Below are 113,955 nucleotides of genomic sequence, written 5' to 3' on the forward strand. Positions count from 1 at the left end.
GGTGACGAAGGGAAATTCATCGGTATGGGCGAAATGGACGGCGAAGGGCGTGTGGCGCCGCGTCGTCTGGTCGTCGAATATCCGGTCGAAGCGTGACGGTGATAACGCCTCACCTTGCGATAAGCAGGGGAGACGAGTAGAATATCGCCGCTTAACGCCTGGTAAATTGTTTAACAATCTGCGGGGCGTACATGGGATAGCTGAATTAGAGATCGGCATCCTTACATTCTTTATACTTTGGAGTTTGAAAATGTCTCTAAGCGTTGAAGCTAAAGCTAAAATCGTTTCTGAGTTTGGTCGTGGTACTAACGACAGCGGTTCTACCGAAGTTCAGGTTGCACTGCTGACTGCACAGATTAACCACCTGCAAGGTCACTTTGCAGAGCACAAAAAAGATCACCACAGCCGTCGTGGTCTGCTGCGTATGGTTTCTCAGCGTCGTAAACTGCTCGACTACCTGAAGCGTAAAGATGTTGCACGCTACACCGCGCTGATCGAGCGTCTGGGCCTGCGTCGCTAATTCTTGCGAGTTTCAGAAAAGGGGGCCTGATGGCCCCTTTTTTCAACCAGACGGCAGCAATTCAATGGAAACTATTGTATTGTTGCTATAAATGATCTTCATTGCAGAGGTTCGCGCGGCTAATGAGAGGCTTCACCCATGAGGGTGTCGGTTGTCATTAGTCGCGAGGATGCGAAGAAGGTCGGGTTAAATCGTCAGCACACCTGAGGTGTGCTTTCAAACATTTAAGAAAGGACAGAATTTTGCTGAATCCGATCGTTCGTAAATTCCAGTATGGTCAGCATACCGTCACGCTGGAAACCGGCATGATGGCGCGTCAGGCTACTGCTGCCGTTATGGTAAGCATGGATGACACCGCTGTATTCGTTACCGTAGTTGGCCAGAAAAAAGCTAAACCAGGTCAGGACTTCTTCCCACTGACCGTTAACTACCAGGAGCGTACCTACGCTGCCGGTAAAATCCCGGGTGGCTTCTTCCGTCGTGAAGGCCGTCCAAGCGAAGGCGAAACCCTGATCGCGCGTCTGATTGACCGCCCGGTTCGTCCGCTGTTCCCGGAAGGCTTCGTAAACGAAGTTCAGGTTATTGCGACCGTTGTTTCCGTTAACCCACAGGTTAACCCGGACATCGTTGCTATGATCGGCGCATCTGCGGCCCTGTCACTGTCTGGTATTCCATTCAATGGCCCAATCGGTTCCGCGCGCGTTGGCTACATCAACGACCAGTACGTACTGAACCCAACTCAGGAAGAGCTGAAAGAGAGTAAGCTGGACCTGGTTGTTGCCGGTACTGAAGCAGCGGTTCTGATGGTTGAATCCGAAGCTGAACTGCTGAGCGAAGATCAGATGCTGGGCGCTGTGGTATTTGGCCACGAGCAGCAGCAGATCGTTATTCAGAACATCAACGACCTGGTGAAAGAAGCCGGTAAACCACGTTGGGACTGGCAGCCAGAAGCGGTGAACGAGGCGCTGAACGCACGCGTTGCTGCACTGGCAGAATCTCGTCTGAGCGACGCATACCGCATCACCGACAAACAGGAGCGCTATGCTCAGGTTGATGTGATCAAATCTGAAGTGACCGCGACCCTGGTTGCCGAAGACGAAACGCTGGACGCTAACGAGATTGGCGAAATCCTGCACGCCATCGAGAAAAACGTTGTTCGTAGCCGCGTCCTGGCAGGCGAGCCGCGTATCGATGGCCGTGAAAAAGACATGATCCGTGGTCTGGACGTGCGTACTGGCGTACTGCCACGTACTCACGGTTCTGCGCTGTTCACCCGTGGTGAAACGCAGGCGCTGGTAACCGCGACCCTGGGTACCGCACGTGACGCACAGATCATCGACGAACTGATGGGCGAGCGTACTGACAGCTTCCTGTTCCACTACAACTTCCCTCCGTACTCTGTGGGCGAAACCGGTATGGTTGGCTCACCGAAGCGTCGTGAAATTGGTCACGGTCGTCTGGCGAAGCGCGGCGTGCTGGCAGTGATGCCAGAAGCAGACAAATTCCCGTACACCGTACGTGTGGTGTCTGAAATCACCGAATCCAACGGTTCCTCTTCTATGGCTTCCGTGTGTGGTGCCTCTCTGGCGCTGATGGATGCAGGCGTGCCAATTAAAGCCGCCGTTGCGGGTATCGCAATGGGTCTGGTGAAAGAGGGCGACAACTACGTTGTTCTGTCTGACATTCTGGGCGACGAAGACCACCTGGGCGATATGGACTTCAAAGTAGCGGGTTCCCGTGACGGTATCTCTGCCTTGCAGATGGATATCAAAATTGAAGGTATCACCAAAGAGATCATGCAGGTTGCTCTGAACCAGGCTAAAGGTGCGCGTCTGCACATCCTGGGCGTGATGGAACAGGCGATTAATGCGCCGCGTGGCGACATTTCTCAGTTCGCTCCACGTATCCACACCATCAAGATCAATCCAGACAAGATCAAAGATGTTATCGGTAAGGGCGGTTCTGTTATCCGTGCACTGACCGAAGAAACGGGCACCACCATCGAAATCGAAGATGACGGTACTGTGAAGATCGCAGCAACCGACGGCGAGAAAGCGAAATACGCTATCCGTCGTATCGAAGAGATCACGGCAGAAATCGAAGTGGGCCGTATCTACAATGGTAAAGTGACCCGTATCGTTGACTTTGGCGCATTCGTTGCCATCGGTGGCGGTAAAGAAGGTCTGGTACACATCTCTCAGATCGCTGACAAGCGCGTTGAGAAAGTGACCGATTACCTGCAAATGGGTCAGGAAGTACCGGTGAAAGTTCTGGAAGTTGACCGCCAGGGCCGTATCCGTCTGAGCATTAAAGAAGCAACCGAGCAGTCTCAGCCTGCTGCGGCGCCGGAAGCTCCGGCTGCTGAACAGCAAGGCGAGTAAGGTTGCCATTTGCCCTCCGCGCAGGCGGAGGGCTTATTATCAGGCAGGACGCCTTGTTAAGCCGCCGGGGGACAGGACGTTCATCCAATAGTTGTCTTCGGGAGTGGGAAATGAAGCCTTTTTTGCGCTGGTGTTTCGTTGCGACAGCTTTAACGCTGGCAGGATGCAGCAACTCTGCCTGGCGTAAGAGCGAAGTCCTCGCAGTGCCATTGCAACCGACTTTGCAGCAGGAAGTCATTCTGGCACGCATGGAACAAATACTTGCCAGTCGGGCTTTAACCGATGACGAACGCGCACAGCTTTTATATGAGCGCGGAGTGTTGTATGATAGTCTCGGTCTGAGGGCACTGGCGCGAAATGATTTTTCACAAGCGCTGGCGATTCGACCTGATATGCCTGAAGTATTCAATTACTTAGGCATTTATTTAACGCAGGCAGGCAATTTTGATGCTGCCTATGAAGCGTTTGATTCTGTACTTGAGCTTGATCCAACTTACAACTACGCGCACTTGAATCGCGGTATCGCATTGTATTACGGCGGTCGTGATAAGTTAGCGCAAGATGATCTGCTGGCGTTTTATCAAGACGATCCTAATGATCCTTTCCGCAGCCTGTGGCTTTACATCGTTGAGCAGAAGCTCGATGAGAAGCAGGCCAAAGAAGCACTGAAACAGCGCTTCGATAAATCGGACAAGGAACAGTGGGGATGGAACATTGTCGAGTTCTACCTGGGCAACATTAGCGAAGCAACGCTGATGGAACGCCTCAAGGCGGACGCAACGGATAACACCTCGCTCGCTGAGCATCTCAGTGAAACCAACTTCTATTTAGGTAAGTACTACCTAAGTCTGGGGGATATGGACAGCGCTACGGCACTGTTCAAATTAGCGGTTGCTAACAACGTACATAACTTCGTTGAGCACCGTTATGCATTGTTGGAATTATCGCTCTTGGGCCAGGAGCAAGACGACCTGGCAGAATCGGACCAGCAATAGCTGACGACATAAACATCAGCCCGTAATCTTTTGATTGCCATCACCTTCACTGGTGAGGGCGTTGTTGTTCGTCAATACACCTAATTTGAGCCGGTTCACACTTTTCAATGAAAATTGCTAATCATTTTCACGATGAGCTAAGTAGACTGGCCGCCATTAATATCGAGGCACTTGTACTACATGGCTGAATTCGAAACCACTTTTGCAGATCTGGGCCTGAAGGCTCCTATCCTTGAAGCCCTTAACGATCTGGGTTACGAAAAACCATCTCCGATCCAGGCTGAGTGTATCCCACACCTGCTTTCTGGTCGTGACGTGCTGGGCATGGCCCAGACTGGTAGCGGTAAAACCGCAGCATTCTCGCTGCCGCTGCTGAACAACATTGATCCGGACCTGCGCGCGCCGCAGATCCTCGTCCTGGCTCCAACCCGTGAACTGGCTGTTCAGGTTGCTGAAGCCATGACGGAATTCTCTAAACATATGCGCGGCGTAAACGTGGTAGCCCTGTACGGCGGCCAGCGTTATGACGTGCAGTTACGCGCCCTGCGCCAGGGTCCACAGATTGTTGTCGGTACGCCGGGCCGTCTGCTGGATCACCTGAAGCGCGGTACCCTGGACCTCTCTAAACTGAGCGGTCTGGTACTGGACGAAGCCGATGAAATGCTGCGTATGGGCTTCATCGAAGACGTAGAAACCATCATGGCGCAGATCCCGGAAGGTCATCAGACCGCTCTGTTCTCTGCAACTATGCCAGAAGCGATCCGTCGCATTACCCGCCGCTTCATGAAAGAGCCGCAGGAAGTGCGTATTCAGTCCAGCGTGACCACTCGCCCGGACATCAGCCAGAGCTACTGGTCTGTATACGGCATGCGCAAAAACGAAGCGCTGGTGCGTTTCCTGGAAGCGGAAGATTTTGATGCGGCGATTATTTTCGTTCGTACCAAAAACGCGACCCTGGAAGTGGCTGAAGCCCTGGAGCGTAGCGGTTACAACAGCGCAGCGCTGAACGGCGACATGAACCAGGCCCTGCGTGAGCAGACTCTGGAGCGTCTGAAAGACGGTCGTCTGGATATCCTGATTGCAACCGACGTGGCAGCACGTGGCCTGGACGTTGAGCGTATCAGCTTGGTTGTAAACTACGATATCCCAATGGACTCCGAGTCTTACGTTCACCGTATCGGCCGTACCGGTCGTGCGGGTCGTGCAGGCCGTGCGCTGTTGTTCGTTGAGAACCGCGAGCGTCGTCTGCTGCGTAACATTGAACGCACCATGAAGCTGACCATTCCAGAAGCCGAGCTGCCAAACGCAGAACTGCTGGGCAAACGCCGTCTGGAAAAATTCGCCGCGAAAGTACAGCAGCAGCTGGAAAGCAGCGATCTGGATCAGTACCGTGCGCTGCTGTCCCAGATCCAGCCTGTCGCTGAAGGCGAAGAGCTGGACATGGAAACCCTGGCCGCAGCACTGCTGAAAATGGCGCAGGGCGAACGTAGCCTGATCGTGCCACCTGATGCGCCGATGCGTCCTAAGCGTGAGTTCCGTGACCGTGACGATCGTTTCGAACGTCGTGGCGACCGTAACGACCGTGGTCCACGCGGTGACCGTCCAGAGCGTGGTGGTGAAGACCGTCCACGTCGCGAGCGTCGTGACGCTGGCGAAATGGAACTGTATCGCATTGAAGTGGGCCGTGATGATGGTGTTGAAGTTCGTCACATCGTTGGCGCGATCGCTAACGAAGGCGACATCAGCAGCCGTTACATCGGTAACATCAAGCTGTTCGGTTCCCACTCCACCATCGAGCTGCCAAAAGGCATGCCGGGCGAAGTACTGCAACACTTTACTCGCACCCGCATCCTGAACAAGCCGATGAACATGCAGCTGCTGGGCGATGCACAGCCACGTCCTGACCGTGGCGGCGAACGTCGTGGCGGTGGTCGCGGTTTCGGTGGCGAGCGTCGTGAAGGCGGTCGCAGCGAAGGTCGCGGTGGTGAAGGCCGTCGTTTCTCCGGTGAGCGCCGCGAAAACCGTGGTCCACGCCGTGAAGAAGGCGCCAGCCGTCGTCGTTTCGGTGACGCGTAAGCCTTTCGCTTCTGACGTAAAGTAAAATATACAGCCCCGATAGTTGCTATCGGGGCTTTTTTTATTCCTTTTGTACTCTTGTACTGGTACAGTGCAACACACTAAAATGCAGAACCACATTTTTCACTGGAGATAAGGCCGCATGGCAACACTAACCACCACCCAAACGTCACCTTCGCTGCTTGGCGGCGTGGTGATCATCGGCGGAACCATCATTGGTGCCGGGATGTTTTCCCTGCCTGTGGTCATGTCCGGTGCGTGGTTCTTCTGGTCGCTGGCGGCGCTGGTTTTCACCTGGTTCTGCATGCTCCATTCCGGGCTGATGATCCTTGAAGCAAACCTGAACTACCGCATTGGCTCCAGCTTCGACACGATCACCCGGGATCTGTTGGGCAAGGGCTGGAACCTGGTGAACGGGCTGTCCATCGCGTTTGTTCTCTATATCCTGACCTACGCGTACATTTCAGCGAGCGGGTCGATTCTGCATCACACCTTCTCAGAGATGTCGCTGAACGTTCCGGCGCGTCTGGCGGGTCTCTGCTTCGCGCTGGGCGTGGCGTTTATCGTCTGGATGAGCACCAAAGCGGTCAGCCGCATGACAGCAATCGTGCTGGGCGCAAAGGTCATCACCTTCTTTCTGACCTTCGGCAGCCTGCTGGGGCACGTCACGCCGGCCACGCTGTTTAACGATGCGGAAGTGAACACCTCCTACACGCCGTACCTGCTGATGACGCTGCCATTCTGTCTGGCGTCGTTCGGCTACCACGGCAACGTACCGAGCCTGATGAAATACTACGGCAAGGATCCGCGCACCATCGTGAAATGCCTGGTTTACGGCACGCTGCTGGCGCTAGGGCTGTATGTGATCTGGCTGCTGGGGACGATGGGTAACATCCCGCGTCCGGAATTTATCGGCATTGCGCAGAAGGGCGGTAACATTGATGTGCTGGTACAGGCGCTGAGCGGCGTGCTGAACAGCCGCAGCCTGGATCTGCTTCTGGTGGTCTTCTCTAACTTTGCGGTGGCGAGCTCATTCCTCGGCGTGACGCTGGGCCTGTTTGACTACCTGGCGGATCTGTTTGGTTTTGATGACTCTGCGATGGGGCGCTTCAAAACGGCGCTGTTGACCTTCCTGCCACCGATTGTGGGCGGCCTGCTGTGGCCGAACGGTTTCCTGTACGCCATCGGCTATGCGGGACTGGCGGCCACCATCTGGGCGGCGATTGTACCGGCGCTGCTGGCGCGCAAATCACGTAAGCGCTTCGGCAGCCCGAAATTCCGCGTCTGGGGCGGAAAACCGATGATTGCGCTGATTCTGGTATTTGGTATCGGCAATGCGGTGGTGCACGTGCTGTCGAGTTTTAATCTGTTGCCTGTGTATCAGTAAAACGTGCGGTCTGAACCCCTCACCCCGGCCCTCTCCCCATGGGAGAGGGAGAAAAGAATGTAGGCCCGGTAAGCGAAGCGCCACCGGGCAAAGCAAAAAACTACCCCACCAACTCCTCTTTCACCTGCATCGCCAAATCAAACGAATGCAGACGCGCCTGGTGATCGAAAATCTGGCCGTTAACCATAATCTCATCCGCCTGGGTTTCACGCAGCACCGCCTCCAGCCCGTGACGCACTTTCGCCTTATCACCCACCAGCGACATACTCAGAGCCTGCTGCACGCCATACTGCTCGGAGGCCGACCACAGCTGATGCATATTCTCTACCGGCGGCGGCAGCTGGCCCGTCTCGCCGCGACGCAGCTTCACAAACGCCTGCTGCATAGAGGTAAACAGGAATTCCGCGTCGCGGTTGCTGTCGGCGGCAATGATATTGATACACATCATCGCATACGGCTTCTCCAGACGTTCAGACGGTTTGAAGTGCGTACGATAAAGATGCAGTGCCTGATGCAGCATATCCGGTGCGAAGTGGGAAGCGAACGCGAACGGCAGCCCCAGCTGAGCGGCGAGCTGTGCGCTGTACAGGCTTGAGCCTAACAGCCATACCGGGATCTTTTCCCCGTACCCCGGCACAGGTCGCACGTGTGGGTTCGGATCCCGCGCGTCAAACCAGTCCACCAGCTCGGCCACATCGCGCGGGAAGTTATCGATATCGCCGCTCATATGGCGACGCAGGGCGCGCATGGTCGGCTGGTCGCTGCCCGGCGCGCGGCCAAGCCCTAGATCAATACGGCCCGGATAAAGGGTATTCAGCGTCCCGAACTGCTCGGCAATCACCAGCGGGGCGTGGTTCGGCAGCATCACACCGCCGGAGCCCAGGTGCAGAGTGGTGGTATTCGCCGCCAGATAGCCAATCAGCACCGAGGTGGCGGCGCTGGCGATGCCCACCATATTGTGGTGCTCCGCCAGCCAGTAGCGGTGATAGCCGCGCTTTTCGGCAAGCTGAGCAAGATCGAGAGAGTGCGTGAAGGCTTCTCTGGCCGAGGAGCCTTGTGGAATCGGCGCCAGATCCAGCACCGAAAACGGAATGGTTTTGTCAGTCATAACAGCTCACTTTGTCGACGGTCAATCTTTAATACTGCATTAAAAAATGATAACCGTTGTTAACAAAGTGAGCTTTTTTTACGCCTGCAATTCCAGCCCGGCGAGACGTCGCCAGTAACCGTTGCAGTCGCTGTTTGCGGTCAACGGCAGCGGCGAGGCGCCGTTTTCGTTGGCGCGGAAGGCGTCCAGCATCGCGAAAACGCCGGTATCAAGCGGCGAAAGCCGCACCATATCCACCAGCCCGTGCATTGACGCCAGTTCGTTGCCGAGGTTATAGACGTAACCGCTCATGGTCTGAATGCCGTTGAGAACAAACACCTGCTGATTCTCCTGCGACAGCATGCTGCGGCCGTTCGGGTACTTAATGCAGCAGGTTTCGCACTCGTCTTTCGGACGGTCTTCCGAGCGTGCGGTAAAGCAGCGGGCAGAGTAGGCCAGCGGCAGATGGCCGTAGCTCAGAACCTCCACTTCAAACTTGTTGCGAATGCCCAGCTCTTCGCACTGTGTGAGCAGGTTGGCCAGCCAGTCGCGGGAGAGCTCTACTGGCATGCACCAGCGGGTCATCCCCTGTTTGAGCAACAGGCGCAGGGTCACCGCGTTATAGCAGTTCAGCGCATGTCCGGCGACAAACGGCAGCTTACGCTCGGCGCACAGGTTTACCACGCCCAGGTCGCTCGCCTCCAGCAGGAACTCACCGTTTTCGACGTAGCGCTTCAGTTCGCCCAGTTCAGAGGACGCCTGCACCAGCGCCAGCGTCGAGAGCACCACCTGCTTGCCGCTGCCGGCCAGGTTTTTCGCCATATCCAGCCAGTCGCCCACTTTGGTGGCGCGGCGCTTGCTGCACACCGCTTCGCCGAGGTAAATCACATCGGCGCTGCTGTTAGCCGCCTGCTGGTAAAAATCTTCCAGCGTCTCTTTTGGCCAGTAGTAAAGCACCGGCCCTAATGAATATTTCATGATTATCTCACTGCCATTTACGGTGGTACGCGCCGAGCGTAGTTTGGGTGCCTTCGGACATCGCGCCGAGCGTCTCCATCCAGGCCGCTTGTGGAGCATAGTTTTGCGGGTCCGCCATGCAGCGGTCGATGGCCTGACGCCACACCTTCGCCACCTGGCTCACGTAGGCCGGGCTGCGCTGGCGGCCTTCGATTTTCACCGAGGCAATATTGGCGGCCAGCAGTTCCGGCAGCAATTCCAGCGTGTTGAGGCTGGTGGGCTCCTCCAGCGCGTGGTAGCGCTCGCCGTCCACCAGATAGCGGCCCTTACACAGTGTCGGATAGCCCGCGTTTTCACCGTCCTGATAGCGGTCAATTAACACGTCATTCAGGCGTGACTCTAGCCCCTGCGGCGTTTGCTGCCAGCGAACGAAGCGGGCAGGCGAGCAGGCGCCGACGGTATTTGGCGATTCCCCGGTGAGATAGGAAGAAAGATAGCAGCGGCCTTCGGCCATGATGCACAGGCTGCCGAAGGCAAAAACCTCCAGCGGCACTGGCGTGACGCGCGCCAGTTGCTTAACCTGATGAATAGAGAGCACGCGCGGCAGCACCACGCGGGCTACGTCAAAGTGTCGATGATAAAAACGCACGGCCTCTTCATTGGTGGCCGATGCCTGAACAGAGACGTGGCGCTCAATATGCGGATAACGTTCTGCCGCATACTCAAGCATGGCGAGGTCAGCCAGGATCAGCGCATCTGCGCCCAGCTGGGCCGCCATATCCACGGCGCGCTGCCAGCGGGCATAGCCATCAGGATGGGCAAAGGTATTGATGGCGATGTGCAGTTTGCGCCGGTGCTGGTGAACGAAGTTAACGGCTTCCTGAAGCTTTTTCTCCGTAAAGTTAAGACCCGCAAAATGGCGGGCGTTGGTATCATCTTTCAGCCCGATATAGACCGCATCGGCCCCATTTTCGATGGCCGCCTTAAGCGCCGGAAGGTTTCCGGCAGGGCAGAGCAGCTCCATAATTTATCCCGATGTTGTCGATCGCAGGGATCGTAAAAAATGTTAACGAGCTGGGATTTTAATTAACCCATACGCGACAATTTTTGATTTAAGGCAGCTAATGGCGTATTGATGGCACCAATAATGAGGTATACCGGACAACGGTTTGTTGATTTACGCCGCTATCTTCTTGTCGGGATATGGCAAAATAGCAGGACTATAGCTATCAGGGAGTAAAGCTCGTGCTGGATAAACTGCGTTCACGTCTCGTACAATTTGGTCCATCAATGCTGAGCGTGCCGGTAAAACTGGCGCCGTTCGCGCTTAAACGCCAGGTGCTGGAACAGGTACTGAGCTGGCAGTTCCGCCAGGCGCTACAGGACGGTGAGCTGGAGTTTCTGGAAGGCCGCTGGTTAAAGATTGAAGTGCGCGATATCGGGTTGCGCTGGTTTACTTCCGTTGAGAACGATCGGCTGATCGTCCGTGAAACCGCCGAGGCGGATGTCAGCTTTAGCGCGGATGCCAGCGATCTGCTGATGATCGCCGCGCGCAAACAGGATCCGGACACCCTCTTCTTCCAGCGTCGTCTGGTGATTGAAGGCGACACGGAGCTCGGTCTGTACGTCAAAAATTTAATGGATGCCATTGAGCTGGAGCAGATGCCGAAAGCGCTGCGTATGATGTTGATGCAAATGGCAGATTTCGTTGAGGCCGGGCTAAAAACCCCGCCGGACAGCAAACACACTTCAGTAGGTGAGCCATGCTGATTCGAGTCGAAATTGGGATTGATGCGCCGGGTATCGATGCGTTGTTACGCCGCTCTTTTGCAGGCGACGCCGAAGCCCAACTGGTTCACGATCTTCGCGAAGATGGCCTGATTACGCTGGGCCTGGTTGCCACCGACGATGAAGGGCAGGTGGTCGGCTACGTGGCCTTCAGCCCGGTGATTGTGCAGGGTGAAGAGTTACAGTGGGTCGGCATGGCGCCGCTGGCGGTGGATGAAAACTACCGTGGCCAGGGCCTGGCGCGCCAGCTGGTCTATGAAGGGCTGGATTCACTGAATGAATTTGGCTATGCCGCTGTCGTCGTTCTGGGCGATCCGGCGTTCTACGAACGTTTAGGTTTTGAGCCAGCGTCCAGATACGATCTGCGCTGCCACTGGCCGGGCACGGAAACGTCTTTCCTGGTGCATCCTCTGGCGGATGATGCGCTCGACGGCGTTACCGGTCTGGTGGAGTACCACGATCATTTCAATCGTTTTTAAGCAGGCTTTCGCGTAGCGCCTCGAAAGAGCCGTCCCCGTTGACGAGACGCTCTTTCTGGCGCTTCGTCAGCTGCTTGATGCGGTATTCCAGCCTGAGCGCCAGGGATCTGTCGCCCACGGCGGCTGAAAACGCTAACTGAAGTTCACCTTTCCCCCGCAGCGCCTTCGCCCCTTTCCCCGTTTGATGTTGTAAAAAACGCCGTGCCACATCGGTAGTGATCCCGGTGTAGAGTGCGTTATCAGCGGTTCGGACAAGATAGAGAAACCAGCACACGGTAAACAGATTCAGTATGTTAAGGTGAACGCACCATAGCATGAGAGAGAGCGAAAATGGAAACACTGGCCGCCATTAACCGCTGGCTGGCAAAGCAGCATGTCGTGACCTGGTGCGTCTGTAAAGACGAGGAGATGTGGTGCGCAAATGCCTTTTATTACTACGATCCCGAGCGCGTGGCCTTTTACGTGATGAGCGAAGATAAAACGCGGCATGCGCAGATGACGGGCCAGCGGGCAAAAGTGGCGGGCACGGTAAACGGTCAGCCTAAAACCGTTGCGCTGATCCGCGGGGTCCAGTTTAAAGGCGAAATTCGTCGCCTGGAAGATGAGGAGAGCGACGCGCAACGTAAACGCTATACGCGCCGCTTCCCGGTGGCCGCGGCGCTAAAAGCCCCGGTGTGGGAAATCCGCCTTGATGAGCTGAAATTTACCGACAACACCCTGGGCTTTGGCAAGAAGCTGCACTGGTTACGCGCCGAGCAGGCGTAGCGCTTCACGGTTAAACGCCGGCAGATCGTCCGGTGTACGGCTGGTGATCAGCTGATCGTTATCGTTCACCACTTCCTGATCGTAGAACTCGGCTCCCGCGTTTTTCAGATCGATAACGATCGGCTTCACCGCGGTGAGCTTACGCCCGCGTACCACCTCGGCGCTGATCAGCAGCTGCGGACCGTGGCAAATGGCAAATACCGGTTTACCGGTGCCGACGAAGTCACGGGTAAAGGTGACGAAACGCTCGTCTCCGCGCAGGGAATCCGGTGAATGACCGCCCGGTAACAGCAGGGCGTCGAAATCCGACGGGCTGACGTTATCAATGGATTCGTCAATGGTCACGCTGGCTTCGCCCTTATGGCCCTTCACGGTTTTACCCGCTTCTTTCTCGATGGTGACCACCTCGTGGCCCGCCTTGCGGAATGCCTCTGCTGGCGACGTAAATTCTGAATCTTCAAACTCGTCGGTAATCAAGACTGCGATTTTTTTACCCATGCTTCCTCCGTTGTTTTCGCTTCAGACTGTTTTTTTCCCGTTTGTGGTAAATACTTACCGGTAACAGACTTTTAAGTGTGGTAGAGCAGGCCCAGAACGCAAACGGACAATTCTGTAAAGGGGATAAGATGAGTCAGGTACTGATTACCGGCGCAACCGGGCTGGTGGGTGGACATCTGCTGCGGCTGCTGATCCAGGATCGGCATATCAATTATATCGCCGCCCCGACGCGTCGCCCGCTGTTGGATATCACCGGCGTCTATAACCCGCACGATCCACAGCTCACCGACGCGCTGGCGCAGGTGCAGGATCCCATTGATATCGCCTTTTGCTGCCTTGGCACCACCCGACGGGAAGCGGGCAGTAAAGAAGCTTTTGTCCATGCGGATTACACACTGGTGGTGGATACCGCCCTGACGGCGAAAAAGCTGGGCGCAAAACATTTCCTGGTGGTCAGTGCGCACGGCGCGAACGCAGGCTCGCCGTTTTTTTACAACCAGGTGAAGGGCAAAATGGAAGAGGCGTTAATCGCGCAGAAATGGGAGCGCCTGACCATCGCGCGGCCTTCCATGCTGATGGGGCACCGTGACGAACGTCGTTTTAACGAGTCTTTTTTCGCTCCGCTGTTTCGCATCCTGCCGGGTAACTGGAAGTCCATCGAGGCGCGGGATGTCGCGCTGGCGATGCTAAAAGAGGCGCTGGCTCCGTCGCAGGAGGGGGTTAATATTATCCCTTCGGCAAAACTGCGTGAAATCGCGCAGGGCGAGGCGTAAACTTCCCCGGCTTATTAAATAACACCTTCCGGGGAATGGTATGACTGGTCAGTCTTCATCTCAGGCGGCAACACCTGTTCAGTGGTGGAAGCCCGCACTCTTCTTTCTCGTGGTCATCATTGGCCTCTGGTATGTGAAATGGCAGCCGTACTACGGTAAAGCCTTCACCGCCGCCGACACCCACAGCATCGGTAAATCGATTCTCGCGCAGGCCGATTCCAGCCCGCTACGCGCGGCGTGGGATTACGCCATGGTCTATTTTCTTGCCGTCTGGAAAGCGGCGGTATTGGGCGTATTGCTGGGCTCGCTGATTCAGGTACTTATCCCGCGTAACTGGCTGGTGAAAACCCTGGGACAGCCGCGCTTGCAGGGCACGCTGCTGGGGACGATTTTCTCCCTGCCGGGCATGATGTGCTCCTGCTGCGCCGCACCGGTGGCGGCGGGTATGCGCCGACAGCGCGTGTCGATGGGCGGCGCGCTTGCCTTCTGGATGGGTAACCCCCTGCTGAACCCGGCAACGCTGGTGTTTATGGGCTTCGTTCTCGGCTGGCATTTCGCGTTTATCCGTCTGGCGGCTGGCCTGCTGACGGTGGTGCTTGTCGCTACGCTGGTGCAGCACCTGGTGAAAGACAACGAGGCCGGGCCTGCCTCCGTTGAGCTGGACGTCAGCGAGCCGCAGGGCAGTTTCTTTGCTCGCTGGGGCAAAGCGCTGTGGCAGCTTTTCTGGAGCACCATTCCGGTCTATATCCTGGCCGTACTGGTGCTGGGGGCGGCGCGCGTCTGGCTGTTCCCGCATGCGGATGGCGCTATCGACAACACGCTGATGTGGGTGATTGCGATGGCGGTGGCCGGGTGCCTGTTTGTGATCCCAACCGCGGCGGAGATCCCGATTATTCAGACCATGATGATGGCTGGTATGGGGACCGCACCGGCGCTGGCGCTGCTCATCACGCTGCCGGCGGTGAGCCTGCCGTCGCTTATCATGCTGCGTAAGTCATTCCCGGCGAAAGCGCTGTGGCTGACTGCGGGGCTGGTGGCGTTGAGCGGAGTTATTGTGGGGAGTATGGCGCTTGTGTGAAAAAAGCCCGGTGGCGCTAGCGCTTACCGGGCCTGTAGCCAGGTGGGAATTACTTAATGTAAGTAAAGGCGGTGGTGACGTGTTTCACGCCGCTCACCCGGCTGGCGATATCCGCCGCCGCTTTCCCTTCACGTTCCGTCACCAGACCCAGCAGGAACACTTCGCCGTTCTCCGTGGTCACTTTCACGTTTGAGGATTTCACCTGGTCGGTACCCAGCAGCTGGGAACGCACTTTGGTGGTGATCCAGGTATCAGATGACGCGGTGCCGAGACCAATCGGCTGGCCCTGGCGGATCTCGTTAAACACTTCCGCCGTACCTTCCACACCCATCGCAATCTGTTTGGCACGCGAGGCGAGTTCAGGATTTGGCGCCTGGCCTGCCAGCAGCACTTTGCCCTGATAAGCCGTCACGTTGATGCGTGCTTCCTTCTTGATCTGCTCGTCTTTCGACAGCGCACTGTTTACGCGCAGCTCAAGCGTACCGTCATCCACCTGCGTCCCAACGGTGCGCGGATCGGTCGCTGCTTTGGTGCCGACCGCTGCGGTGCCGACTACAGCGGCAGCGATGCATCCCTGAAGCAGTAATGCAGACATCACGACTGCAAGGGCCGATAAAACCTTCATGAGAACTCCTTAATCATCCTGGTGAGGGAAAAGCGTGTTATCGATCAGATCGCATAAGCAGTTCACCGTGAGCATATGCATCTCCTGGATGCGGGCGCTACGGTGCGAAGGAATGCGGATCTCCACATCCTGCGGCCCCAGCAGGCCAGCCAGCTCTCCGCCGTCGTAACCGGTCAGGGCGACAATCGTCATATCCCGGGTCACGGCCGCTTCAACCGCTTTAACGATATCCCGGCTGTTACCGCGCGTGGAGATCGCCAGCAGCACGTCTCCGGCATGGCCTAAGGCGCGCACCTGCTTGGCGTAGATTTCGTCATGCAGACGATCGTTGGCAATCGCAGTTAAGACCACGTTATCGGTGTTTAGTGCAATGGCAGGTAAACTCGGGCGCTCGGTTTCGAAGCGATTGATCATGCTGGCAGCAAAATGCTGTGCGTTGGCGGCGGACGTGCCATTGCCACAACAGAGGATTTTGTTGCCGTTGAGCAGCGACTGAACCAGCGTCATCGCTGCACGCGAGATCGCGTCCGGGAGGGCTTCCGCCGCGGCAATCTGCGTTTGAATGCTTTCTGTGAAGCACACTTTAATTCGTTCGAGCACGGTATCCCTTTAAAATCTTATTTATGCGTCTTCGCCAAACGCGTTTTTAAGCCAGTCGATCGCATTTCCGGTGAAGGCTACCACATCGAAACGGCAATCCACAGTATCAAAACTCCCATTATGGCGGGCAAGCCACAAGTGGGCAGTCTGTAATAATTTTTGTTGTTTGGCGAGCGTCACGCTGGCGGCAGCACCGCCAAAACGGGACGACTGTCGGAAGCGAACTTCAACAAACACGATGGTCTGACCGTCTTTCATGATCAGGTCAATCTCGCCGCCGCGCCCGCGAACGTTGGCGGCGACAAAGCGCAGTCCTTTGCCTTCAAGCCAGCGACGCGCCTTTAACTCCCACGCGTCGCCGGTCTGTTTACGGCTTAACTGGCCGGGACAATCTGCCCCTGCTGGTATTTGAGCCATGATAACTTCCTGTTAATCACACAATCCTGATCGGCGGTCAGATCGCCGGTATTCCCGTTAAGCTCGAAGCCCGGTACCTGACGCATCTGGGTGAAGTGGTTTGCCAGCGCCCAGGCATCGACGCCCATCGCGTACAGACGCGCCAGGGAATAGTCATTGCGCACCGCGCCCAGCGCCTGCTGCATCAACTGCGGGTTGCTGCCTGCCAGCATGGGGATCTCGCTGTATTGCAGTCCTTCCATTTCCAGACGGAAATCCGGGCCTGCGGTACCCTGTGCGCTGCGTGAGCTGGCGTAGAGCGTTGCACCGCTCTGGCTGCCGTTACGCATGGCGATCATCGGTTTGATAAAGGCGATCTCTTCCGGCGTAGCGACGATGTACGCCGAATCCACTTTACCGCCGCCGCTGATTTGCGCGTCGGTAGGTGGTGCCGGGATCGTCAGACCGCCGATGGTGACGCTCTGCTGCTGCGGCAGGCTGGCGGATACCGGGCTACCGTTGAGGGCAATACCTGCCCCGCCGTTCACGCCCGCTCTCAGTTCGGAAGCTGAGCCAAATTTCTGCTGCAACACTACGCCACCGCCAAGGGTCTGCCACTCTTGCGCAAACGCGTTGGCAACGCGATCGCCCAGCGTGCTGCGTGGGATCAGCAGCAGCGGCGCCTGCTTGCCCTGCTCGTGAATATGGCGGGCCGCATCGCGGGCTTCATCCTCCGGAGAGAGGGCGAAGTAACAGATATTGGCGCGGTTCTGAACCTGCTCAGGCTGGTTAAGCGCCAGCACGTTCAGCGTGGTGTTGCTCTTCATCAGCGCTTCCACGTTGTTTTTCAACAGCGGGCCGACAACGATGCTGGCCCCGTCCTGCTGAACCTGCGCCAGCACCTGGTCAAGCGGCTGGGCGCTGGTGTCGTAGATTTTCAACTCTGCACCAGGATTAGCGCTGGTGGTGGCCACAGCCTGCGGCTGGGTTGCTGGCTGCTGTTCCGGCTGCGCGGTTTGCGGCTGAGGTTGTTCTGCCGTCGCGGGCGCCGGTGTTTCAGCCGGGGCCTGTGTTGCCGCAGGCGCTGGGGTAGCAGGCTGCGTCGTTGGGGCGGTAACCGGATTCTGCATGGTGCCCTGCGCAGGGGTTTGCGCGGTGGTCAGGTCGCTGGTTTCGGCGGCGGACGGGCTGACAACGTCATTCACATTCGCCGCCTGTGCAGCCTGCGCCGGAACCGCGCTGCCGCTGACGGCGGTGGTGCCGTTTTTCGCGGCTTCAAAACCTTGCTGAATGGCGCGACCAAACACCGCAGCCTGACCGTTTAACGGCAGCAGCAGGGCGATTTTGCTGGTGGAGGCGGGCTTAAAGTTTTGCACGTTCACCAGCTGCGTTGGCAGCATTTTCGCTCCCGGGTTTTGCGGGTAACGCTTTTGCCAGTCGGTAATGCCGGCTTTCAGCATGTTCGGATCGCTGCGGTTGTTGAACCACATCTGTTGCAGATCCAGCCAGCCTTGCAGGACATTTTCATCGGCGTTGATTACCAGCGCCTTGGCCTGATCCTGGGTCATGGAGGCGAGCGCCTGCCAGGTTGCGTCAATATTTTTTTGCTTGTCTGCACCCGCGAGCAGAGGCTCCTGGGCAATCAGCGCGCGGAGTAGCGTCAGGGAAGGGCGACCCTGCTCAGCGGTGATACCGGCCTGCCAGAAACGGGCCTGCTGGTTTTTATCCAGCGTGCTGAGATCGATGGTGCCGAGGATCTTCTTCGCGCCGTCGTAATCTTTTTGCGCGACCTTCAGTTCTGCCGACAGCAGCGTCTGCTCATGGCGCTGAGTGTCGTTAAGATCCTGCGGCAGCTGGCTGAACAGCTCGGCGGCCTGCTGGGTTTTCCCTTCTTTCAGCAGTGCACGAATGGCGAGTAATTGCCAGTTGATCCTGGTATCATTTGTACTCTGCGACATTTGTTGCAGATAAAAGCCAGAATCAGCCTGAGCGGATCCCTGCATATGAGCAGTGCTCTGGTCAGGTGCCTGGGTGCCGCAGCCGGTAAAGATCAGGGCTGCCAGCAGGAGGGGCACGCTGTGCGCGGCTTTTTTTCGAAGAAACGTTAACGGTACCATACTGTATCCAGTGATTTTTTTACGCAATGCTCAATATTAAATCGGCAATACGGACGAAACAATGAAACAACACGAAACGGCAGATAATTCTCAAGGCCAGCTTTATATTGTACCTACTCCTATCGGGAATTTGTCTGATATTACCCAACGTGCGCTCACCGTATTGCAAGCTGTTGATTTAATTGCGGCTGAAGACACCCGTCATACCGGTTTACTGCTACAACACTTTGCCATCAACGCCCGTTTGTTTGCCCTGCACGATCACAATGAGCAACAAAAAGCCGAAACGCTGGTGGCGAAGCTTAAAGAAGGGCAGAACATCGCGCTGGTCTCCGATGCGGGAACGCCGCTGATCAACGATCCGGGCTACCATCTGGTACGCACCTGCCGGGAAGCTGGCATCCGCGTTGTGCCGCTGCCGGGGCCGTGCGCGGCGATTGCGGCGTTAAGCGCTGCGGGTCTGCCGTCCGATCGTTTCTGCTACGAAGGTTTCCTGCCTGCTAAATCCAAAGGCCGTCGCGATGTGTTAAAGGATCTGGAAGCTGAACCGCGTACGTTGATCTTCTACGAATCAACCCACCGTCTGCTGGAAAGCCTGGAAGATATGGTGACCGTCTGGGGCGAAGCCCGCTATGTGGTGCTGGCGCGCGAGCTGACCAAAACGTGGGAAACTATTCACGGTGCGCCGGTTGGCGAACTGCTGGCGTGGGTGAAAGAGGATGAAAACCGCCGCAAGGGCGAAATGGTGCTGATTGTTGAAGGTCACAAAGCGCAGGAAGACGCTCTGCCTGCCGATGCGCTGCGTACGCTGGTCCTGCTACAGGCTGAACTCCCCCTGAAAAAAGCGGCGGCGCTGGCGGCGGAGATCCACGGCGTGAAGAAAAATGCGCTGTATAAATATGCGCTGGAGCAGCAGGGGGAGTAAGACCCTGCCGCCTGTTTTGCCGGGTGGCGGCTTCGCCTTACCCGGCCTACACCGTGTCAAAGCCTCACTATTTCTCCGGCATCGCCTCAAACACCAGCGTTTCCAGCGGTTGCAGCGTAATCACCACAGCGTTTTTATACTCCTCTGGTACGGTCGAATTACTACCGTACACGGCTTTCAGGGTAAACTGCGAACGCTCTCCTGCCGGGATCTCAAAATCTTTGGTTAAATCCAGGAAGTAACGTTGCGGCTTATCCGATGGGTTGCGTAAGCCAAAAATCGCTTTGTCTTTACTCCATGAGGCCCAGCCGTAAACCTCAAGCGAAGTTGGGTCACCGCCAATCCAGTGAGTATCCACCAGCACGCTGGCATTCTCACGCGACCATTTTGCCGCCTGCGCCAGGGTATCCCACTTCGCCTTATTCAGCATAGACGGCGTGATGTACAGCTCCTGAAGCTGAGTTCCGGTTGCGAAGTAGCTCCAGACCTGATCGGCAAAATCGCTGTCTGTTTGCACTTTCTCGAGTCCATAGTAAGCGTTCTCTGCGCTGACGATCCCGTGGTACATCAGTGAGTTCAGCGGGAACAGCGGACCTTTACGCACGATGGATCGCCAGGTTTCGGCATCGCGGTAGGTCATCCACTGCTGCACTGGCGTGCCGGGGCCGTACAGGTTGATATCATCGCCCTGACGCCAGATTGAATCAGCATAGAACAGCCAGGACGGGCTGGCGTCGGTGCCGGTGGTCAGGTTGATAAACAGGTTCGGGTTTGCGCTGCGCATGTTGTGCAGCAGGGCAATGGACGCGTCAAAATCCGATGCAAATGGGCTGCCCTTGATATGCGAATTGGCGTTACCCATTCCGTCGAGCTTGAACGAGGTAATGTGCTCGTTTTTGATCAGCTTAATGATCTGATCGTTAAAGTTTTTAAAATAGTTCGGCCCCGACAGCGCCAGCTTGCCGTCTACGGTTTCGAAACCATACTCTTTTGCATGCGAGACGCGAATATCGCGCGGCTTGTTGTATCCGCCCCACGGAGAAAGCCACAGCCCAACCGAGCTATGCAGGCTGTCGGCTTTTTCCCTGACTTTGCCAAAACCGTTGCTGAATGCCGGGCCAAACAGCCAGCGTCCGGTGCGATCGTCCCAGCCATCGTCCAGCAGGAACGCGTCCAGCGCCACCCCGCGTCCGGCAATAAATTCTTTATTCCATTCGTCCATCCGCCCAATGACATCCTGCTCGGAGTAAGGGGTAAAGAAGCCGATGTCCATCCAGCTGTTGTAGTGCAGATAAGGCTTATAAGGCCGCGGACGCACGGCATCGATAAACTGGTTTACGCTGCGGCGCAGCTGATTAGTTTCCGGGAAAGTGCCGAACCAGGTGGTAAAACTAACCGGTGTCTCAGGCAGAATTGGCGTTTTCAGCTCCACGTTGAGGTTCGTGGTGGCTTCATAAGCGTAAGTATTCACAATCGGTTTGTCTGGCAGGATGAAGAACGAGTCGGCCACGATTGGCGAGCTGTTAATCGCCCCGTCAACGTAAGGTGCCTGAGACTGCTTCTTCGTCGGGAAGAAGGTAATTTTCGCTACGTCCCGCGGCTGCCCGACGGCGGCGATGGTGTAGCCAATGCTGGCGTATTTTCCCTTCACCAGGTTCAGTTTCACCGTTACGATAAAATCCGGATGCGTAAAGTCGATGACTATCGCATTGTCCTGCTTTTCGACGTGCTTGATTTTGAAATCAGCGGTGTGGATTTTTGTTTCATCCGGTAGCGTCAGAAAGAACAACTCCTGGGGCGTGAGCGGATGGTTAGCTTTGCTGTCCGTTACCACTACCGTTGCGTTTGCATCATCAAACGAAAGGGCAATATTGTCGTTACTGAGCGCGTAGTTTGCTGCTGCCGCACCATGGGAAACACAGAGAGTCAGCAGCGAGAGAGTGAGCATCTTTTTCATCGGGGTAAGATCCTTATCAGTAATGCTTCAGCATTCGGTTGATGGACTGTTCCAGCCAGTAGCGCTGGGTGCCGAAGTTAATACGCAGGTAGTTTTCGCCGTTTTGTACGTAGTGGCTGCCATCTTCAATGACCACGCCAGCCTGTTTTGCGAAATGTTGAGTTAGCGCCGTCGCACTGCGATCGTCCGCACTGACGTCTATCCAGGCGAGATACGACGACTCCGGGTTCATCATCTTCCATGCAGGGAAATGGGTCTGAATGGCATCCGCAAGGTAGCGGGCATTGCCGCGCAGATAACCATTCAGCGCGTCGAGCCATGGCAGACCTTGCTGATAAGCCAGAATAATTCCCCACACGCCGAAGATATTGGGCGAGGTAATGGAGTTCTTCTCCAGCTGCTGGCGGAAACGCTGGCGCAGCGAATCGTCTGGAATCATTGAGTAGGATGTTTTTAGCCCGCCAAGGTTGAAGGCTTTATTGGGGGAGGTCAGCACAATCAGGTTGTCCTGGGCGGCACAGCCCGAAGTCAGACAACTGACGAATGTACCGTCCAGAATGTGCTCGGCGTGAACCTCATCAACCACCAGAATCGTGCCGTAGCGCTTACAGAGATCGGACACCTGACGTATCTCATCCGCGCGCCAGATTCGGCCCGAAGGGTTATGCGGCGAGCAGAAGAACCACAGTTTTGGACGGTGAGTTTTGAGCTGAACTTCAATCAGATTAAAATCCAGCTGATAGCGGTTTTCCTTCACGCTCAGCGGATTTGCAAGCACCCGCACGCCCTGTCGCTGTGTCGCCATCGCAAACGGGTCATACACCGGGGTATTCATCATCACGCAGTCGCCGGGTTTGCAGAACGCCTGAACCGTATAGTGCAGCGTGGAAACGGTGCCGTAGGTCAGGGTGATCCATGACTTATGCACCTCAACCTGATGACGGCTACGCTGGAAGGCGATGACCGCATCGTAGAATTCGTCGAAGCACCAGGTGTAACCGAAGGTGCCATGCTCCACGATGCGCTGGAAGCCTTCAATCACAGCGGGTGGCGAGGTGAAATCCATATCTGCTATCCACAGCGGGATAAATCCCTCCGGGACATCACCGAAACGCGAGCACACAAACGTATGATCCCATTTACGGCATTTATCGCTTTTACGCTCAATGATTCTGTCGAAATCAAACACAACGTCCCCCTGTTAAATTAAGGCTTCAATGCCGGATTTGACGCTCTGCACCTGCGGACCGATGATCACCTGAACGCTGTGGGCATCAAGCACCACTACTGACAAGGCGCCCGCGGCCTTCAGCGCCTGCTGGTCGATAAGCCCCATATCTTTTACCACCAGACGTAAGCGGGTAATGCAGTTGTCGAGCGACTCAATATTCTCTTTACCGCCAAGCGCGCGAAGAATAAGCCCATGATCGTATTTCGATTTTCCACGTGCCCGGGTATTGGCTTCCACCGCCTGGAGCGCACCCTGCGCGTCAACCTCACGGCCCGGCGTTTTAATATCGTGCCTGAGGATGTACCAGCGGAAGACGAAGAAGTAGATAACAAACCAGGCAATACCCACCGGGAAAAGCAGATACCATTTGGTCGACATCCCCTGCATGACGCCGAAGATCAGCAGATCCAGAATGCCGCCGTCGGTGTTGCCGATGGTGACGCCGAGCAGCGCCATCACCATCAGCGCCAGGCCAGACATAACGATATGAAACGCGTAAAGCACAGGGGCAATAAACAGGAACAGGAACTCAATCGGCTCTGAAATACCCGTGACAACTGAAACCAGCACGCCTGAAAGCAGCAGCCCTTTAATCACCGGACGGTTTTCCGGGCGCGCGGTGCGGTAGATAGCGTAAGCCACGGCAGGCAGGCCGAAGATAAAGGTCGGCATAAACCCTTGCGATAAAAATGCCGTAACGTGCGGACTAAACGGCAGGCCAGCTTTCAGCTCGGCGTAGAAAATGTTCAGCGCACCGGCCACTTCCTGGCCGTTAACCATCTCAATGCCACCCGCCGGGGTGAAGCGCACCATCGCCAGCAGGATGTGGTGCAGGCCAAAAGGTTTGAGCAGCAGTACGCCCACGCCATACAGGAATGGCCCAAAGACGCTGGTGCTCTGGATGATATGACCAATCCCGGCAATGCCCATTGCCACATATTCCCACAGCAGGGGGATAAACAAGCCGACCAGCGACAGGGTGAGGGCGGTAATGATGGGCACAAAACGAATGCCGCTAAAGAAGGCAAACGCGTCGTGCAGCACCGTGTCCTGGAAACGTTCGTGCAGGAAGTAGGTGATCACCCCTACCACAATGCCGCCGAGCACGCCCATCTCCAGCGTTTGAATGCCAAGCACAATGGATTGTCCCACCTGTCTCATGGTGGCGGCATCCGCAAGCTGGTGGGTGGCGGTCAGGTAGTAGTTGATGCTCATGTTCATCAGCATGTAGCCAACGAATCCGGCAAAAGCGCCCACCGCTTTATTACGTCTGGCAAGGCCCATCGGGATCGCCATGGCAAACATCAGTGGCAGATAGGTAAAAGCAAAGCCGCCGACCATGGCGATAAAACCAAAGGTGAGCTGCGTTAACTCGCCGCCCAGAAAGGGAAAACTTTTGATGGTGGAAGGGCTGGTGACAGAACTACCGATACCTAACAACAACCCCATAAAGGCCAACAGTGAGACCGGGAACATAAACGTCTTTCCCAGGCTCTGGAAAAACTCCCACGCTTTCGATTTAAACGACTTTTCCTGTGTCATGTAGGGACTCCTCGGATTTTTAGGATAATGGAAGGCGCTGTCCGGCTTAAGGACGCGCCTTCATATTTGCGAGGCTTATAGTTATTTTTTTAGGTACTAACGTTATGCGCGATGGGTTCAGGCTTCAGTCGCAAGCAGCAGCCGGTTCGCCGAGCCGCAAACGGTGATTTTGCTTCTGACCACCTCTTTCATGGCATCCATGCCGACGCGCATGTAGAAGCGCGGATCGTTGCCCTGTGGGTTCTCGGCAAACCAGGCTTTGACTGCGTCAGAGAAGGCAATTTTCAGCTCTGTTGCGACGTTAACTTTGCAGACGCCCAGCTCAATGGTGCGGCGCACATCCTCATCCGGCACATCACTCGCACCGTGCAGCACCAGCGGCACTGTCACTACCTCACGGATCTCGGCCAGCCGCTGGAAGTCGATTTTTGGGCGTTTGGTATAAAGACCGTGCGCGGTACCGATGGCAACGGCGAGACTGTCCACGCCTGTCAGTTCGACAAAGCGCTTTGCTTCCTGCGGGTCGGTCAGGAATGCGCTTTCGGCGTCGACGCTCATGTCATCTTCCACTCCGCCCAGTCGGCCCAGTTCGGCCTCGACGCTACAGTCGTTGAGGTGGCAGAAATCGACGACCGATTTCACCAGCTTGACGTTTTGTTCGAAGGGGTAATGGCTACCGTCGATCATTGCGCTACGTACGCCGGCATGGACTTTGCGGCGAATGTCGTCCAGCGATTCGTGGTGATCGAGGTGTAGCGCCAGCGGCATGTCATAAGTAAGGGAATACGCGTTGCATAAGGCGTAGATCTCTTCCAGCGCAATATGTTTAAACGTCCCCGGCGTACCCGCGAGGATCACCGGCGATCGCATTTCGCTACAGACTTCGAGGATCGCCTGGATCGTCTCGGCGTTATGGATGTTAAAGGCCGGAACGGCATAGCCCTTCGCCTGTGCGTCCTGCAAAAGATATTTGGTAGAAATAATACTCATGAGCCTGTCCTCTTAAGCCTGCCACGGATGAATAACGACGCCCTGGACCACACGGTTAACCGTACCGCTGGCGGATGGCGTATCCGGCGTATTGCCAACGTGCAGAGACTGGGTCAGTGCGAAGACCTGGGCGTACATCAGGAAGCAGAACGCCTGCTCCATATCGTTAAATGAACGGGAAGGCGGCAGCAGGATATGCGGGCCAGCTTCAATGACCGGGTCCGTTTCGGCTGCAATGGCTACCACGCGCATAGCCTGACGATCGCGTCGCAGCTCGGCGAGCAGATCCCGATCGTACTGACGCGTATACGGATGGCTGGAGACAAACACGACGACCAGCGTTTCGTTGTCCACCAGCGACTTAGGCCCGTGACGGAAACCCGTGGGCGAATCGTAGAATGCCGCCAGCTTGCCGGCGGTCAGCTCCAGCACCTTCAGCGCAGACTCCCGTGCGGCGCCCTGTAATCCACCGCTGCCCAGATAAACAATGCGTTTCCACGGTTCGTTACCAAAGACGCCGGGACTGAAATCGCCAAGCGATGTGAGGATCGCCTGACAGCGATCGGACACGTCGCGGAACGTTTTGCTGTTGATCGTTTCCGGTGCGAATACCGCCAGGCAGCTCGCCATCATGGTGGTGATGCTGCTTGTCATCGCGAACCCGCGATCGTGCGTTTCGGCTGGCATGAGCAAGGCGCAGGCGTTATCGCTGTCGACGGCATTCTGGTACAGGCTGCCCGCTTCATTACAGGTGATCGACAGGTGGTAGCACTCCGGTACAAACTGATTCGCCAGCTCAACGGCGGCGACGCTCTCCGGGCTATTGCCAGAACGGGCGAAAGAGACCAGCAGCAGCGGGTGCGCAGGGCTGAAATAATCCATCGGGTTAGTGACCAGATCGGTTGTAGGTATCGCGGTGATGTTTTTCCCCGTGTGGCTGGCAAGCCATGGCGCAATGATGTCGCCGATAAAAGCAGACGTACCCGCGCCGGTCAGAACGATCCGCAGATCGGGCTTGCGCAACAGTGGCGTCAGAAAACTGTCGATCGACGCGCGCAGATTATCAATATTGTTGAGCGAGCGAAGCCAGCTGGCTGGCTGCTGGCGGATCTCTTTTTCGGTCCAGGTGCCGGTGGTGGCGATAGTGGTTTGTGGCATAACTCAGTCCTTAGTCGTGTGAATTCCACATCAGACGCTGGCAAATGTGTCGCTATCTTTCGTTTCGTTTCACTTGTTCACTTTAGCAGTTAAATAAAATTTATAGAAAAGAAATCGAAAGTTCAATGGTGAAAAAGAAATAAAACGAAAAGTGTGATCGCGAAAGGAAAGGCGAAAATCAAGGAAAGGAAAAGAAAGGCCTTACGATCGTCTTCCGTAAGGCCAACAGGGCACACTGTGAAGGGGCTACAGGGAAAGAGCCTGACCCTGGATCCAGATCTGCCGGAGGTGTAAACCCGCATCCAGCGCAAGAACATTGGCGCGTTTGCCTGGCGCTAACGTTCCCAGCAGGTGATCCATACCGAGCAGACGAGCAGGATGCAGCGAGGCCATATGGATTGCGTTTTCTGGGGCGATCCCCGTATGCTCCACCATATTTCGCACGGCGGCATCCAGCGCGAGCGTGCTGCCCGCCAGCCCGCCTGAGGCCGTGCGGACAACGCCGCCCTGCATCTCGACATTTTCACCACACAACGTATAGCGCCCATCAGGCATACCCGCCGCCTGCATGGCATCGGTAATCAGCACCGTACGATCCTTCGCGCAGCAACAACATAGCCGCATGGCTCCAGGATGAACGTGATGCCCGTCGGCAATAAGCTCCAGCCACGCGCGTGGGTCCGTAAGCCCGGCGCCAACCATGCCGGGCTCCCGGTGGTGTAACCCCGTCATGCCGTTGTAGCAGTGCACCAGCCCGGCTGCGCCTGCATCAAATGCGGCCAGGGTTTGCGCGTATGTAGCGGCGCTGTGGCCCAGCATGACGCGTATCCCTTTTTGCTTGAGGTGATGGATCGCCTTCAGGGCATCCACTTTTTCCGGAGCAAGCGCCACTACCCGCAGCGTGTTCTGCGAAACCGCAATCAGCTCATCAAGTTCCGCGAGATCCAGTTCGCGAAACAGTTCTGGCGGGTGCGCCCCTTTGTTCTGCGGTGTAAAGTACGGGCCTTCCAGATAGCTGCCCAGGATCTGCGCGCCGGGGCCACCGGCATGACAGCGCCGGGCAATGCGCCGTAACGCGCCATGGATCGCCTCCAGCGGAGCGGTGACGGTGGTAGGCAGAAACGCCCCCACGCCTTCACGCGCTTTGTGCATGGCTAACCGGTCCAGCACGTCGGGCGCATCATCCATCACATCCACACCCGCGCCGCCGTGGACGTGAATATCAATGTATGCCGGGCAAAGCAGGTCTGCCTCGCGGGTATTAACCCCTGCCGGAATCGGCTCGATGGCGGTGATGACGCCTCTATCCATACGCAGCTGATGGTCATCCAGCCAGCCCTGCCCGGTAAGCAGACGACGCGCGCGCAGCAGTTGCCTCATATCCCTTCCTCGGCGGGCGCTTCCTCGCGACAGCGTGCAAGTTCATCCACCAGGCTGGTCAGGCCGCGATGGCCGCACTCCAGCGCCTGCAAACGAAAGGCTTCACTGCTTAACCCGTCGCGCTCCAGAACCATCTCCAGCAAAAGCTGGAGATTGGTGCCGGTGATCACTTCGCTGCCGGGGCGCTGCATCGCGAGGGTAGAGGCCACACGAAACGGCGTACCGCCGAGAAGATCGGTGAGAAACACGATATCGTGCTCTGCATCCAGTTCATTCACTGCCTGCTCAAGCTGCGCGGTCAGCCGCGCAGTGGTGGAGCTTTCCGGAAAATCGATGGCGATAAACTGCGGCTGTTCGCCGAGGATTTGCTTCATCGCCTGTTCCAGCCCGCTGGCAAAACCGCCGTGACCCGTCAAAATAATGCCTAACATCGCAACCTCTTTGCTTATTACAGGAAGTGACAGAATTTACCGACAACGCCCAGCACCACGGTGATACCAATCAGGCGCAGCGGGCTCCAGCCACGGCGTACCAGCCAGAACATGGTCAGGGTATAGACCAGCGGCAGAAAGGCGGGCATCAGTTTGTCGATCACATCGGTTTGCAGTTTGACGACTGCATCCCCGGCTTTAATCTCGAGTGTGGTATTCAGGCGCACGTAGGTAGCGACCAGCGCGCCGATCACTGTCATCCCGACAATGGACGCAGCATGACCAACCTTTTTGGTGTTGGCCTTGATCAGAGGGATCGCGGCGACACCCATTCGGTACGCATAGTGCGCCAGACCAAAACGCAGGCCGAGATGCACCACGTTAAACAGCACGATAAAGACCACCGCGCCAAGAATGGAGCCCTGTAGCGCAAGGCTGGCGCCAATCCCCCCGCAGATGGGCAGCAGGGTCAGCCAGAACATGGCGTCACCAATGCCACCGAGCGGTGCGCCGACGGCAATTTTAGTGCTCTGGATGCTGTTCACATCCTGTTTGGAACGCTCCATTGCCAGAATAATGCCGATGACGAAGGTCACCAGGAACGGGTGGGTGTTAAAGAAACCCATATGACCTTTCATGGCGCGCGCCAGGTCCCGCTTATTGGTGTGGATCTTTTTCAGCGCGGGCAGTAGCCCATACAGCCAGCCGGAGGCCTGCATACGCTCGTAGTTAAACGAGGCCTGTAGCAGCATGGAACGCCAGGCGACACGGTTAATATCCTTTTTCGTTAGTTCAGCGCCAATACGCTGGTCTTCGTAGACGTTTTCATTCACGCCGGTCAGCAGTGTCTCTTCACTTTCAGACACGCCCGGCAGGGTGGTGTGATTAGATGCCATCTTCAAATTCCTCTTTCTGGGCCGCAGGCGCCGTGGGTTCAGGCGATTTGCGCAGCAGGTCGATCAGCGCCATCGCCAGCGCAGCCGCGGCAATCGCCAGCACCGGGAGTTTCAGCCAGGCCGCGGCGACAAAGCCGATAATGAAGTAAGGGATGTAAACGTTTTTCATCATGATCTTCAGCAGCACGGCGAAGCCGATCGCTGGCATAATGCCGCCCGCGACGCCGAGACCGTCGATCAGACGTTCCGGCAGCACGTCAATGGCGGTTTTCGCATGTTCAGCCCCGAAGTAGATGGGCAGAAACGCGCACAGGAAGTAGAAGACGCCGAGCGCCAGCAGTGCCAGATAGTTGACCCGTTCAATACCACGGGTGTCTGCGTTAGCCGCCATGCGATCGCAGCGGGACATCACGCCGGACATCACCGAGAAGAGGAAAGTGATCCCCATCTGAACCGCCACGGCAAACGGCACGGCGACCCCAACGGCGACATCCGGCTTCACGCCTGTAGTAATGGCAAATGTGGTGCCAACGATGGTGCCGATAATCACGTTTGGCGGCTGCGCGCCCGCCAGCGGCGCGAGTCCCATCCAGACCAGTTCTAACGTACCGCCGGTCAGAATTCCGGTGTGCAAATCGCCCAGAATCAGGCCAACCAGTGGCCCGAGCACCACCGGACGGTGCATGTGTGTTAAGCCGTTAAACATATCCAGGCCCGCTATAAAGGCGAGAAGCCCCAGCGCGAAAGCCTGCAACAGACTGATTTCCATTGTGAATCCCTCAGAGCAGTTTAAAGAGATCCAAAGCAGTCTCTGTTGGAACGCCCTGAACGAAGCATTCCACTCCGGCCGCCTTCAGGCCGTTAAACGCGGCGATATCGTTCGCGTCTACAGATACCGTTTTGGCAATTTGCTGTTTGCCACTGGCGTAATGCATATTTCCGACGTTAATACGGGTGATGGGCACGCCGCCCTCGACCAGCGTTAAAAAATCAGCCGGTGTTTTACAGACCAGCAGAATTTTCTGCCGGTCGGCGGCGCGATGAATGTTGTCGATCACTTTTTGCAGGGACCAGAAACGCACGGCGATGCCTTCCGCCAGCACCATCTCCATCAGGTTTTGCTGAACCGGATCGTCTGCAACCTCGTCATTTGCCACCAGCACCAGGTTCGCCCCCGCAAACCCCACCCACTGTACGCCCACCTGACCGTGGATCAGGCGTTCATCAATGCGGCATAAGACAATGTTTGGCATAGCGTTTTCCTCTTTTTAATTATGCGTGTTGAGTCGTTACGCCTTCGCAGGCGGCATGGTACTGCTGGAGTATGTCCTGAATGTGGTCGAGGATGAGTTCCCGTGGTGTGGACCTGAGAGCGCCATCGCGAACTTTGCTGTACTGCAACGGCAGATACTGGCTGATCAGCGGCAGCGGGATCGGTTCATCCGCCAGGTTGCGTATCAGCCGCTCAAAGGCGTCGTCAATCTGGCTGTCTGGCCAGTAATAGCGCACGCGGTCGGAATAGCTGTAACCGCGCGCCAGGCGACGGGCATTGCCGTCGCCGTGATAGTGGCTTTGCCAGTATTCCGGGCGATCGAGCATCACGTTTTCCAGGACGTGACGCAGCCCTGAGCAGGCTTTTGCCGGCAGCAGCTCTTCTTCAATTGCTGCCAGTGAGAACAGCGCTTCGCGCAGCGCGAAGGTTAGCGCAGGGCCGACTTTCAGAATGGCGAAGTGATCTTTCACCAACTGGCGCAGCGCCTGCGGCGTCTGGTAATCGGTAGAGTGTGCTTCAAATACAAGCGTGTCGTAGGCTTCAACCATCTCGCTCAGCGCGACGGCTTTATGCGGTTGATAGTCACAAACCTGCGCATGGTCGAACTCAACGCCAGGCTGAACCACCAGGCCAATAATGCGCGGCCAGATGTCGCTTAACCCTTCCTTCTCGAATGCGTGGCGGTGTGCCTCAAGCGTGGCGCGTGCCGCCTCTGGCGTGGTGACCTCAAGCTCGGTCAGCGTCTCGTGTGCCCCACCGGGAACCGGAACTTCCGTGCCGATAACGTAGACCAGATCGGCTACGCCAAATTGCTCGAGACAGGTGGTTTCGGCAATTTTAGCCAGCCGAGCGGCACGCCCGGCAACGATTGCATCGGTTAACGGAACCGGGTCGTCTTCGCAGGACATGCTGCAATCGAGGTGAATTTTTTTAAATCCGGCCGCCACGTAGCTTCTGATCAGATCGTCGGCGTTCGCCATCGCCTGCGAAGCCGGCAGGTTTTGCCAGCGGTTTGGACCTAAATGATCGCCGCCAAGGATCAGCTGCGAGGTGGGGAAACCAAGAGATCCCGCCAGCTTGCAGACAAACCCATAAAAATCGGCGGGCGTCATACCGGTATAACCGCCAAACTGATCCACCTGGTTTGAGGTGGCTTCTATCAGCAGGGGCGTCTGTTGTGAATGGGCGTAACGTAGTGCAGCTTCAAGTACCAGTGGATGTGCGGAACAGACGGCATAAATCCCGTTTGTATTCCCCCGTTTATGTTGTTCCACCATTTCTGTCAGATGTTTCACTTTCCTCTCCATTTCGGATGGTGTTGGTATTCATCTTTCGTTTTGTTTCATTTGATACTGCATTATGGTGAGGTAAAAATAAAACGAAAGATAATAGTTTTCCGATCTGTTTCACAAAAGAAACATAATGAAAGGTTTCAGCGGCGGTTAAGCTTGCGTCCGCCCACCATACAGGGCTTGCATTCCCTCAAAAGAAAGGCGTTAATAAGCAAAACGAAATGAAACGAAAGTGTATTTACTAAGGAGCTCGTATGAGCAGCACCGATTCATCCGCAGAGAAGCGCATCACCGGCACCAGTGAAAGGCGAGAGCAGATCATTCAGCGGTTGCGGGCGCAGGGAAGCGTGCAGGTTAACGATCTTTCTCTTTTATTCGGCGTGTCGACGGTGACGATCCGTAACGATCTGGCCTTTCTGGAAAAGCAGGGGATTGCCGTTCGCGCTTACGGCGGCGCGCTGATTTGCGAAGGCAATGCCCCCGGCGTGGAGCCGTCCGTTGAGGACAAAAGTTCCCTTAATACGGCAGTGAAGCGCAGCATCGCGCAGGCGGCGGCTGAACTGGTGAAGCCGGGTCACCGCATTATTCTGGACTCCGGCACCACAACCTTTGAAATTGCCCGCATGCTGCGCCAGCACACCGATGTCATTGCCATGACCAACGGGATGAACGTGGCAAATGCACTACTGGAAGCGGAGGGCGTAGAGCTGCTGATGACCGGCGGGCACTTGCGCCGTCAGTCGCAGTCCTTCTACGGCGACCAGGCGGAGCAGTCCTTACAGAATTACCATTTTGACCTGCTGTTCCTGGGCGTCGATGCCATCGATCTCGACCGGGGGGTGAGTACGCACAACGAGGATGAAGCCCGTCTGAACCGCAAAATGTGCGAGGTGGCGGAGCGTATTATCGTTGTCACGGACTCCAGCAAGTTTAATCGTTCAAGCCTGCATAAAATTATTGATACCCAGCGGATCGACATGATTATCGTTGATGAAGGCATTCCGGCGGAAAGCCTGGAAGGTTTACGCAAAAGCGGGATCGATGTGGTGCTGGTCTAAAGGGGCTTTTCCCCTCACCCTAACCCTCTCCCCATAGGGAGAGGGTTCCCCAGTAATTTGAAAGCAAAAGCGATAATGTTGCCTCAGAATAACTGAGGGCTTTCAGCGATGCCTCGGTCCGGCTGTAAATCGCTGAGGCGTTTCCTGTAGGCCGGGGCGAGGCGCAGGGATGCGCCGAGAGGGCGGGCTTTACAGGGATGTTACCTCCGCCCGTCCCCGATAAGCCGGAAGGAATAAGCCGAAGGCACCGCGAAGCGGCGATTTACCGCCGGAAGCCCGGGTCGCCAGGGTGGTGGCGACTGAGCCACCCTGGCACGTTCACCGGTCATGTCGTGACAGAGTAGCAAGGAACATAAAGTGAACGGAATGACCACCAGAGCCGTATGTTCCCCCTCACCCAGCCCTCTCCCCTGTGGGGAGAAGGCAGGATGAGGGGCCATCAGGTCACCGGCGCCGGGTTAAACACCGCCAGCGAGTTATGCAATCCCCATTGATCGGAGAAGGTTTTCTTCCGCCCGCTTGCCACATCCAGAATGAAGTGGAACAGCTTCCAGCCCACTTCTTCAATACTCTCTTCCCCGGTGGCGATGGTGCCCGCGTTGATATCCATTAAGTCATACCAGCGGTTTGCCAGCTCGGTGCGGGTCGCCATTTTGATCACCGGTACCGCCATCAGGCCGTACGGCGTGCCGCGCCCGGTGGTAAAGACCTGTACCGTAATGCCGGACGCTACCTGCTGGGTGCCGCAAACGAAATCACTGGCAGGCGTTGCCGCGTAGATCAGACCGCGTTTGGTTGGTCGCTGGCCAGGGGAGAGCACTTCCACAATCGCGCTCTGGCCGGATTTGGCAATCGACCCGAGGGCCTTTTCCACCACGTTCGCCAGGCCGCCTTTCTTGTTACCCGGAGACGGGTTGGCGCTGCGGTCGGTTTTGCCCATGTCGAGATAGTTATCGTACCAGGCCATCTCCTCCAGCAGGCGTTTGCCCACCTCTTCGTTGACGGCGCGCGGCGTGAGCAGGTGGATAGCATCACGTACTTCGGTGACTTCGGAGAACATCACCGTGGCGCCGCAGCGCACGAACAGATCGGAGGCATAACCGACTGCCGGGTTGGCGGTGACGCCGGAAAACGCATCGCTGCCGCCACACTGTGTCCCAACGACCAGTTCAGAGGCCGGGCAGGTTTCACGCTGGCGTTTGTTCAGCTTCTCCAGATGGTGCTCTGCCACCTGTAAAATGTCGTCGACCATCGATCTGAAGCCGACATGGTGTTCATCCTGAAGTCGCACAACACTGGCATCGTCAACCGGAATGGCTTTCACATCCTCAGTACCCTGCAACAGGCGTTCTGGCTGCAATTTTTCACAGCCGAGACCAATCACCATGACCTCACCGCCAAAGTTTGGGTTAAGGGCGATATTGTGAATCGTGCGGATCGGCACGACCGCTGCGGGCGCGTTGATCGCCACGCCGCAGCCGTACAGGTGGTTAAGACCCACCACGCCGTCAACGTTGGGGTATTTCGGCAACAGATCGCGCTCAATAATTTTCACCACATAATCCACTACGCCCGCCACGCAATGCACGCTGGTGGTGATGCCAAGCAGGTTTTTGGTTCCCACGCTGCCATCCGCGTTGCGGTAACCCTCGAAGGTATAACCCTCCAGCGGAGGCAACGGCTCAGGGACGCGGGTAGCCAGCGGCAACGACTCCAGCGGCGGGGCGGTGGGCAGCTCAACCAGCGACTCCTCAATCCAGCTACCCTGCGGGATAGCGCGCACCGCATAGCCGATGACTTCGCCGTAGCGCACGATTTCGCCCTGCGCCGGGATATCGACCAGTGCGACTTTATGCCCCTGCGGAATGTGCTCAATCAGCTCCAGGCCATCCGGAAAGCGGGTGCCAGCTTTTAGGCCATTGTCGTTGACAATAATCGCCACGTTATCGGTATCGTGCACTTTTATATAGAACGCCGTCGGCGACGCCTGTCGAATTTCAATATCGGCCATTGTTCACTCTTCTCCAGCAAAATATCTGATACTAAATATAGCCAGATGGTTAATTGTTTCTTATTGAGGAAATAAAGAATGCCAGGAGAGGAAAGGTGAGAATGTGATCGCGATCGCTCCCGAACCACTAATCGTTGATTCTGTGCATCAGCGCCCACTGTGTTGGGCATATGCTCAAAATAGCGTGCTACTCCCGTTGGATAATTGAGCATTGAGACAATGTGCTGCCGGGTGGTGACGATTATACTGAATGACGATTTTATAACGCCAAAATTCAGTCAGGAAAATAAATATAACGCTGACGCTGAGTCGGAATAAATAAGAAAAGCTACTGGCTAAAACTGCGGAATTAAAAAAGGTATAAGTAATGAGTAACGACATCTTCCCGAATAAATTTAAAGCGGCCCTCGCGGCGCACCAGATTCAGATTGGCTGCTGGTCTGCGCTGGCCAACCCCATCAGCACCGAAGTGCTGGGCCTGGCCGGGTTCGACTGGCTGGTGCTGGACGGCGAACATGCGCCAAACGATATCAACACGTTTATTCCGCAGCTGATGGCGCTGAAAGGCAGCCACAGCGCGCCGGTGGTGCGTGTGCCCACCAACGAGCCGGTGATCATCAAGCGTCTGCTGGATATCGGCTTCTACAACTTCCTGATCCCGTTTGTTGAAACGGAAGAAGAAGCGGTGCTGGCCGTGGCGGCGACCCGCTATCCACCGGAAGGAATCCGCGGCGTGTCCGTCTCGCACCGCGCCAACATGTTTGGCACCGTGCCGGACTATTTCGCTCAGTCCAACAAGAACATCACCATTCTGGTTCAGATCGAGAGCCAGCAGGGGGTCGATAACGTCGACGCTATTGCCGCGACGGAGGGGGTAGACGGCATTTTCGTCGGCCCGAGCGATCTGGCGGCCGCCTTTGGTCATCTGGGCAACGCCAGCCATCCGGACGTGCAGCGCGCAATTCAGCACATTTTTGCCCGTGCCAAAGCGCACGGTAAACCGTGCGGCATTCTGGCGCCAGTGGAAGCCGATGCCCGCCGCTACCTGGAGTGGGGCGCAACGTTTGTTGCCGTGGGCAGCGATCTCGGCGTATTCCGCGCCGCCACGCAGAAATTAGCGGACGCTTTTAAAAAATAACCATCATTGAGGAAACAGATTATGACGCTGAAAGTGGGTTTTATTGGCCTGGGTATCATGGGCAAACCAATGAGCAAAAACCTCATCAAAGCAGGTTACTCACTGGTGGTTTTAGATCGTAATTCAGACGCGGTGGCAGAGGTGATTGCGGCTGGCGCAGAAACGGCGACAACCGCAAAAGCGATTGCTGAGCAGTGCGACGTGATTATCACCATGCTGCCAAACTCCCCGCACGTGAAAGAGGTGGCGCTGGGTGAGAACGGCATTATCGACGGCGCGAAGCCGGGTCTGGTGGTGATCGACATGAGTTCTATCGCACCGCTGGCAAGCCGCGAAATCAGCGAGGCGCTGAAAGCGAAAGGTGTGGAGATGCTGGATGCGCCAGTCAGCGGCGGCGAACCGAAAGCCATCGACGGCACCTTGTCGGTGATGGTGGGGGGCGATAAAGCCGTGTTTGACAAATACTACGACCTGATGAAAGCCATGGCTGGCTCCGTGGTGCACACCGGTGAAATTGGCGCAGGCAACGTCACCAAGCTGGCAAACCAGGTGATTGTGGCGTTGAACATCGCGGCCATGTCCGAAGCGCTGACGCTGGCCACCAAAGCGGGCGTTAATCCGGATCTGGTCTATCAGGCCATTCGCGGTGGTCTGGCGGGCAGCACCGTGCTGGATGCCAAGGCGCCGATGGTGATGGATCGTAACTTCAGGCCGGGCTTCCGCATCGATCTGCACATTAAGGATCTGGCGAATGCGCTGGATACCTCCCACGGCGTGGGCGCGCAGTTGCCGCTGACTGCCGCCGTCATGGAGATGATGCAGGCGCTGCGTGCGGACGGTCTGGGCACCGCCGATCACAGCGCGTTAGCGTGCTATTACGAAAAACTGGCGAAGGTTGAAATTGCTCGCTAATGACGTCCTGCCCGGTGGCGTTACGCTTACCGGGCCTACGGCTCAGGCATACAACTATGAAAATCGTAATCGCGCCAGACTCTTATAAAGAAAGCCTGTCTGCCACCGAGGTGGCGCAGGCGATAGAAAAAGGATTTCGGGAAATTTTCCCCGACGCTCATTACGTGTCTGTTCCCGTTGCTGACGGCGGAGAAGGTACGGTTGAAGCGATGATCGCCGCGACGCAGGGCACCTGGCAGCAGGCTGTCGTCACCGGCCCGTTAGGGGAAAAGGTGAAGGCCAGTTGGGGGATCTCGGGCGACGGTACCACCGCGTTTATCGAGATGGCCGCCGCCAGCGGCCTGGTGCTTGTTCCTCCCGCGCAGCGTAACCCGCTGGTCACGACGTCGCGCGGGACGGGGGAGCTGATCCTCAGCGCGCTGGATAAAGGCGCGCGCAACATCATTATCGGTATCGGCGGGAGCGCAACCAACGATGGGGGCGCGGGTATGATGCAGGCGCTGGGCGCGAAGTTTACGGATGCGAACGGGACGGAGATCGGCTACGGCGGCGGCAGCCTGATGGCGCTTAACCGGATTGATATTTCCGATCTCGATCCGCGTCTTCAGGGATGCGCAATCCGCGTCGCCTGTGACGTGACGAATCCGCTGGTGGGTGAAAGCGGCGCGTCGCGTATCTTTGGCCCGCAAAAAGGCGCCACGGAGGAGATGATCCTCGAACTCGACGCCAATCTTAGCCACTACGCCGGGGTGATCAAAAAATCACTGCGCATTGACGTCAACCGGGTTCCGGGGGCTGGCGCCGCGGGCGGCATGGGCGCGGCGCTGATGGCCTTCCTGGGCGCTGAGCTGAAAAGCGGCATCGAGATTGTCACTCAGGCGCTCAATCTTGAAGAACATATTCACGATTGCACGTGGGTGCTGACCGGGGAAGGGCGCATCGACAGCCAGAGCATTAATGGCAAAGTGCCCGTCGGCGTGGCGAGCGTCGCCAAAAAATACCATAAGCCGGTGATCGGGATTGCCGGAAGTCTGACGCAGGATGTGGGTGTGGTGCATCAGTACGGCATCGACGCGGTGTTCAGCGTACTGACCAGTATCGGTTCACTGGAAGAGGCGTTCCAGGGAGCGTATGACAACATTTACCGCGCCTCGCGGAATATCGCGGCCACATTGCAGGTAGGCATGCGTAGCCAGGGGTGACAGCGGCGCGCAAACCCTCTATACTGCGCGCCGAAGCTGACCAGACAGTCGCCGCTTCGTCGTCGTCCCTTTCGGGGGAGACGGGCGGAGGGGAGGAAAGTCCGGGCTCCACAGGGCAGGGTGCCAGGTAACGCCTGGGGGGGAAACCCACGACCAGTGCAACAGAGAGCAAACCGCCGATGGCCCGCGCAAGCGGGATCAGGTAAGGGTGAAAGGGTGCGGTAAGAGCGCACCGCGCGGCTGGTAACAGTCCGTGGCACGGTAAACTCCACCCGGAGCAAGGCCAAATAGGGGTTCACATGGTACGGCCCGTACTGAACCCGGGTAGGCTGCTTGAGCCAGTGAGCGATTGCTGGCCTAGATGAATGACTGTCCACGACAGAACCCGGCTTATCGGTCAGCTTCAACTTCTTACGAACCCCCGCTTCGGCGGGGTTTTTGCTTTCTGAAGGTTGCAGGCCGGGTAAGCGAAGCGCCAAACGACATCAATTCTCAATTTTGCGACGCTAAGCACATTTCACTATTTGGTTGACTGTGTGTTCCTCTCATCTGCTGCGCATGATCGCAATCACAAAATTTAACGCTATAAAATTAGAAAATTTTAGTGTTGAGCAGATGTTGTAAATGTTTAGTCAGTGATGCCGAATGTTATTCATTTGATAATTTAATATTGAATCTAAAAACATTCTTCTGGTGAATGTGTGATATATCCCACTCTTTAACCGGAAAGTGAATAAATATTCCTGGTAAAGTTGATAAACCACAAAAATGTTTTAAAAGAATAATGGTGGTTTATTAACCTTTAATTGCCTGAAAGATAGTCTTTATTAATATTTTTAAAGCAAAAAAATTCACGCAGGTTATTGCCATAAAATAAATTTATTACTGCGGATTTTGTTGATCAATATCAGCGTAATTGCGTATTTTAAGTTGCTTAACTATTTGATTAATAAGGTGATAAATCGGTTTTGAATGCAGTGATAAAAAGGGCATCATGGCAAATTGTGAGTGACAGCACATACCCCCCGAAACAATATTGGGTAGAATCCGCTGCGTCATAGGGAAATAAGCGCAGAATATTATGAATACTATTATTCTACCGAAAACACAGCACCTCGTGGTATTTCAGGAAGTCATCAAAAGTGGCTCCATAGGTTCTGCTGCAAGACAACTGGGGCTGACGCAACCTGCCGTCAGCAAAATCATCAGCGACATCGAATCCTACTTTGGGGTGGAAGTGATGGTGCGTAAGAACACCGGCGTAAAACTCACTGCCGCCGGTCAGGTGCTGCTGTCCTACGCTGAGTCGATCACCCGCGAAATGAAAAACATGGTGAGCGAGATCAACAGCCTCGGTTTCAGTACCGTCATGGACGTCTCTTTTGGCTATCCGTCGCTGATTGGCTTCACCTTCCTGTCCGGGATGATCAAAAAATTCAAGGAAGTGTTCCCGAAAGCGCGTGTCTCAATGTATGAAGCGCAGCTCTCTTCATTCCTGCCCGCCATTCGCGATGGCCGGCTGGATTTCGCCATCGGCACGCTGAGCGACGGGATGCAGCTTCAGGATCTTCACGTTGAGCCACTGTTTGAATCCGAGTTTGTGCTGGTGGCGAGTAAATCACGAACGTGCACCGGCCCGACCAGACTGGCATCGCTCACGCACGAGCAGTGGGTGATGCCGCAAACCGATATGGGCTACTACAACGAACTCCTGACCACCCTGCAAGACAACCACATCAGCATTGAAAACATCGTCCAGACCGATTCCGTCGTCACCATCTATAACCTTGTCCTCAATGCCGATTACCTGACGGTGATCCCCCGTGACATGATTGCGCCATTCGGCTCGGACCAGTTTATTGTCCTGCCGGTGGAAGATGAATTACCCGTGGCGCGTTATGCCGCCGTGTGGTCAAAAAATTACAGTATTAAAAAATCGGCGTCAGTATTAGTTGAACTGGCAAAACAATATTCGTCGATGAATACCGAAAAACGACGATAGAAATAATGATGATTTAAAACACCCGGAGCGACGCTTTTTAACGCTCTGATACCCTGACTTTGCCTGAAAACAATGAATTATTATAACGAGGATATTATGCACATTACTTACGATCTCCCGGTGACCATTGAAGATATTCAGGACGCCAGAAAAAGACTGGCGGGAAAGATCTATAAAACCGGTATGCCGCGCTCGAATTATCTGAGCGAACGGTGTAAGGGTGAGATATTCCTGAAATTTGAAAATATGCAGCGTACCGGTTCGTTTAAAATACGTGGGGCTTTTAACAAATTAAGCTCGCTGACCGATGCGGAAAAACGCAAGGGCGTGGTGGCCTGTTCCGCAGGGAACCACGCGCAGGGGGTCTCTCTCTCCTGCGCCATGCTCGGCATCGACGGCAAAGTGGTCATGCCGATGGGCGCGCCGAAATCCAAGGTTGCCGCCACGCGCGACTACTCCGCCGAAGTGGTGCTGCACGGCGAAAACTTTAACGACACCATCGCCAAAGTGAGCGAAATCGTCGAGATGGAAGGGCGCATATTTATCCCGCCTTACGACGATCCGAAAGTGATCGCGGGTCAGGGCACCATTGGCCTGGAAATCCTCGAAGATTTATATGACGTGGATAACGTGATTGTCCCCATCGGCGGCGGCGGTTTAATTGCCGGTATTGCGACAGCAATTAAATCCATCAACCCAACTATCAATATTATCGGCGTGCAGTCTGAAAATGTGCACGGAATGGCGGCATCGTATCAGGCCGGAGAAATAACCAGTCATCGTGTTACCGGCACATTAGCTGACGGCTGCGACGTGTCTCGCCCAGGTAATTTAACCTTCGAAATTGTTCGTGAATTAGTCGATGACATTGTGCTGGTCAGCGAAGACGAGATTCGCAACAGCATGATCGCGCTTATTCAGCGAAATAAGGTGGTCACGGAAGGTGCTGGTGCGCTGGCGTGCGCGGCGTTATTAAGCGGCAAGCTGGACCACTATATTCAGGGCCGAAAAACCGTCTGCATTATTTCCGGCGGCAATATCGATCTCTCCCGTGTTTCCCAAATTACCGGCTTCGTTGACGCATAAAGGATGACTTATGAGCAACACAGAAAGCATTATCGTTGGCCAGACAAAAACGTCCACCTGGCGTAAATCGGATACCACCTGGACGCTCGGCCTGTTTGGTACCGCCATTGGCGCAGGCGTGCTGTTCTTCCCTATCCGTGCAGGCTTTGGCGGCCTGATCCCTATCCTGCTGATGCTGGTACTCGCGTTTCCGATTGCGTTTTACTGCCACCGCGCGCTGGCGCGTCTGTGTTTGTCCGGCAGTAACGTCTCCGGCAACATCACCGAAACGGTGGAGGAGCATTTTGGTAAGACCGGCGGGGTGGTGATCACCTTCCTCTACTTCTTTGCCATTTGCCCGCTGCTGTGGATTTACGGCGTCACCATTACCAACACCTTTATGACCTTCTGGGAAAACCAGCTCCAGATGCCCGCCCTGAACCGCGGCGTGGTGGCGCTGTTCCTGCTGCTGCTGATGGCTTTTGTTATCTGGTTCGGTAAAGACCTGATGGTGAAAGTGATGAGCTACCTGGTGTTCCCGTTCATCGCCAGCCTGGTGTTGATTTCTCTCTCGCTGATCCCGTACTGGAACTCGGCGGTGATCGACCAGGTTAACCTGAGCGATATCGCCTTCACCGGTCATGACGGCATTCTGGTCACGGTGTGGCTGGGGATCTCCATCATGGTCTTCTCCTTCAACTTCTCGCCTATCGTCTCCTCGTTTGTGGTCTCCAAACGCGAAGAGTACGAACCAGAGTTCGGGAAAGAGTTTACCGAGCAGAAATGTTCCAAAATCATTGGTCGCGCCAGCCTGCTGATGGTGGCGGTGGTGATGTTCTTCGCCTTTAGCTGCCTGTTTACGCTCTCTCCGCAGAACATGGCGGACGCCAAAGCGCAGAACATTCCGGTGCTCTCTTACCTGGCGAACCACTTCGCGTCGATGTCAGGCAGTAAATCCACGTTCGCCACGGTGCTGGAATACGGCGCCTCCATCATCGCGCTGGTCGCTATCTTTAAATCCTTCTTCGGCCACTATCTGGGCACGCTGGAGGGGCTGAACGGTCTGATCCTCAAGTTCGGTTACAAGGGCGACAAGAAGAAAGTCTCCGTGGGCAAGCTGAACACCATCAGCATGGTCTTCATCATGGGCTCCACCTGGATTGTGGCCTACGCCAACCCGAACATCCTGGACCTTATTGAAGCCATGGGCGCGCCAATTATCGCCTCTCTGCTGTGCCTGCTGCCGATGTACGCCATCCGCAAGGCGCCTGCGCTGGCGAAATACAAAGGCCGGACCGAGAACATCTTCGTAACCGTGGTCGGCCTGCTGACCATTCTGAACATCGTGTACAAACTGTTTTAAACCAAAGCTCAGGAAGAGCGGAGCCATACCATGATTGAGTTTCCGGTAGTACTGGTCATTAACTGCGGATCGTCCTCTGTTAAGTTCTCGGTGCTGGACGCCGCAGGCTGCGATGCCCTGATGACGGGCATTGCGGACGGCATCAACACAGAAAAAGCCTTTATTTCCGTGAATGGGGGTGAGCCGGTCAGACTGGCTCACCAGGACTACGAAGGGGCGCTGGCCGCCATCGCCCTGGAGCTGGAGAAACGCAACCTGATGGGCAGCGTGGCCTTGATTGGCCATCGCATTGCCCACGGCGGCGACCTCTTCAGCGAGTCGACCCTGATCACGGAAGAGGTGATGGCGCAGATCCGCCAGGTCTCCCCGCTGGCGCCGCTGCATAACTACGCCAACCTGAGCGGCGTGGAAGCCGCCGGGCGCCTGTTCCCCGGCGTGCAGCAGGTGGCGGTATTTGATACCAGCTTCCACCAGACCATGGCGCCGCAGGCGTATTTGTACGGCTTGCCGTACCGCTATTTTGAAGAGCTGGGCGTGCGCCGCTACGGTTTCCACGGCACCTCTCACCGCTACGTGTCGGCGCAGGCGCACGCGCTGCTCGGGCTCTCTCCCGATGACAGCGGCCTGGTGATTGCCCATCTCGGCAACGGGGCGTCCATCTGCGCGGTGCGTAACGGCGTAAGCGTGGACACGTCCATGGGGATGACGCCGCTTGAAGGACTGGTGATGGGCACGCGCTGCGGCGACGTGGATTTTGGCGCGATGGCGTGGATTGCCCGGCAGACCGGCCAGTCGTTCGAGGATCTGGAGCGCGTGGTCAACAAAGAGTCCGGGCTGCTGGGGATCTCTGGCATCTCCTCCGATTTGCGCGCGCTGGAGAAAGCCTGGCATGACGGCAACGAGCGGGCGCGGCTGGCAATAAAGACCTTCGTCCACCGGATTGCGCGACATATCGCCGGTCATGCCGCGTCCCTGCACCGTCTGGATGGCGTGGTGTTTACCGGCGGGATCGGTGAGAACTCCGTGCTTATCCGCGCGCTGGTGGTGGAGCATCTTAAGGTGTTTGGCATCATCCTCGACGAGTCCAAAAATGCCCTGCCGGGCAGCGCGGGCGAGCGCGTGATCTCTACCGAGTCGTCCCGCGCGGCCTGCGCGGTGATCCCTACCAATGAAGAAAAAATGATCGCACTGGACGCCCTCCGTCTTGGGAAGGTTACTCCGGCTGCGGCTTACGCCTGATAAAGCGAGAATCTGATGAAAGTAACAATCGATACGGGCGTCGCGCCTTACAGCGACGCATGGGCCGGGTTTCGCGGTGAAGAATGGAAAAACGCCATTAACGTGCGCGATTTTATTCAGCATAACTACACCCCTTATGAAGGCGATGAAGCTTTCCTCGCGCAGGCGACGCCAGCAACGACGGCGCTGTGGCAGAAGGTGATGGTCGGCATTCGTCAGGAGAATGCTACTCACGCTCCGGTGGATTTTGACACCAACATCGCCACTACTATTACCGCGCACGGGCCGGGCTATATTGATCAGGAGCTGGAGACGATCGTTGGCCTGCAAACCGACAAGCCGCTCAAGCGCGCCCTGCATCCGTACGGCGGGATCAACATGATCCGCAGCTCGTTCGAAGCCTACGGTCGCGAGATGGATCCGCAGTTTGAATATCTCTTCACAGATCTGCGCAAAACCCACAACCAGGGCGTGTTTGACGTTTACTCCCCGGAGATGATGCGCTGCCGCAAATCGGGGGTGCTGACCGGTCTGCCGGACGGCTACGGGCGCGGACGCATCATCGGCGACTACCGTCGCGTGGCGCTGTACGGCATCAGCTATCTGGTGCGCGAGCGTGAACTTCAGTTCGCCGATCTCCAGGGGAAACTGGAGCGCGGAGAAGATCTGGAGGCCACGATCCGCCTGCGCGAGGAGCTGGCGGAGCATAAACGTGCGTTGCTCCAGATCCAGCAGATGGCGGCGAACTATGGCTTTGATATTTCACGTCCGGCGATGAATGCGCAGGAAGCGGTACAGTGGGTCTACTTTGCCTACCTTGCCGCAGTGAAATCCCAGAACGGCGGGGCGATGTCACTGGGGCGCACGGCCTCGTTCCTCGATATCTACATTGAACGCGACATGCAGGCAGGAAGGCTGAATGAGGTGCAGGCCCAGGAGCTGATCGACCACTTCATCATGAAGATCCGCATGGTACGCTTCCTGCGCACGCCGGAGTTCGACACGCTCTTCTCCGGCGATCCGATCTGGGCCACGGAAGTGATTGGCGGCATGGGGCTGGATGGCCGTACGCTGGTGACCAAAAACAGCTTCCGCTACCTGCATACCCTGCACACCATGGGGCCTGCGCCGGAGCCAAACCTGACGATCCTCTGGTCCGAACAACTGCCGATCGCGTTCAAGAAATACGCCGCGCAGGTGTCGATCGTCACCTCCTCGCTGCAATACGAGAACGACGATCTGATGCGCGCCGACTTCAACAGCGACGACTACGCCATTGCCTGCTGCGTCAGCCCGATGGTGATCGGCAAGCAGATGCAGTTCTTCGGCGCACGCGCCAACCTGGCGAAAACGCTGCTGTATGCAATCAACGGCGGGGTGGATGAGAAGCTGAAGATCCAGGTGGGGCCGAAAACCGAGCCGCTGCTGGATGAGGTACTGGATTACGACACCGTAATGGCGAGCCTCGATCACTTCATGGACTGGCTGGCGGTGCAGTACATCAGCGCGCTGAATCTCATTCACTATATGCATGATAAATACAGCTACGAAGCCTCGCTGATGGCGCTGCACGACCGGGACGTCTACCGCACCATGGCCTGCGGCATTGCCGGGCTGTCGGTGGCGGCGGATTCCCTGTCGGCCATCAAATACGCCACGGTAAAACCGGTGCGCGACCACACCGGTCTGGCGGTGGATTTCGTCATCGAAGGCGACTATCCGCAGTACGGCAACAACGACGATCGCGTGGACAGTATCGCCTGCGATCTGGTTGAGCGCTTTATGAAGAAAATCCAGGCGCTGCCGACGTACCGCAACGCGGTACCGACGCAGTCGATCCTGACCATCACCTCCAACGTGGTTTACGGGCAGAAGACAGGCAACACGCCGGACGGACGTCGCGGCGGCACGCCGTTTGCGCCTGGCGCCAACCCGATGCACGGGCGCGACAGAAAAGGGGCGGTGGCGTCGTTAACCTCGGTCGCCAAGCTGCCGTTCACCTACGCCAAAGACGGGATCTCCTACACCTTCTCCATCGTGCCGCAGGCACTGGGCAAGGACGAGCCGGTGCGCAAAACCAACCTTGTCGGGCTGCTGGACGGATACTTCCACCACGAAGCGACCATTGAGGGCGGGCAACACCTGAACGTCAACGTGATGAACCGGGAGATGCTGCTGGATGCCGTCGCCCATCCGGAGAACTATCCGAACCTGACGATCCGCGTTTCAGGTTATGCGGTGCGGTTTAACGCCCTGACGCGCGAGCAGCAGCAGGACGTGATTTCGAGGACGTTTACGCAGGCGATGTAATACAGGCTTCATCTTCAGCCTCCTCAAATGGGGAGGCTTTTAATTTTGTGAACGTCGTCAATTTTAGAAAACTTACTCTCCTTTCTGCTATCCCGAAGTAATATTATTCTCTCGCTTTAGAAAATCCCTATAAAAGTTGTGACTTTTTTCTCCCGCGCTCCGGATATGATCTTCCCATATCAATAACTCACACCTGCACCCTCTGACTCGCAATCGCTGGCGATCGGAACCTTATAAAAACAACCAGTTACCCTACAAAATAAGCGAGTGCCCAATGAATATGGCAACAAACAGCAGTGTGATTGTGAGTGATTCCCCTGCGGCAAGGCGGGCGGGAATGAGCGAAAGCGAATGGCGAGAGGCGATCAAATTCGACAGCACCGATACGGGCTGGGTCATCATGAGTATCGGGATGGCTATCGGCGCGGGCATCGTTTTTCTTCCTGTGCAGGTCGGGTTAATGGGGCTGTGGGTGTTTTTACTCTCGTCGATAATTGGTTATCCGGCTATGTACCTGTTCCAGCGCCTGTTTATTAATACGCTGGCGGAATCACCGGAATGCAAAGATTACCCGAGCGTCATTAGCGGTTATTTAGGTAAAAACTGGGGCATCCTTTTGGGTGCGCTTTATTTCGTGATGCTGGTGATCTGGATGTTTGTCTATTCCACGGCTATCACCAACGACAGCGCATCCTACCTACACACCTTCGGCGTAACCGACGGTTTGCTGTCGGAAAATCCGTTCTACGGCTTATTCCTGATCTGCATTCTGGTCGCCATTTCGTCGCGCGGTGAAAAATTGCTGTTTAAAGTCTCCAGCCTGATGGTGCTGACCAAATTATTTGTGGTGGCGGCGCTGGGGCTTTCGATGATTGGCCTCTGGCATTTAGCCAACGTCGGTATGCTGCCGCCGATGGGCCTGCTGATTAAAAACGCCATTATTACGCTGCCTTTCACCTTAACCTCCATTCTGTTTATTCAGACATTAAGCCCGATGGTGATTTCCTATCGTTCACGGGAAAAATCCGTAGAGGTGGCGCGTCATAAGGCGCTGCGGGCAATGAATATCGCTTTTGGCGTGCTGTTTGTGACGGTCTTTTTCTACGCGGTCTCCTTTACGCTGGCGATGGGGCACGACGAGGCGGTAAAAGCCTACGAGCAGAATATTTCCGCCCTGGCAATCGCAGCACAGTTCATCAGCGGTGACGGTGCGGGCTGGGTCAAAATCGTCAGCGTGATCCTCAACATTTTTGCCGTGATGACCGCGTTCTTTGGCGTCTATCTCGGCTTTCGTGAGGCGACGCAGGGCATCGTGATGAACATCCTGCGCCGCAAAATGCCGGCGGAGAAAATCAATGAAAGCACCGTCCAGCGCGGGATTATGCTGTTCGCTATCCTGCTGGCCTGGAGCGCGATTGTGTTAAACGCGCCGGTGCTGAGCTTCACCTCCATCTGTAGCCCTATTTTCGGGATGGTGGGCTGCTTAATTCCGGCGTGGCTGGTCTACAAAGTGCCCGCACTTCATAAATATAAAGGCGTATCGCTGGTGATTATTGTGATTACCGGGCTGCTGCTTTGTGTTTCTCCTTTCCTCGCCTTCTCATGAGGCTAAATAAGGTCGTAACGATGTCTGAGCAAATTAATCCTTTATGGAACCATTTTATTCGCGCTGTGCAGGAAGAGGTAAAGCCTGCGCTGGGCTGTACCGAACCCGTCTCGCTGGCGCTGGCGTGCGCGATGGCTGCCGGACAGCTTGACGGTGAGGTGACGCGTATCGAGGCGTGGGTATCGCCGAACCTGATGAAAAACGGGCTTGGCGTAACGGTGCCCGGCACCGGTATGGTCGGTTTACCCATCGCGGCCGCGCTGGGGGCGACAGGCGGTAATGCACACGCCGGGCTGGAGGTGTTGAAAGACGCATCGGCCGAGGCGCTAACGCGCGCCAAAGCACTGCTGAACGCGGGTCTGGTGCAGGTGAAATTGCAGGAGCCGTGCGAGGAGATCCTCTATTCACGCGCCTGCGTTTACGTCGGTGAATCCTCGGCGACGGTGACCATCGCTGGCGGGCACACTCGCGTGGTGGAGGTAGTTTGTCAGGGCGAAACGCGCTTCAGGCTTGACGATCGTCAGAGCCAGAACAACGACGATCCGCTGGCGGTACTCTCGACCACCACGCTGTCGCAGATCCTTGAGTTTGTAGAGCAGGTGCCGTTCGACGCGATCCGCTTTATCCTCGATGCGGGGCGGCTGAACGATGCGCTCTCCCGCGAAGGTTTGCGTGGCAACTGGGGGCTGCATATTGGCGCGACGCTCAATAAACAGCGCGCACGCGGCTGGATGGCGCAGGATCTGGGTTCAGACATTATTATCCGCACCAGCGCAGCCTCGGATGCCCGCATGGGAGGCGCGACGCTGCCGGCGATGAGCAACTCGGGTTCCGGGAATCAGGGCATCACCGCCACCATGCCGGTAGTGGTGGTGGCTGAGCACGTTCAGGCCGATGACGAACGGCTGGCGCGGGCGCTGATGCTCTCGCATCTGTCGGCTATCTATATCCACTACCAGCTTCCGCGCTTGTCCGCGTTGTGCGCGGCGACAACGGCCGGAATGGGGGCAGCGGCGGGGATGGCGTGGCTGATGGGCGGATCTTACCAGACCATTGCCATGGCGATCGGCAGTATGATCGGCGACGTGAGCGGGATGATCTGCGATGGGGCCTCTAACAGCTGCGCAATGAAGGTCTCGACCAGCGTCACCAGCGCCTGGAAAGCCGTGATGATGGCGCTGGATGATACTGCCGTGACGGGTAACGAGGGGATTGTGGCGCACGACGTGGAACAGTCTATCTCTAACCTGTGCGCCCTGGCGTGCCGCTCAATGCAGGCGACGGACCGGCAGATTATTGAAATTATGGCGAGTAAGGTGTTGTGATTTAATCCAACCCGTTACCCCTGACCCTAACCCTCTCCCATAGGGAGAGGGAACCGATCGAGCGAGGGGGCGTGTTGATCTTAAACCGGCAAATCAATCAGCAGCGCGCGCAGCGGCGTATCGGCAACCAGGGTGATATTCGCTTCGTCACGAATAAACGCCCCGTCACCGCAGGTGAGCGCTTCTTTCTCTTCCGTATGCGTGACCGCATGCACCGTTCCGTGAATGGACTGCAAATAGGCACGCGGGCCATGAAGCTGGAAGCTCGCCTGTTCACCTTTTTTCAGTTCGATATGGTGCAGCCACACCTGCTGGCGCAACTGCAAGCTGCCTTTGCTGCCGTCTGGCGAGGCAATCAGCTGCTGTTTACCGCCCTTCAGATCGATTTTTTGCACCAGCGGATTTTCCCGCTCCGGACAGGCATCCAGCCACAGCTGCATGCGGGTCAGCGTTTTATCTTTGCTGAGGTTATGCTCGCTGTAGCTAATACCTGGCTGCGTGGAAATTAACAGCGCCTCGCCAGCCTTCGCCTGGACATGATTGCCCTCGCTATCGCGGTATTCTGCCTCGCCTTCCAGGATCAGGTTCAGGATATCGACTTTAGGGTATGTGCGCGGCTGGAAGGACGCGCCCGGGGCGAGCACTTCCTGATTCAATACGCGCAGTGAAGCGTAACCGAGGAGTTTAGGGTCAAAGTAGTGTCCAAAGGAAAAGGTGTAGCGGGCCTGCAACCAACCGAAATCGGCTTGTCCGCACTGTTTCGCTGTTCTTGTCGTAATCATAAACTTGACCTCTCTTTACACTAAATCAATGGTAAAGGTATGGACGCTGCATTGTTAGCCAGATATTCTGCCTGGTATGTTCAAATTTCCTGAATGAGAACGAGATGGCTAAAGAGAGAGCATTGACGCTTGAGGCGCTTCGCGTCATGGACGCGATTGACAGGCGCGGCAGTTTTGCCGCGGCGGCAGATGAACTGGGGCGCGTTCCGTCTGCCCTGAGCTATACCATGCAAAAGCTGGAAGAGGAGCTGGATGTTGTGCTCTTTGACCGTTCCGGTCATCGAACAAAATTCACCAACGTTGGGCGGATGCTGCTTGAGCGCGGCCGCGTATTGCTGGAAGCGGCGGATAAGCTGACGACGGATGCCGAAGCGCTGGCCCGCGGCTGGGAAACCCATCTGACGCTGGTGACCGAAGCGCTGGTGCCCACCGAGGCGCTGTTCCCGCTGGTGGACAGACTGGCCGCGAAAGCCAATACCCAGCTGTCGATCATCACTGAGGTGCTGGCCGGGGCGTGGGAGCGTCTTGAGACGGGCAGGGCGGATATCGTGATTGCGCCGGACATGCATTTCCGCTCATCGTCAGAAATCAATTCGCGCAAACTGTACAGCGTGATGAACGTCTACGTCGCCGCCCCGGATCACCCGATCCATCAGGAGCCGGAGCCGCTCTCTGAGGTCACGCGCGTGAAATACCGCGGTGTGGCGGTCGCGGATACCGCCCGAGAGCGCCCGGTGTTAACGGTACAGTTGCTGGATAAACAGCCGCGACTGACGGTAACGTCGCTGGAAGATAAGCGACAGGCACTCCTGGCGGGGCTGGGCGTGGCGACTATGCCGTATCCGTTTGTCGAAAAGGACATTGCAGAAGGGCGGCTGCGCGTCGTCAGCCCGGAATACACCAGCGAAGTGGATATCATTATGGCGTGGCGTCGCGACAGCATGGGCGAAGCCAAATCGTGGTGTTTGCGTGAAATTCCCAAGCTCTTTGCCCACCACAACAAATAAGCGTAGGCCCGGTAAGCGTATGCGCCACCGGGCAGAATTTACGCGCTTGCCTTAGGATCCGGACCAAAGCGGTTTTCGCCCGGCGTTCCGCTCTGACAGTTGAAAATCAAAATCACGATCCAGCCGATAAGCGGGATCAACAGCAACAGCAGCCACCACGCCGAACGATCTGTGTCGTGGAGACGACGAAACAGTACGGCCCATGAAGGCAGCAGAACTAACACACCATAAATGGTGGTGAGAATGCCTTCACCCCCCTCGCGTTCCCAGCCGAGGATCTTGTCCACAATGCCCAGCACCATAATCAGGACGAAGTTCACCAGAACGAACATCCAGTACTCTTTACGGCGGGCACGGCCACCAAATCCAACGTAGTTGCGCAGTACTTTTAAATACCAGTCCATTTTTCCTTGCCTCTTAATCAGTCAATCACTTGTTTTCTAAGCGATCGAGGTAAGGATAGATGTATGCTGTGAATTAAAAAAGGGAATCAATTGATTCCCTAAATAATTATCCGAAACGCACGTCGCGCCCGTGCGGTTCATCCAGGTCCTGCCACGGGCCAATGGAGATAATGCCCGTTGGGTTGATGGTCTTATGACTGCGGAAATAGTGGGTGCGAATATGGTCAAAATTGACCGTCTCCGCAATCCCCGGCATCTGATAGATGTCGCGCAGGAAACCGTGCAGGTTCAGGTAATCACTGATGCGATGCTTGTCGCACTTGAAGTGGGTGACATATACCGGATCAAAGCGGATCAGCGTCGTCCACAGGCGGATGTCTGCTTCGGTGAGGCGATCGCCCGCTAAATAACGATGCTGGCCGAGGATCTGCTCCAGGCGCTCCAGGGATCCAAACACGTTGCCGACCGCTTCGTCGTACGCTTCCTGGCTGGTGGCAAAGCCCGCTTTGTAGACGCCGTTGTTGACGTTGTCGTAGATCCAGCCGTTCAGCTCGTCAATTTTCTCGCGCAGCTCAACCGGGTAGTAATCCCCGGCGCGTGCACCGTGAGCGTCAAACGCGGTATTGAACATGCGAATGATTTCAGCGGATTCATTGCTGACGATCGTCTGGTTTTTCTTGTCCCACAGCACAGGCACCGTTACGCGTCCGGTGTAGTGCGGATCGGCGCGCAGATAGAGCTGATACAGGAAATCGTGATGATAAAGCTCATCACCCGTCGCGGCCGGGAAGCCACTGTCGAACGTCCAGCCGTTTTCCAGCATCAGCGGGTTGACCACCGAAACCGGAATTAACGATTCGAGACCTTTAAGTTTGCGCACAATCAGCGTGCGGTGCGCCCACGGACAGGCGAGAGAAACATACAGATGATAACGATCTTTTTCCGCCGCAAAGCCCCCTTCGCCACTCGGGCCGGGTGCGCCGTTGGCGGTCAGCCAGTTACGGAAGGCCGAAACAGAGCGCTTAAAGCGTCCACCGGTGGATTTGGTGTCATACCAGACATCCTGCCAGACGCCGTCTACGAGTTGTCCCATTTTTTACTCCTCCGTCAGATAGCAAAAGCGAGGAGATGTCTCCTCGCTTTGAATGTAATCAGTATAGCCTGCTTACCACTTCTTATTCAGAAGACGGTCGATGCTGTAGGCGCCCGGACCCGTGATAGCCAGCAGCAGGAAGCCGCCCGCGATGGTCAGGTTTTTCATGAACATCAGGGAGTTCACGCCTTCCGCAAAGTTGCTGTGGAAGATGAACGCGGTCAGCAGGGTAAAGCCTGCGGTGAACAGCGCTGTGGTGCGGGTCAGGAAACCGAACAGCACTGCCAGGCCGCCGCCGAACTCAAGCAGAATGGTCAGTGGCAGCAGGAACCCCGGCACGCCCATCGCTTCCATATACTGCTGAGTGCCCGCATAGCCGGTAATTTTGCCCCAGCCTGCGGTGATGAACAGAACAGGCATCAGAATACGCGCTACCAGTACACCAACATCTTCTAATTTTTTCATTTTACTCTCCAGGAAACCACATCAGCGGCTAAACGTTATTTGCGTGCAAATTCGGGTAGATACCGCGTCTTTGCTGTCGATGGAGAGGAGTGTAAACGGGGCGGATGGCAAATGTTAGCAAGGAAAACTGTTAATCTTCTTCAAAGATATTGAGTAAGGGAGGGGGTTTTGCCGGGTGGCGGCTACGCCTTACCCGGCCTACACGCAATCGTAGGCCGGGTAAGGCGTAGCCGTCACCCGGCAAGAAGGCTAGCGCAACTGCTGTTGTCGCAGCGTGGTTTTCACCAGACGCCAGGCGCTCCAGGCGCCAAAGCCGCGGCGTGCCCAGCGGATCAGCATGTTAGGATGCCGAACCGACCAGATCGCCATCACGCTGCTGCCGACCAGCGCCCATGAGCGCAGGCTCAGAACCGTGTTCCAGCCACGGTCAAACCGATGCGTGGCTTCAACCCAGTCTCGACGGCTGGCAGACAAATCCAGCCGCTGCTGCTGAATTTGGCTCAACAGATACGCTTTCCGCTTTTGACGTTCGGCTTTGTCGCTCACGACTTATCATCCTCCAGCAGGGCGCGGTCGTTGGCCAGCTCCTGGCGCGTATGGCGCAGGAAGGTCGACGTGCGCGCTTTATGCAGGGTCCAGATACCGCCTATCAGCGCCGCCACCAGCAGAACCACGGTAGTCGCAATCATCGCGTTCAGACGATACTGTGGATCGATAGCCCAGATGATTAACACCATCAGGCTCATCAGACCAAACGCGGCAAAGAGCATCGTAAGCCCAAGCATGAGCAGCATCTGGAAGAGGTTGGCTTTCTCCTCTTCCAGCTCCACTACCGCAAGCCGGACGCGCGTTTCGGCAATTCCGACCAGCGTCGTAAGAATACGCTGGCCGATGCCGAGGACGTTTTTAGCAGGCCCTTGTGCGTGACGTGGATCTTCCATAATCAACGACGCGTCAGCAGGACACCCAGCACCACACCCACTGCGGCGCCAATACCTACACCCGTCCATGGATTATCACGTACATATTCGTCTGCGCGCGCTGCCGCTTCGCGGGTCTGTTTCGCCAGCGCATCACCGGTTTCGCCCAGACGGTAACGGCTCTCTTTCAGTGCCTGCTCCGCTTTGCTGCGCAGTTTACTTACTTCTTCTTTCGATTTATCCGCAGAAGAGTTCAGCACCTCTTCCAGGGTGTCCGCCAGGGATTTCAGTTCAGCGCGCAGATTTTCTGAAGTTGTATCTTTTGACATGATTCTCTCCTGTTGAGATTTCCGTTAACTCAATAATCGCGAGCTTCCAGCGCTTTCAGTTCGTCCTGCGCCTCTTGCAACTTCCTCTCGCGCTTGGCAATTTTTTCCGCATCACCTTTCTCTTTCGCTTCCTGTAGGTCTTGACGGCGCTCGGCTATCTCGTCCTTCTGTTCAGCGATTTTTTCCTGATGATCGGCACGCAGCTTGCTGTCCGTACAGTTGTCTTTCACTTCGCTCAACGCTTTTTTCAGCCCGTCGATCCGGTGCTGATTGTTATGCTTTTCGGCATAACTGATTTCGCGTTGGATATCCTGTTCTTTCTCCTGACAAAGAGACATAGCGAAGGAAGCTGTGCTTAAAGAAAAAAGGGCCAGAGCCAGAGTGATGCGGTATTTCATTATAGAAACCTTCCATTGTGTTACGGCGTAAGCCGTGTTCCAGAACTATGCGGAGAACATCTGAGGGGTGCTCCGCGTACTTAAGCATAGTAAGTAAACGGGAGTTTCACCAAAGTAGGTGAAAATATTCGGAATCTTAGTCGTTAACCAAATCGATGCGACGTGTCGCGTAACCGTGACATCCAGGAGGCTACGTGGCTGTCATCATCCTGTTGCGCAATGATGTAACCCTGCGGCAGCGTGCGGTCCAGCACGGCTTTCGCCGCGGCGCTTTGCGCACTGGAGTCAAATTTTATCAGCAGCACATCGTCTTGCGGCGTGATGCTCTTAAAGCGGATCCCGTTTGCGTCCAGATGATGCCAGATGGAAAAACCATCCGGCACGCTGGTTCCCTGGCTCACAGGACGGATAGCCAGCGTCGACTCCTGATGCTGTAGCGCAGACCACAGCAGGATAAGAGCGCTGAACATCATCAGCGCGACGATAGCGTAAGAGAAGCGGCGCAGCGCGAGCGGGGAGATAACCATCGTTAACCCCTGGCTCCGTATTTCTTCTTCCACAGTACGACCAGGGACCCGACCAGGCCAAACACCAGCAGAACGACGGGCAGTAGCATCAGGCAAGACATCAGCTGATCTTCATATTTCATAAAGACCGGCGTTTTACCCAGCGCGTAGCCGAGCGTGGTCAGGATCAGCACCCACAGCAAGCCGCTCATCCAGTTAAAGAACTGGAAGCGCGTACTGCTCAGGCCGGACAAGCCCGCAATGGTGGGCAGCAGGGTGCGTACGAATGCGATAAAGCGGCCGATCAGTAAGGCGGAAAGCCCATGCTTATGGAAAAGGTGGTGCGCTCGCTGGTGGTAATGGGCCGGAAGGTGCGAAAGCCAGTTCTGAACGATTCGCGTGTTACCCAGCCATCGCCCCTGAATGTAACTCACCCAGCAGCCCAGGCTGGCGGCAATGGTCAAAAGCAGGACCGTTTGCGGGAAAGCCATCGCCCCTTTTGCACAGAGCACCCCGACCAGCACCAGCAGGCTGTCGCCGGGTAAAAAGGCAGCAGGCAGCAGACCGTTCTCAAGGAACAGGATCATAAATAACACAAAGTAGAGCATGCCAATCATGGACGGGTTGGCCAGCGTTTCGAAATCCTGAGCCCAGAGGGCGTTCAGTAGTTGGGTCAAAAGTTCCATTCAGTGTTCCTGGAAATCGGTTAACGTCACGCCTGTCATTCGGGAAAACAGCACGGCGACATTGTTATGATTTCATTATGGTCGCTCGCGGACACATTGATGTGTGGCCAACACTGTTCCCTGTTAATTGGCTGGTTAGCAAGCACTAACTTACAAAATAACGAAGTGAATCCAATTGTAACAAAGCCCGACGTTCTGCGTCACAGAATTTGAGGGGAAACACGATTTTGGCGTAAGCCACGGAGGGGAGCGAGAAATTTTACAAAGGCTGACACTATAGAGGTTTTCTTACCCTGTCTGGCCGGAAGGCGCGGCGGTGCGCCTGCCAGCAGTTCGGGGAGTTATTTTGCGAGATTGGTCGCGGTATCGAGGTGAACGACCGGATTATCGGCAAAAAGATAGCGGTCAGCGTTAAATTCAAAGTCATCACTTGTTTCATTAAACAGCATCTGTTTGGTGTTCTCCAGGTGCTGCCACATTGCCAGTTTCGCCGCATGCGGATCTTTACGAATCAGAGCCTTAAGAATCTGGTCGTGGTCGTCACACCAGTTATCTACCGTACGGGAATCAATGTGATCGTGCAATTTCTTCCAGTACGGGTTGTGAACGCGCTGAGTCCACATTTTTTCAACGATTGCCGCCAGCGCCGTGTTCTGAGTCGCAAGGGCGACCTGGACGTGGAATTGCAGGTCCCATTCGGAATCGCGGAAACATTTTTCTTTACGCGCATGATCCTGGATTTCCATCAGCTTCATGATGTCCTGCTTGGTCACCTGCGTCGCAGCAAATTCCGCAATGTTGCTTTCAATCAGCTGGCGAGCCTGGAGAAGCTCAAACGGACCGTAGCTGGCAAACTCCAGACTTTCGTCCGGGGTGGGGGAGTGTTTCGCCTGGCTGGAAATCACATGAATGCCGGAACCTTTGCGTACCTCAACATACCCTTCCACTTCCAGCATGATGATGGCTTCGCGGACCACCGTACGGCTGACGCTTTTTTCATCCGCAATGAAACGCTCAGCGGGAAGTTTATCACCGACAAGATAGACCCCTTGCTCGATGCGATCTTTCAGCTCGGCGGCAAGTTGTTGATATAAACGACGTGATTCGGTGATTTCCATATGCGCTCCAGGCAGGGTACGGCGAATGATTTGTTATACCACTTTTGCGTGCCACTCTCCAGATTTCACCATGAAAAAAGCCGCCCGTAGGCGGCTTTTGAGAAGATTTTGCCGGGTGGCGGCTCCGCCTTACGCGGCCTACAAAACCCAATAAAATCGTAGGCCGGGTAAGCGCAGCGCCACCCGGCACAACAACGCTAACTCTGCGTCGCCGGTCCCCCAAGGGACTCTTTCGCCAGTTCATCGGCGGATTTGCTCTTCAGCACCGTCCAGATAACCACCGCACCCATCAGATCGAAGATAGCCAGTACCGCGAACAGCGGGCTAAAGCCAATGGTATCTGCCAGCGCGCCGACCACCAGCGCAAACAGGGTACTTGCGGTCCAGGCGGCCATCCCGGTCAGGCCGTTGGCGGTAGCGACTTCGTTACGACCAAACACGTCGGACGAGAGCGTAATAAGCGCACCGGAAAGAGACTGGTGAGCAAAGCCCCCGATACACAGCAGGGCGATAGCCACGTAAGGGCTGGTGAACAGGCCGATCATGCCCGGGCCGATCATCAGCAGGGCACCCATGGTGACCACCATCTTACGGGACACAATCAGGTTCACGCCAAACCAGCGCTGGAACAGCGGTGGCAGGTAGCCGCCGACGATACAGCCCAGGTCTGCAAACAGCATTGGCATCCAGGCGAACATCGCGATCTCTTTCAGGTTAAAGCCGTAAACTTTAAACATGAACAGCGGGATCCAGGCGTTAAATGTCCCCCAGGCCGGTTCTGCCAGGAAGCGTGGCAGGGCGATACCCCAGAACTGACGGGTGCCCAGGATCTGCCAGACGGACATCTTTTTGCCGTTGTCGGTCTGATGCTGAGATTCCTGACCATTAATAATGTAGTCACGTTCTTCGTCAGACAGCTTTTTCTGATCGCGCGGGTGTTTATAGAAGATCAGCCACGCCATGGCCCAGGCAAAGCTCAGCACACCGGAGATGATGAACGCCATCTGCCAGCTGTGCATCACAATCGCCCACACCACCAGTGGCGGAGCAATCATCGCCCCGATGGAGGAGCCCACGTTGAAGTAACCGACAGCGATTGAACGCTCTTTTGCCGGGAACCATTCAGAGCTGGCTTTCAGACCCGCGGGGATCATCGCTGCTTCGGCAGCACCTACCGCACCACGCGCCAGCGCCAGTCCGCCCCAGCTGCCGGCCAGCGCGGTCGCCCCACAGAAGACGGCCCAGGCTACAGCGAAGAAGGCATAACCAATTTTTGTACCCAGAATATCAAGAACATAACCTGCAACAGGCTGCATTACGGTGTAAGCGGCAGAGTAAGCCGCAATGATGTAAGAGTATTGCTGCGTGGAGATATGTAACTCTTCCATCAACGTTGGCGCCGCTGCTGCCACGGTGTTACGTGTCAGGTAGCCCAGCACGGTGCCGAGCGTCACCAGTGCGATCATGTACCAACGTAACCCTTTAATTTTACGCATGTAAAACCTCATCGTTATGTTATTTCCGTGTCGGGACACGGCAACAACTCAACCGTTGCCGGGAGCTGTTCTGTAACGGGAGGGGCGTAACCGGGAACCTGTCCCGGAACGGCCCGAACCTTGCCATAAGTAATCGTGCTAAGTCGGCTTCCGTACCGTTAAATCCGATGTATCAAACACCGGTAATGCATTCCGTCGGCTTATAGTTTGCGACGGCGAAAAGATAACTTGTCATACAACTTTAAAAGGTGAGTGACATCACAAAAGTGTGAATCTTTGTAGGGACATTATGCGGCGCGCGTAAAGCCAGAAATGGCGCGGCCTGCGAGAGGGTTTACCCCTTTGAGGGTAATTTATTTGTCGACGTTTATTGATCTAACTCACGAAAAAAACGTCGGACTCTGGAAATTGGTGTGATAACTTTGCAGCATCTGAACATAAGCTTTCTGACGCTCCCGTAATGAGGAAGACGATAATGACACCGTTTATGACCGACGATTTTCTGCTAGATACCGAATTTGCTCGCCGCCTGTACCACGACTACGCAAAAGACCAGCCAATTTTCGACTACCACTGCCATTTACCGCCGCAGCAGGTTGCCGAAAATTACCGTTTCAAAAACCTGTATGATATCTGGCTGAAGGGTGACCACTATAAGTGGCGCGCAATGCGCACCAACGGCGTGGCCGAGCGCCTGTGTACCGGCGACGCGACCGATCGCGAGAAGTTTGACGCCTGGGCCGCTACCGTTCCTCACACCATCGGTAACCCGTTATACCACTGGACGCACCTCGAACTGCGTCGTCCGTTTGGTATCACCGGCAAGCTGCTCTCTCCCGCCACGGCGGATGAAATCTGGGATCAGTGCAACGAACTGCTGGCGCAGGATAGCTTCTCGGCGCGCGGCATCATGCAGCAGATGAACGTGAAGATGGTGGGCACCACCGACGATCCGGTCGACTCTCTGGAGCACCACGCTGTTGTCGCCAAGGACAGCACGTTTGACATCAAAGTGCTGCCAAGCTGGCGCCCGGATAAAGCCTTCAACATCGAGCTGCCGACCTTTAACGACTACATGGCGAAGCTGGCGGAAGTTTCGGATACCGACATTCGTCGCTTTGACGATCTGCAAACCGCGCTGACCAAACGTCTGGATCACTTTGCCGCACACGGCTGTAAAGTGTCTGACCACGCGCTGGACGTAGTGCTGTTCGCGGAATCCAGTGAAGCTGAGCTGGACAGTATTCTGGCGCGTCGTCTCTCCGGCGAAGCCCTGAGCGAGCACGAAGTGGCGCAGTTTAAAACCGCGGTGCTGGTGTTCCTCGGTGCGGAATATGCCCGCCGCGGCTGGGTTCAGCAGTATCACATCGGCGCGCTGCGTAATAACAACCAGCGTCAGTTCAAACTGCTGGGCGCGGACGTAGGCTTTGACTCCATCAACGACCGTCCGATGGCGGAAGAGCTGTCAAAACTGCTGAGCAAACAGAACGAGCAAAACCTGCTGCCAAAAACCATTCTGTACTGCCTGAACCCGCGCGATAACGAAGTGCTGGGCACTATGATCGGCAACTTCCAGGGCGAAGGGATGCCGGGCAAGATGCAGTTCGGTTCCGGCTGGTGGTTTAACGATCAGAAAGACGGCATGGAGCGTCAGATGACGCAGCTGGCGCAGCTCGGCCTGCTGAGCCGCTTCGTTGGCATGCTGACCGATAGCCGCAGTTTCCTCTCCTATACCCGCCATGAATATTTCCGCCGCATTCTGTGCCAGATGATTGGCCGCTGGGTGCACGCGGGCGAAGCGCCAGCGGATATCCAGCTGCTGGGCGAAATGGTGAGAAACATCTGCTTTAACAATGCGCGTGACTACTTCGCCATTGCACTGAACTAAGGCCGTTTGAGGTTGATATGCAATACATCAAAATCCATTCGCTGGATAACGTTGCCGTCGCGCTGGCCGATTTAGCCGAAGGGACGGAAGTGACCTTCGACAACCAGTCGGTGACGTTACGCCAGGCCATTGGACGTGGACATAAGTTTGCCCTGATCCCCATCGCGAAAGGGGAGAACGTGGTGAAGTACGGTTTGCCCATCGGTCATGCGCTGGCGGATATTGCGCCGGGTGAATACATTCATTCCCACAATACCCGCACCAATCTCAGCGATCTGGACGAGTACAGCTATCAACCTGACTTCCAGGCAGAAGAAGGACAGGCGGCCGATCGTGAGGTGCAGATCTACCGCCGCGCCAGCGGGGAGGTGGGGATCCGCAATGAACTGTGGATCCTCCCGACCGTCGGCTGCGTGAACGGGATCGCGCGTCAAATTCAGACGCGTTTCCTGAAAGAGACCAACAATGCTGAAGGCACCGACGGCGTGCATCTGTTCAGCCATACCTACGGTTGTTCCCAGCTGGGCGACGACCACATCAATACCCGCACCATGCTGCAAAATATGGTGCGCCACCCGAACGCGGGGGCGGTGCTGGTGATTGGCCTCGGCTGTGAAAACAATCAGGTCGACGCCTTCCGCGACACGCTGGGCGAGTTCGATCCTGAGCGCGTGCACTTTATGGTGTGTCAGCACCAGGACGACGAAGTGGAAGCGGGCGTTGAACAGCTGCACCAGCTGTATGAGGTGATGCGTCACGACAAGCGCGAGCCGGGCAAGCTGAGTGAACTGAAGTTTGGCCTGGAGTGCGGCGGATCTGACGGGCTTTCCGGCATTACCGCTAACCCGATGCTGGGCCGCTTCTCAGATTACGTGATTGCCAACGGCGGCACCACGGTGCTGACCGAAGTGCCGGAGATGTTCGGCGCAGAGCGCATTCTGATGAGCCACTGCCGCGACGAAGAGACCTTTGAGAAGACCGTCACCATGGTCAACGATTTCAAACAGTACTTCATCGCCCATAACCAGCCGATTTATGAGAACCCGTCGCCGGGTAACAAGGCGGGTGGGATCACCACGCTGGAAGAGAAATCCCTGGGCTGCACCCAGAAAGCGGGCGCCAGCCAGGTAGTGGACGTGCTGCGTTACGGTGAACGGCTGAAAACGCACGGTCTGAACCTGCTGAGCGCACCGGGCAACGATGCGGTCGCCACCAGTGCGCTGGCGGGAGCGGGCTGTCACATGGTGCTGTTCAGTACCGGGCGCGGCACGCCGTACGGCGGATTTGTGCCAACGGTGAAAATCGCCACTAACAGCGAGCTGGCGGCGAAGAAAAAACACTGGATCGACTTTGATGCCGGCCAGCTGATTCACGGCAAAGCGATGCCGCAGCTGCTGAGCGAATTCGTGGACACGATTGTGGAATTTGCCAGCGGCAGGCAGACCTGCAACGAGAAGAACGACTTCCGCGAGCTGGCGATCTTTAAGAGTGGTGTGACGCTATAAGTGCTTTGTCGGGTGGCGCTAGCGCTTACCCGACCTACTAAACCCTGTAGGCCCGGTAAGGCGTAGCCGCCACCGGGCTTTTCTTTTTAACTGCGCAGGGCGTTCTTCGCTAAACGCGCGTCTTCCGCCTGACAGGCCGCTGCGGTAAACAGCACGTCGGTAGAGGAATTCAGCGCGGTTTCGCAGGAATCCTGCAATACGCCGATAATGAAGCCGACCGCGACAACCTGCATGGCAATCTCGTTCGGAATACCGAACATGTTACAGGCCAGCGGGATCAGCAGCAGCGAGCCGCCCGCCACGCCGGATGCGCCACAGGCACACAGTGATGCAACGACGCTCAGCAGCAGCGCGGTTGGCAGATCCACCGGAATGCCCAGCGTATGCACCGCCGCCAGCGTCAGCACGGTGATGGTGATCGCCGCACCTGCCATGTTCACGGTTGCACCCAGAGGAATCGACACCGAATAGGTATCGCGATCCAGATTCAGCTTCTCCGCCAGCGCCATGTTGACCGGAATGTTTGCCGCCGAGCTGCGGGTGAAGAAGGCATACACGCCGCTTTCACGCAGGCAGGTCAGCACCAGCGGATACGGGTTGCGGCGGATCTGCCAGAACACCAGCAGCGGGTTGATCACCAGCGCCACCAGCAGCATACAGCCGACCAGGACGACCAGCAGCTGCGCGTAGCCCCACAGTGCATCGAAACCGGTGGTGGCCAGCGTCGAAGAAACCAGACCAAAGATCCCGACTGGCGCAAAGCGAATCACCAGCTTCACCATAAAGGTGACAGCGTTGGACATATCGTTCACCAGGTTTTTCGTGGTCTCGTTACCATGACGCAGCGCGAAGCCCAGACCGATCGCCCAGACCAGGATGCCGATGTAGTTCGCGTTCATCAGCGCGGTGACGGGGTTAGAGACCATGCTCATCAGCAGACCGCGAAGCACTTCCACAATCCCGGACGGCGGGGTGATATCACCGGCCGCGCTGGTCAGGTGCAGCGTGGACGGGAACAGGAAGCTAAACACCACGGCCGTTAAGGCAGCAGAGAAGGTTCCCAGCAGATACAGGAACAGAATAGGGCGAATGTTGGTTTTTTGTCCGTGCTGGTGGTTGGCAATCGACGCCATCACCAGCATCAGCACCAGTACCGGGGCGACGGCCTTCAGTGCGCCAACGAAAAGGGTGCCGAGCAGCCCCGTCGCTTCCGCGGCAGGTTTTGACACCATCGCCAGCAGAATACCCAGTACCAACCCGACCAGAATTTGTTTTACAAGACTGCCCTGCGCCAGGCGCGCGAACAGACCGCGTGATTGTGTGCTCATACGTTATTCCTGAGTGAAATTGCGTTCCATCCTGGATGTGCTCTAAGTCACATTTGTGTCCGGATGTAAGTATTTGTTTGCCTGGTTGAGTATCAGGGAAAGCAGCGAAAGGCGGAAGCGTAAAATGCTGGATTTTACGTGTTGTGTCATGTTTTTTAACTATTGCTTAACGAAAGTGCCGGGTGGCGCTACGCTTACCCGGCCTACATTGCATTTCCCCCTCTCCCTGTGGGAGAGGGTTGGGGTGAGGGCATCAGCCCGCACCGAACGTTGCACTAAGCCCGCTGCTTCTTATCGTGCTGGCGGTTAACCCAGGTATTGATAATCAGCGTCACCAGCAGAATGCCAAACACCACGCCGAGCGAAATGGCGATCGGAATATGGTAGAAATCGACGATCAGCATCTTGATACCGATAAACACCAGAATCACCGACAGACCGTACTTCAGCATTGAGAAGCGCTCTGCCGCACCCGCCAGCAGGAAATACATCGCACGCAGGCCGAGGATGGCGAACAGGTTTGAGGTCAGCACGATGAACGGGTCGGTAGTGACCGCGAAGATAGCGGGGATACTGTCCACCGCGAAAATCACGTCGCTCAGTTCGACCAGAATCAGCACCAGCAGCAGCGGGGTGGCGAACAGCAGGCCGTTCTTACGCACGAAGAAATGCTCGCTCTCGATCTTGTCCGTCATGCGCAGATGACCCCGGATCCACTTCACCAGCGGCTTATCACCGATACCGGTATCGTCTTCTTTCGCCAGCGCCATTTTTACCCCGGTGAACAGCAGGAACGCGCCAAACACATACAGCAGCCATTCGAACTGGGTAATCAGCCAGCTACCGGCGAAGATCATGATGGTACGCAGGACAATAGCGCCCAGCACGCCGTACACCAGCACGCGGCGTTGCAGAGCCGCAGGTACGGCGAAGTAGCTGAACAGCATCAGCCAGACGAAGACGTTATCAACCGCCAGCGCTTTTTCAATCAGATAGCCGGTGAGGAAGGCGAGTGCCTGAGGATCGGCCACCGCGCGGCCTTCGGTTAAGGCCAGATACCACCAGAAGGCGGCGCAGAAGAGGAGTGAGAGGGTAACCCATACCAGCGACCAGACGGCGGCTTGCTTGACGCTCATGCCGTGCTCGCCGCGACGGCCCTGCAAAAAGAGGTCGATTGCCAGCATGATGAGCACGACAACCGCGAATCCGCCCCACAGCATTGGAGTGCCGACAGAATGCATACTATTTTCCTTACACATAAAAAACAAAAACGGCCATGGTCAGAAGACGATAGCCGTTAGCTTTTTATGCATAGACCTCGCCTTCCGGCAAGGTCTCACTTACAACCACGAAGGTTGCCCGGCGACCGGATGCGGTTTTGCACGCATCGTAATGACGATCCACCGGCGAAGAAGTTACTCCCCTTTGCAGGTAACAAATTATGTCAGACCATCGGTTTCGTCAATGGTCTGCACGATTTCATTACACAGTTTTACGCGACGGCTTCCACATTCACGCCGTCTGCGGGGAAGATCACGCCAGTCTGTCGGCGGATCTCCGTTTGCAGCTTCGCCGTGGTGCGGCTGATCGCCAGCCCCGGGTGGTTCACTTCGTTGTCTTCTACCAGACGGGCGAAGACCTCTGCCTCATAGAGCATAGTGTTAATATGCTGAGGCTGCGTCAGCTCCTGCGCTTTGCCGCCGCGGGGAACGATGCTTAGCTTCTGGCATTCGGAGATTTTTTCGATCACCAGCGAGCCGTCTTCGCCCTGAATTTCGCTTGGCAGTACGGAGTCACTGACCTTCGAGTGCTGCAACGTCACGCTAAAATCACCGTAGTCCAGCACCACAACGCCGTGTGCATCCACGCCGCTCTCCAGCAGGCTGGCGGTGGCGGTTACGCCGTGCGGTTCACCCCACAGGGCGACCGCAGAGGCCAGGCAGTAAAAACCGATATCCATAATCGAGCCATTCGAGAAGGCCGGGTTAAAGGTGTTCGGGTTTTCGCCGTCCAGGTAGCGCTGGTAGCGCGAGGAATACTGGCAGTAGTTGATAAAGGCTTTACGCACTTTGCCAATTTTCGGCAGCGATTGCTGCAACAGCAGGAAGTTCGGCAGGCTGGCGGTTTTGAACGCTTCAAACAGTACCACCTGGTTTTCGCGGGCAAGCGCAATGGCGGCTTCCACTTCCTCAATATTCGAGGCGAGCGGCTTCTCGCAGATCACATGCTTTTTGTGGCTGAGGAACAGCTTCGTTTGCGGGAAGTGCAGAGAATTCGGGCTGGCGATATAGACCGCGTCAATGGCGTCGCTTTGCGCCATCTCATCGAGCGAGGTGAACAGATGTTCAACCAGGTAGTCATTCGCAAAACTCTGCGCCTGCTCAAGGCTGCGGGAATAGACTGCGGTGAGCTTATATTTGCCGGTTTCGTGGGCGGCGTCGACGAACTGGCGCGTGATCCAGTTCGTACCGATGACTGCGAAACGTATCATAAACGTTTACGTACTCCGTAGCAGGGAACCTAAAGCCACTGTAGCACGTCATCATGACATTTCGCGTGCGCTACTGCGCATTACTCTTTAACGATAAATGCGTCAGCCACAAACGGGTATCAAACTCCAGCTGGTGGTACTGCGGCTCCATATGGCAGCACAGGGAGTAGAACGCTTTGTCGTGCTCTTTCTCTTTCAGGTGCGCCAGCTCGTGCACCACGATCATCCGCAGAAAGGCTTCCGGCGCATTGCGAAAGACGGTCGCGACGCGGATCTCCGCTTTGGCCTTCAGCTTGCCGCCCTGTACGCGGGAGATGGCGGTATGCAGGCCGAGCGCGTTTTTCAGCACGTGGATCTTATTGTCGTACATCACCTTGTTGATCGGCGGGGCGCTCTTAAGATACTGGTTTTTCAGATCCTGCGTATACTGCCAGAGGGCTTTGTCAGTCGCGAAATCATGCGTGCCCGGGTAGCGTTTTTCCAGCACCGCGCCGAGCTTTCCCGCGGCAATCAGGTCACGAACCTGGGAAAGTAAATGCTCCGGATAGCCCTGGAGATAAGTCAGCTGGTTCATCAAAACCCCAAAATAGTGTGAAAACGGGTATACTCACGCACCCTTTTCAGGGATACGCCAAATTTTACCATTCAGGAGGGCCGATGAGCCACTTAGACAACGGTTTCCGTTCACTCAACCTTAAACGTTTCCCGGAAACGGACGACGTTAACCCGCTTCAGGCGTGGGAAGCGGCGGATGAATATCTGCTGCAACAGTTGGATGGGACTGAAATCAGCGTCCCGGTTCTGATCCTGAATGACGCGTTTGGCGCACTGGCCTGCGCGCTGGCGGAACATGCGCCTCACAGTATCGGCGATTCTTACTTAAGTGAGCTGGCGACGCGTGAAAACCTGCGTCACAACGATATCGAAGAATCCAGCGTGAAGTTCCTCGACAGCACCGCGGACTACCCGCAGGCGCCGGGCGTGGTGCTGATTAAAGTGCCCAAAACCATGGCGCTGCTGGAGCAGCAGCTTCGCGCGCTGCGTAAGGTCGTGACGCCGGATACGCGTATTATCGCGGGTGCCAAAGCGCGCGATATTCACACCTCGACGCTGGAATTGTTCGAGAAAGTGCTCGGCCCGACCACCACCACGCTTGCCTGGAAAAAAGCGCGCCTGATCAACTGTACCTTCAGCGCACCGGCGCTGGCCGACGCGCCGGAGACGCTGAGCTGGAAGCTGGAAGGCACCGACTGGACCATCCACAACCACGCGAACGTTTTCTCCCGTACCGGTCTGGATATCGGCGCACGCTTCTTTATGGAACATCTGCCGGAAAACCTGGAAGGGGAAATCGTTGATCTCGGCTGCGGTAATGGCGTGATTGGCCTGACGCTGCTGGCGAAGAACCCGGAGGCCAGCGTGGTGTTCAGCGACGAATCGCCCATGGCGGTGGCCTCCAGCCGTCTGAACGTGGAAACCAACCTGCCGGAGGCATTGGATCGCTGCGAGTTTATGATCAATAACGCGCTGTCGGGCGTAGAGCCTTTCCGCTTCAACGCGGTATTCTGTAACCCGCCGTTCCACCAGAAGCACGCCCTGACGGATAACGTCGCGTGGGAGATGTTCCACCACGCGCGCCGCTGCCTGAAAATCAACGGCGAGTTGTATATCGTGGCGAACCGCCACCTGGACTACTTCCACAAGCTGAAGAAGATTTTCGGCAACTGCGTCACCATTGCCACCAATAACAAATTCGTGGTGCTGAAATCGGTGAAGCTGGGGCGTCGTCGGTAAGATTGGGTATGTGCGGCCTGATGCCCGGTGGCGCTTCGCTTACCGGGCCTACAATGGCCTCGAACCCGTAGGCCGGGCAAGCGAAGCGCCGCCCGGCAATGCCCTAGATCGCCAGAGCTAACTTCGTCCCCTGCGCAATTGCCCGCCGCGCATCCAGCTCCATCGCCACATCGCACCCGCCGATCAAATGCACCGTTTTCCCCGCCTCACGCAGCGGATCCGCCAGATCCCGCTTCGGCTCCTGCCCGGCGCACAAAATCACATGATCCACGCGCAGCAGTTGCGGTTCGCCGCCGATCAGCACGTGCAGCCCGTCGTCGTCGATCTTCTGGTAGCTCACCCCCGGGATCATCTTCACCCCGCGTGAGAGCAGGGTGGCGCGGTGGATCCAGCCCGTGGTTTTTCCCAGACCTTCACCCGGCTTGCTGGCTTTACGCTGGAGCATCACAATCTGACGCGGGCTTTTCGGCAGCTGCGGACCTTCCGGGCGTAAACCACCGGACTGACTGAGGCTGGTATCAATGCCCCATTCCACGCAGAACTCAGCGATGTTCTGGCTGGTGGCTTCGCCCGGCTGGCTTAAATACATCGCGGTATCAAAACCGATCCCGCCGCAGCCGATGATCGCCACCTTCTCGCCAACCGGCGCTTTGTCCCTTAATACATCCAGATAGCTCAATACCTTCGGATGATCGATGCCTTCGATCGCAGGCGTGCGCGGGGCGATCCCACTCGCGAGGATCACCTCGTCGAAACCGATCAGATCCGCCGCGCTGACAAACTGTTTAAGCCGCAGATCGACGCCCGTCACCTCGATCATCCGGCGGTAATAGCGCAGCGTTTCGTAGAACTCCTCTTTGCCGGGGATCTGTCTGGCGATAGTAAACTGCCCGCCGATTTCCGCCAGCGCATCAAACAGCGTCACGCTGTGCCCGCGCGAGGCGGCATTGACTGCAAACGCCAGGCCCGCCGGCCCTGCACCCACCACGGCCAGACGCTTCTTGTTGACCGCAGGAACGATCGGCATTTTGGTTTCATGGCAGGCGCGGGGGTTAACGAGGCAGGAGGTGACCTTGCCGACGAAGATCTGATCCAGACACGCCTGGTTGCAGCCAATGCAGGTATTAATCTCGTCCGCACGGCCGCTTTGCGCTTTGGAGAGCAGTTCGGCATCCGCGAGGAACGGGCGCGCCATCGATACCATATCGGCATCGCCGCGTGAGATCACATCCTCCGCCACCTGCGGATCGTTAATGCGGTTGGTGGTGACCAGTGGAACGGAGACTATGCCTTTCAGCTTGCGCGTTACCCAGCTGAACGCCGCGCGCGGCACCGGCGTAGCGATGGTCGGGATGCGCGCTTCGTGCCAGCCAATCCCGGTGTTGATGATGGTGGCGCCAGCGGCTTCAATCGCCTGCGCCAGCTGCACGGTTTCGTCGAAGGTGCCGCCGCCCTCCACCAGGTCAAGCATCGACAGGCGGAAGATGATAATAAAATCCGCACCCGCACGTTCACGCACCGCACGCACCACCTCCACGGCAAAACGCATCCGGCGGGCATAGTCGCCACCCCATTCGTCGTCGCGCTGGTTGGTGCGTGCGGCGAGGAATTCGTTGATCAGATACCCTTCCGAGCCCATCACCTCCACCCCGTCGTAGCCCGCTTCCCGCGCCAGCGCCGCGCAGCGGGCGAAGTCGTCAATCAGGGCCAGGATCTCGTCGTGGCTGAGGGCATGGGGAGTAAAGCGGTTAATCGGCGCCTGAATAGCCGAGGGGGCAACCAGGTTCGGCTGATAGCTGTAGCGTCCGGTATGCAGAATTTGCAGGGCGATTTTGCCGCCCTCGCGGTGGACCGCGTCGGTCACAATGCGGTGATGCGGCAGCTGTAACGCATCGTTCAACACTGCGCCGCCCTCCATCGTCACCCCGGAAGGGGCAGGGGCTACGCCGCCGGTGACAATCAGCGCCACCCCGTGGCGCGCGCGCTCGGCATAGAAGGCTGCCAGACGTTCAGCCCCGTCCGGACGCTCCTCCAGCCCGGTGTGCATCGAGCCCATCAGCACGCGGTTTTTGAGGGTGGTGAACCCCAGATCGAGAGGGGCGAATAACGACGGGTAGCGGCTCATAGTCTCTTCCAGTGTAAAATTATTGTTATGTGGTCGGATGAGTTACTAATTTAGCCAGCGGCAGCGGAAAGGTAAAAGCGGGATCGAATGATTGTGATAGATCTCAAAGAACTTCCCCGGTGGCGCTGCGCTTACCGGGGCTACAAACCGTAGGCCGGATAAGCGCAGCGCCATCCGGCGTATTTTACGGCGCCGCTGCGCGCACCAGTCCCGGCGCCTGCCACATCGACGTGGTCAGCCCGCTGTCCACCAGCCCGAGCTGGTCGGCATACACCGCCTGCCATTTTTGCATCATGCCGTCGTACAGCTCGCGGTGCTGAGGGTCTGGCGTGAACTCGCGGCTCCACTTCACCAGCCGCTCGCCCGTCGAGGCCATATCCGCAAACAGCCCCGCGCCTGTTCCGGCCGCGATCGCGCAGCCGAGCGCCGTTGCCTCTTTGACTTCCGGCACGCGCACCGGCAGCCCGGTAACGTCGCTTAAAATCTGGCTCCACAGGGCGCCTTTGGCCCCGCCACCCGCAAACACCAGGCTCTCAAACGTCACGCCGGAGAAGTGGGAAATCTGCGCCAGGTTGCAGGCCGAGACGATCGCCGCATTCTCCTCCAGGGCGCGGAACAGCGTCGCTTTGTTGCACTTTTCCGGGTCGATGGAGAGGTTAATAAACGACGGCGCGGCGTGATACCACTGCTTAAAATGCATCGCGTCGGAGAAGATCGGCATCACGCCGTGGGAGCCCGCCGGGACGCGGCTCGCCATCTCTTCGAGCAGGGAGTAGGTGTCCATTCCCATTCGTTCGGCAATCAGCTTCTCCTCGGCGCAGAAGGCGTCGCGGAACCAGCGCATGGTCAGCCCGGTGAAGAAGCTGATCGACTCCGCCTGCGCCATGCCGGGGATAACGTGCGGGTTCACGCGGATGTTCATCTCGGGGTCGGTGCGTACCTGCGGCAGGTTTACGACCTGCTGCCAGAAGGTGCCGCCCAGCACCGCGGTTTGCCCGGCGCGGACCACGCCCAGCCCCAGACAGCCCAGCTGCACGTCGCCGCCGCCCATCACCACCGGCGTGCCTTCGCGCAGGCCGCTCTGCTGCGCGGCCTGTCTGGTAATCGCCCCCAGCACGGTGCCGGTCTCTTTCACCGGGGAGAGGATATCGGCGCGCAGCCCGGCCATGTCGAGCAGCGCCGGACGCCAGTCGCGGGAGAAGAGATCCAGCATGCCGGTGGTGCCCGCATTGGACGGATCGACCGCCAGCTCGCCGGAGAGCTTCGCCGCCAGCCAGTCGCTGATCATGGTGATGGTGGCGGCTTTACGATAAATATCCGGACGATGATGCGCCAGCCACAGCAGGCGCGGCATGGCGCTGAGGGCCAGCGTCTGGCCGGAAACGTCATACACTTCGGATTCAAACCGGTAGTCGTGGATCTCTTTGAGTTCGGCCACCTCGCGGCTGGCGCGGGCGTCGACGTTGGCGCAGGCCCAGATAGCCTCGCCGTTGCGGTCGTACAGCACAATCCCTTCGCGCATCGAACAGCAGGCGACGGACTGAATATCCGCCGCGCTGAGCCGCGCGCGCTCCAGCGCTTGCTGAATACACTGGCAGGCCAGCCGCCAGTTGGTGTCGAGGTCGAACTCCATCGATCCCGGCACGTTCTCCACGCTCAGGTGCTTCCACTCGGCCTGGCCAACGGCAATCTGGTTGCCCTGTAAATCGAAAATCACGGCGCGAACGCTGCCTGTCCCTGCATCTAACGCTAAAAGGTAACTCATGAGCTTGCCTCGTGTCAGGCGCAGGGCTGCTCTTATCCGGCCAGAGCCAGCACCGCGCGGGCTGTCGTCTCTTCCGTCACCAGGCCATTAATACGGCGACCCTTCAGTGCGGCATAAATCGCATCGGCTTTCTCTTCCCCTCCGGCCACGCCGACGATGGTGGGCAGCTGCGCCAGTTCATCGAGCGTGACGCCCAGTAATTCTTTGTGGATCTCCAGCTCCTCAACGCATTCCCCTTCGGCATTAAGGAAATAGCCAAGGATATCGCCCACCGCGCCTTTACGGGCGTACATCAGCTGTTCACCTTCGCTGATATAGCCGGAGCGCAGTATCGTTGCATCGCGGCGCTGGTTTACCGAGCCAATCCCGACCACCGCCACGTCAGCCGCGGTGGCGGCGAGGATCACGTCCCGCACGCTGGTTTCGCGCTTTAAGATCCCGGCGACTTCAGCGGATGACACGCGAAGCGGGGCGGGGATCATGCTGACGCTACAGGCTGCATCCAGCTGGCCGATACCGGTCATATACGGCCCGACGCCGCCGGAGAGCGTCACCAGGCGGATCTGCTGCGAGCTGATAAAGCCGCTTAAGTGTTGCAGACTGCTCATGGTGGTTTCACCGAAGCCCACCGCTAACAGCTGGCCGGGTTGCAGTACGCCCATCAGCGACTGTGCCGCGCCAATGCCCAGCCGCACGTTCATCGGCGGCGTATTCAGGGCGGGCATCACGCGCACCAGCTTCAGGCCAAATCGTTGTTGCAGCTCGGTTTCCAGCGCCAGGCAGCCCTCGTAGCGGGAGTTGATCTGCACGCGGATCACCCCGGACTGACGGCCTTTCTCCAGCAGGCGGGAGATCTTCAGACGCGGCAGCCCGAGCCGTTCGCCGATGTCGTTCTGGGTCAGCCCGTCGTGGTAGTAGCACCAGGCCACGCGCGCCACCAGCTCCTCTTCCGCCAGGGCCAGCCCGGCAAACCGTCCTTCTTCCGCAGTGCGTTTATCGCTCATAATTGAACTCTTATAAAAATTTAGATCATATGTTCGTGATGGTAAGACGTGAAAATGTGAGCCACGCGACAAAACGGATCTTTTCGATCGTTTCCGCTTTATCTGAATCTCAATCGATAAAACTGTGATCCCTGCACGGTTGTAAATATAGTTCACCGACTACGCTTTTGAACATTATTAAATCTAAAAATCATTTGTTCAATAGCGGAGCGATGATGACACCACTTCTCGACGCGCGTGATATCAGCAAGCAGTTTTCAGGCGTACCGGTCTTAAAAGGCATTGATTTCACGCTGCTTGCGGGGCAGGTGCATGCGCTGATGGGCGGTAACGGCGCGGGAAAATCGACGCTGATGAAGATCATCGCCGGGGTAGAAACCCCGGATAGCGGTGAACTTTCGGTGGCGGGTGAGTCTTTTGCACGGCTTACCCCGGCGCAGGCGCACAGGTTAGGCATTTATCTGGTGCCGCAGGAGCCGCTGCTGTTTCCCAACCTGACGGTGCGGGAAAACATCCTGTTTCGTCTGCCGCGAGAGCGCGATCGGGAAAAACGTCTGGCGGAAAAACTCCGGCAGCTACAATGCCAGCTTAATCTCGACGCCACCGCCAGCACCCTCGAGGTGGCGGACCAGCAGATGGTGGAGATCCTGCGCGGGCTGATGCGCAACGCCAGAATTCTGATCCTTGATGAACCCACGGCCTCGCTGACGCCCGGTGAAACCGAACGGCTGTTTCGCCAGATCCGCGCCTTGCAGGATCTTGGCGTCGGGATTGTTTTTATCTCGCATAAGCTGCCGGAGATTCGACAGCTGGCGAGTCACGTCTCAGTGATGCGCGACGGCGCGGTGGTGCTCAGCGGCGAAACTGCGCATTTTGACGATAACGCCCTGATCGCCGCCATGACGCCGGTAAGCCGGGAAGCATCCCTGAGCGATACGCAAAAGCTGTGGCTGGCGCTGCCGGGCAACCGCCGCACCCAGGCGCAGGATTTTCCCGTGCTGCGCGTGGAAGCGCTCACCGGGGAGGGCTTTATCGATCTCAGCCTTGAGATTTACGCCGGGGAGATTGTCGGTCTGGCCGGGCTGGTGGGGTCCGGGCGCACCGAGTTTGCCGAAACGCTCTACGGCCTGCGTCCGGTTCGCGGCGGGCGGGTGTGGCTGGAGAGCCAGGAGATCACCGCCGATCCGGTCAGTTCACGCCTGCAAAAAGGGCTGGTCTATCTGCCGGAAGACAGGCAGGTGTCCGGCCTGTTTCTCGACGCGCCGATCCGCTGGAACACCGTGGCGCTGAACGAGCCGTCGCTCTGGCAGCAGCGAAAGCGGGAGTCTGCGGTAGTGGAACGCTATCACCGGGCGCTGGGGATCAAGCTCAACCATGCGGATCAAACCGTGCGCACGCTCTCCGGTGGTAATCAGCAGAAGGTGCTGCTGGCGCGCTGTCTGGAGGCCAATCCGCTGCTGCTGATCGTCGATGAACCGACGCGCGGCGTGGACGTATCGGCGCGCGCCGATATTTATCAGCTGCTGAAAAGCGTGGCGGCGCAGAACGTGGCGGTGCTGATGATCTCAAGCGATCTCGATGAGTTTCCCGGCCTCGCGGATCGGGTGCTGGTGATGCACCAGGGCGTACTCAGCGGCGAGCTGCCGCGCCAGGCCGTCAGCCTCGACCGGATGATGGCGCTGGCGTTTGGAGGGCAATCATGAAGATCTTACTGAAAAACCGCGAGCTGAGCGCGTTTCTCGCCATTCTGGCGCTGTTCGCCGTGCTGGTGGCGCTGAACCCGTCCTACCTGAGCTTACAGACGCTGGGGATGATATTCGCCAGCTCGCAGATCCTGATCCTGCTGGCCATCGGCGCGGCGCTGGTGATGCTGACCCGCAATATTGACGTCTCCGTCGGCTCCACCGTCGGGCTTTCCGCTATTGCCGTCGGCGTGGCGCTGAACAGCGGCTATAGCCTGCCCGTTTCCATTCTCTTCGCGCTGTCGATTGGCGCGCTGGCGGGGGCGTTCAACGGTTTTCTGGTGGTGGGCCTGCGCATTCCGGCGATTGTCGCCACCCTCGGCACGCTGGGGCTGTATCGTGGGGCGATGCTGCTGTGGACCGGCGGGAAGTGGATAGAAGGGCTGCCGCCGGGGCTGAAATCTCTCTCTGAGCCCGCCGCCGTCGGCATTTCGCCGCTCGGCATGCTGGTGTTGATTATCGCGGCCATCGGCGCGTGGACGCTGTCGCGCACCGCCTTTGGACGTGATTTTTACGCCGTGGGGGATAACCTCGCCGCCGCGCGCCAGCTGGGCGTGGCGGTGAACCGCACCCGCATGATCGCCTTTACCCTCAACGGCATGCTGGCGGCCTGCGCCGGGATTGTGTTTGCCTCACAGATTGGCTTCGTGCCCAACCAGACCGGCAGCGGGCTGGAGATGAAAGCCATCGCCGCCTGCGTGCTCGGTGGCATCTCGCTGCTGGGCGGCACCGGCACGCTGGTCGGCGCCTTACTCGGCGCGTTCTTCCTCACCCAAATCGATACCGTGCTGGTGCTGTTCAGGCTCCCGGCGTGGTGGAACGACTTTATCGCCGGGCTGGTGCTGCTGGGTGTGCTGGTGCTCGACGGGCGGCTGCGTCAGGCGCTCTCACGGCATCAGCGGGCGCTGAAATACAGCCGTTTCCAGCCGGGTAACAAAGGGGGAAAGCACGTTACCCCGTTTCCCAAACGCAAAAAAGAGGTGGCGTAAATGAGGCTTAACTGGGAAAGCGCGCTGCTGATTTTACTGGTGCTGGAGATCCTGCTCTTCGGCGCCATCAACCCGCGCATACTTGATATCAACATGCTGATGTTCAGCACCAGCGACTTTATCTGCATTGGCATCGTGGCGCTGCCGCTTACGCTTGTGATTATCAGCGGCGGGATCGATATTTCCCTCGGCTCAACCATCGGCCTGTGCGCCATCGCGCTGGGGGTGATGATGCAGGCAGGGTGGCCGATGGCGGTTGCCATCCCTCTGACGCTGCTGCTCGGCCTGCTGTGCGGGCTGGTGAATGCGGCGCTGATCCACTACACCGGCATCAGCCCGTTGGTCATTACCCTCGGCACGCTCTACCTCTACGGCGGCGGGGCGCTGCTGCTCTCCGGCATGGCGGGGGCGACGGGCTACGAGGGGATCGGCGGCTTCCCGGACAGCTTTACCACCTTCGCTAACCTCACGGTGGTGGGCCTGCCGATCCCGCTGGTGCTGTTCGCGGTGATTACCGCTTTCTTCTGGCTGATTACCCACCGCGGGCGCTTTGGTCGGCATCTGTTTTTAATCGGCCAGAATCCGCGCGCGGCGCGCTATGCGGCGCTGTCGGTGAACGGCATGCCGTACGCGCTGTACGGCCTGGTGGGGGTAGCCTCGGCGGTTGCCGCGCTGGTGATGGTTTCCTATTTCGGTTCCGCGCGCTCGGATCTGGGGCGCGATTTACTGATGCCTGCACTCACCGCCGCCGTACTCGGCGGGGCAAATATCTACGGCGGGTCAGGTTCGGTTGTCGGTACGGCGCTGGCGGCGCTGCTGGTGGGGTACCTGCAACAGGGTTTACAGATGGTCGGCATCCCCAACCAGGTGTCGAGCGCGCTGTCAGGGGCGCTGCTGGTTGTGGTGGTGATGGGACGTTCGCTGAGTCTGCACCGCGAATGGGTGCGTTCTCTCTTCAGAAAACTATCCGGAGCGTAAGATGAAAACAAAACTATTCGTCCTGGCAATGGCCCTCAGCTTCGCTTCGGCGCAGGCGGCGGACCGCATTGCCTTTATCCCGAAACTGGTAGGCGTGGGATTCTTCACCAGCGGCGGCAACGGCGCGAAAGAGGCGGGGAAAGATCTTGGCGTGGACGTGACCTACGACGGCCCGACCGAGCCGAGCGTCTCCGGCCAGGTGCAGCTCATCAATAATTTCGTCAACCAGGGCTATAACGCCATCATCGTCTCTGCCGTGTCGCCGGACGGTCTCTGCCCGGCGCTGAAGCGCGCGATGCAGCGCGGCGTGAAGGTCCTGACCTGGGACTCCGACACCAAACCGGAGTGCCGCAGCATCTATATCAACCAGGGCACGCCGGAACAGCTCGGCGGTCTGCTGGTGGACATGGCGGGCAAGCAGGTCACCAAACCGAACGCGAAAGTGGCGTTCTTCTACTCCAGCCCGACCGTTACCGACCAGAACCAGTGGGTGAAAGAGGCGAAGGCCAAAATCGAGAAAGATCATCCTCAGTGGCAGATTGTGACAACTCAGTTTGGCTATAACGACGCCACCAAATCTCTGCAAACCGCCGAAGGGATCTTAAAAGCCTATCCGGATCTGGATGCGATCATCGCCCCGGACGCCAACGCCCTGCCAGCCGCGGCACAGGCGGCGGAAAACCTGAAACGGGAAGGGGTGGCGATTGTCGGCTTCAGCACGCCGAACGTGATGCGCCCGTACGTTGAGCGCGGCACGGTGAAAGCCTTCGGCCTGTGGGATGTGGTGCAACAGGGCAAAATTGCGGTCAATGTCGCCGATCGTTTACTGAAAAAAGGCGATCTTAACCCTGGCGACAGCGTCGACGTGAAAGATATCGGGACGCTGAAGGTCGAGCCGAACAGCGTGCAGGGCTACCAGTATGAGGCGAAGGGCAACGGCATCGTGCTGCTGCCGGAGCGGGTGGTGTTCACCAAAGAGAACATCAGCAAATACGATTTCTGACGGGGGAGAAAATGGCTGATTTAGACGACATCAAAGACGGCAAGGATTTTGGCATCGGCACGCCGCAGCAGAACGTGCCTTACACCCTGAAGGGCTGCGGCTCGCTGGACTGGGGCATGCAGTCGAGGCTTGCGCGCATCTTCAACCCGCAGAGCAACCGCACGGTGATGCTGGCCTTTGACCACGGCTACTTTCAGGGGCCGACCACTGGCCTTGAGCGTATCGATCTCTCCATCGCGCCGCTGTTTGGTGAAACCGACGTGCTGATGTGCACCCGCGGCATCCTCAGGAGCCAGGTGCCAGCCGCGACCAACAAACCGGTGGTGCTGCGCGCCTCCGGCGGTAACTCGATTCTGGGCGAGCTGTCCAACGAGTGCGTGGCGGTGGCGATGGAGGACGCGCTGCGCCTGAACGTCTGCGCGGTGGCGGCGCAGGTGTATATCGGAAGCCCGTTTGAGCATCAGTCGATCAACAACATCATCAAGCTGGTGGATGCGGGGGCGCGCTACGGCATGCCGACGCTGGCGGTGACGGGCGTGGGGAAAGAGATGGCGCGTGACGCGCGCTATTTCTCGCTTGCCAGCCGCATCGCCGCCGAAATGGGAGCGCAGTTCGTCAAAACCTACTACGTGGACGAGGGCTTTGAAAAAGTGACCGCCAGCTGCCCGGTGCCGATTGTTATCGCCGGGGGCAAAAAGCTGCCGGAGCACGAGGCGCTGGAGATGTGCTGGCGGGCGATTGACCAGGGCGCATCCGGCGTGGACATGGGGCGCAACATCTTCCAGTCCAGCGCGCCACTCGCCATGCTGAAGGCGGTGAAGAAAGTCGTTCACGAGAACATGAGCGCCCGGGAGGCGTTCCAGTTCTGGCAGGAAGAGAAACAGGGAGAAGCAAAATGAACGTGACGCTGGTGGAGATTAATATTAAACCCGAGCGGGTGGACGAGTTTCTGGAGGTATTTCGCGCCAACCACGAGGGGGCCATCAAGGAGCCGGGAAACCTGCGCTTTGATGTCTTGCAGGACCCGCGGGTGAAAACCCGCTTCTTTATCTACGAGGCCTATAAAGACGAAGCGGCGGTGCTGGCGCATAAGCAAACGCCACACTATCTGGCGTGCGTGGATAAGCTTGAAGAGCTGATGTCAGAGCCGCGCAAAAAACGCTGTTTTGTGGGGTTGTTGCCGGAGTAGCGGCTTTGCCCGGTGGCGCTGCGCTTACCGGGCCTACGGGGGCGAGATGGTGCGGTATTTGCCCGGTGGCGCTGCGCTTACCGGGCCTACGGGGGCGAGATGGTGCGGTGTTTGCCCGGTGGCGCTAACGCTTACCGGGCCTACGGGTACGGGGGGTGTTGATTTTGTAGGCCGGGTAAGCGAAGCGCCACCCGGCGTTGTTCACGCCAGCTCCAGCAACTGAATACGCGCCGTCGCGCCCGGCATCAGCTTTTGCAGATTGCTCACCAGCTCATCGCCAGCTTCCTGTAATGCCGCCAGCGGCATCGACGGCAGGCTTTCGAGAATAAACCACATGGATTGCGCCTGGCTGTCCAGACGCGTGCGTACCCCCTGTCGCCAGTTCCAGCGGCGGCAGGTGACGCCGAGATCGTCACGCCAGATAACTTCGCCTGGCTCCGGATTTTCTACAACCGGCTCACCTTCTTTAAAGGTATCAAACGGCTCGCTGCCGTCGGCCAGCGTCAGGCGCGGCGCTCCCGAGTAAGCCGCCAGATTTTCTCCCCCTACCGGAATAGCGTAGCGGATACTGATGGCATTATAGATATCCACCACCGGGTCGAGCGGCGGCAGCGAACCGTCTCTCATCACGCGCTTGCGCAGGGCCGAGGCCGAGCAGGGCGTACGTTTGGGTTTTGCACCAAAGGCTTTAAACACCTCATCCCAGGCGGCGAGATGATTTTCTGCCCAGGGCACATCATCATTGAGCATCTGCTGGCAGGCCTGCGCCAGCGCAGCGGGCGCAACCTCCGGTTGGGTAATCGGGGCAGCTTCAACCAGAATGCTCAGCGCCCGAAAGCCGGGCGCGATCCCGACAAGTCGCGAATCTATTGACGGTGTTAGAAGAGACATAAATAATCCTGTATTGACTGTTTTATACCATGGTAGTGACCAATGACTGATAAAGTCAATATAATGACCGATGCGGGCGCCGATGTCGCCCAGGTAAGCCTGGCCGTGGCGAACCGTATCCGCAGCTGGCGGAAAGAGAAAAAGCTGTCGCTGGACGAGCTTTCCCGCCGCGCCAGCGTCAGCAAAGGCATGCTGGTGGAGATCGAAAAAGGGGCTGCCAACCCCAGCATTGCCATTCTGTGCAAACTGGCCGCCGCGCTTGGCGTCTCGGTGGCAGATATCGTTAACGTCTCCAGCGAGCCGCAGGTACACATTATTCAGGAAGAGGCGATCCCGGTTCTGTGGCAGGGCGCACAGGGCGGTTATGCCAGATTGCTGGCAGGCACCGCAGGACCGGACATGATTGAGCTGTGGCAGTGGGAGATGCATCCTGGAGAGACTTTCACCTCTCCGGGACATCCGGCGGGAACGTTTGAGCTGCTGCACGTGAACGAAGGCATATTAACCCTGACGGTGGACGAGACGGTGGTACAGGTTAATGCTGGCGCGTCGGCGGTAGCGAAAACGGAAGCGGCGCACGGCTATGCCAATGAGGGAGAAAAAGTGCTGCGCTTTACCATGACGGTAGCGGAGTTTCACCGCTAGTGTCGGTCCGCTGCCAGGATACCCCCGCGAGCAATTATTTCACCGTGCGGGCGATCGAGGGCAATATCCGCCCCTCGTCGCTCAGCGACTGCCAGGTGAGCTGGCACCTGACAGTCCCTTTACACCAGTCCGTTCGTCGCTGGCTCAGAGGGGCGACAACGCCGGCGTTATCCACCCGCGTTCCGTTAACGGAAAGCTGATACAGCGTAACGTAATAAGGCGACGGGTTTTCAACCGTCAGCCCGTCGGCGGTCAGCTGCCAGCGTAGCTGACGATAGGCCAGCGCCGGTTCGCCCTGAATCCCCTCCGGGCGATAGATAAACTTCATGCTGGAACGTACCGCCATCTGAACGTTATCGCTGTGACGCTGGCTGGCCGGAATGGAGGCAATGCTTAGCGTGAAAAGCGTTTCGCGATCGGCAGGAAGCGGCGCATCGGCGCGAAACAGACGGATCTTATTCTCACGTCCGGGCTGGAGTGCAAAAAGTGGCGGCGTCGCGGTAAACCACGCGGTGGCCGCTTCGGGGGGCTGCTGCGCCCCCGGCCATCGGCCGCCGCGATAAATTTTTGTGCCAATCAGATACGGCAGTGAGGACTTATTGCGCACGGTGACGCTGATAGCGCGCTGATCCTGAGGATAAACAAACCGCGTGCCGCCAATCACCACCCCGGCCTGAGCAGGCAAGAGCCAGAAAGACGCGGCGGTCAGCAGGGCTATCCCCGCTTTTTTCAGCAGGCTGGCCTCACGCATAGGTCAGCACAAAGGTGGCGGCAGCGTTAGCCACCCCCGGCGTAACGGCGTTCGTCACGGCGAGGTAGCGGGCGTAAAAATGCAGCGCCAGGGTGGTCTGGTCATTGCTTAGCGCGAACGGCAGGCTTTCATCCCCCATGGCGATCAGCGATTTATCAGGATTATAGAGGCCGATAGCCACGCCGGTTGCATAGTCCGGCCCGCCGGTCAGGGCCAGCAGATCGCTATTGTTACCGTCCGGCGTGCCTTCAAAATGGGTGCTGACGGCGGATAACCCGGCGCCGCAGGCTTCAAGGTTAATAGTGAACGGCTCATAGGGCGTTTCGTTTTTTTGCCCGGCCAGCTGGCGGGCCGCCACATCATGCATCTCCACTACCAGCTGTTCCGAGCCGGGGGAGACAATACAGGTTTTGCCTTTCACCACGCCGGTAATATAGACCGTGCCGTCATGGGCGAGCGTCTTGCCTGACAACAGCAGCGCGCAACAGATAAATAACCTGTTCAGGATCGTCATTCTGTCTCCTTACTGGTAAAGCAGATCGAAATACATCACGGCGGTGGCGTTGCCGGTGGTGACCGTCGGCAGCGTAGATTTATAGCGCAGGAAGAAGGTCAGCGTGTTATCGCCCGGCAGCAGGGGATATAGCGGCGACTCGGTATTATTGATCGGGACAGACGCCCGCGCGCTGTCGAGCAGCTCGACTGCCAGTCCGGTCGCCATCATGTGCTGCGTCCCTTTTCCCGTATCTGATAAGGCAAGCAGCTTGGGATCGTTGGCGTCCGCGTCGCCGGTAAACCAGACGGTCGTGCCGCCGATTGCGCGGGTGCAGTTTTTGAGCGTGATGGCAAACTGCTTTTCCGGTGTCGTGGCGCCCACGCGCGGAAATTCCTCTGTCGTAAATTCACCCAGGTCGATCGTTTGCTCTGCGCTGTTAGTATCGACGTTACAGGATTCCCCAACGATGGTGCCGATAAACTGCACGTTAAAGCTTGTGTCGTCAGCCTTCACCAGCGGCGGGTTTAACAGGGCCACGCTCAGCCATACGGTGTTTTTCCATGAAATGGTCATTACGCTTCCTCAGGCGAAATCAATGCGTAACAGCGCCAGCGCCCTGAAGACGCCCAGCTCTGGCGACTGCCCGGTGGTGCTGATGGGGTAGGCTTGCAGCGTCACGTCCGCGCGTCCTGACATATCCGTGGTAAAGGGGACGCTGCTTGAGAACACGTTTGGCCGCAGGATCTCGCCCTGCGGGCTGGTCACGACGACGGCCACGTCCGGGTTATCCGTCGCCAGCGCGTTGGCGAAACGAGCGTCTGCCGTCCCCTGTACCCGCAGGGTGAGCTGCGCCGGTGAGTTGACATCAGCGTTGCATTCGATCGGCACGGTAAAGGTTTTTGGCGCTACGCTGTCGGGTCGCTGTCCGGCCTGGGTGAAATCGCCGTGGTAGAGTGCCCCAAAATCGACGGTGACGGATTGCCCGGCGTTAATCACGCAGTTTTGCGGGACGGTTATTACGCCGCTGTAGGTGATCTGATAAACGATTACGGTGGGCCGGTCATTTTCCGTCGTGGTGACATAGACGTTAAACATCAGTTTCGGCGGGATCACGACCGAGCCGATGAACGGCCTGACAATCTGTATTTTGAAGGTCAGATTGCTGTCGTTCACCGGGAAGACGCCGCCCGTATCCACCTCTTCGTGCCCCCCCCATGTGGACATACTCCACCGGCGGATAAAAATCGCCGATGGTGGCATCATGGATTTTCATCGCACCGATAATATAATCCGGATCAAGCTGTAAATATTTCCACTCGCCTTCCGTTTTGACCACGGGGAAAGGTGAGATATAGGTACGATAGGTGCGCTTCTCCCAGTTGCCTGGGGGACAGGTGGCGTTGACGTGGATATCCTGGGTTCGGTTCAGCTCTGTACCGTTGCCCTTGATGTTTTGATCCGTGGTGAGCGTGGTGGTCAGATCGTAATTCACCATGGAAATTCCGCCGTTAGCGTTTTTGCACGTTGCGGCCAGGCTGCTCAGCGAAAAAAGTAGCCCAGCGGCAGAGAGAAGCATCATCCTTAATTTCATTTATGAACACTCCATGGTGATCCGCAGCAGCGGCTGTTTGCTTTCAGGTAAGTGGTAGTTGGCCGTACAGCGCTTATCCGCCCCTTCTCCCCATTGCGCCTTCAACACTCCCTTTTGGCTCAGGCCGGAGAGGTAGGTTTCGCCTTCTTCGCCTACGATGGTGTCGCTGCCGTTATCGTCGCGGGAAACCATGGCGCCAAACGGCACCGGCTTGCCGTGGTAGCGCAGCGTTACCAGCGCGCGTGCGCCCAGACGGGCGTTAAACGTGGCGCGCACGATGGCGCCGTGGGTCGGCACCACGCTGGTGACGGCATCATCGATATCCATGGCGTCTGAGAGGGAGTTAATGTCCAGCGCCATCCTGTTCAGATGGTAGGCCGAGGCGTAAGGCACCACCGCATAGCCGCGTCCGTCGGTATGGATACCGGGTTCATTCTCGACGCTGACGTCCGCTGCGCCCGGTACGGCAATCAGCACGTTGGTATCACCCAGTGGCTGGCTTAAGGTGATGCCGTTGCGGTGGGCTACCACGCCTCCGCTCAGGCCGTAGGTTACTTCCCGATAATCGCCGTTATCGCTGTAGTTGTAGCCCAGGCTGGCGTTGCCGTAGGCGGCATCGTATTCCAGACTGGCGGAACCTTGCGAGCCAGCCCCCTGGCTGGCATAACCTTCCTGCACGCTGTAGTTAAGGTTGTTCTCCGCCAGCAGCGTGCCGTTAATCCCCGCGTTCTGAGATGTTTCTCCATGTTTATTGGCGCTCATGCCGTAGGTGGCATAGGCGTAGTTCCGCTTCTGGCTGACGTCATTGGCAGGTGAAAGCCACTGGCTAAGCGGGAAGGAAAGGTTAATCGCATAAATCTCATCGCTATCCGACATGCCCGGCGATTTGTTGTAGTTGTAGGTCAGGCTGTATGAGATCCCGGCCCAGGTACCGCTGTATCCCACCTGGACGAGCGTGTTTTTGTCGTCCGTGTGCCAGTAGCTCTGCTGGCTTCCGGTCACGAACAGCGAGCCGAGCCCGCCTAGCTGCTGCGAAATATTGAATTGAAGCTTGCCGCGTTTAGTCCAGTTGAGGTTGTAGTAGTCCAGCCAGTTAGTGGCCTCATTCGCGTCATCCTGCTCCGCATCGCCCGTATAGCCCTGCATATGTGTGTAGGTTGTCTCATCCAGGTTATAGAACCCGGACGTGGAGTAGCGGTAGCCCAGCAGCTGGAAGTTCGTACCCATCTTGTTGAGGGATTTGGCATACAGGAAACGAAGAGACTGCCCCGTATGGCTGGTGTCGTCGGCCAGCGTACTGCGCGCGTGGGTAACGTCGAAAGAGACGGCGCCAAAGTTGCCCATATTGAGGCCAGCGCCAAGAGCCAGCGCGTAATAATCGCCGGAAAGCTGTGAGCCGCCATAGACGGTTACGCCCTGCGGTAGCCCCCAAATCAGCGTGCCCTGGGCAAAATTCACCTCGTCCTGCTGACCGTTATTGCTGCGGTACTGTGCCGCCGTCAGGGCATACTTCACCCGCCCTTCGCGCTGGAGGAGCGGTACGGCGGAGTAAGGAACGGAATAGCGGGAGATACTGCCGTCCGTCTCCTTCACTTCCACTGTGAGGTCGCCGCTGGAGGAGGTTGGGAAGAGATCGTTAATGGCGAAGGCGCCGGGCGGAACGTAGCTCTGGTAAAGACTATAGCCGTTCTGCTTGATGGTGACCTGCGCGTTGCTTTTGGCAATTCCGCGAATGGTGGGCGCAAAGCCTTTCATGCTGTCTGGCAGCATGTTGTCGTCCGAGGCGATCTGCGCGCCGCGAAAGGGAAGGCTGTCAAAGATTTCCGACGAGGTATAGCTATCGCCCACCGTCAGTCTGCCCTTTAGCGGAATCACCGTCCGCTCAAGATAGGTGTTGATATGTTCCCATTCGCTATGGCGGTTCTCGTCGCTGTTATAGTAGTTCCACGTCGAGTAGTCCCGCAGACGCCACGCACCAAGATTCACCCCGCTGTTCAGGCCGAGGAAATAGCTTTTGTGGGGTGTGCCGTTTTCGCTGCGATCGCGGCTGTATGAGCCGCTAAAGTTATAGTTCAGCAGCAGAGCGTTAATACCTTCATCCCACTGCTCTGGCGGGATATAGCCGCGCGCGTTGTTGCGTAATGCGGCCTGCGGAATGCTGATTTCCAGACGCTGCTGTTCGAAATTAAAGAGAGTGGCAGCGGCCGGAATAATGGCGGCAATGTCCACGCAGCTGTCGGCTTTCGCGGCGGCCAGCGCCGGGAATGCCTGAACGTTGACGCCCAGGTTTTCATACGCTTTGGGCGTCAGGCAGGCCATTAGCCCCGTGTCGTCGCCCTGTACGGCTCCGTCCGTTACGGTTCTGGCGATAAAGTTGATATCGCGGGTGGTGACAAATGTTCCATTCAGCCAGAGATCCACGCGATAGACGCCCGGCGCCTGGCCATTTGTTGAAAAACGGGAGAGATCCGCCACGGCGGAAGGATCGCTCGACAAAAATGCCGGGTTAAAAAAATACTCCGCGCGCACGGTGATGGACGAAAGGAGTCCCGCAATCGTCAACGCCAGCGGCGTTAGCGACGCTCTGACGAGCGCGTTAAATCTTCGTGGCTGAACACGCTTCATGTCTTCCCTTACCTGCGAGGCTTTTAATGACAAAACGTCATACGTAACGCCGTATACGACTTATTTCGCGCATGACTGAACGGGCGTGTTGGCACCAAAGTCATTAACGGTCTGAAACCTCACGCTGCCAGTGCCGCCACCGGGGATCTCCACCACCAGGTTATTTTTGGGCGCTACCATGTTATTTGCCAGTTGCGTGTTGCCGACGAAAAACTGAACCAACGAAACGTAATAAGGCGATGGATTGGTAATAGTGACTTTTCCATTGGTGACTGAGCAGGTTAATGTTTTGGGCGCATCAATAGAGAGCGACGGCAATTTTTTCGGCCGGATAAAAAGTTTAATAACGCTCTGGGTGGCAATTTGTAGCGTATTACCGGAAAGCTTATTTTTCTCGACGGAAGGAATGGCTTTGCTGTTCAGATAAAAAACGCTTTCACGATCGACAGGCAGATCGGGGCCCACGTACATAATACGCAGGGTATTCTCTTTTTTAGGATGGATAACAAACAGCGGCGGCGTAATGACAAAATCCGCTGATTTTGCCCCTTCGGCATTGGACACCCAGCTCTGAATTAAAAAAGTGGTATTCGTTGAAGAGTTAATAATGGCTAATGAAGCCTGCTTATCACCCTGGGGATAAATCACCCGGGTTCCCCCGAGCGCGATACCGCCTGCGCTGGCAGAACCGGCCACCCCCATCGCGAACAGAGCCGTTAGCGCGCCAGCTATCAGACGAGTCAGTTTACAGCGTGATGTAATGATACGCATTGTTCCCTCAGTTTCTCATGTGTCAGGCTTCTTGCCTGTGAGTCAGTTATTGGTAAAAAACGATGAACCAGACCTGCGCGTTCGCGGTACCAGCGTTGACGCTATCTTCGGTGGCGCGATACCTGGCGATATAGCTCAGCCGGTTTTCACCGTCCTGCAAAGGTCTGTACCAGGGGGGCGCGGTGTCTGGCTTTACCAGGTTCCCCATCGCATCGAATAGACCGATACCAATCCCGGTGGCGGCGCCAGGCCCATAGCCCGCGCGAAAAACCTGGGGATCGTTGCCGTCAGACTCGCCGCTAAACAGCACCCCGGCGCGCTGGCTTACGCTGGTGTCGCATGCTTCCAGCGTGATGAAGAAGGGTACCGGTTTGGCCCAGTCACCGGCGGCGATGAACTGGCTATTGCGTACCTGTCCCATATGCACGATTTGATCCTGGGAATCCATGCTGACGGAACAGGCCGCATTGACGACCTGACCCTGAAAGGTCACGCTTCCATCGTCCTTTGCCGCGGCTGGCAATACGGCAAAAAGCGCAGTGCCGGCTATCAGCAGCGCCCGATTTATGGATTGCTGCATTGCGAACTCTCTAACGCTTGCCGGACAACGCTTCTCTGCCCGCAGGCGAAGAAGCGAGATCGGCTAACGAATCAGGAATAAACCATCTGGAACGTTGCGACGGAGGAGACGTTGCCCGGCTCGGCCGCGCCTGTGGCCACGTAATCCACGCTCAGCGGGATGATGTTTTCGCCGTTGATCAGCTTAACGTTGGAGGAGGTATCGCCAATGTTCAGCGCCTGGCCGTCCGGCCCGAACAGTTGCAGCGCAACGTTTTTGGCCGAGCCTGCGCCAGCGGTGTTCGCCAGGCTGCCTTCTACAGCAGGGTCCTGCTGGCCGTTAAAGATCACGGCGGCATTCTGGCTAACGGTGGCGTCGCAATCTTCCAGAACGATTTTAAAATCTTCTTTCTGGTTGGCCTGCATGCCGACCGTTGTCAGCTTGACGGTACGCACCTGGCTCAGGGTAACGGTCTGGTCTACGGAGTCAGCCGCGACGGAACAGGCGGCGTTTACCACCTGGCCGACAAAGTTGACGGTCCCGCCGGAAACGGTAACGGTATCGGCCTGCGCATTAATTGCCATGCCACCAGCCAGCGCGCCGGCAACAGCCATTGCTATAACTTGCTTTTTCATACAAATCCTTTTTAGATAAACATCATGCTGTCAATTGAAATAATATATTCACAATGTCATGTGAATCTTTTTTCGAGGCAGTGGTATAGGATATGTTTTTAGATTAATATATTATTTTTACCCAGGGCGTTGTTACTGGTTTTATATCATCCGCCACTGCGCTGATGAATGAGGGGATTCTACGGATTAAATAATATTATATCAATGTGATAATGGGTTGATGTTTTATTAGTTTTACTAAATATAAAATTAACTCATAATTTATTTGTTTGAATGATATTGCACGCCGTCAGAACCGCATTTCTATTCGCTGGTCGGTTTTATTAATGTCTGCGATGAATGTCATCGTGGTTTTGTAAATAATGCAAGACGTTACGGCTGTCATTATTCGGACATGCGTTGGGAATGCGGTGGTGTTATTATCCGGCTGCTTTTACAATCTGATATTACATAAAGAAATATTTTAAATTTATATGATGAACCGTGTTTGCACTTATGCACATTATTCCTCAGTCTGACTGCATAAAGAAATCCCTGGCGTATCCCAGGGATTTCTTTGCATATCGCCCTGATACTGCTAAAAGGGCAGGAAAAATAAATGCTCAGGCGGATGTTACGGCAATATGTAATGCCGCCAGCGCCTTACGCGCCGCCTTCAGCACCTGCTCACACTGCTCAATGGTAAGCGTCAACGGTGGCTCAATGCGGATGGTTTTCGAGTTGTTAAGCGTTCCCGCCACCAGTACCCGCTGGCGGAACATCTCGCTTGCGAAGCTAAAACCGGTTTCGTTATCAACGAACTCAATCGCCATCAGCATCCCTTTCCCGCGCGCATCCTGTACCAGATCCGGATATTCCCGGCCCAGCTGACGGAAGCCGTCCAGCAGCATGTCGCCTTTCTGCTCCGCTTGCGCGGGCAGGTTTTGCTCCAGCAGCACGTTGATGGTGGCCAGCGCCGCCGCACAGGCCAGCGGGTTACCGCCAAAGGTGGTGGTATGTAAGAACGGGTTATCGAACAGCACCGAGAAGACCTCCTCAGTGGCGACCGTTGCGCCAATCGGCATCACGCCGCCACCGAGCGCTTTCGCCAGGCACAGAATGTCCGGCTGAACGTTCTCGTGTTCGCAGGCGAACATCCTGCCGGTGCGCCCCATCCCGGTCTGCACTTCGTCGAAGATCAGCAGCGCGCCAAACTCATCGCACAGCTGACGCACGGCGGGCAGATAGCCCTGCGGTGGGAGGATCACGCCGCCTTCACCCTGAATCGGCTCCAGGATCACCGCCGCCACGTCGTCGCCGGTTTTACGGCATTCACTCAGCACGGTGCGCATGGCGTTGATGTCGCCAAACGGCACGTGGCGGAAGCCCGGCAGCAGCGGCATAAACGGCTTGCGGAAGGTAGATTTAGCGGTCGCCGACAGAGCGCCCAGGGATTTCCCGTGGAACGCGCCGCTGGTGGCGATAAAGGTAAATTTCCCGCGCGGTGACTGGTACGCCTTAGCGAGCTTGAGCGCCGCTTCGACCGATTCGGTGCCGCTGTTGCTGAAGAAGCTGTATTTCAGCTTACCGGGCGTTAAGGCTGCCAGCGTTTTCGCGAGCATGGCGCGAAGCGGATCGAGCAGTTCCTGGCTATGGAGAGGTTGTTTCGCAAGTTGATTCTGTACGGCGGAAACCACAACTGGATTACGGTGCCCCACGTTGAAAATACCAAAACCCCCCAGGCAATCGATAAACTCCTGTCCCTGGGTGTCGACAAGCGTATTCAGACTGCCCGCTTGCCACTCTACGGCTCCGTAATCCCCGCCGGCGGTAACAGATTTGCGATACTCCAGAAAACCTGGATTCACATGCTCCTTAAAGTAATCAATGACCTCACGGTTAAGTTGTTTCATCTCCTCATGATCAAGCGTTCGCTTCTCAATGAGATTCAGTGCGTGCGCGGTACAGGCAAGAGCCGAGGCGCTGGAAGGTAACCTGTTCAAAATATGCTCCCGGGGATCGCGTATCACATGATACTGAGTTAAGTATTGCAGGGATTACGCCACCTCAGATGCCTTAACAAAAATCGGGATAAACGCCAGGTGAAATCAAAGTTGCACAATATTTAATCATGCCATCGCGCGCCGCACGGGATAAGGGATAACGAGCCGGGGATGGGGTGTCGTCAATTGCACTGCTCCAGGGCAGGGAATGCGCCTTAAGTGTGCACCGGGGTATCATGCTTTGTAGGTAGTTTCATGCCGAAAGTATTTTAAATCAATTAATTAGAAAAACGCACGAAAAGTGCGGTTTAACCGAGATTTGCGATCTCAATCATATTTAACAACTAAAGATAAATTTTTTATCGCCGAAAAAACATAAGCCACAAAATTAACATTCAAATAACCTGCAAGGGATGCTCACTATGTCCTCTCCTGACTATGTCACCCAGAATGAATATCCGCTGGACGATGACACCACGCTTATGTCGACCACCGACCTCCACAGCTACATGACCCACACTAACGACACCTTTGTGCAAGTGAGCGGCTTTACGCTCCAGGAGCTGCTCGGGCAACCGCACAACATTGTGCGTCATCCGGATATGCCGAAAGCGGCTTTTGCCGACATGTGGTACACGCTGCAAAAGGGCGAACCCTGGAGCGGGATTGTCAAAAACCGACGTAAAAATGGCGATCACTATTGGGTACGTGCCAATGCGGTACCAATGGTGCGTAACGGCCAGATGACGGGCTATATGTCCATTCGTACCCGCGCCACGCAGGACGAGGTCGCCGCGGTGGAGCCGCTTTATAAGGCGCTCAACGAAGGACGCTGCAAAAAACGCATTCATAAAGGGCTGGTGGTGCGCAAAGGCTGGCTCGGCAAATTACCGGCGATGCCGCTGCGCTGGCGCGTGCGTAGCATAATGGCGGTACTTTTCGCGGTGATGGCCGCAACGCTGGTTGCCAGTGCCGCGGGCTGGGCTTCGCTGGCGGCGGCAGCCGTGGTGATGCTGCTTGGCACCCTGGTGTTTGAGCAACAGATTGTCCGCCCGGTGGAAAACGTCGCACGGCAGGCGCTCAGGGTCGCTACCGGAGAGCGTAACAGCGTGCAGCATCTTAACCGCAGCGATGAACTGGGGCTGACGCTGCGGGCCGTCGGACAGCTGGGGCTGATGTGCCGCTGGCTGATCAACGACGTCTCCAGCCAGGTGGTGAGCGTGCGCGACGGTAGCGACAGGCTGGCGCAGGGCAATGAAGATCTCAACGACCGCACGCGCCAGACCGTGGCTAACGTGCAGCAGACCGTGGCAACAATGAACCAGATGGCGGCGTCGGTGCAGAGTAACTCTGAGACCGCAGCCGAAGTCGACAAGCTATCGATGGCCGCCAGCAGCGCGGCCACGCAGGGGGGCACCGTGATGCAGACCGTGGTGAAAACCATGGATGACATTGCCGACAGTACCCAGCGCATTGGCTCTATTACCTCGCTTATCAATGACATCGCCTTCCAGACCAATATTCTGGCGCTGAACGCCGCGGTTGAGGCGGCACGCGCAGGTGAGCAGGGTAAAGGCTTTGCGGTGGTGGCGGGCGAAGTGCGTCATCTTGCCAGCCGCAGCGCGAACGCGGCTAACGATATTCGCAAGCTGATCGACGCCAGCGCCAGCAAAGTGCAGTCGGGCGCCGATCAGGTCCACGCCGCGGGACGTACTATGGATGATATTGTCGAGCAGGTGAAAAACGTCACGCAGCTCATCGCGCAGATCAGTCACGCCACCTCAGAGCAGGCGACAGGCCTGACAGAGCTGACCCGTGCCGTGGCAGAGCTGGACAGCATTACGCAGAAAAATGCTGACCTGGTCGAAGAGAGCGCGCAGATTTCCGCGATGGTTAAGCACCGGGCCGGACGCCTTGAAGATGCGGTTACCGTGCTGCATTAAGAAATGCATGCTTCGATAAAGCCGTTTATTCCTCCGGGGTAAACGGCTTTTTTGTTTTCAGAATAAGTTATGTTGTTAATGAAATATTAAGTAACTAAAAAAAGCACCCGGTTTTTAATTGTTACAATCCAGATTCATTGATAGTGAAAAATAAAAAAACGATCAAAGTCATAAAGTTAGCGTGTTTCCTGTCGATAACAGCGATCGTCTGAGAAATAATCACATCGATGGGGTAAATATGTTCATACATGACGTAAAGATCGGCACGAAATTATTTCTGGCGTTTGGATTATTTATTGTCCTGATGGTCGTCAGCGCAAGCTTGTCTCTGATGAGCCTGAATCGGGCAAACAATGGAATGCAAACCATCCTTACCAGCGACTATCCAACGACGGTAAAAGCGAACCAGTTAATCGACAACTTCCAGGAATTTATAAGCACGCAGCAGCTCATGCTGCTGGACGAACAGGGGACGTACACGGCGCAATCAGAGCAGCGTCTGAAGGCGATCAGCGACCGCATCTCCGCAATCCTGAGCGAGCTGGACAACGCTCTCAAGGATAAAAAATCCCAACAGGTGCTGGCCGATATCCACGGCGTACGCCAGCAATATCTTGACTCGCGCTACCGCATTTTGCAGGCCGTGCAGAATAACGACCGTGCGGGCGCGATAAACGAAATGATGACCAACACCCTGAATCTGCAACAGTCCTATAAAGCGAAAGTGCAGGCGCTGATTGCGATCCAGGACCATGAAATGCAGAGTGCGGGCGAGCAGGTGGAAGGCGATTTCCGCACCAATCGTCTCCTGCTGGTCCTGATTACGCTTTTCAGCGTCGCGGCAGCCAGCCTGACTGGCTGGTTCATTGTGCGATCCATTACCCGACCGCTGAACGACGCGGTGAATTTTGCGGAGGCCATTGCCGATGGCGATCTCACCGGCAGCATTATCTCGCACGGTAAAGATGAAACCGGACTGCTACTCACCGCACTGATGGAGATGAAAACGCGCCTGCTGGAGATTGTGCAGCAGGTGCAAACCGGATCGGAAAACATCTCCAGCGCCGCCGCGCAGATTGTCGCGGGAAACCAGGATCTGGCTGCCCGCACGGAGGAGCAGGCCAGTTCCGTTGAACAAACGGCCGCGTCGATGGAGCAGATCACCGCTACGGTGAAGAACACCGCGTCCCACACCGGAGAAGCGACGAACCTGTCTGCCGATGCGGCTGCCGTGGTCAAAAACAACGGCGAGATGATGAAGCAGGTCACCAGCAAGATGCGCCTGATTAACGAAACATCGAACAGGATGTCCGACATTATCGACCTGATCGACGCCATTGCCTTCCAGACTAATATTCTGGCGCTGAATGCGGCGGTCGAAGCGGCGCGCGCGGGTGAGCATGGTCGTGGCTTTGCGGTGGTGGCGGGCGAGGTACGCCAGCTCGCGCAGAAAAGTGCAACATCTGCGAGTGAGATCCGCCAGCTGATTGAAAGCTCCACAAGCCAGACGCAGGACGGCATGAACCTTGTGGAGAAGGCCAGCGGGCTTATCAACGGCATGGTCGGCAACGTAGAGGAGATGGACGTAATCCTGCGTGAGATTCGCCAGGCCAGCCACGAACAGACGGAAGGCATCTCGCAGATCAACAGCGCGATTGGCCTGATAGACGCCACCACCCAGCAGAACTCCGCGCTGGTGGAGGAGTCCGTTGCGGCGGCCGCATCCCTTAACGAACAGGCGATGCACCTGAAAGAGCTGGTCCGGGTGTTCCGCGTGAGCGACGGCGTGCTGGCTTAATCCAGCTGGGAGATCTCCAGTGCCGCGCGGTCAATCACGCCGATAATCTGTTTCAACTGCGCGTCGCTGAGCTCTCCCTGATTAACCTTCAGATCCAGTACCGCTTTGAAGTTATCCAGCGCCCGCTTCATCTGCGGGTTTTTGCGCAGCTGGAAACCGACGGAGCGCGCCTTGATACGCGTCTGGATCTGCTCCAGCTGTTCCCGGTTATTTTCCAGCCACTGTTCTCCGGCGGCGTTAATCGCAATCCGCTTACGGCCGTTCTCTTCTTCGGTAATGGTGATAAGCGCCTGATCCTGCAAGTAATCCAGCGTCGGATAGATCACGCCAGGGCTTGGCGTGTAATGTCCCTGCGTCAGGTTTTCGATCTCTTTAATCAGCTCGTAACCATGGCTCGCGTTGCGGGTCAGGATATCCAGGATCACCAGCCGCAAATCGCCATGACCAAAAAATCGTGGCCGGCGTCCGCCGCCGTCGTGTTCGTGTCGCATGTTTTTCCCTCAATTTGATATATCTAAACTATATCTAAGATATATTCAGATGTAATCTAAAAAATCTTGATTTCTTAGTTAATAGCAATCATTATCATTAAAAATTCATTCCGATATATCGTATTCACCTGAGAAGGGCATCAACATGGCATCTACCCGTTACCCTCAACGTGTCCGCAATGACCTGCGTTTTCGTGAGCTGAACGTGCTGCGCACTGAGCGAGTCAGCGCAGGATTTCAGCGCATTGTGCTAGGCGGCGAGGCGCTGGAGGGCTTTAGCTCTCGCGGCTTTGACGACCATACCAAAGTCTTTTTCCCGGCACCGGGCACCACTTTCGTGCCGCCTGTGGTGACCGATGAAGGCATCGACTGGGGCGACGGCGCGCGTCCGCAGGCACGTGACTATACCCCGCTGTACGATGACGAAAAACATGAGCTGGCGCTCGATTTCTTCGTTCATGATGGCGGCATTGCCAGCAACTGGGCGGTAGAGGCTAAGGTGGGCGACAAGCTGACCATCGGCGGGCCGCGCGGTTCGCTGGTGGTGCCGGAAGATTACGCCTGGCAGCTGTACGTGTGCGACGAGTCGGGGATGCCCGCGCTGCGCCGCCGTTTAGAAGGCATCGCAAAACTGCCTGTTCGCCCGGCGATCCACGCCATTGTCACCGTGGGCGATGCGGCGTATGAGGACTATCTGGCGCACCTGAGCGGGTTCAACATCACCTGGGTTATCGGCCACAACGAGCAGGCGGTGGCCGACCATCTTGCCGCGCTGGCCGTGCCGGAAGAGGATTACTTTATCTGGCTGACCGGGGAGGGGAAGGTGGTGAAACGCCTGAGCCGTCAGTTTGAAAACGACGCAATTGACCCGCAGCTGGTGCGTGCCAGCGCGTACTGGCACGCCAAATAATCAGGCAGCGGGATCCAGCTGCGCTTCGCTCACCTGATGTTCGAGCGAGGCGCATACCTCTTTCAGCGCTTTCTCCTGCTGGGCAAAGTAGGCTTCCATATTGCTGAGCGACGAGACGAGCAGCCAGGACTCTTCCTTCTCCAGCTCTGCCAGCTCGTTCACCAGGGTGTCGATTTGCTCACGCACCTGCGCCATCTTTTTACGAATACGTTCCAGGTCGTTCAGCCTGTCGCTTGCCATCATCGGTTCGAATCCTTGTTGCAGACGGGCGACCAGCGAGCGAATGGCCTTCACGTCGCCGCGTTGTTTGGCCTGGTTGAGTTGCACCATCATCCTGTTGGCTTCCTCTTTTAAATCATCGGCAACCAGATCCGGGTGGCATAGCTTGCTCGCCTGACGCCAGAGCCGCTTCAGCTCGTTCCGATCCTCTTCAGAGAGATCCTTGCCTTTACGCAGGCGAACTTCGGCATCATGATGCTGTTCGCGATACTTCTTGTACTCTTCGTTGGCCTCATCGCGCGCCTGACGTGCCGGCTCTTCTTCACGCGTTAAACCGGTCTCCAGCTCCATTGCTTCGGCCAGCAGGTTGGCAATCAGATTGCTTTGCTGCTGAAGATGTTTGCGCGCCTCTGCCGCCTGAACGGAATCCGCAGGCAGATCTCGCCAGCGCCGGGTGAGCGTTGTCAGAACCTCTACGGCCTGCGCCATATAGTCCTGGCAGCGGCGGTAATCCTCTTCCCGACGACGCGTCTCCGCCTGCTGACGACGCAGGTTAAGCTCCGCCAGCGTTTTACGCAGGGCGAGGATCTGCTGCATCAACGGCCCGAGGCGGGAGAAATAGAGATCGTTGAACTCATCTAGCTGCTGTACCCGGGCGTTACGGCGATCAATCAGATCGCGCAGACGCTCTTCCAGGGCTTTCAGCTCCAGCTTGCTGGCCGCCAGCTGTGGGTCACGCCACGGGGTAACGGCGCGCTGGCTTTGCAGCCAGGCGGTGATAGCGCGAAGGGCTGCGGTGTAGTTTTTCTGCTCAAGCGCCGCGACGATGGACAGGAGATCATCGTCAAAAGCTTCCTCTTTGAGACGTTTCAGCTGGCTCCGGATGATGTCGTCATCTTCCAGCTCAATGGCATTTTTAATGATTTCTAGCCGTTTGATCGGTGTGCTCATGATGCCTTTCGCTCTGGCGCTTAAGTATTTGAGTTAAGGTTAGTTGTTGTAAAAGCTACAGGAAATAATACACACGGATGATGATCGGCGCGATGGGGGATTTCTTTAGTTTTTAGGGTTTGTGAGGGGAAGCTGCAGGCCGGGCTACGTGTGGTGGATTACTTACAAAAAAGCCACTCAATCGAGTGGCTTAACTGGATGATTATAAAGCTAAAATTTGGTGGCCCCTGCTGGACTTGAACCAGCGACCAAGCGATTATGAGTCGCCTGCTCTAACCACTGAGCTAAGGGGCCGTGGCGGTGAATTATAAAGTAACTCCCCTCAGCAATCCAGCCATTCACACCTGCCTGCTGTTTTTATAAACAACGCATAATCAATCCTTTATACTTATCTTAAGATGCATAGACAGGAGTAGAGATGATCAACGATATTCTGGCCCCTGGCCTGCGGGTGGTGTTCTGCGGTATCAATCCGGGTAAGTCATCGGCGCACACCGGTTTTCACTTTGCTCATCCGGGAAATCGCTTCTGGAAGGTGATCCACCAGGCCGGATTTACCGACAAACAGCTTAAGCCGGAAGAAGAGCAGCAGCTGCTGGATACGCGCTGTGGCATCACCATGCTGGTCGAGCGACCCACGGTGCAGGCGAGCGAAGTGAATCTGCATGAGCTGCGCGCTGGCGGACGTGAGCTGATCGCGAAAATTGAAGACTATCAGCCCGCGGCGCTGGCGATCCTCGGCAAGCAGGCCTACGAGCAGGCGTTCAGCCAGCGCGGCGCCAGCTGGGGTAAGCAGAACATTACCATTGGCGTAACGCAGGTGTGGGTGCTGCCGAACCCGAGCGGGCTGAACAGGGCGACGCTGGACAAGCTGGTGGAGGCGTATCGGGAACTGGATGAGGCGCTGGTGGTGAGGGGGCTTTAGCTCCTCTGCGGCTTGATGCCCTCATCCTGACCCTCTCCCACAGGGAGAGGGAATAAACAAAAAAAAGCTCCCGATTGGGAGCTTTTTCATTTCAGGACCGATTAATCGTCCAGGAAGCTACGCAGCACTTCAGAGCGGCTCGGATGGCGCAGCTTACGCAGCGCCTTCGCTTCGATCTGACGGATACGTTCGCGGGTAACGTCAAACTGTTTACCCACTTCTTCCAGCGTGTGGTCGGTGTTCATGTCGATACCGAAACGCATACGCAGCACTTTGGCTTCACGGGCGGTCAGGCCAGCCAGCACGTCGTGCGTAGCGGCACGCAGGCTCTCGGTGGTGGCAGAGTCCAGCGGCAGCTCGAGGGTGGTATCCTCGATGAAATCACCCAGATGCGAATCTTCATCATCACCGATTGGCGTTTCCATGGAGATTGGCTCTTTAGCGATTTTCAGCACTTTACGGATCTTGTCTTCCGGCATCAGCATGCGTTCAGCCAGCTCTTCCGGCGTCGGCTCGCGGCCCATCTCCTGCAACATCTGGCGAGAGATACGGTTGAGTTTGTTGATGGTCTCAATCATATGCACCGGAATACGGATGGTGCGCGCCTGGTCTGCGATAGAGCGGGTGATCGCCTGACGGATCCACCAGGTAGCATAGGTGGAGAACTTGTAACCACGACGGTATTCAAACTTATCTACCGCTTTCATCAGACCGATGTTGCCTTCCTGAATCAGATCCAGGAATTGCAGGCCACGGTTGGTGTATTTCTTGGCGATAGAGATAACCAGACGTAAGTTCGCTTCAACCATCTCTTTCTTCGCACGGCGGGCTTTCGCTTCACCGATGGACATACGACGGTTGATGTCTTTCACCTGCTCGATGGTCAGGCCGGTCTCTTCTTCAATCTGATGCAGTTTTTGCAGGCCGCGCTGTACGTCTTCTTTCACGTCGTGCAGCTTTTCAGACCACGGCTTGTTCATCGCGATAGCGGCGTTGAACCAGGTTTCGCTGGTTTCATTGCCGGTGAAGAGGGTAATGAAGTTCTTCTTCGGCATTTTGCACTGTTCAACGCACAGCTTCATGATGATACGTTCCTGGGTACGTACGCGATCCATCATCACGCGCATGCTGTTCACCAGGTAGTCGAACTGTTTTGGCACCAGGCGGAACTGTTTGAACACTTCAGACAGCTTCAGGATCTCTTCCTGAGCGGCGGCATGGCTGCGGCCTTTCGCTTTGATGGTGTCACGCGTCACTTCGTACTGGGTACGCAGCTCGGCAAACTTCTCACGCGCCAGTTCAGGGTCGATGCTGTTGTCATCGTCGCTGCTGTCGTCCTCTTCTTCTTCATCTTCGTCTTCGTCGTCATCCATCTCTTCCTGAGACAGCTCAGAACCGACGTGAGTGGCGGTTGGCGCCATATCTTCTTCAGCGTTCGGGTCGACAAAGCCAGTGATCAGATCGGACAGACGCGCTTCTTCCGCTTCAACGCGATCGTACTGCTCCAGCAGATAGGTAATCGCTTCCGGGTATTCGGCAACAGAGCACTGAACCTGGTTGATCCCGTCTTCGATGCGTTTTGCGATGTCAATTTCGCCTTCGCGGGTCAACAGTTCAACGGTACCCATTTCGCGCATGTACATGCGGACCGGGTCAGTGGTACGCCCGATTTCAGATTCCACGCTGGACAGGACCTGTGCAGCAGCTTCTTCCGCATCTTCGTCAGTGTTGTTGGAGGTTTCAGCCAGCAACAGATCATCGGCATCCGGTGCTTCTTCCATCACCTGAATGCCCATGTCATTGATCATTTGGATGATATCTTCGATCTGATCTGAATCGACGATATCTTCCGGCAGATGGTCATTGACCTCGGCATAGGTCAGATAGCCTTGCTCCTTACCGCGTTGGACAAGAAGTTTCAGCTGTGACTGCGGGTTTTGCTCCATAAGACGGTATCCACACTTAATTCGTTTGATTGGTGTCGGCGATGGGCTGCCAACCTTTAAAGCGAGGGCGTACTTATATTTTTGCCGCTGCCTCTCAGTGCGGCTGCCGGGGGCTTCCCGATCGATATTCGGCACTTAAGCCGTTAAATTTTTTATTTCTTCGCCAGTTCCTGGTTAATCATCCAGAGCTCCCGGCGTTCTTCGCTGCTCAGGCCATGGGTGCGCTCGCGAGCTATCAACTCTTCCTGGCGCAACTCAAGCATCGAATCAAACATATGGTTGAGCGAGTCGGTGAACGTTTTTTCTGCGATATCCTTATCTGCTATATCGTCCCACATCGACAGTTTTTCAAGGGTAGCGGCCTCTTTTGTGCCGCGATAATGCTCTAAAAGTTGTCCGGTGGTCAGACCTGGCTGAGACAAACAAGTGTTGACCAATTCTGAAAATAAGCCAAGCCCGGGCAATTTTTCGTGGTTCAAACCCGCCAGCGACGGCACTTGCGGAGCAAGTTCGGGGTTTTGCACCAGCAACCCTATCAGTATACGCATGGTTGTGCGTTTTAGCTGAGGCGCGGGGCGTACCGTGCCGTTTTCAGCCTGTTTCGGCATTAAACGTTCAAGCTGGCTGTCATCCAGAATGCCGAGCTTGTTGCCTAACTCCTGACGCAGATAGATGCGCAGCGTTTCGCCGGGCACCTGGCTGATTAACGGCAGCGCCAGCGTGCTGAGTTGCGCGCGCCCGTCAGGGGTACTCAAATCAACCTGCGGCATCAGGCTGTTAAACAGAAACGTGGAGAGCGGCTGTGCCTGCTCCATCCGCGCTTCAAACGCCGCTTTACCCTCTTTACGCACCAGCGTATCCGGGTCTTCACCGTCGGGCAGGAACATAAAGCGTAGCTGACGCCCGTCGGTCATATACGGCAACGCGGTTTCCAGCGCTCGCCAGGCGGCGTCGCGTCCTGCGCGGTCACCGTCGTAACAGCAAATCACGTTGTTGGTGACGCGGAACAGCAGCTGGATATGGTCCGCCGTGGTGGACGTTCCCAGCGACGCAACGGCATAATTAATGTCGTACTGCGCCAGCGCAACAACATCCATATAGCCTTCGACGACCAGAAGACGCGGAGGTTCCGCATTATCCTGCTGTGCCTCATAAAGACCGTAAAGCTGGCGGCCCTTATGGAAAATATCGGTTTCCGGGGAGTTAAGGTATTTCGGCAGGGCATCACCCAGCACGCGACCACCAAAACCTATCACCCGGCCACGCTTGTCGCGGATCGGGAACATCACCCGTTCACGGAAGCGGTCGTAGCTTCGTCCCTGGTCGTTGGTGACCAGCATGCCTGCGTCGATGAGGGATTTACGATCTTCGCTATTGCCGCCAAAACGCTTTAACACGTTGTCCCAGCCGGGCGGGGCGTAACCAATAGCGAAACGCGCAATCACATCGTCACTCAGTCCGCGCTTGTTCAGATACTGACGCGCAGGCTCAGCCGCAGAGTGCTTAAGAGACTGTTGGTAAAACGAATTCAGGCCATCCATCAGTTGGTACAGCGTTTGCCGCTGATGGCGCTCGATCTGACTTGGCCCACTGCCTGCTTCATACGGCACTTCAAGGTTATGCATCGCCGCCAGCTCTTCGACGGTTTCAACGAACTCGAGCTTGTCGTAGTTCATCAAAAAATCGACGGCATTACCGTGTGCGCCACAGCCGAAGCAATGGTAGAACTGTTTTTCACCGTTTACGGTGAAAGAGGGGGTTTTTTCGTTATGGAACGGACAGCACGCATGGTAGTTCTTGCCCTGCTTTTTTAGCTTCACCCGCGCGTCGATGAGATCGACGATGTCGGTTCTGGCAAGCAGGTCATTGATGAAAACGCGTGGGATTCTTCCGGCCATATGCCCCAAAAATTTAAGCGACTTATAAACGAAAACAAGCCGCGCATTCCTTCCGGAAGCACGGCCTTACGACTACAACTCTGTCTGTCAATTGAGGGCTGTGGCCCTCAACAGATTAGTACAGACGAGTACGGCGTGCGTTTTCGCGAGCCAGTTTCTTCGCGTGACGTTTCACAGCGGAAGCTTTAGCGCGCTTACGTTCGGTCGTTGGTTTTTCATAAAACTCACGACGACGAACTTCAGCCAGAACACCTGCTTTCTCGCATGAACGTTTGAAGCGACGCAGTGCTACGTCGAACGGCTCGTTTTCACGTACTTTAATTACCGGCATGTAACTCTCACCTTTAATAAATTCGGTTTGCCGCTGGCATCAACGCCAGCTTATTTCAAAATGGTGCGGAATTTTACTGCAAATGCTGCTGCTTTGTAAAGCACCGATGCGATTTTGAAAGGGACTTTAATAAGGGTGAGGAGTATACACGAGGCTTCTTCCTGGGGCGAACAAAGTTTTACAACAATCCGCCCAGGCTCTACACTGCGCGGTATTGAAACGAGGTAAAACAAGTCATGCGTGTACTGGGTATTGAAACATCCTGCGATGAAACCGGCATCGCGATTTACGACGACGAAAAAGGGCTTCTGGCCAACCAGCTGTATAGTCAGGTGAAATTGCACGCTGATTACGGCGGCGTCGTGCCTGAACTGGCCTCTCGTGACCACGTGCGTAAAACGGTTCCCCTGATTCAGGCGGCGCTTAAAGAGGCCGGGTTGAGTGCAAAAGATATTGATGCCGTGGCCTATACCGCAGGGCCGGGCCTGGTCGGCGCGCTGCTGGTCGGCGCAACGGTAGGGCGTTCGCTGGCCTTCGCGTGGGATGTTCCGGCCATTCCGGTTCACCATATGGAAGGGCATCTTCTGGCGCCGATGCTGGAAGACAATCCGCCAGAGTTCCCGTTTGTGGCGCTCCTGGTTTCCGGTGGGCATACCCAGCTGATTAGCGTAACGGGCATTGGCAAGTACGCGCTGCTGGGCGAGTCGATCGACGATGCTGCCGGTGAAGCCTTCGACAAAACCGCCAAGCTGCTGGGGCTGGATTACCCGGGCGGCCCGATGCTGTCGAAAATGGCGTCGCAGGGAACGGAAGGGCGCTTTGTCTTCCCGCGACCGATGACCGACCGTCCGGGGCTGGATTTCAGCTTCTCTGGCCTGAAAACCTTCGCGGCGAACACCATCCGCAATAATGACGACAGTGAGCAGACCCGTGCCGATATCGCCCGTGCGTTCGAAGACGCGGTGGTGGATACGCTGATGATCAAGTGCAAGCGCGCGCTGGATCAGACCGGCTTTAAGCGCCTGGTGATGGCCGGTGGCGTCAGCGCTAACCGCACGCTGCGCGCGAAGCTTGCTGAGATGATGCAAAAGCGTCGCGGGGAAGTGTTCTATGCGCGTCCGGAGTTCTGTACCGATAACGGGGCGATGATCGCCTACGCCGGGATGGTGCGTCTGAACGCCGGCGCAACGGCTGACCTGAGCGTGTCTGTGCGTCCGCGCTGGCCGCTGGCGGAACTGCCTGAGGCGTGAGTTTCTTTGCCCGGTGGCGCTGCGCTTACCGGGCCTACAAGATCCACGTGTGCTAACGTGCAATAAACCACCCTACACCCGCAACATTCCTTTCTCTTCCAGAAACGCAATAATCGTCGCTAAACCGTCACCCGCTTTCAGGTTGGTAAACGTCCACGGACGCTCGCCGCGCATGCGATTAGTGTCGCGCTCCATTACCTCCAGCGACGCACCGACGTACGGCGCGAGGTCGGTTTTGTTGATCACCAGAAAATCGGATTTGGTGATCCCCGGCCCGCCCTTGCGCGGGATTTTTTCCCCTTCGGCCACGTCGATGACGTAGATGGTGAGGTCCGCCAGCTCCGGGCTGAAGGTCGCGCTCAGGTTATCCCCGCCGCTTTCCACGAAGATCAGATCCAGATTGCCGAACTTCTCGCTCAACGCTTCCACCGCCGCCAGGTTCATTGAGGCGTCTTCGCGGATGGCGGTATGCGGGCAGCCGCCCGTTTCCACGCCCACGATGCGCTCTGGCTCCAGCGCACCCGCCTCGGTCAGGATGCGCTGATCCTCTTTGGTATAGATATCGTTGGTCACCACCGCAAGATGATAGGTGTCGCGCATCGCCTTGCAGAGCGCTTCCAGCAGGGCGGTTTTGCCCGACCCTACCGGGCCGCCCACGCCCACGCGCAGGGGATGTTTGTAATCAGCCATGTTGACTCCTCAGGAACGGAATAGTCGTGAATATTGGGTTTCATGGCGCGCGGAGGCGATGGCCGACAGCGGCGTAGCGGCCCCCAGCGCGTCGTCGCCACGTAAAAATGCCTGTTCAAACCCGGCGGCAAAATGGTCGCTCAGGTCGATAATCAGCTGTTGTGCTGCCTGCTGCCCAAACGGCACCAGCTTGACGCCCGCCATCACCGCGCTCTCAATCCAGCTGTAGCCGAGGCTCAGCGCCAGCTCGCGCGCGCTAATGCCCCAGCGCACGCCGAGCCACGCCATGCCGCCGAGCTGGCTTCGCATCAACAGCGGCAGCCATTCTGGCGGGCAGGCGGGTTCCCAGCTTTTAATCAGGCGCGTAAAGGCCGCCCCACGGTTGCGTTCTTCATCGCGCAGCTCGCGCGTTTCCCGACAGGCGAGCAGGTATGCCGTCCAGCGTTTTGCTGTCGCGACGTCCTGCTTCTCGCAGGCACGATACAGGCGGATAAACAGCGGCAGGTCGACACAGAAAAAGCTCTGCTCCATCTGCTGGATCTGCCAGCGCCTGAAGGCCTCAGCGTCCGTGACCCACCCGGCCTCAACGGCCCACTCCAGCCCCTGCGACCAGGTAAACGATCCGACCGGCAGGCTACTGCTGGAGAGCTGCATCAGGCGCAGCCGCTGGCGGGCGTGCTCCATCAGCTCATCAGCGCCAGCAGGGCGGAGACGATCAGCCCGCCGCCGAAGGTTTTACGCAGGCCGTCGTGACGGCGCAGCAGCAGCCCTGCCGCGAAGCTGGCACACAGCACCGTGGCGCTGGCTAACATAAACCCGCTGGTGAAGAGCCAGAAGCTGTGGCCGGACATCTCCACGCCGTGCGCCCAGCCGTGGAACATCGCCAGGGCTGGTACCGCCAGCAGCAGGCGATTTTCGGTCTTAAACATCATCACGCCGCAGAGCGCCAGCGAGGCGATAATCAGCATCTCCATGCCGCTAAAGCCGCCGAGCAGGCTGCCCGCAACGGCACCAGCAAGCATCATGCCGAGCGTCGCTAACGGCAACAGCAGCTTGCGGCCGCTCAGGGCGGAGAGCACGCCAGCCCCCGTCAGCATCAGCAGGTGATCCAGCCCGGTCAGCGGATGGAGAAATCCTGCCTGGAAGCTGTCGGTCCCGTGGCCGGGATGGGCAAGCGCCGGAACGGAAAAAGCCAGCAGTAACAGCGGTAAGTACTTGCGCATGATGAGTCCTTAATGTGAATGAGCGTGAGAGTGGCTATGGCTGTGGGCATCGCTGGTGTAAGCGCCCGCTTCCGGTTCAAACGGCAGGCTGGCGAAGGTCACCTCCAGCCCGAACTGACGCAGCATATCGTCGAGGACGTGGTCGTGGTGGTAGCGCAGTTCGCCAGGCATTATTTGCAGCGGTACGTGACGATTGCCCAGGTGATAACAGGCGCGGGCGAGCAGGAACGGGTCGGCGCAGCGCACCACGGAAACCGACTCCGGGGCGGCGATCACTTCGATCACCTCGCTGCCATCGTCGGTAGTCAGCAGGTCGCCCCCGCGCAGCAGCAGGCCGCGCGGCAGCATTAGCCCGGCTTCGCGGCCGTCGTTCAGCGCCACGCGGGCGCGGCTTTTTACCCGCACATCAATCGGTAGCGTGACGCTGGCGGTAATCGGATGCGCATGGTCCAGGCGTTGGGTTAAATAGATCATCATGACTCCTCAAAACAGAAAATAGCGTTGCGCCATCGGCAAAACCTCTGCCGGTTCGCTGGTGATCAATTCGCCGTCGACGCGTACCTCATAGGTTTGCGCGTCAACGGTGATATTCGGCTGTAAATCGTTGTGGATCATGTCGGCCTTTTTCACCGACCGGCAGCCTCTCACCACCGCGGTGGCGCTTTGCAGTCCGAGCCGTTGCGGAATGCCGCTGGCATCAGCAGCCTGAGAGACAAACGTCAGCCGCGTGGCGTGGCGTGCGGCACCAAGGGCACCAAACATCGGGCGGTAATGTACCGGCTGCGGCGTGGGGATCGAGGCGTTGATGTCGCCCATCGGCGCGCAGGCGATCATCCCGCCTTTGACGATGGTGGCGGGTTTGACGCCAAAGAAGGCGGGGGACCAGACCACCAGATCCGCCAGCTTGCCCGCCTCAATCGATCCCACTTCATGGGCGATGCCGTGGGTCAGCGCCGGGTTGATGGTGTATTTGGCGACATAGCGCTTCACGCGGAAGTTATCGTTATCGCCGGTCTCTTCCGGCAGTGCGCCGCGTTGCACCTTCATGCGGTGCGCCACCTGCCAGGTGCGGATAATCACTTCCCCCACGCGGCCCATTGCCTGTGAATCTGACGAGGTGAGCGAGAACGCGCCGATATCGTGCAGCACGTCTTCGGCGGCGATGGTCTCCCGGCGAATGCGGGATTCGGCAAACGCCACGTCCTCGGCGATATCCGGGTCGAGGTGATGGCAAACCATCAGCATGTCCAGGTGCTCGTCGATGGTGTTGACCGTGTAGGGCAGCGTCGGGTTGGTGGAGGAGGGCAGAATATTCGGGTGCGCGCAGGCGGTGATGATATCCGGCGCATGGCCGCCGCCCGCCCCTTCGGTGTGGAAGGTGTGGATGGTGCGCCCGGCGATGGCGGCCAGCGTGTCTTCGACAAAACCGGACTCGTTCAGCGTGTCGCTGTGCAGCGCCACCTGAATATCCATCTCTTCAGCGACCTCCAGCGAACAGTTGATGGCCGCAGGCGTCGCGCCCCAGTCTTCGTGGATCTTAAGCCCGATGGCACCTGCCGCGATCTGCTCGCGCAGCGCGTCCGGGTTGGAGCCGTTCCCTTTACCCAGCAGGCCAATATTCACCGGTAGCGTATCGGCTGCCTGCAACATGCGGGCGATATACCACGGCCCCGGCGTGCAGGTGGTGGCGTTTGTGCCTGCCGCAGGCCCGGTGCCGCCGCCGATCATGGTGGTGACGCCAGACACCAGCGCCTCTTCCGCCTGCTGCGGACAGATCCAGTGGATGTGGGTGTCGATCCCGCCTGCGGTGACAATCTTCCCTTCGGCGGCGATCACCTCCGTTGCCGCGCCAATTGGGATCGTCACGCCGGGCTGAATGTCCGGGTTTCCGGCTTTGCCGATGGCGAAGATCCGCCCATCTTTTACGCCGATATCCGCTTTCACGATCCCCCAGTGATCGACGATCAGCGCGTTGGTGAGCACCAGATCCACGCAGTCGTCGGCGGTCATCTGCCCCTGTCCCATGCCGTCGCGGATCACTTTTCCGCCGCCGAATTTAACCTCTTCGCCGTAGATCGTGAGATCGCCTTCCACTTCGATCCACAGCTCGCTGTCGGCCAGCCGCACTTTATCCCCGGTAGTGGGGCCGAACATATCGGCATACGCCTGGCGTGAAATCTCAGCCATGTTTCACCTCGCCCATGACCTCGCCGCGAAAGCCGAAAATGCGCTGTGCGCCCGTCACCTGCACCAGCGTCACTTCCCGCTTCTGGCCGGGCTCGAAGCGCACGGCAGTGCCGGCCGGGATGTTCAGCCGGTAACCTCGGGTGGCCTCGCGATCGAACTTCAGCGCCGGGTTGACCTCGTAAAAGTGGTAGTGCGATCCGACCTGGATCGGCCTGTCGCCGTGGTTTTCCACGATCACACTTCGGGTTTCGCGCCCGACGTTGAGAGCAATGTTGCCGGACTGGATCCGGTATTCGCCTGGGATCATCACGCGCTCCTTACACGATCGGGTTGTGGACGGTGACGAGCTTGGATCCGTCCGGAAAGGTGGCTTCCACCTGGATATCCGGGATCATCTCCGGCACGCCTTCCATCACCTGGTCGCGCGTCAGGACGTGGCGGCCGGCTTCCATCAGCGAGGCGACGGTTTCGCCATCGCGCGCGCCTTCCATAATAAAGGCGCTGATCAGCGCGACCGATTCCGGGTAGTTGAGCTTTACCCCGCGCGCGAGGCGGCGTTCGGCAACCAGCGCGGCGGTGAACAGCAACAGCTTGTCTTTTTCTCTGGGAGTCAGTTCCATAGCGTTTCTCTTATGTTTGCCAGATGCGCGGCGAACAGGCGGTTTTGGAAGTTAAAAGCGGGCGAAGCGACTGCCAGATATCGCGCATCACCCGCTGACAAATCAGGTTGTCGTGGGAGAGAAAACGCACCGACAGCAGATCGTCGGTGAGCGTCGCCCCGCCAACGTTTTCCAGCGGGGCGAGAAGCGCACGCACCGCGTCGAGAAGTGCTTCCCGGGCCGGATAGAACAGCAGCGTGCCGACCCACGGATGGTCCGCGACGGGCGTCAGATCGCCACCGCTGAGATGCAGTCGCTCAATCAGACGCGGCTCGCCATCCACCCACACCTCAAGGCGGTTCTCCAGCGTGCCGTGGCTGAAGGTTTCGTTTATCACCGGACGGCCCAGACAGTACAGCTCCCACGCCAGCAGCGTGCTGGTGGCGTGCAGGTGAAAGACGGAACGCAGCGCGGCGTTAGCGCCGGGGAAAATAATGGTGTCCTGCGGCAGCCACTCCAGCGTGGCCTCTTCGTCGAGGTAAAAATGCTGACTGAGGCAGGCCAGCGGGCCGCTGCTGCGATAGAACTTACTGGCGCCGGGCATGGTGATGAGGGCATGGCTTTTAGCGTCGAGCCGCACGGAAATATCCAGCGTATCTCCGCCCACAATTCCGCCTGGCGGGTGCAGCAGGTAAAGGTGGCAGGTTTCCCCTTCGGGATAAAACGGACGCTGAACGGTGAGCGGCCCGCTGTGACGCGCGGAATGGAGAAGGGTTTTCTCAGGGGTATGACAAAACTGGAGGGCAAGCGAGGCCTGCCAGCCTTTGTATGAATTATCAGTGACCTGAGTTGCTAACATGGTGCTTCCATTTCCACACTATCGGGGTACGTTTCAGTATGCCCTGGCGGAAATGAAGGCTGTCATATGAGTCGCTTATGGATAAAAAAACCGGCTCATGTGAGCCGGTTTCAGTAATGTAGGCCGGGTAAGCGCAGCGCCACCCGGCAAGAAAGGCTAGCGATAATCCTCTGCATCCACATCATACCCCGACGGCTCCCAGCGGATCGCCAGCAGCGACGCCAGACCGATAAACGGCGCCAGCGCAATCACCCAGAACACGGCGGTATCCAGCGAGGCGACCAGCAGCGGGAACAGAAACAGTGACAGCGTTGAACTGCTGCGCATCAGCGTCTGGTTAAGCCCCACGCCCACGCCGCGCAGCGAGGTCGGGTAGCTCAGGGAGGCAAACGTCATGGTATGCGCACCTGGACCAAAACCCTGACCAAACAGGAACAGCGCCAGCATCGCGACGGCGAACACGCCTTCCGTGGCCCCGTCAGGCCGGCCAATCAACGCCAGGCCGAGCAGTGCCGCAAGCTGGCACACATAACCCGCCAGAGACATCCGCCATGCGCCGAAGCGCGGAACATAGCGCACCGCCAGCAGCCCGCCGACAAACGCGAACAGCAGGTTAAGCGCCAGCGAGATCAGAATGGTGGTCAGCATCGACTGCACAAAGAAGCTGGAGATGATCACCGGCAGGCCAAAGGCTACGGCGTTATAGGCGAACGAGGAGACCACTGACAGCAGCGTGGCGAGCGTGGTACGCCGCAGATAGATACCGCGGAACAGGTTCAGGTAGTTCGACCATTTTGCCTTGTTCACGACAGGCGCGGGCTGGTCGAGCGCATCCTGCGGTACGTGGGCATTAATATTGTAAGACTGCCGCAGGATGGACGCCGCCTCCTTCAGATTGCCCTGATTCGCCGCCCAGACCGGGGATTCGCTCATATAGCGGCTGCGGATGGCGATAATCACCAGCGCGGGCACCGCGCCAAAGCCAAGGATCAGACGCCAGAGCCAGTCGCTGTGGCTTTCCGGCAGCACGGCGTAAAAGAAGAGCACCAGAAGATAAGAGATGCTGATGGCCGCGTACCAGGTGGGGCACCACATTGCGACGCTGGAGGCTTTATTCCCCGGGCCTTTCAGCCTGGCGAACTCGCTGAGAAACGCCATCGCGACGGGAAGGTCGATCCCAACGCCAAGACCCATCACAAAGCGCGCGCCCGCAAGCACATATTCGTTCGGGGCCAGCGCACAGGCGATAGCGGCAACGACAAAGAACACCATGTCGGCCATAAAGACGCGGTAGCGCCCGATTTTATCCGTAAGATAGCCGCCGAGCAGCGCCCCGACAATCGCGCCAAAGGTAATCGCCGAGGCCACCATGCCGGTACCGGCGGGCGTCAGGTTAAATTCGCGGGTGATGTCTTTGATGCCGAATGCCAGCGCGCCGAGATCGTAGGCATCGAGGAAAATTCCCCCGAGCGCGATACCGACCACGATGCGGGCATTGGCCCGGCCCTGAGAGCCGTCGTTAACCAGACGTGAAACGTCCGATGCGCTGCGTACCCACTTGATGTCGCCATCCGGGGTGTTTCCTGCCGTTGGAAGGGGAGTTGAATCTGTGATTTCTGCCATTTTCTTTTTGTGTGGTTGTGTTGTGTCTCTAACAGTTACCACAGGCAGAAGGTGACAAAAATCACATTTGGTTATAAGGCATAACGAACGGTTTACTGAGCGTCTTTCTTTTTACGCCTGAGCTTCGTCCAGATCTTCGTTTCCTTACGCCGCCACAGGCGCTGAATGTTGTCGTGGTGGCGCAACAGGATCAGACACGAGAGCATCGACACCGGGAAGGTAAACTGCGGTTTAAACCACCAGACATAAAACGGGGCGATCAGTGCGCTGACGATGGCGCCCAGCGACGAATAACCGCTCAGCAGAATGGTCAGCAGCCAGGTGCCCGCCATCACGCCGGTGAGATCCCAGCCGATCGGCGCAATCGCGCCAAACGCGGTGGCAACGCCTTTACCGCCTTTAAAACCAAAGAAAACGGGCCAGATGTGGCCGACGCAGGCGGCGATGGCAATCAGCCCCAGCCAGAAGGGTGTGACGCCGAGCGCATACGCGCCCCAGACGGGAAGCATTCCTTTCAGAACATCAAAAATCAAAACCGCTACGGCTGCTCCCTTGCCGCCAATTCGTAGTACATTGGTCGCCCCCGGATTCCCGGAACCACTTTCACGCGGGTCAGGCAACCCGGCGATGCGGCAGACCAGAATGGCGCTGGAGATTGAGCCGCAAAGGTAGGCGAGGATAATCATTCCAGGCGCGATTGCACTCATAACGCTGTTCCGTTTTGAAAATGTATCTGTATTCTCAGCATCTGTGGATAATACGCATAATTCGCCGGAAGTGGTATCCGGTTTAGCCAAAAAGCAGGCAGGTCGTGATGGATATTGTATTTATAGAGCAACTTTCGGTAATCACCACAATTGGTGTTTACGACTGGGAACAGACCATCGAGCAGAAACTGGTGTTCGATATCGAAATGGGCTGGGACAACCGCAAGTCAGCAAAAAGCGATGATGTGAATGACTGTCTGAGCTACGCCGACATCAGTGAAACGGTCATCGCCCATGTGGAAGGGCAACGTTTTGCGCTGGTAGAACGCGTGGCGGAAGAGGTAGCAGACCTGCTGCTGAGCAAATTTAACTCCCCATGGGTGCGCATTAAGCTAAGCAAGCCGGGAGCGGTGGCGCGCGCCGCCAATGTGGGCGTGATTATCGAGCGTGGCACAAATCTGAAAGGAAAGATTTAACGTCATAATAGCTAAACCATTTTAGGTTATATCGGTCTTAAAGCTGTATCTTTCACGGTTGTCCGCGTGGGACACCGTTTTTTTATATCTTTTTAGGGGTTTATAGATGAGCGATATGCACTCGCTGCTGGTGGCGGCAATACTGGGTGTGGTCGAAGGATTGACGGAGTTTTTGCCGGTGTCCAGTACGGGCCATATGATTATCGTTGGCCATCTCCTGGGCTTTGAAGGCGATACCGCAAAGACGTTTGAGGTGGTTATTCAACTGGGCTCTATCCTGGCGGTGGTCGTGATGTTCTGGCGTCGTCTGTTTGGTCTGATCGGTATCCACTTCGGGCGTTTGCCGCAGCGTGAAGGAGAGGGCAAAGGGCGCCTGACGCTGATTCATATTCTGCTCGGGATGATCCCGGCGGTGGTGCTGGGGCTGGTGTTCCACGACACCATTAAATCGCTCTTCAACCCGATTAACGTGATGTACGCGCTGGTTGTCGGCGGCTTCCTGCTGATTGCCGCCGAAGTGCTGAAGCCAAAAACCCCGCGTGCGGAAGGTCTGGACGATATGACGTATCGCCAGGCGTTTATGATTGGCTGCTTCCAGTGTCTGGCGCTGTGGCCGGGCTTCTCCCGTTCAGGGGCAACCATTTCCGGCGGGATGCTGATGGGCGTGAGCCGTTACGCGGCGTCTGAGTTCTCGTTCCTGCTGGCGGTGCCGATGATGATGGGTGCCACCGCGCTGGATCTCTACAAAAGCATCGGCTTCCTGACCGTGGGCGACATTCCGATGTTCGCCGTGGGCTTTATCACCGCCTTTATTGTGGCGTTGATCGCCATCAAAACCTTCCTGCAACTGATTAAGCGTATTTCGTTTATTCCGTTCGCGATCTACCGCTTTATCGTCGCGGCTGCCGTGTACGTGGTCTTCTTCTGATGACCGACCGCCCTCAGTCTTTCGGCTGAGGGCAACGTTTTTCCTTCCACGCTGCAACCGCATCAATCCGCCGTTTCGTCAGCTCTTCGCGGATCGCCGGGCCTTTAAACCCTGCCTCCACCACCTCTTTCGTTGGCACCGCTTTCGCTACGTCCCACGCCTCACGCAGCAAACGACCCTGCGGATAATCGGACGCTTCAAACCCGGTGCGGCCGCGCACGTCGGCTTCGCTGGTCAGCGCAATTTGCTCCACGCGCTGCGGTTTGCGCCAGGCGTCGATGTTATCAAACAGCCTGACGATGGTAGCGGGTTTCAGGATCGGGAAGGTGTGGATCAGGTCGTGAAACTCGGCCACCAGTTTTGCCAGATCGCGAATGTCATTCGGCACGCGCAGGCGCTGACAAAGCCCTTCAACCAGCTTCACGCCAGCCGGACCGTGCCCGTGGTGGCGTGGCCACAACTCCTTTGGCGTTAACCCTTTGCCGAGGTCATGGCAGAGGGTAGAAAAGCGCACGTCCACCTCCGGGCTGAGCATGGCGGCCATGCTCAGCGTCATCAGGGTGTGAATGCCGGTATCAATTTCCGGGTGCCATTTCGCCGGGGCGGGCACGCCAAACAGCGCATCTATTTCCGGGAACAGCACTTTCAGCGCCCCGCAGTCGCGCAGAACCTGGAAAAAGACCTGTGGATTGCGGGTAGTCAGGGCGTTTTCGGTCTCTTTCCAGACGCGTTCTGGCGTCAGATGTTCCAGCTCGCCCGCGTCGGTCATGGCCGTCATCAGCGCCATCGTCTCGTCGGCGATGCGGAAGCTGAGATGGGCATAACGGGCGGCAAAACGCGCCACGCGCAGTACGCGAAGCGGATCTTCAGAAAAGGCGGGGGAGATATGGCGTAAAAGACGGTCACGCAGATCGTTCTGGCCGCCGTAGACATCGATAATATGGCCGTTTTCGTCCTGCGCCAGGGCATTAATGGTGAGATCGCGGCGCAGTAAGTCCTGCTCCAGCGTCACATCCGGCGCGGCATAGCAGGTGAAGCCGGTATAACCGGAACCGGATTTCCGTTCGGTACGCGCCAGGGCGTACTCTTCCCGGCTTTTCGGATGGAGGAACACAGGAAAATCGCGGCCTACCTGCTGGTAGCCCGCGTCAATCATCGCTTCGGGCGTGGCACCGACCACGACCCAGTCTTTATCTTTGACCGGCAGACCTAATAACGCATCACGTACCGCACCACCGACCAGATAACTCTTCACGCCAACACTCCCGTTTTCTCTTTTCGCAAGATGATACGTAAGTGTGGCAGAGAAGACGAGTTAGTTCATCCAGCGGTCTTTACGTTTACGGCTTGGGATAAGGTGAGGAAGCACCAGACCCAGCACCAGACCGACGCCCAGCACTCCGCCGCCATACATAAACCACTGCATGATGATGGTGCGTTGTTTGTCATCCAGCTGTAGATTCGCGGCGTTCACTTTCTTCTGCGCGACGATCAGCTCATTTTTCAGCTTCTGATTTTCGTCTTTCAGACCGGCGATCACGCTGTCGCTTTGCGCCACTTTCTGCTGCATCTCTGCGGTGCGCTGGTTCCAGGTGCCGTCAATGTTGTTCAGCTTATCGGTCAGGGTTTTCACCTGATTTTCCAGATCCGGCACGCGGGTGCGCAGGCTTGGCACCGTGCTCAGCTCTTTCAGCGGGATCCATGAGGTGCGGCCAGAGCTGTCACGAACCTGACCGTAATTGGTGTCTGCATTGGTTTGCAGCAGAGTCACTTCCTCGCCGGCATTTACCGTACCCACGAGGCGATAATTGTCTCCAGGGCCGCTGCGTACCCAGGTATTCAGTTCATCAGAAACGTAACGTTTCTCTTCAGCGTGGACCGCGGTTGCGGCGCTAAAAGCGAGTAAAGTAAGTCCAATCAGGCGTAATTTAAGCATATCAGTCGTTATTTTCATAAAAAGTGGAACGATAGTAGTGGTATCAGTGTCGCTACGCAAAGGATTCATCATCAATCGGAATCATCTGTGTCATGATTTCCACCGCTTTAAACTTTTACGCCCGTCAAATTGCTCATTGCGTGGCAATTTGGCGCAAAATACTATGTACTGACAAACAAATGGCGAGGAAGTTCGCCTTCATCGACGCGTCTGTGACGCACGCAAAAGTACAAGGCTATGGCACAAGAGATCGAATTAAAGTTTATCGTCGAAAAAGACAGCGCTGACGCGCTCCGCCAGCATCTGAATACGCTGTCCGGCGAGCACCATGAACCCGTACAGCTGCTCAACATCTATTACGAAACGCCGGACAACTGGCTGCGCAACCACGATATGGGCCTGCGCATCCGGGGTGCGAACGGGCGCTACGAGATGACGATGAAAATCGCCGGTCGCGTGGTGGGCGGTTTGCACCAGCGTCCGGAATACAATATCGACATCAGTAAGCCAGAACTTGAGCTGGATCGTTTTCCGGCGGAAGTGTGGCCGGAAGGGACGCTGCCCGCAACGCTGTCGGCAGAGGCGCAACCGCTGTTCAGCACCGATTTCTGGCGCGAAAAATGGCTGGTGTCGGAAGGCAAGAGCCGCATTGAGATCGCGTTCGATCGGGGTGAAATTAAGGCGGGTGAAGAGCAGGAGCCGATCTGCGAATTGGAACTCGAACTGCTGGAAGGCGAGGCGAGTGATGTGCTGAAGCTGGCGCACAAGCTGGTGAACCAGCCTGGCCTGCGTCAGGGCAGCCTGAGTAAAGCGGCACGCGGCTATCACCTGGCCGCCGGGAATGCGCCGCGCGTGCTGCGAGAAACCCCGATTCTGCGCGTTGTGCCGAAAGCCTCCGTTGAGCAGGGCATGGAAGCGGCGCTGGAGCTGGCGCTCTCTCAGTGGCAGTACCACGAGGAGCTGTGGGCGCGTAACGTGAAAAATGCCAAAAAACAGGTGCTGGCCGCTATGGGGCTGGTGCGTCATACCCTGACGCTCTTTGGCGGCATTGTACCGCGTAAAGCCAGCACTCACTTACGTGATTTGCTCACTCAAACCGAAACGCTGATGCTTTCCGACGTGTCGGCACAAACGGCGATCTACAGCCCGCAAAACGCCGGCGCGAAACTGGCGCTGACCGAGTTTCTGGTGACGCGCGGCTGGCGCACGTTCCTCGATGCGAAAGGGCAGACCAAAATTGCGGAAAACTTCAAACGTTTTGCGGATATCCACCTCTCCCGTCACGC

Annotated in this window: 109 protein-coding genes, 1 tRNA gene, 1 other RNA gene and 1 pseudogene (2 of these 112 cut by a window edge); 44 read left to right on the plus strand and 68 right to left on the minus strand. The window is 57.0% G+C overall.

Going from position 1 to position 113,955, the window contains the following annotated elements; all coding sequences use genetic code 11:
* From truB to mtr, 7 genes are all read left to right on the plus strand, one after another.
* Positions 1–96 carry the end of a tRNA pseudouridine(55) synthase TruB gene (gene truB, locus SK58_RS04845; protein WP_017693918.1) on the plus strand. The gene continues 855 nt to the left of window position 1, outside the view, so the window shows 96 of its 951 coding nt (coding positions 856–951); its start codon lies off the left edge, out of view; it ends in the stop codon at positions 94–96.
* Positions 97–250: 154 nt separating this feature from the next.
* Positions 251–520, plus strand: a complete 270-nt coding sequence (gene rpsO / locus SK58_RS04850) for a 30S ribosomal protein S15 (protein ID WP_003861789.1) — start codon at positions 251–253, stop codon at positions 518–520.
* A gap of 242 nt (positions 521–762) precedes the next feature.
* Complete coding sequence (pnp, locus tag SK58_RS04855; protein WP_017693919.1) at positions 763–2,901, plus strand: polyribonucleotide nucleotidyltransferase; 2,139 nt, start codon at positions 763–765, stop codon at positions 2,899–2,901.
* A 110-nt stretch (positions 2,902–3,011) separates the two neighbouring features.
* A complete protein-coding gene (nlpI, locus tag SK58_RS04860; RefSeq protein ID WP_017693920.1) occupies positions 3,012–3,896 on the plus strand; it encodes a lipoprotein NlpI in 885 nt (294 codons plus the stop codon).
* A 107-nt stretch (positions 3,897–4,003) separates the two neighbouring features.
* Positions 4,004–4,084, plus strand: coding sequence for a protein YrbN (yrbN, locus tag SK58_RS22810; protein WP_097397692.1), 81 nt, complete (start codon positions 4,004–4,006; stop codon positions 4,082–4,084).
* Positions 4,077–5,972 (plus strand): DEAD/DEAH family ATP-dependent RNA helicase, encoded by a 1,896-nt coding sequence (locus SK58_RS04865; protein ID WP_003861780.1) that lies wholly within the window; start codon positions 4,077–4,079, stop codon positions 5,970–5,972. Before yrbN ends, SK58_RS04865 begins: the two co-directional genes overlap by 8 nt.
* Positions 5,973–6,114: 142 nt before the next feature.
* Complete coding sequence (gene mtr / locus SK58_RS04870) at positions 6,115–7,359, plus strand: tryptophan permease (protein WP_032655224.1); 1,245 nt, start codon at positions 6,115–6,117, stop codon at positions 7,357–7,359.
* A 100-nt stretch (positions 7,360–7,459) separates the two neighbouring features.
* Here mtr and SK58_RS04875 read toward each other — a convergent pair whose 3' ends face one another.
* The 3 genes from SK58_RS04875 to SK58_RS04885 form a co-directional block, all read right to left on the minus strand.
* Positions 7,460–8,467 (minus strand): luciferase-like monooxygenase, encoded by a 1,008-nt coding sequence (locus tag SK58_RS04875; protein WP_048219444.1) that lies wholly within the window; start codon positions 8,465–8,467, stop codon positions 7,460–7,462.
* A gap of 78 nt (positions 8,468–8,545) precedes the next feature.
* Entirely contained in the window at positions 8,546–9,424 is an 879-nt protein-coding gene (locus SK58_RS04880) for a U32 family peptidase (protein ID WP_023295495.1), read from the minus strand.
* A 7-nt stretch (positions 9,425–9,431) separates the two neighbouring features.
* Positions 9,432–10,427: a ubiquinone anaerobic biosynthesis protein UbiU gene (locus SK58_RS04885; RefSeq protein ID WP_003861773.1), complete on the minus strand. Its 996-nt coding sequence runs from the start codon at positions 10,425–10,427 to the stop codon at positions 9,432–9,434.
* 221 nt (positions 10,428–10,648) lie between these two features.
* Between SK58_RS04885 and SK58_RS04890 the strand changes: the two genes are divergently transcribed.
* Positions 10,649–11,173 carry a ubiquinone anaerobic biosynthesis accessory factor UbiT gene (locus SK58_RS04890; RefSeq protein ID WP_003861771.1) on the plus strand — a complete coding sequence of 175 codons (525 nt, stop codon included), beginning with the start codon at positions 10,649–10,651 and terminating at the stop codon, positions 11,171–11,173.
* On the plus strand, positions 11,167–11,670 hold the full coding sequence (locus tag SK58_RS04895; protein ID WP_032649650.1) for a GNAT family N-acetyltransferase: 504 nt from the start codon (positions 11,167–11,169) through the stop codon (positions 11,668–11,670). Before SK58_RS04890 ends, SK58_RS04895 begins: the two co-directional genes overlap by 7 nt.
* Here the strand turns inward: SK58_RS04895 and SK58_RS04900 are convergent.
* The gene (locus tag SK58_RS04900) at positions 11,657–11,986 is read right to left on the minus strand and encodes a GIY-YIG nuclease family protein (protein WP_003861768.1); all 330 of its coding nucleotides are present in this window, start codon (positions 11,984–11,986) and stop codon (positions 11,657–11,659) included. The genes SK58_RS04895 and SK58_RS04900 overlap by 14 nt on opposite strands.
* A 14-nt stretch (positions 11,987–12,000) precedes the next feature.
* On the opposite strand from SK58_RS04900, the gene SK58_RS04905 reads away from it, so the two are divergent.
* The gene (locus tag SK58_RS04905; protein ID WP_023295494.1) at positions 12,001–12,435 is read left to right on the plus strand and encodes a YhbP family protein; all 435 of its coding nucleotides are present in this window, start codon (positions 12,001–12,003) and stop codon (positions 12,433–12,435) included.
* Here the strand turns inward: SK58_RS04905 and SK58_RS04910 are convergent.
* The gene (locus tag SK58_RS04910) at positions 12,415–12,933 is read right to left on the minus strand and encodes a type 1 glutamine amidotransferase domain-containing protein (protein WP_015571965.1); all 519 of its coding nucleotides are present in this window, start codon (positions 12,931–12,933) and stop codon (positions 12,415–12,417) included. The genes SK58_RS04905 and SK58_RS04910 overlap by 21 nt on opposite strands.
* Before the next feature lie 128 nt (positions 12,934–13,061).
* Between SK58_RS04910 and SK58_RS04915 the strand changes: the two genes are divergently transcribed.
* Complete coding sequence (locus tag SK58_RS04915) at positions 13,062–13,706, plus strand: NAD(P)H-binding protein (RefSeq protein ID WP_023304489.1); 645 nt, start codon at positions 13,062–13,064, stop codon at positions 13,704–13,706.
* A gap of 40 nt (positions 13,707–13,746) precedes the next feature.
* Positions 13,747–14,784: a permease gene (locus SK58_RS04920; RefSeq protein ID WP_023295492.1), complete on the plus strand. Its 1,038-nt coding sequence runs from the start codon at positions 13,747–13,749 to the stop codon at positions 14,782–14,784.
* A gap of 49 nt (positions 14,785–14,833) precedes the next feature.
* On the opposite strand, the gene dolP is transcribed toward SK58_RS04920, so the two are convergent.
* The 4 genes from dolP to SK58_RS04940 are packed head-to-tail and all read right to left on the minus strand — an operon-like array spanning position 14,834 to position 18,522.
* Positions 14,834–15,409, minus strand: a complete 576-nt coding sequence (gene dolP, locus SK58_RS04925; protein WP_006812102.1) for a division/outer membrane stress-associated lipid-binding lipoprotein — start codon at positions 15,407–15,409, stop codon at positions 14,834–14,836.
* Between the two features lie 9 nt (positions 15,410–15,418).
* Complete coding sequence (gene diaA / locus SK58_RS22815; RefSeq protein WP_003861754.1) at positions 15,419–16,009, minus strand: DnaA initiator-associating protein DiaA; 591 nt, start codon at positions 16,007–16,009, stop codon at positions 15,419–15,421.
* A 21-nt stretch (positions 16,010–16,030) separates the two neighbouring features.
* Positions 16,031–16,426 (minus strand): YraN family protein, encoded by a 396-nt coding sequence (locus tag SK58_RS22820; RefSeq protein ID WP_017382447.1) that lies wholly within the window; start codon positions 16,424–16,426, stop codon positions 16,031–16,033.
* A complete protein-coding gene (locus tag SK58_RS04940) occupies positions 16,384–18,522 on the minus strand; it encodes a penicillin-binding protein activator (protein WP_023295491.1) in 2,139 nt (712 codons plus the stop codon). Before SK58_RS04940 ends, SK58_RS22820 begins: the two co-directional genes overlap by 43 nt.
* 61 nt (positions 18,523–18,583) lie before the next feature.
* On the opposite strand from SK58_RS04940, the gene rsmI reads away from it, so the two are divergent.
* Complete coding sequence (gene rsmI / locus SK58_RS04945) at positions 18,584–19,447, plus strand: 16S rRNA (cytidine(1402)-2'-O)-methyltransferase (protein ID WP_045907594.1); 864 nt, start codon at positions 18,584–18,586, stop codon at positions 19,445–19,447.
* Positions 19,448–19,514: 67 nt separating this feature from the next.
* On the opposite strand, the gene SK58_RS04950 is transcribed toward rsmI, so the two are convergent.
* The 11 genes from SK58_RS04950 to kbaZ all read right to left on the minus strand — a co-directional run bounded on the left by SK58_RS04950 (position 19,515) and on the right by kbaZ (position 31,612).
* Entirely contained in the window at positions 19,515–21,404 is a 1,890-nt protein-coding gene (locus SK58_RS04950) for an alpha-galactosidase (RefSeq protein WP_015571963.1), read from the minus strand.
* A 16-nt stretch (positions 21,405–21,420) separates the two neighbouring features.
* Complete coding sequence (locus tag SK58_RS04955; RefSeq protein ID WP_032104417.1) at positions 21,421–22,593, minus strand: MalY/PatB family protein; 1,173 nt, start codon at positions 22,591–22,593, stop codon at positions 21,421–21,423.
* A gap of 12 nt (positions 22,594–22,605) precedes the next feature.
* On the minus strand, positions 22,606–24,177 hold the full coding sequence (gene malX / locus SK58_RS04960; RefSeq protein ID WP_033487751.1) for a maltose/glucose-specific PTS transporter subunit IIBC: 1,572 nt from the start codon (positions 24,175–24,177) through the stop codon (positions 22,606–22,608).
* A 117-nt stretch (positions 24,178–24,294) separates the two neighbouring features.
* Positions 24,295–25,167, minus strand: a complete 873-nt coding sequence (gene kbaY, locus SK58_RS04965) for a tagatose-bisphosphate aldolase subunit KbaY (RefSeq protein ID WP_015571961.1) — start codon at positions 25,165–25,167, stop codon at positions 24,295–24,297.
* 12 nt (positions 25,168–25,179) lie between these two features.
* Positions 25,180–26,325, minus strand: a complete 1,146-nt coding sequence (locus SK58_RS04970; RefSeq protein ID WP_033487750.1) for an SIS domain-containing protein — start codon at positions 26,323–26,325, stop codon at positions 25,180–25,182.
* Between the two features lie 246 nt (positions 26,326–26,571).
* A complete protein-coding gene (nagA, locus tag SK58_RS04975; RefSeq protein ID WP_023304484.1) occupies positions 26,572–27,705 on the minus strand; it encodes an N-acetylglucosamine-6-phosphate deacetylase in 1,134 nt (377 codons plus the stop codon).
* Positions 27,702–28,136, minus strand: a complete 435-nt coding sequence (gene agaF / locus SK58_RS04980) for a PTS galactosamine/N-acetylgalactosamine transporter subunit IIA (protein ID WP_017382441.1) — start codon at positions 28,134–28,136, stop codon at positions 27,702–27,704. Before agaF ends, nagA begins: the two co-directional genes overlap by 4 nt.
* Before the next feature lie 17 nt (positions 28,137–28,153).
* Positions 28,154–29,032: a PTS N-acetylgalactosamine transporter subunit IID gene (gene agaE / locus SK58_RS04985; RefSeq protein ID WP_017382440.1), complete on the minus strand. Its 879-nt coding sequence runs from the start codon at positions 29,030–29,032 to the stop codon at positions 28,154–28,156.
* Complete coding sequence (gene agaW, locus SK58_RS04990) at positions 29,022–29,801, minus strand: PTS N-acetylgalactosamine transporter subunit IIC (RefSeq protein WP_003861730.1); 780 nt, start codon at positions 29,799–29,801, stop codon at positions 29,022–29,024. The genes agaE and agaW overlap by 11 nt, the downstream gene beginning before the upstream one ends.
* Before the next feature lie 10 nt (positions 29,802–29,811).
* A complete protein-coding gene (gene agaV, locus SK58_RS04995) occupies positions 29,812–30,285 on the minus strand; it encodes a PTS N-acetylgalactosamine transporter subunit IIB (protein ID WP_003861728.1) in 474 nt (157 codons plus the stop codon).
* A gap of 19 nt (positions 30,286–30,304) precedes the next feature.
* Positions 30,305–31,612 carry a tagatose-bisphosphate aldolase subunit KbaZ gene (gene kbaZ / locus SK58_RS05000; protein WP_048219448.1) on the minus strand — a complete coding sequence of 436 codons (1,308 nt, stop codon included), beginning with the start codon at positions 31,610–31,612 and terminating at the stop codon, positions 30,305–30,307.
* A 239-nt stretch (positions 31,613–31,851) separates the two neighbouring features.
* Here kbaZ and SK58_RS05005 point away from each other — a divergent pair, with 239 nt between their 5' ends.
* Positions 31,852–32,655: a DeoR family transcriptional regulator gene (locus tag SK58_RS05005; protein WP_017693937.1), complete on the plus strand. Its 804-nt coding sequence runs from the start codon at positions 31,852–31,854 to the stop codon at positions 32,653–32,655.
* A 439-nt stretch (positions 32,656–33,094) separates the two neighbouring features.
* Here SK58_RS05005 and garD read toward each other — a convergent pair whose 3' ends face one another.
* Complete coding sequence (gene garD / locus SK58_RS05010; RefSeq protein ID WP_015571957.1) at positions 33,095–34,666, minus strand: galactarate dehydratase; 1,572 nt, start codon at positions 34,664–34,666, stop codon at positions 33,095–33,097.
* Between the two features lie 367 nt (positions 34,667–35,033).
* Here garD and garL point away from each other — a divergent pair, with 367 nt between their 5' ends.
* The 11 genes from garL (at position 35,034) to SK58_RS05060 (ending at position 48,828) form a co-directional block, all read left to right on the plus strand.
* The gene (gene garL / locus SK58_RS05015; RefSeq protein ID WP_003862676.1) at positions 35,034–35,804 is read left to right on the plus strand and encodes a 2-dehydro-3-deoxyglucarate aldolase; all 771 of its coding nucleotides are present in this window, start codon (positions 35,034–35,036) and stop codon (positions 35,802–35,804) included.
* A 21-nt stretch (positions 35,805–35,825) separates the two neighbouring features.
* Positions 35,826–36,716 carry a 2-hydroxy-3-oxopropionate reductase gene (garR, locus tag SK58_RS05020; RefSeq protein ID WP_017382435.1) on the plus strand — a complete coding sequence of 297 codons (891 nt, stop codon included), beginning with the start codon at positions 35,826–35,828 and terminating at the stop codon, positions 36,714–36,716.
* Positions 36,717–36,772: 56 nt separating this feature from the next.
* The gene (gene garK / locus SK58_RS05025) at positions 36,773–37,918 is read left to right on the plus strand and encodes a glycerate 2-kinase (protein WP_032672038.1); all 1,146 of its coding nucleotides are present in this window, start codon (positions 36,773–36,775) and stop codon (positions 37,916–37,918) included.
* 32 nt (positions 37,919–37,950) lie between these two features.
* Positions 37,951–38,327, plus strand: an RNA gene (gene rnpB, locus SK58_RS21985) — RNase P RNA component class A.
* Positions 38,328–38,999: 672 nt separating this feature from the next.
* A complete protein-coding gene (tdcA, locus tag SK58_RS05030) occupies positions 39,000–39,920 on the plus strand; it encodes a transcriptional regulator TdcA (RefSeq protein ID WP_048219451.1) in 921 nt (306 codons plus the stop codon).
* A gap of 96 nt (positions 39,921–40,016) precedes the next feature.
* The gene (gene tdcB / locus SK58_RS05035) at positions 40,017–41,006 is read left to right on the plus strand and encodes a bifunctional threonine ammonia-lyase/L-serine ammonia-lyase TdcB (RefSeq protein ID WP_023304478.1); all 990 of its coding nucleotides are present in this window, start codon (positions 40,017–40,019) and stop codon (positions 41,004–41,006) included.
* A 10-nt stretch (positions 41,007–41,016) separates the two neighbouring features.
* The gene (gene tdcC, locus SK58_RS05040) at positions 41,017–42,348 is read left to right on the plus strand and encodes a threonine/serine transporter TdcC (protein WP_006812083.1); all 1,332 of its coding nucleotides are present in this window, start codon (positions 41,017–41,019) and stop codon (positions 42,346–42,348) included.
* 30 nt (positions 42,349–42,378) lie between these two features.
* Positions 42,379–43,587 (plus strand): propionate kinase, encoded by a 1,209-nt coding sequence (gene tdcD, locus SK58_RS05045; protein WP_032618950.1) that lies wholly within the window; start codon positions 42,379–42,381, stop codon positions 43,585–43,587.
* A gap of 15 nt (positions 43,588–43,602) precedes the next feature.
* Positions 43,603–45,897: a formate C-acetyltransferase gene (gene pflB, locus SK58_RS05050; RefSeq protein WP_017693941.1), complete on the plus strand. Its 2,295-nt coding sequence runs from the start codon at positions 43,603–43,605 to the stop codon at positions 45,895–45,897.
* 274 nt (positions 45,898–46,171) lie between these two features.
* Positions 46,172–47,503, plus strand: coding sequence for an SLC5/6 family protein (locus SK58_RS05055; RefSeq protein WP_017693942.1), 1,332 nt, complete (start codon positions 46,172–46,174; stop codon positions 47,501–47,503).
* A 20-nt stretch (positions 47,504–47,523) separates the two neighbouring features.
* Positions 47,524–48,828: an L-cysteine desulfidase family protein gene (locus tag SK58_RS05060; RefSeq protein WP_032655199.1), complete on the plus strand. Its 1,305-nt coding sequence runs from the start codon at positions 47,524–47,526 to the stop codon at positions 48,826–48,828.
* Between the two features lie 80 nt (positions 48,829–48,908).
* On the opposite strand, the gene SK58_RS05065 is transcribed toward SK58_RS05060, so the two are convergent.
* A complete protein-coding gene (locus SK58_RS05065; RefSeq protein WP_017382430.1) occupies positions 48,909–49,610 on the minus strand; it encodes a pirin family protein in 702 nt (233 codons plus the stop codon).
* A 104-nt stretch (positions 49,611–49,714) separates the two neighbouring features.
* On the opposite strand from SK58_RS05065, the gene yhaJ reads away from it, so the two are divergent.
* Positions 49,715–50,617 carry a DNA-binding transcriptional regulator YhaJ gene (gene yhaJ, locus SK58_RS05070; protein WP_003862655.1) on the plus strand — a complete coding sequence of 301 codons (903 nt, stop codon included), beginning with the start codon at positions 49,715–49,717 and terminating at the stop codon, positions 50,615–50,617.
* Between the two features lie 38 nt (positions 50,618–50,655).
* Here the strand turns inward: yhaJ and SK58_RS05075 are convergent, their stop codons facing one another.
* The 11 genes from SK58_RS05075 to SK58_RS05125 all read right to left on the minus strand — a co-directional run bounded on the left by SK58_RS05075 (position 50,656) and on the right by SK58_RS05125 (position 58,032).
* A complete protein-coding gene (locus SK58_RS05075) occupies positions 50,656–51,021 on the minus strand; it encodes a DUF805 domain-containing protein (protein WP_015571946.1) in 366 nt (121 codons plus the stop codon).
* 106 nt (positions 51,022–51,127) lie between these two features.
* Positions 51,128–52,114, minus strand: a complete 987-nt coding sequence (locus SK58_RS05080) for a glutathione S-transferase family protein (RefSeq protein ID WP_048219454.1) — start codon at positions 52,112–52,114, stop codon at positions 51,128–51,130.
* Positions 52,115–52,186: 72 nt separating this feature from the next.
* Complete coding sequence (locus SK58_RS05085) at positions 52,187–52,579, minus strand: DoxX family protein (RefSeq protein ID WP_006812075.1); 393 nt, start codon at positions 52,577–52,579, stop codon at positions 52,187–52,189.
* Between the two features lie 249 nt (positions 52,580–52,828).
* Positions 52,829–53,125, minus strand: coding sequence for a YqjK-like family protein (locus tag SK58_RS05090; protein WP_003862649.1), 297 nt, complete (start codon positions 53,123–53,125; stop codon positions 52,829–52,831).
* The gene (locus SK58_RS05095; protein ID WP_003862647.1) at positions 53,122–53,520 is read right to left on the minus strand and encodes a phage holin family protein; all 399 of its coding nucleotides are present in this window, start codon (positions 53,518–53,520) and stop codon (positions 53,122–53,124) included. Before SK58_RS05095 ends, SK58_RS05090 begins: the two co-directional genes overlap by 4 nt.
* A 2-nt stretch (positions 53,521–53,522) precedes the next feature.
* Complete coding sequence (locus SK58_RS05100; RefSeq protein WP_003862645.1) at positions 53,523–53,828, minus strand: ElaB/YgaM/YqjD family protein; 306 nt, start codon at positions 53,826–53,828, stop codon at positions 53,523–53,525.
* 29 nt (positions 53,829–53,857) lie between these two features.
* Positions 53,858–54,226, minus strand: a complete 369-nt coding sequence (locus SK58_RS05105) for a DUF1090 domain-containing protein (protein ID WP_017382428.1) — start codon at positions 54,224–54,226, stop codon at positions 53,858–53,860.
* A 143-nt stretch (positions 54,227–54,369) separates the two neighbouring features.
* Positions 54,370–54,753, minus strand: a complete 384-nt coding sequence (gene mzrA / locus SK58_RS05110) for an EnvZ/OmpR regulon moderator MzrA (protein ID WP_003862640.1) — start codon at positions 54,751–54,753, stop codon at positions 54,370–54,372.
* 2 nt (positions 54,754–54,755) lie between these two features.
* Positions 54,756–55,418, minus strand: a complete 663-nt coding sequence (gene yqjA / locus SK58_RS05115) for a DedA family general envelope maintenance protein YqjA (protein WP_003862638.1) — start codon at positions 55,416–55,418, stop codon at positions 54,756–54,758.
* Positions 55,419–55,759: 341 nt separating this feature from the next.
* On the minus strand, positions 55,760–56,536 hold the full coding sequence (exuR, locus tag SK58_RS05120; protein WP_003862635.1) for a transcriptional regulator ExuR: 777 nt from the start codon (positions 56,534–56,536) through the stop codon (positions 55,760–55,762).
* Positions 56,537–56,733: 197 nt separating this feature from the next.
* Positions 56,734–58,032, minus strand: coding sequence for an MFS transporter (locus tag SK58_RS05125; protein ID WP_015571942.1), 1,299 nt, complete (start codon positions 58,030–58,032; stop codon positions 56,734–56,736).
* A 475-nt stretch (positions 58,033–58,507) separates the two neighbouring features.
* Between SK58_RS05125 and uxaC the strand changes: the two genes are divergently transcribed.
* Positions 58,508–59,920 (plus strand): glucuronate isomerase, encoded by a 1,413-nt coding sequence (gene uxaC, locus SK58_RS05130; protein ID WP_048219456.1) that lies wholly within the window; start codon positions 58,508–58,510, stop codon positions 59,918–59,920.
* Positions 59,921–59,937: 17 nt separating this feature from the next.
* A complete protein-coding gene (locus tag SK58_RS05135) occupies positions 59,938–61,425 on the plus strand; it encodes a UxaA family hydrolase (protein ID WP_015571940.1) in 1,488 nt (495 codons plus the stop codon).
* An 86-nt stretch (positions 61,426–61,511) separates the two neighbouring features.
* Here the strand turns inward: SK58_RS05135 and sstT are convergent, their stop codons facing one another.
* The 4 genes from sstT to SK58_RS05155 form a co-directional block, all read right to left on the minus strand.
* Positions 61,512–62,753, minus strand: a complete 1,242-nt coding sequence (sstT, locus tag SK58_RS05140; protein WP_017382425.1) for a serine/threonine transporter SstT — start codon at positions 62,751–62,753, stop codon at positions 61,512–61,514.
* Positions 62,754–63,028: 275 nt separating this feature from the next.
* Positions 63,029–63,994, minus strand: a complete 966-nt coding sequence (locus tag SK58_RS05145; protein WP_048219458.1) for a TerC family protein — start codon at positions 63,992–63,994, stop codon at positions 63,029–63,031.
* A gap of 251 nt (positions 63,995–64,245) precedes the next feature.
* Entirely contained in the window at positions 64,246–65,244 is a 999-nt protein-coding gene (locus SK58_RS05150; protein ID WP_003862623.1) for a Gfo/Idh/MocA family protein, read from the minus strand.
* 70 nt (positions 65,245–65,314) lie between these two features.
* Positions 65,315–65,818 (minus strand): YgjP-like metallopeptidase domain-containing protein, encoded by a 504-nt coding sequence (locus SK58_RS05155; RefSeq protein WP_003862622.1) that lies wholly within the window; start codon positions 65,816–65,818, stop codon positions 65,315–65,317.
* A gap of 83 nt (positions 65,819–65,901) precedes the next feature.
* On the opposite strand from SK58_RS05155, the gene rlmG reads away from it, so the two are divergent.
* Positions 65,902–67,038, plus strand: a complete 1,137-nt coding sequence (gene rlmG, locus SK58_RS05160) for a 23S rRNA (guanine(1835)-N(2))-methyltransferase RlmG (RefSeq protein ID WP_048219460.1) — start codon at positions 65,902–65,904, stop codon at positions 67,036–67,038.
* 103 nt (positions 67,039–67,141) lie between these two features.
* Here rlmG and SK58_RS05165 read toward each other — a convergent pair whose 3' ends face one another.
* The 3 genes from SK58_RS05165 to lsrR all read right to left on the minus strand — a co-directional run bounded on the left by SK58_RS05165 (position 67,142) and on the right by lsrR (position 71,932).
* A complete protein-coding gene (locus SK58_RS05165; RefSeq protein WP_048219462.1) occupies positions 67,142–69,163 on the minus strand; it encodes an NADPH-dependent 2,4-dienoyl-CoA reductase in 2,022 nt (673 codons plus the stop codon).
* A 184-nt stretch (positions 69,164–69,347) separates the two neighbouring features.
* Positions 69,348–70,928 carry an autoinducer-2 kinase gene (gene lsrK / locus SK58_RS05170; protein ID WP_045906843.1) on the minus strand — a complete coding sequence of 527 codons (1,581 nt, stop codon included), beginning with the start codon at positions 70,926–70,928 and terminating at the stop codon, positions 69,348–69,350.
* A gap of 32 nt (positions 70,929–70,960) precedes the next feature.
* Positions 70,961–71,932 (minus strand): transcriptional regulator LsrR, encoded by a 972-nt coding sequence (gene lsrR, locus SK58_RS05175; protein ID WP_015571933.1) that lies wholly within the window; start codon positions 71,930–71,932, stop codon positions 70,961–70,963.
* A 215-nt stretch (positions 71,933–72,147) separates the two neighbouring features.
* On the opposite strand from lsrR, the gene lsrA reads away from it, so the two are divergent.
* From lsrA to lsrG, 6 genes are read left to right on the plus strand one after another with little or no spacing between them, the layout of a single operon-like run.
* On the plus strand, positions 72,148–73,635 hold the full coding sequence (lsrA, locus tag SK58_RS05180; protein ID WP_032655185.1) for an autoinducer 2 ABC transporter ATP-binding protein LsrA: 1,488 nt from the start codon (positions 72,148–72,150) through the stop codon (positions 73,633–73,635).
* A complete protein-coding gene (gene lsrC, locus SK58_RS05185) occupies positions 73,632–74,663 on the plus strand; it encodes an autoinducer 2 ABC transporter permease LsrC (protein ID WP_047747007.1) in 1,032 nt (343 codons plus the stop codon). Before lsrA ends, lsrC begins: the two co-directional genes overlap by 4 nt.
* Positions 74,664–75,641 (plus strand): autoinducer 2 ABC transporter permease LsrD, encoded by a 978-nt coding sequence (gene lsrD / locus SK58_RS05190; protein WP_017694297.1) that lies wholly within the window; start codon positions 74,664–74,666, stop codon positions 75,639–75,641. It abuts the gene before it with no gap.
* A 1-nt stretch (position 75,642) separates the two neighbouring features.
* Positions 75,643–76,644 (plus strand): autoinducer 2 ABC transporter substrate-binding protein LsrB, encoded by a 1,002-nt coding sequence (gene lsrB / locus SK58_RS05195; protein WP_017694298.1) that lies wholly within the window; start codon positions 75,643–75,645, stop codon positions 76,642–76,644.
* An 11-nt stretch (positions 76,645–76,655) separates the two neighbouring features.
* Positions 76,656–77,543 carry a 3-hydroxy-5-phosphonooxypentane-2,4-dione thiolase gene (lsrF, locus tag SK58_RS05200; protein WP_017694299.1) on the plus strand — a complete coding sequence of 296 codons (888 nt, stop codon included), beginning with the start codon at positions 76,656–76,658 and terminating at the stop codon, positions 77,541–77,543.
* Positions 77,540–77,833 carry a (4S)-4-hydroxy-5-phosphonooxypentane-2,3-dione isomerase gene (gene lsrG, locus SK58_RS05205; protein ID WP_023295476.1) on the plus strand — a complete coding sequence of 98 codons (294 nt, stop codon included), beginning with the start codon at positions 77,540–77,542 and terminating at the stop codon, positions 77,831–77,833. Before lsrF ends, lsrG begins: the two co-directional genes overlap by 4 nt.
* 201 nt (positions 77,834–78,034) lie before the next feature.
* Here lsrG and SK58_RS05210 read toward each other — a convergent pair whose 3' ends face one another.
* On the minus strand, positions 78,035–78,724 hold the full coding sequence (locus tag SK58_RS05210; RefSeq protein ID WP_032649612.1) for a B3/B4 domain-containing protein: 690 nt from the start codon (positions 78,722–78,724) through the stop codon (positions 78,035–78,037).
* Positions 78,725–78,766: 42 nt separating this feature from the next.
* On the opposite strand from SK58_RS05210, the gene SK58_RS05215 reads away from it, so the two are divergent.
* Entirely contained in the window at positions 78,767–79,369 is a 603-nt protein-coding gene (locus SK58_RS05215) for a helix-turn-helix domain-containing protein (protein WP_017692633.1), read from the plus strand.
* A gap of 34 nt (positions 79,370–79,403) precedes the next feature.
* Here SK58_RS05215 and SK58_RS05220 read toward each other — a convergent pair whose 3' ends face one another.
* From SK58_RS05220 to ygjG, 9 genes and pseudogenes are all read right to left on the minus strand, one after another.
* Entirely contained in the window at positions 79,404–80,120 is a 717-nt protein-coding gene (locus SK58_RS05220; RefSeq protein ID WP_017692634.1) for a fimbria/pilus periplasmic chaperone, read from the minus strand.
* Positions 80,113–80,634, minus strand: coding sequence for a fimbrial protein (locus tag SK58_RS05225; protein ID WP_017692635.1), 522 nt, complete (start codon positions 80,632–80,634; stop codon positions 80,113–80,115). The genes SK58_RS05220 and SK58_RS05225 overlap by 8 nt, the downstream gene beginning before the upstream one ends.
* Before the next feature lie 9 nt (positions 80,635–80,643).
* Positions 80,644–81,189, minus strand: a complete 546-nt coding sequence (locus SK58_RS05230) for a fimbrial protein (protein ID WP_032649605.1) — start codon at positions 81,187–81,189, stop codon at positions 80,644–80,646.
* A 9-nt stretch (positions 81,190–81,198) separates the two neighbouring features.
* Positions 81,199–82,207: pseudogene (locus SK58_RS05235) on the minus strand (fimbrial protein).
* Positions 82,208–84,832, minus strand: a complete 2,625-nt coding sequence (locus SK58_RS05240; protein ID WP_048219465.1) for a fimbrial biogenesis usher protein — start codon at positions 84,830–84,832, stop codon at positions 82,208–82,210.
* A gap of 60 nt (positions 84,833–84,892) precedes the next feature.
* On the minus strand, positions 84,893–85,603 hold the full coding sequence (locus SK58_RS05245; protein ID WP_048219467.1) for a fimbria/pilus periplasmic chaperone: 711 nt from the start codon (positions 85,601–85,603) through the stop codon (positions 84,893–84,895).
* A gap of 46 nt (positions 85,604–85,649) precedes the next feature.
* On the minus strand, positions 85,650–86,183 hold the full coding sequence (locus SK58_RS05250; protein ID WP_017382406.1) for a fimbrial protein: 534 nt from the start codon (positions 86,181–86,183) through the stop codon (positions 85,650–85,652).
* 71 nt (positions 86,184–86,254) lie between these two features.
* Positions 86,255–86,797 carry a fimbrial protein BcfA gene (locus SK58_RS05255; protein ID WP_017382405.1) on the minus strand — a complete coding sequence of 181 codons (543 nt, stop codon included), beginning with the start codon at positions 86,795–86,797 and terminating at the stop codon, positions 86,255–86,257.
* Between the two features lie 602 nt (positions 86,798–87,399).
* Positions 87,400–88,779, minus strand: a complete 1,380-nt coding sequence (gene ygjG / locus SK58_RS05260) for a putrescine aminotransferase (protein ID WP_048219470.1) — start codon at positions 88,777–88,779, stop codon at positions 87,400–87,402.
* A gap of 422 nt (positions 88,780–89,201) precedes the next feature.
* Here ygjG and SK58_RS05265 point away from each other — a divergent pair, with 422 nt between their 5' ends.
* Positions 89,202–90,722, plus strand: a complete 1,521-nt coding sequence (locus tag SK58_RS05265) for a methyl-accepting chemotaxis protein (protein WP_048219471.1) — start codon at positions 89,202–89,204, stop codon at positions 90,720–90,722.
* A gap of 238 nt (positions 90,723–90,960) precedes the next feature.
* A complete protein-coding gene (locus SK58_RS05270) occupies positions 90,961–92,520 on the plus strand; it encodes a methyl-accepting chemotaxis protein (protein ID WP_045349761.1) in 1,560 nt (519 codons plus the stop codon).
* On the opposite strand, the gene SK58_RS05275 is transcribed toward SK58_RS05270, so the two are convergent.
* Positions 92,517–93,011, minus strand: a complete 495-nt coding sequence (locus SK58_RS05275) for a PadR family transcriptional regulator (RefSeq protein WP_017692641.1) — start codon at positions 93,009–93,011, stop codon at positions 92,517–92,519. The two genes, SK58_RS05270 and SK58_RS05275, sit on opposite strands and share 4 nt — an antisense overlap.
* A 145-nt stretch (positions 93,012–93,156) precedes the next feature.
* Between SK58_RS05275 and SK58_RS05280 the strand changes: the two genes are divergently transcribed.
* A complete protein-coding gene (locus tag SK58_RS05280) occupies positions 93,157–93,921 on the plus strand; it encodes a siderophore-interacting protein (protein ID WP_015571916.1) in 765 nt (254 codons plus the stop codon).
* Here the strand turns inward: SK58_RS05280 and SK58_RS05285 are convergent, their stop codons facing one another.
* Positions 93,922–95,091, minus strand: a complete 1,170-nt coding sequence (locus SK58_RS05285) for a coiled-coil domain-containing protein (RefSeq protein ID WP_023295466.1) — start codon at positions 95,089–95,091, stop codon at positions 93,922–93,924. It lies immediately after the preceding gene.
* A 218-nt stretch (positions 95,092–95,309) separates the two neighbouring features.
* A tRNA-Ile gene (locus SK58_RS05290) sits at positions 95,310–95,385 on the minus strand.
* A 124-nt stretch (positions 95,386–95,509) separates the two neighbouring features.
* Between SK58_RS05290 and mug the strand changes: the two genes are divergently transcribed.
* Complete coding sequence (gene mug, locus SK58_RS05295) at positions 95,510–96,016, plus strand: G/U mismatch-specific DNA glycosylase (protein ID WP_017384024.1); 507 nt, start codon at positions 95,510–95,512, stop codon at positions 96,014–96,016.
* A gap of 101 nt (positions 96,017–96,117) precedes the next feature.
* Here mug and rpoD read toward each other — a convergent pair whose 3' ends face one another.
* From rpoD to rpsU, 3 genes are all read right to left on the minus strand, one after another.
* Positions 96,118–97,962 carry an RNA polymerase sigma factor RpoD gene (rpoD, locus tag SK58_RS05300; protein ID WP_015571912.1) on the minus strand — a complete coding sequence of 615 codons (1,845 nt, stop codon included), beginning with the start codon at positions 97,960–97,962 and terminating at the stop codon, positions 96,118–96,120.
* A 152-nt stretch (positions 97,963–98,114) separates the two neighbouring features.
* The gene (gene dnaG / locus SK58_RS05305) at positions 98,115–99,860 is read right to left on the minus strand and encodes a DNA primase (protein WP_003862574.1); all 1,746 of its coding nucleotides are present in this window, start codon (positions 99,858–99,860) and stop codon (positions 98,115–98,117) included.
* A 115-nt stretch (positions 99,861–99,975) separates the two neighbouring features.
* Positions 99,976–100,191: a 30S ribosomal protein S21 gene (gene rpsU, locus SK58_RS05310; RefSeq protein WP_001144069.1), complete on the minus strand. Its 216-nt coding sequence runs from the start codon at positions 100,189–100,191 to the stop codon at positions 99,976–99,978.
* Positions 100,192–100,427: 236 nt separating this feature from the next.
* Between rpsU and tsaD the strand changes: the two genes are divergently transcribed.
* Complete coding sequence (gene tsaD / locus SK58_RS05315; RefSeq protein ID WP_015571911.1) at positions 100,428–101,441, plus strand: tRNA (adenosine(37)-N6)-threonylcarbamoyltransferase complex transferase subunit TsaD; 1,014 nt, start codon at positions 100,428–100,430, stop codon at positions 101,439–101,441.
* A gap of 72 nt (positions 101,442–101,513) precedes the next feature.
* On the opposite strand, the gene ureG is transcribed toward tsaD, so the two are convergent.
* From ureG to plsY, 10 genes are all read right to left on the minus strand, one after another.
* Complete coding sequence (gene ureG / locus SK58_RS05320) at positions 101,514–102,131, minus strand: urease accessory protein UreG (protein ID WP_014071813.1); 618 nt, start codon at positions 102,129–102,131, stop codon at positions 101,514–101,516.
* A 9-nt stretch (positions 102,132–102,140) separates the two neighbouring features.
* A complete protein-coding gene (locus SK58_RS05325) occupies positions 102,141–102,815 on the minus strand; it encodes an urease accessory protein UreF (protein ID WP_017692647.1) in 675 nt (224 codons plus the stop codon).
* Positions 102,815–103,354, minus strand: a complete 540-nt coding sequence (locus SK58_RS05330) for a HupE/UreJ family protein (protein WP_023295464.1) — start codon at positions 103,352–103,354, stop codon at positions 102,815–102,817. The genes SK58_RS05325 and SK58_RS05330 overlap by 1 nt, the downstream gene beginning before the upstream one ends.
* Positions 103,355–103,363: 9 nt before the next feature.
* Complete coding sequence (gene ureE / locus SK58_RS05335; RefSeq protein WP_017384028.1) at positions 103,364–103,828, minus strand: urease accessory protein UreE; 465 nt, start codon at positions 103,826–103,828, stop codon at positions 103,364–103,366.
* A gap of 9 nt (positions 103,829–103,837) precedes the next feature.
* Complete coding sequence (gene ureC, locus SK58_RS05340) at positions 103,838–105,541, minus strand: urease subunit alpha (RefSeq protein WP_032103352.1); 1,704 nt, start codon at positions 105,539–105,541, stop codon at positions 103,838–103,840.
* Positions 105,534–105,848, minus strand: a complete 315-nt coding sequence (locus tag SK58_RS05345; protein WP_015571906.1) for an urease subunit beta — start codon at positions 105,846–105,848, stop codon at positions 105,534–105,536. Before SK58_RS05345 ends, ureC begins: the two co-directional genes overlap by 8 nt.
* 10 nt (positions 105,849–105,858) lie before the next feature.
* Positions 105,859–106,161 carry an urease subunit gamma gene (locus tag SK58_RS05350; RefSeq protein WP_003862556.1) on the minus strand — a complete coding sequence of 101 codons (303 nt, stop codon included), beginning with the start codon at positions 106,159–106,161 and terminating at the stop codon, positions 105,859–105,861.
* Between the two features lie 10 nt (positions 106,162–106,171).
* The gene (locus SK58_RS05355) at positions 106,172–106,999 is read right to left on the minus strand and encodes an urease accessory protein UreD (protein WP_023295462.1); all 828 of its coding nucleotides are present in this window, start codon (positions 106,997–106,999) and stop codon (positions 106,172–106,174) included.
* A gap of 156 nt (positions 107,000–107,155) precedes the next feature.
* Positions 107,156–108,622 (minus strand): MFS transporter, encoded by a 1,467-nt coding sequence (locus SK58_RS05360; protein WP_023295461.1) that lies wholly within the window; start codon positions 108,620–108,622, stop codon positions 107,156–107,158.
* 92 nt (positions 108,623–108,714) lie between these two features.
* Complete coding sequence (gene plsY / locus SK58_RS05365; RefSeq protein ID WP_017384031.1) at positions 108,715–109,329, minus strand: glycerol-3-phosphate 1-O-acyltransferase PlsY; 615 nt, start codon at positions 109,327–109,329, stop codon at positions 108,715–108,717.
* 107 nt (positions 109,330–109,436) lie between these two features.
* Here plsY and folB point away from each other — a divergent pair, with 107 nt between their 5' ends.
* Both folB and bacA read left to right on the plus strand, forming a co-directional pair.
* Complete coding sequence (gene folB, locus SK58_RS05370) at positions 109,437–109,805, plus strand: bifunctional dihydroneopterin aldolase/7,8-dihydroneopterin epimerase (RefSeq protein WP_015571902.1); 369 nt, start codon at positions 109,437–109,439, stop codon at positions 109,803–109,805.
* A gap of 106 nt (positions 109,806–109,911) precedes the next feature.
* On the plus strand, positions 109,912–110,733 hold the full coding sequence (bacA, locus tag SK58_RS05375) for an undecaprenyl-diphosphate phosphatase (protein ID WP_003862545.1): 822 nt from the start codon (positions 109,912–109,914) through the stop codon (positions 110,731–110,733).
* Positions 110,734–110,746: 13 nt separating this feature from the next.
* Here bacA and SK58_RS05380 read toward each other — a convergent pair whose 3' ends face one another.
* A complete protein-coding gene (locus SK58_RS05380; protein ID WP_023304444.1) occupies positions 110,747–111,988 on the minus strand; it encodes a multifunctional CCA addition/repair protein in 1,242 nt (413 codons plus the stop codon).
* Between the two features lie 60 nt (positions 111,989–112,048).
* The gene (locus SK58_RS05385) at positions 112,049–112,669 is read right to left on the minus strand and encodes a TIGR04211 family SH3 domain-containing protein (protein WP_001303390.1); all 621 of its coding nucleotides are present in this window, start codon (positions 112,667–112,669) and stop codon (positions 112,049–112,051) included.
* Positions 112,670–112,906: 237 nt separating this feature from the next.
* On the opposite strand from SK58_RS05385, the gene SK58_RS05390 reads away from it, so the two are divergent.
* Positions 112,907–113,955, plus strand: the 5' portion of a protein-coding gene (locus tag SK58_RS05390) for a CYTH domain-containing protein (protein ID WP_023295460.1). 253 nt of this gene lie beyond the right edge of the window; the window shows 1,049 of its 1,302 coding nt (coding positions 1–1,049); the start codon lies at positions 112,907–112,909; its stop codon lies off the right edge, out of view.

Origin of the sequence: Enterobacter sp. BIDMC93 (genome assembly GCF_001037805.1) — a bacterium.
Classification (GTDB): domain Bacteria; phylum Pseudomonadota; class Gammaproteobacteria; order Enterobacterales; family Enterobacteriaceae; genus Enterobacter; species Enterobacter hormaechei_C.

What these genes read in the sequence shown, in the direction of transcription:
- rpsO (WP_003861789.1), top strand. Translation starts at nt 251, where the DNA reads ATGTCTCTAAGCGTTGAAGCTAAAGCTAAAATCGTTTCTGAGTTTGGT.
- nlpI (WP_017693920.1), top strand. Translation starts at nt 3,012, where the DNA reads ATGAAGCCTTTTTTGCGCTGGTGTTTCGTTGCGACAGCTTTAACGCTG.
- yrbN (WP_097397692.1), top strand. Translation starts at nt 4,004, where the DNA reads ATGAAAATTGCTAATCATTTTCACGATGAGCTAAGTAGACTGGCCGCC.
- SK58_RS04865 (WP_003861780.1), top strand. Translation starts at nt 4,077, where the DNA reads ATGGCTGAATTCGAAACCACTTTTGCAGATCTGGGCCTGAAGGCTCCT.
- mtr (WP_032655224.1), top strand. Translation starts at nt 6,115, where the DNA reads ATGGCAACACTAACCACCACCCAAACGTCACCTTCGCTGCTTGGCGGC.
- SK58_RS04875 (WP_048219444.1), bottom strand. Translation starts at nt 8,467, where the DNA reads ATGACTGACAAAACCATTCCGTTTTCGGTGCTGGATCTGGCGCCGATT.
- SK58_RS04880 (WP_023295495.1), bottom strand. Translation starts at nt 9,424, where the DNA reads ATGAAATATTCATTAGGGCCGGTGCTTTACTACTGGCCAAAAGAGACG.
- SK58_RS04885 (WP_003861773.1), bottom strand. Translation starts at nt 10,427, where the DNA reads ATGGAGCTGCTCTGCCCTGCCGGAAACCTTCCGGCGCTTAAGGCGGCC.
- SK58_RS04895 (WP_032649650.1), top strand. Translation starts at nt 11,167, where the DNA reads ATGCTGATTCGAGTCGAAATTGGGATTGATGCGCCGGGTATCGATGCG.
- SK58_RS04900 (WP_003861768.1), bottom strand. Translation starts at nt 11,986, where the DNA reads ATGCTATGGTGCGTTCACCTTAACATACTGAATCTGTTTACCGTGTGC.
- SK58_RS04905 (WP_023295494.1), top strand. Translation starts at nt 12,001, where the DNA reads ATGGAAACACTGGCCGCCATTAACCGCTGGCTGGCAAAGCAGCATGTC.
- SK58_RS04910 (WP_015571965.1), bottom strand. Translation starts at nt 12,933, where the DNA reads ATGGGTAAAAAAATCGCAGTCTTGATTACCGACGAGTTTGAAGATTCA.
- SK58_RS04915 (WP_023304489.1), top strand. Translation starts at nt 13,062, where the DNA reads ATGAGTCAGGTACTGATTACCGGCGCAACCGGGCTGGTGGGTGGACAT.
- SK58_RS04920 (WP_023295492.1), top strand. Translation starts at nt 13,747, where the DNA reads ATGACTGGTCAGTCTTCATCTCAGGCGGCAACACCTGTTCAGTGGTGG.
- dolP (WP_006812102.1), bottom strand. Translation starts at nt 15,409, where the DNA reads ATGAAGGTTTTATCGGCCCTTGCAGTCGTGATGTCTGCATTACTGCTT.
- SK58_RS22820 (WP_017382447.1), bottom strand. Translation starts at nt 16,426, where the DNA reads ATGGCTCAAATACCAGCAGGGGCAGATTGTCCCGGCCAGTTAAGCCGT.
- SK58_RS04940 (WP_023295491.1), bottom strand. Translation starts at nt 18,522, where the DNA reads ATGGTACCGTTAACGTTTCTTCGAAAAAAAGCCGCGCACAGCGTGCCC.
- rsmI (WP_045907594.1), top strand. Translation starts at nt 18,584, where the DNA reads ATGAAACAACACGAAACGGCAGATAATTCTCAAGGCCAGCTTTATATT.
- SK58_RS04950 (WP_015571963.1), bottom strand. Translation starts at nt 21,404, where the DNA reads ATGAAAAAGATGCTCACTCTCTCGCTGCTGACTCTCTGTGTTTCCCAT.
- malX (WP_033487751.1), bottom strand. Translation starts at nt 24,177, where the DNA reads ATGACACAGGAAAAGTCGTTTAAATCGAAAGCGTGGGAGTTTTTCCAG.
- kbaY (WP_015571961.1), bottom strand. Translation starts at nt 25,167, where the DNA reads ATGAGTATTATTTCTACCAAATATCTTTTGCAGGACGCACAGGCGAAG.
- SK58_RS04970 (WP_033487750.1), bottom strand. Translation starts at nt 26,325, where the DNA reads ATGCCACAAACCACTATCGCCACCACCGGCACCTGGACCGAAAAAGAG.
- nagA (WP_023304484.1), bottom strand. Translation starts at nt 27,705, where the DNA reads ATGAGGCAACTGCTGCGCGCGCGTCGTCTGCTTACCGGGCAGGGCTGG.
- agaF (WP_017382441.1), bottom strand. Translation starts at nt 28,136, where the DNA reads ATGTTAGGCATTATTTTGACGGGTCACGGCGGTTTTGCCAGCGGGCTG.
- agaE (WP_017382440.1), bottom strand. Translation starts at nt 29,032, where the DNA reads ATGGCATCTAATCACACCACCCTGCCGGGCGTGTCTGAAAGTGAAGAG.
- agaW (WP_003861730.1), bottom strand. Translation starts at nt 29,801, where the DNA reads ATGGAAATCAGTCTGTTGCAGGCTTTCGCGCTGGGGCTTCTCGCCTTT.
- agaV (WP_003861728.1), bottom strand. Translation starts at nt 30,285, where the DNA reads ATGCCAAACATTGTCTTATGCCGCATTGATGAACGCCTGATCCACGGT.
- kbaZ (WP_048219448.1), bottom strand. Translation starts at nt 31,612, where the DNA reads ATGGAGAGGAAAGTGAAACATCTGACAGAAATGGTGGAACAACATAAA.
- SK58_RS05005 (WP_017693937.1), top strand. Translation starts at nt 31,852, where the DNA reads ATGAGCAGCACCGATTCATCCGCAGAGAAGCGCATCACCGGCACCAGT.
- garD (WP_015571957.1), bottom strand. Translation starts at nt 34,666, where the DNA reads ATGGCCGATATTGAAATTCGACAGGCGTCGCCGACGGCGTTCTATATA.
- garL (WP_003862676.1), top strand. Translation starts at nt 35,034, where the DNA reads ATGAGTAACGACATCTTCCCGAATAAATTTAAAGCGGCCCTCGCGGCG.
- garR (WP_017382435.1), top strand. Translation starts at nt 35,826, where the DNA reads ATGACGCTGAAAGTGGGTTTTATTGGCCTGGGTATCATGGGCAAACCA.
- garK (WP_032672038.1), top strand. Translation starts at nt 36,773, where the DNA reads ATGAAAATCGTAATCGCGCCAGACTCTTATAAAGAAAGCCTGTCTGCC.
- tdcA (WP_048219451.1), top strand. Translation starts at nt 39,000, where the DNA reads ATGAATACTATTATTCTACCGAAAACACAGCACCTCGTGGTATTTCAG.
- tdcB (WP_023304478.1), top strand. Translation starts at nt 40,017, where the DNA reads ATGCACATTACTTACGATCTCCCGGTGACCATTGAAGATATTCAGGAC.
- tdcC (WP_006812083.1), top strand. Translation starts at nt 41,017, where the DNA reads ATGAGCAACACAGAAAGCATTATCGTTGGCCAGACAAAAACGTCCACC.
- tdcD (WP_032618950.1), top strand. Translation starts at nt 42,379, where the DNA reads ATGATTGAGTTTCCGGTAGTACTGGTCATTAACTGCGGATCGTCCTCT.
- pflB (WP_017693941.1), top strand. Translation starts at nt 43,603, where the DNA reads ATGAAAGTAACAATCGATACGGGCGTCGCGCCTTACAGCGACGCATGG.
- SK58_RS05055 (WP_017693942.1), top strand. Translation starts at nt 46,172, where the DNA reads ATGAATATGGCAACAAACAGCAGTGTGATTGTGAGTGATTCCCCTGCG.
- SK58_RS05060 (WP_032655199.1), top strand. Translation starts at nt 47,524, where the DNA reads ATGTCTGAGCAAATTAATCCTTTATGGAACCATTTTATTCGCGCTGTG.
- SK58_RS05065 (WP_017382430.1), bottom strand. Translation starts at nt 49,610, where the DNA reads ATGATTACGACAAGAACAGCGAAACAGTGCGGACAAGCCGATTTCGGT.
- yhaJ (WP_003862655.1), top strand. Translation starts at nt 49,715, where the DNA reads ATGGCTAAAGAGAGAGCATTGACGCTTGAGGCGCTTCGCGTCATGGAC.
- SK58_RS05075 (WP_015571946.1), bottom strand. Translation starts at nt 51,021, where the DNA reads ATGGACTGGTATTTAAAAGTACTGCGCAACTACGTTGGATTTGGTGGC.
- SK58_RS05080 (WP_048219454.1), bottom strand. Translation starts at nt 52,114, where the DNA reads ATGGGACAACTCGTAGACGGCGTCTGGCAGGATGTCTGGTATGACACC.
- SK58_RS05085 (WP_006812075.1), bottom strand. Translation starts at nt 52,579, where the DNA reads ATGAAAAAATTAGAAGATGTTGGTGTACTGGTAGCGCGTATTCTGATG.
- SK58_RS05095 (WP_003862647.1), bottom strand. Translation starts at nt 53,520, where the DNA reads ATGGAAGATCCACGTCACGCACAAGGGCCTGCTAAAAACGTCCTCGGC.
- SK58_RS05100 (WP_003862645.1), bottom strand. Translation starts at nt 53,828, where the DNA reads ATGTCAAAAGATACAACTTCAGAAAATCTGCGCGCTGAACTGAAATCC.
- SK58_RS05105 (WP_017382428.1), bottom strand. Translation starts at nt 54,226, where the DNA reads ATGAAATACCGCATCACTCTGGCTCTGGCCCTTTTTTCTTTAAGCACA.
- mzrA (WP_003862640.1), bottom strand. Translation starts at nt 54,753, where the DNA reads ATGGTTATCTCCCCGCTCGCGCTGCGCCGCTTCTCTTACGCTATCGTC.
- yqjA (WP_003862638.1), bottom strand. Translation starts at nt 55,418, where the DNA reads ATGGAACTTTTGACCCAACTACTGAACGCCCTCTGGGCTCAGGATTTC.
- exuR (WP_003862635.1), bottom strand. Translation starts at nt 56,536, where the DNA reads ATGGAAATCACCGAATCACGTCGTTTATATCAACAACTTGCCGCCGAG.
- SK58_RS05125 (WP_015571942.1), bottom strand. Translation starts at nt 58,032, where the DNA reads ATGCGTAAAATTAAAGGGTTACGTTGGTACATGATCGCACTGGTGACG.
- uxaC (WP_048219456.1), top strand. Translation starts at nt 58,508, where the DNA reads ATGACACCGTTTATGACCGACGATTTTCTGCTAGATACCGAATTTGCT.
- SK58_RS05135 (WP_015571940.1), top strand. Translation starts at nt 59,938, where the DNA reads ATGCAATACATCAAAATCCATTCGCTGGATAACGTTGCCGTCGCGCTG.
- sstT (WP_017382425.1), bottom strand. Translation starts at nt 62,753, where the DNA reads ATGAGCACACAATCACGCGGTCTGTTCGCGCGCCTGGCGCAGGGCAGT.
- SK58_RS05145 (WP_048219458.1), bottom strand. Translation starts at nt 63,994, where the DNA reads ATGCATTCTGTCGGCACTCCAATGCTGTGGGGCGGATTCGCGGTTGTC.
- SK58_RS05150 (WP_003862623.1), bottom strand. Translation starts at nt 65,244, where the DNA reads ATGATACGTTTCGCAGTCATCGGTACGAACTGGATCACGCGCCAGTTC.
- SK58_RS05155 (WP_003862622.1), bottom strand. Translation starts at nt 65,818, where the DNA reads ATGAACCAGCTGACTTATCTCCAGGGCTATCCGGAGCATTTACTTTCC.
- rlmG (WP_048219460.1), top strand. Translation starts at nt 65,902, where the DNA reads ATGAGCCACTTAGACAACGGTTTCCGTTCACTCAACCTTAAACGTTTC.
- SK58_RS05165 (WP_048219462.1), bottom strand. Translation starts at nt 69,163, where the DNA reads ATGAGCCGCTACCCGTCGTTATTCGCCCCTCTCGATCTGGGGTTCACC.
- lsrK (WP_045906843.1), bottom strand. Translation starts at nt 70,928, where the DNA reads ATGAGTTACCTTTTAGCGTTAGATGCAGGGACAGGCAGCGTTCGCGCC.
- lsrR (WP_015571933.1), bottom strand. Translation starts at nt 71,932, where the DNA reads ATGAGCGATAAACGCACTGCGGAAGAAGGACGGTTTGCCGGGCTGGCC.
- lsrA (WP_032655185.1), top strand. Translation starts at nt 72,148, where the DNA reads ATGACACCACTTCTCGACGCGCGTGATATCAGCAAGCAGTTTTCAGGC.
- lsrC (WP_047747007.1), top strand. Translation starts at nt 73,632, where the DNA reads ATGAAGATCTTACTGAAAAACCGCGAGCTGAGCGCGTTTCTCGCCATT.
- lsrD (WP_017694297.1), top strand. Translation starts at nt 74,664, where the DNA reads ATGAGGCTTAACTGGGAAAGCGCGCTGCTGATTTTACTGGTGCTGGAG.
- lsrB (WP_017694298.1), top strand. Translation starts at nt 75,643, where the DNA reads ATGAAAACAAAACTATTCGTCCTGGCAATGGCCCTCAGCTTCGCTTCG.
- lsrF (WP_017694299.1), top strand. Translation starts at nt 76,656, where the DNA reads ATGGCTGATTTAGACGACATCAAAGACGGCAAGGATTTTGGCATCGGC.
- lsrG (WP_023295476.1), top strand. Translation starts at nt 77,540, where the DNA reads ATGAACGTGACGCTGGTGGAGATTAATATTAAACCCGAGCGGGTGGAC.
- SK58_RS05210 (WP_032649612.1), bottom strand. Translation starts at nt 78,724, where the DNA reads ATGTCTCTTCTAACACCGTCAATAGATTCGCGACTTGTCGGGATCGCG.
- SK58_RS05215 (WP_017692633.1), top strand. Translation starts at nt 78,767, where the DNA reads ATGACTGATAAAGTCAATATAATGACCGATGCGGGCGCCGATGTCGCC.
- SK58_RS05220 (WP_017692634.1), bottom strand. Translation starts at nt 80,120, where the DNA reads ATGCGTGAGGCCAGCCTGCTGAAAAAAGCGGGGATAGCCCTGCTGACC.
- SK58_RS05225 (WP_017692635.1), bottom strand. Translation starts at nt 80,634, where the DNA reads ATGACGATCCTGAACAGGTTATTTATCTGTTGCGCGCTGCTGTTGTCA.
- SK58_RS05230 (WP_032649605.1), bottom strand. Translation starts at nt 81,189, where the DNA reads ATGACCATTTCATGGAAAAACACCGTATGGCTGAGCGTGGCCCTGTTA.
- SK58_RS05240 (WP_048219465.1), bottom strand. Translation starts at nt 84,832, where the DNA reads ATGAAGCGTGTTCAGCCACGAAGATTTAACGCGCTCGTCAGAGCGTCG.
- SK58_RS05245 (WP_048219467.1), bottom strand. Translation starts at nt 85,603, where the DNA reads ATGCGTATCATTACATCACGCTGTAAACTGACTCGTCTGATAGCTGGC.
- SK58_RS05250 (WP_017382406.1), bottom strand. Translation starts at nt 86,183, where the DNA reads ATGCAGCAATCCATAAATCGGGCGCTGCTGATAGCCGGCACTGCGCTT.
- SK58_RS05255 (WP_017382405.1), bottom strand. Translation starts at nt 86,797, where the DNA reads ATGAAAAAGCAAGTTATAGCAATGGCTGTTGCCGGCGCGCTGGCTGGT.
- SK58_RS05265 (WP_048219471.1), top strand. Translation starts at nt 89,202, where the DNA reads ATGTCCTCTCCTGACTATGTCACCCAGAATGAATATCCGCTGGACGAT.
- SK58_RS05270 (WP_045349761.1), top strand. Translation starts at nt 90,961, where the DNA reads ATGTTCATACATGACGTAAAGATCGGCACGAAATTATTTCTGGCGTTT.
- SK58_RS05275 (WP_017692641.1), bottom strand. Translation starts at nt 93,011, where the DNA reads ATGCGACACGAACACGACGGCGGCGGACGCCGGCCACGATTTTTTGGT.
- SK58_RS05280 (WP_015571916.1), top strand. Translation starts at nt 93,157, where the DNA reads ATGGCATCTACCCGTTACCCTCAACGTGTCCGCAATGACCTGCGTTTT.
- SK58_RS05285 (WP_023295466.1), bottom strand. Translation starts at nt 95,091, where the DNA reads ATGAGCACACCGATCAAACGGCTAGAAATCATTAAAAATGCCATTGAG.
- mug (WP_017384024.1), top strand. Translation starts at nt 95,510, where the DNA reads ATGATCAACGATATTCTGGCCCCTGGCCTGCGGGTGGTGTTCTGCGGT.
- rpoD (WP_015571912.1), bottom strand. Translation starts at nt 97,962, where the DNA reads ATGGAGCAAAACCCGCAGTCACAGCTGAAACTTCTTGTCCAACGCGGT.
- dnaG (WP_003862574.1), bottom strand. Translation starts at nt 99,860, where the DNA reads ATGGCCGGAAGAATCCCACGCGTTTTCATCAATGACCTGCTTGCCAGA.
- rpsU (WP_001144069.1), bottom strand. Translation starts at nt 100,191, where the DNA reads ATGCCGGTAATTAAAGTACGTGAAAACGAGCCGTTCGACGTAGCACTG.
- tsaD (WP_015571911.1), top strand. Translation starts at nt 100,428, where the DNA reads ATGCGTGTACTGGGTATTGAAACATCCTGCGATGAAACCGGCATCGCG.
- ureG (WP_014071813.1), bottom strand. Translation starts at nt 102,131, where the DNA reads ATGGCTGATTACAAACATCCCCTGCGCGTGGGCGTGGGCGGCCCGGTA.
- SK58_RS05325 (WP_017692647.1), bottom strand. Translation starts at nt 102,815, where the DNA reads ATGGAGCACGCCCGCCAGCGGCTGCGCCTGATGCAGCTCTCCAGCAGT.
- SK58_RS05330 (WP_023295464.1), bottom strand. Translation starts at nt 103,354, where the DNA reads ATGCGCAAGTACTTACCGCTGTTACTGCTGGCTTTTTCCGTTCCGGCG.
- ureE (WP_017384028.1), bottom strand. Translation starts at nt 103,828, where the DNA reads ATGATCTATTTAACCCAACGCCTGGACCATGCGCATCCGATTACCGCC.
- ureC (WP_032103352.1), bottom strand. Translation starts at nt 105,541, where the DNA reads ATGGCTGAGATTTCACGCCAGGCGTATGCCGATATGTTCGGCCCCACT.
- SK58_RS05345 (WP_015571906.1), bottom strand. Translation starts at nt 105,848, where the DNA reads ATGATCCCAGGCGAATACCGGATCCAGTCCGGCAACATTGCTCTCAAC.
- SK58_RS05350 (WP_003862556.1), bottom strand. Translation starts at nt 106,161, where the DNA reads ATGGAACTGACTCCCAGAGAAAAAGACAAGCTGTTGCTGTTCACCGCC.
- SK58_RS05355 (WP_023295462.1), bottom strand. Translation starts at nt 106,999, where the DNA reads ATGTTAGCAACTCAGGTCACTGATAATTCATACAAAGGCTGGCAGGCC.
- SK58_RS05360 (WP_023295461.1), bottom strand. Translation starts at nt 108,622, where the DNA reads ATGGCAGAAATCACAGATTCAACTCCCCTTCCAACGGCAGGAAACACC.
- plsY (WP_017384031.1), bottom strand. Translation starts at nt 109,329, where the DNA reads ATGAGTGCAATCGCGCCTGGAATGATTATCCTCGCCTACCTTTGCGGC.
- folB (WP_015571902.1), top strand. Translation starts at nt 109,437, where the DNA reads ATGGATATTGTATTTATAGAGCAACTTTCGGTAATCACCACAATTGGT.
- bacA (WP_003862545.1), top strand. Translation starts at nt 109,912, where the DNA reads ATGAGCGATATGCACTCGCTGCTGGTGGCGGCAATACTGGGTGTGGTC.
- SK58_RS05385 (WP_001303390.1), bottom strand. Translation starts at nt 112,669, where the DNA reads ATGCTTAAATTACGCCTGATTGGACTTACTTTACTCGCTTTTAGCGCC.